Origin of the sequence: Bdellovibrio bacteriovorus (assembly GCF_001592755.1) — a bacterium.
Taxonomy (GTDB): domain Bacteria; phylum Bdellovibrionota; class Bdellovibrionia; order Bdellovibrionales; family Bdellovibrionaceae; genus Bdellovibrio; species Bdellovibrio bacteriovorus_E.
In genome coordinates this window covers 262,669-344,359 of sequence record NZ_LUKF01000001.1, presented here as the reverse complement: position 1 = coordinate 344,359, position 81,691 = coordinate 262,669, and the positions used below count along the sequence as shown (strand labels likewise).

At 44.4% G+C, this 81,691-nt stretch carries 90 protein-coding genes and 1 other RNA gene; 44 read left to right on the top strand and 47 right to left on the bottom strand.

Features of this window, described 5'->3' with window-relative positions:
* The first annotated feature begins 239 nt into the window (after positions 1-239).
* Positions 240-605: a hypothetical protein gene (locus AZI85_RS01725; protein WP_063242657.1), complete on the top strand. Its 366-nt coding sequence runs from the start codon at positions 240-242 to the stop codon at positions 603-605.
* A gap of 51 nt (positions 606-656) precedes the next feature.
* On the opposite strand, the gene AZI85_RS01720 is transcribed toward AZI85_RS01725, so the two are convergent.
* Positions 657-1,226, bottom strand: coding sequence for a lipocalin family protein (locus tag AZI85_RS01720; RefSeq protein ID WP_063242450.1), 570 nt, complete (start codon positions 1,224-1,226; stop codon positions 657-659).
* Between the two features lie 150 nt (positions 1,227-1,376).
* Between AZI85_RS01720 and AZI85_RS01715 the strand changes: the two genes are divergently transcribed.
* The gene (locus tag AZI85_RS01715; protein ID WP_081110876.1) at positions 1,377-1,982 is read left to right on the top strand and encodes an ankyrin repeat domain-containing protein; all 606 of its coding nucleotides are present in this window, start codon (positions 1,377-1,379) and stop codon (positions 1,980-1,982) included.
* Positions 1,983-2,033: 51 nt separating this feature from the next.
* Here AZI85_RS01715 and AZI85_RS01710 read toward each other — a convergent pair whose 3' ends face one another.
* The gene (locus AZI85_RS01710) at positions 2,034-3,263 is read right to left on the bottom strand and encodes an isocitrate dehydrogenase (NADP(+)) (RefSeq protein WP_063242449.1); all 1,230 of its coding nucleotides are present in this window, start codon (positions 3,261-3,263) and stop codon (positions 2,034-2,036) included.
* A 325-nt stretch (positions 3,264-3,588) separates the two neighbouring features.
* Here AZI85_RS01710 and AZI85_RS01705 point away from each other — a divergent pair, with 325 nt between their 5' ends.
* Positions 3,589-4,383, top strand: a complete 795-nt coding sequence (locus AZI85_RS01705) for a M48 family metallopeptidase (protein WP_063242448.1) — start codon at positions 3,589-3,591, stop codon at positions 4,381-4,383.
* On the opposite strand, the gene AZI85_RS01700 is transcribed toward AZI85_RS01705, so the two are convergent.
* Positions 4,384-4,986: a TetR/AcrR family transcriptional regulator gene (locus tag AZI85_RS01700; protein WP_063242447.1), complete on the bottom strand. Its 603-nt coding sequence runs from the start codon at positions 4,984-4,986 to the stop codon at positions 4,384-4,386. It lies immediately after the preceding gene.
* Between the two features lie 90 nt (positions 4,987-5,076).
* On the opposite strand from AZI85_RS01700, the gene AZI85_RS01695 reads away from it, so the two are divergent.
* Together AZI85_RS01695 and AZI85_RS01690 are read left to right on the top strand one after the other, a co-directional pair.
* Positions 5,077-5,496, top strand: coding sequence for a DoxX family protein (locus AZI85_RS01695; RefSeq protein WP_253720783.1), 420 nt, complete (start codon positions 5,077-5,079; stop codon positions 5,494-5,496).
* On the top strand, positions 5,493-6,071 hold the full coding sequence (locus AZI85_RS01690) for an NAD(P)H-dependent oxidoreductase (RefSeq protein WP_063242446.1): 579 nt from the start codon (positions 5,493-5,495) through the stop codon (positions 6,069-6,071). Before AZI85_RS01695 ends, AZI85_RS01690 begins: the two co-directional genes overlap by 4 nt.
* A 39-nt stretch (positions 6,072-6,110) precedes the next feature.
* Here AZI85_RS01690 and AZI85_RS01685 read toward each other — a convergent pair whose 3' ends face one another.
* Together AZI85_RS01685 and AZI85_RS01680 are read right to left on the bottom strand one after the other, a co-directional pair.
* Complete coding sequence (locus AZI85_RS01685) at positions 6,111-6,410, bottom strand: hypothetical protein (protein ID WP_063242445.1); 300 nt, start codon at positions 6,408-6,410, stop codon at positions 6,111-6,113.
* Between the two features lie 561 nt (positions 6,411-6,971).
* Positions 6,972-7,841: a LysR family transcriptional regulator gene (locus AZI85_RS01680; protein ID WP_063242444.1), complete on the bottom strand. Its 870-nt coding sequence runs from the start codon at positions 7,839-7,841 to the stop codon at positions 6,972-6,974.
* A 111-nt stretch (positions 7,842-7,952) separates the two neighbouring features.
* Here AZI85_RS01680 and AZI85_RS01675 point away from each other — a divergent pair, with 111 nt between their 5' ends.
* Positions 7,953-8,447: a hypothetical protein gene (locus AZI85_RS01675; protein WP_063242443.1), complete on the top strand. Its 495-nt coding sequence runs from the start codon at positions 7,953-7,955 to the stop codon at positions 8,445-8,447.
* Positions 8,448-8,505: 58 nt separating this feature from the next.
* On the opposite strand, the gene AZI85_RS01670 is transcribed toward AZI85_RS01675, so the two are convergent.
* Positions 8,506-9,165 carry a hypothetical protein gene (locus tag AZI85_RS01670; RefSeq protein WP_063242442.1) on the bottom strand — a complete coding sequence of 220 codons (660 nt, stop codon included), beginning with the start codon at positions 9,163-9,165 and terminating at the stop codon, positions 8,506-8,508.
* A gap of 204 nt (positions 9,166-9,369) precedes the next feature.
* On the opposite strand from AZI85_RS01670, the gene AZI85_RS01660 reads away from it, so the two are divergent.
* Positions 9,370-10,167: an extracellular medium-chain-length polyhydroxyalkanoate depolymerase gene (locus AZI85_RS01660; RefSeq protein ID WP_063242440.1), complete on the top strand. Its 798-nt coding sequence runs from the start codon at positions 9,370-9,372 to the stop codon at positions 10,165-10,167.
* Here the strand turns inward: AZI85_RS01660 and AZI85_RS01655 are convergent.
* Positions 10,158-11,135 carry a serine/threonine protein kinase gene (locus tag AZI85_RS01655; protein ID WP_063242654.1) on the bottom strand — a complete coding sequence of 326 codons (978 nt, stop codon included), beginning with the start codon at positions 11,133-11,135 and terminating at the stop codon, positions 10,158-10,160. The genes AZI85_RS01660 and AZI85_RS01655 overlap by 10 nt on opposite strands.
* 71 nt (positions 11,136-11,206) lie before the next feature.
* On the opposite strand from AZI85_RS01655, the gene AZI85_RS01650 reads away from it, so the two are divergent.
* A complete protein-coding gene (locus AZI85_RS01650; protein WP_253720781.1) occupies positions 11,207-11,986 on the top strand; it encodes a M48 family metallopeptidase in 780 nt (259 codons plus the stop codon).
* Here AZI85_RS01650 and AZI85_RS01645 read toward each other — a convergent pair.
* Positions 11,983-12,675, bottom strand: coding sequence for a phosphatase PAP2 family protein (locus AZI85_RS01645; RefSeq protein ID WP_063242438.1), 693 nt, complete (start codon positions 12,673-12,675; stop codon positions 11,983-11,985). The genes AZI85_RS01650 and AZI85_RS01645 overlap by 4 nt on opposite strands.
* Positions 12,676-12,799: 124 nt before the next feature.
* Here AZI85_RS01645 and AZI85_RS01640 point away from each other — a divergent pair, with 124 nt between their 5' ends.
* The gene (locus AZI85_RS01640; protein ID WP_253720779.1) at positions 12,800-14,218 is read left to right on the top strand and encodes a hypothetical protein; all 1,419 of its coding nucleotides are present in this window, start codon (positions 12,800-12,802) and stop codon (positions 14,216-14,218) included.
* 61 nt (positions 14,219-14,279) lie between these two features.
* Here AZI85_RS01640 and AZI85_RS01635 read toward each other — a convergent pair whose 3' ends face one another.
* Positions 14,280-14,567 (bottom strand): hypothetical protein, encoded by a 288-nt coding sequence (locus AZI85_RS01635; protein WP_063242437.1) that lies wholly within the window; start codon positions 14,565-14,567, stop codon positions 14,280-14,282.
* Positions 14,568-14,808: 241 nt separating this feature from the next.
* On the opposite strand from AZI85_RS01635, the gene AZI85_RS01630 reads away from it, so the two are divergent.
* From AZI85_RS01630 to AZI85_RS01605, 5 genes are all read left to right on the top strand, one after another.
* Positions 14,809-15,666: a hypothetical protein gene (locus tag AZI85_RS01630; protein ID WP_063242436.1), complete on the top strand. Its 858-nt coding sequence runs from the start codon at positions 14,809-14,811 to the stop codon at positions 15,664-15,666.
* A 174-nt stretch (positions 15,667-15,840) separates the two neighbouring features.
* On the top strand, positions 15,841-16,953 hold the full coding sequence (locus AZI85_RS01625; RefSeq protein WP_063242435.1) for a TIGR02147 family protein: 1,113 nt from the start codon (positions 15,841-15,843) through the stop codon (positions 16,951-16,953).
* Positions 16,954-17,297: 344 nt separating this feature from the next.
* Positions 17,298-17,643, top strand: a transfer-messenger RNA (tmRNA) gene (gene ssrA / locus AZI85_RS01620).
* 215 nt (positions 17,644-17,858) lie between these two features.
* On the top strand, positions 17,859-19,166 hold the full coding sequence (locus AZI85_RS01615) for an AAA family ATPase (RefSeq protein WP_063242434.1): 1,308 nt from the start codon (positions 17,859-17,861) through the stop codon (positions 19,164-19,166).
* A gap of 529 nt (positions 19,167-19,695) precedes the next feature.
* Entirely contained in the window at positions 19,696-20,733 is a 1,038-nt protein-coding gene (locus tag AZI85_RS01605) for a hypothetical protein (RefSeq protein WP_063242432.1), read from the top strand.
* 98 nt (positions 20,734-20,831) lie between these two features.
* Here the strand turns inward: AZI85_RS01605 and AZI85_RS01600 are convergent, their stop codons facing one another.
* Positions 20,832-21,344, bottom strand: coding sequence for a DUF1801 domain-containing protein (locus AZI85_RS01600; RefSeq protein WP_063242431.1), 513 nt, complete (start codon positions 21,342-21,344; stop codon positions 20,832-20,834).
* Between the two features lie 167 nt (positions 21,345-21,511).
* Here AZI85_RS01600 and AZI85_RS01595 point away from each other — a divergent pair, with 167 nt between their 5' ends.
* A complete protein-coding gene (locus tag AZI85_RS01595; RefSeq protein ID WP_063242430.1) occupies positions 21,512-21,994 on the top strand; it encodes a nuclear transport factor 2 family protein in 483 nt (160 codons plus the stop codon).
* Positions 21,995-22,047: 53 nt separating this feature from the next.
* On the opposite strand, the gene AZI85_RS01590 is transcribed toward AZI85_RS01595, so the two are convergent.
* The 3 genes from AZI85_RS01590 to AZI85_RS01580 form a co-directional block, all read right to left on the bottom strand.
* Positions 22,048-22,506, bottom strand: coding sequence for a PepSY domain-containing protein (locus tag AZI85_RS01590; protein ID WP_155723879.1), 459 nt, complete (start codon positions 22,504-22,506; stop codon positions 22,048-22,050).
* A gap of 119 nt (positions 22,507-22,625) precedes the next feature.
* Positions 22,626-22,997 (bottom strand): DoxX family protein, encoded by a 372-nt coding sequence (locus tag AZI85_RS01585; protein WP_063242428.1) that lies wholly within the window; start codon positions 22,995-22,997, stop codon positions 22,626-22,628.
* 2 nt (positions 22,998-22,999) lie between these two features.
* Positions 23,000-23,902 carry a sigma-70 family RNA polymerase sigma factor gene (locus tag AZI85_RS01580; protein WP_063242427.1) on the bottom strand — a complete coding sequence of 301 codons (903 nt, stop codon included), beginning with the start codon at positions 23,900-23,902 and terminating at the stop codon, positions 23,000-23,002.
* A gap of 143 nt (positions 23,903-24,045) precedes the next feature.
* Here AZI85_RS01580 and AZI85_RS01575 point away from each other — a divergent pair, with 143 nt between their 5' ends.
* Both AZI85_RS01575 and katG read left to right on the top strand, forming a co-directional pair.
* A complete protein-coding gene (locus tag AZI85_RS01575; protein ID WP_063242426.1) occupies positions 24,046-24,399 on the top strand; it encodes a YciI family protein in 354 nt (117 codons plus the stop codon).
* Between the two features lie 148 nt (positions 24,400-24,547).
* Entirely contained in the window at positions 24,548-26,749 is a 2,202-nt protein-coding gene (gene katG, locus AZI85_RS01570; protein WP_063242425.1) for a catalase/peroxidase HPI, read from the top strand.
* Between the two features lie 47 nt (positions 26,750-26,796).
* On the opposite strand, the gene AZI85_RS01565 is transcribed toward katG, so the two are convergent.
* From AZI85_RS01565 to AZI85_RS01550, 4 genes are all read right to left on the bottom strand, one after another.
* Positions 26,797-28,341: an AbgT family transporter gene (locus AZI85_RS01565; protein WP_063242424.1), complete on the bottom strand. Its 1,545-nt coding sequence runs from the start codon at positions 28,339-28,341 to the stop codon at positions 26,797-26,799.
* Positions 28,342-28,418: 77 nt separating this feature from the next.
* The gene (locus AZI85_RS01560) at positions 28,419-29,081 is read right to left on the bottom strand and encodes a dihydrofolate reductase family protein (protein WP_063242423.1); all 663 of its coding nucleotides are present in this window, start codon (positions 29,079-29,081) and stop codon (positions 28,419-28,421) included.
* A 93-nt stretch (positions 29,082-29,174) separates the two neighbouring features.
* Positions 29,175-30,128: a bifunctional helix-turn-helix transcriptional regulator/GNAT family N-acetyltransferase gene (locus tag AZI85_RS01555; RefSeq protein WP_063242422.1), complete on the bottom strand. Its 954-nt coding sequence runs from the start codon at positions 30,126-30,128 to the stop codon at positions 29,175-29,177.
* A 63-nt stretch (positions 30,129-30,191) separates the two neighbouring features.
* Positions 30,192-31,145: a MerR family transcriptional regulator gene (locus AZI85_RS01550; RefSeq protein ID WP_063242421.1), complete on the bottom strand. Its 954-nt coding sequence runs from the start codon at positions 31,143-31,145 to the stop codon at positions 30,192-30,194.
* On the opposite strand from AZI85_RS01550, the gene AZI85_RS01545 reads away from it, so the two are divergent.
* The gene (locus AZI85_RS01545; RefSeq protein ID WP_063242420.1) at positions 31,115-31,594 is read left to right on the top strand and encodes a GyrI-like domain-containing protein; all 480 of its coding nucleotides are present in this window, start codon (positions 31,115-31,117) and stop codon (positions 31,592-31,594) included. The two genes, AZI85_RS01550 and AZI85_RS01545, sit on opposite strands and share 31 nt — an antisense overlap.
* Positions 31,595-31,605: 11 nt before the next feature.
* Positions 31,606-32,541, top strand: coding sequence for an SDR family oxidoreductase (locus AZI85_RS01540; RefSeq protein WP_063242419.1), 936 nt, complete (start codon positions 31,606-31,608; stop codon positions 32,539-32,541).
* Between the two features lie 32 nt (positions 32,542-32,573).
* On the opposite strand, the gene AZI85_RS01535 is transcribed toward AZI85_RS01540, so the two are convergent.
* Both AZI85_RS01535 and AZI85_RS01530 read right to left on the bottom strand, forming a co-directional pair.
* Entirely contained in the window at positions 32,574-32,936 is a 363-nt protein-coding gene (locus tag AZI85_RS01535; protein ID WP_063242418.1) for a nuclear transport factor 2 family protein, read from the bottom strand.
* Between the two features lie 9 nt (positions 32,937-32,945).
* Positions 32,946-33,431: a CBS domain-containing protein gene (locus tag AZI85_RS01530; RefSeq protein ID WP_063242417.1), complete on the bottom strand. Its 486-nt coding sequence runs from the start codon at positions 33,429-33,431 to the stop codon at positions 32,946-32,948.
* Between the two features lie 207 nt (positions 33,432-33,638).
* On the opposite strand from AZI85_RS01530, the gene AZI85_RS01525 reads away from it, so the two are divergent.
* Positions 33,639-34,136, top strand: coding sequence for an FBP domain-containing protein (locus AZI85_RS01525; RefSeq protein WP_063242416.1), 498 nt, complete (start codon positions 33,639-33,641; stop codon positions 34,134-34,136).
* Here the strand turns inward: AZI85_RS01525 and AZI85_RS01520 are convergent.
* Positions 34,133-34,741, bottom strand: a complete 609-nt coding sequence (locus AZI85_RS01520; RefSeq protein ID WP_063242415.1) for an HAD family hydrolase — start codon at positions 34,739-34,741, stop codon at positions 34,133-34,135. The genes AZI85_RS01525 and AZI85_RS01520 overlap by 4 nt on opposite strands.
* A 124-nt stretch (positions 34,742-34,865) precedes the next feature.
* On the opposite strand from AZI85_RS01520, the gene AZI85_RS01515 reads away from it, so the two are divergent.
* The 5 genes from AZI85_RS01515 (at position 34,866) to AZI85_RS01495 (ending at position 39,374) form a co-directional block, all read left to right on the top strand.
* Positions 34,866-35,384, top strand: a complete 519-nt coding sequence (locus tag AZI85_RS01515; protein WP_063242414.1) for an SRPBCC family protein — start codon at positions 34,866-34,868, stop codon at positions 35,382-35,384.
* 14 nt (positions 35,385-35,398) lie between these two features.
* Complete coding sequence (locus tag AZI85_RS01510; RefSeq protein WP_063242413.1) at positions 35,399-36,763, top strand: MBL fold metallo-hydrolase; 1,365 nt, start codon at positions 35,399-35,401, stop codon at positions 36,761-36,763.
* Positions 36,764-36,862: 99 nt separating this feature from the next.
* Positions 36,863-38,095: an MFS transporter gene (locus tag AZI85_RS01505; protein ID WP_063242412.1), complete on the top strand. Its 1,233-nt coding sequence runs from the start codon at positions 36,863-36,865 to the stop codon at positions 38,093-38,095.
* On the top strand, positions 38,082-38,663 hold the full coding sequence (locus tag AZI85_RS01500; RefSeq protein WP_063242411.1) for a DUF2239 family protein: 582 nt from the start codon (positions 38,082-38,084) through the stop codon (positions 38,661-38,663). Before AZI85_RS01505 ends, AZI85_RS01500 begins: the two co-directional genes overlap by 14 nt.
* A gap of 108 nt (positions 38,664-38,771) precedes the next feature.
* A complete protein-coding gene (locus tag AZI85_RS01495) occupies positions 38,772-39,374 on the top strand; it encodes a hypothetical protein (protein ID WP_063242410.1) in 603 nt (200 codons plus the stop codon).
* Here the strand turns inward: AZI85_RS01495 and AZI85_RS01490 are convergent.
* Positions 39,371-40,288 (bottom strand): LysR family transcriptional regulator, encoded by a 918-nt coding sequence (locus AZI85_RS01490; protein ID WP_063242409.1) that lies wholly within the window; start codon positions 40,286-40,288, stop codon positions 39,371-39,373. The two genes, AZI85_RS01495 and AZI85_RS01490, sit on opposite strands and share 4 nt — an antisense overlap.
* 93 nt (positions 40,289-40,381) lie before the next feature.
* Between AZI85_RS01490 and AZI85_RS01485 the strand changes: the two genes are divergently transcribed.
* Entirely contained in the window at positions 40,382-41,302 is a 921-nt protein-coding gene (locus AZI85_RS01485; protein ID WP_063242408.1) for an NAD(P)/FAD-dependent oxidoreductase, read from the top strand.
* Between the two features lie 129 nt (positions 41,303-41,431).
* Positions 41,432-41,791, top strand: a complete 360-nt coding sequence (locus AZI85_RS01480) for a DUF1428 domain-containing protein (RefSeq protein ID WP_063242407.1) — start codon at positions 41,432-41,434, stop codon at positions 41,789-41,791.
* Positions 41,792-41,814: 23 nt separating this feature from the next.
* Here AZI85_RS01480 and AZI85_RS01475 read toward each other — a convergent pair whose 3' ends face one another.
* Together AZI85_RS01475 and AZI85_RS01470 are read right to left on the bottom strand one after the other, a co-directional pair.
* Positions 41,815-42,297: a BON domain-containing protein gene (locus AZI85_RS01475; protein WP_063242406.1), complete on the bottom strand. Its 483-nt coding sequence runs from the start codon at positions 42,295-42,297 to the stop codon at positions 41,815-41,817.
* A 105-nt stretch (positions 42,298-42,402) separates the two neighbouring features.
* On the bottom strand, positions 42,403-43,947 hold the full coding sequence (locus AZI85_RS01470) for a methyl-accepting chemotaxis protein (protein WP_172795287.1): 1,545 nt from the start codon (positions 43,945-43,947) through the stop codon (positions 42,403-42,405).
* 249 nt (positions 43,948-44,196) lie between these two features.
* Between AZI85_RS01470 and AZI85_RS01465 the strand changes: the two genes are divergently transcribed.
* Both AZI85_RS01465 and AZI85_RS01460 read left to right on the top strand, forming a co-directional pair.
* A complete protein-coding gene (locus AZI85_RS01465) occupies positions 44,197-44,742 on the top strand; it encodes a glutathione peroxidase (protein WP_063242404.1) in 546 nt (181 codons plus the stop codon).
* Positions 44,743-44,903: 161 nt separating this feature from the next.
* A complete protein-coding gene (locus AZI85_RS01460) occupies positions 44,904-46,715 on the top strand; it encodes a methyl-accepting chemotaxis protein (RefSeq protein ID WP_063242403.1) in 1,812 nt (603 codons plus the stop codon).
* On the opposite strand, the gene AZI85_RS01455 is transcribed toward AZI85_RS01460, so the two are convergent.
* The 3 genes from AZI85_RS01455 to AZI85_RS01445 all read right to left on the bottom strand — a co-directional run bounded on the left by AZI85_RS01455 (position 46,712) and on the right by AZI85_RS01445 (position 49,374).
* A complete protein-coding gene (locus AZI85_RS01455; RefSeq protein WP_063242402.1) occupies positions 46,712-48,043 on the bottom strand; it encodes an erythromycin esterase family protein in 1,332 nt (443 codons plus the stop codon). The two genes, AZI85_RS01460 and AZI85_RS01455, sit on opposite strands and share 4 nt — an antisense overlap.
* Before the next feature lie 74 nt (positions 48,044-48,117).
* Positions 48,118-48,474 (bottom strand): zinc ribbon domain-containing protein YjdM, encoded by a 357-nt coding sequence (locus AZI85_RS01450; protein WP_063242401.1) that lies wholly within the window; start codon positions 48,472-48,474, stop codon positions 48,118-48,120.
* Between the two features lie 12 nt (positions 48,475-48,486).
* Positions 48,487-49,374 (bottom strand): LysR family transcriptional regulator, encoded by an 888-nt coding sequence (locus tag AZI85_RS01445; protein WP_063242400.1) that lies wholly within the window; start codon positions 49,372-49,374, stop codon positions 48,487-48,489.
* Positions 49,375-49,473: 99 nt separating this feature from the next.
* Between AZI85_RS01445 and AZI85_RS01440 the strand changes: the two genes are divergently transcribed.
* Positions 49,474-50,349, top strand: coding sequence for an SDR family oxidoreductase (locus AZI85_RS01440; protein ID WP_063242399.1), 876 nt, complete (start codon positions 49,474-49,476; stop codon positions 50,347-50,349).
* Here the strand turns inward: AZI85_RS01440 and AZI85_RS01435 are convergent.
* The gene (locus AZI85_RS01435; protein WP_063242398.1) at positions 50,342-50,965 is read right to left on the bottom strand and encodes a TetR/AcrR family transcriptional regulator; all 624 of its coding nucleotides are present in this window, start codon (positions 50,963-50,965) and stop codon (positions 50,342-50,344) included. The two genes, AZI85_RS01440 and AZI85_RS01435, sit on opposite strands and share 8 nt — an antisense overlap.
* A gap of 88 nt (positions 50,966-51,053) precedes the next feature.
* On the opposite strand from AZI85_RS01435, the gene AZI85_RS01430 reads away from it, so the two are divergent.
* From AZI85_RS01430 to AZI85_RS01420, 3 genes are all read left to right on the top strand, one after another.
* On the top strand, positions 51,054-51,587 hold the full coding sequence (locus AZI85_RS01430) for an SRPBCC family protein (RefSeq protein WP_063242397.1): 534 nt from the start codon (positions 51,054-51,056) through the stop codon (positions 51,585-51,587).
* Positions 51,588-51,599: 12 nt separating this feature from the next.
* The gene (locus AZI85_RS01425; RefSeq protein ID WP_063242396.1) at positions 51,600-52,058 is read left to right on the top strand and encodes a GyrI-like domain-containing protein; all 459 of its coding nucleotides are present in this window, start codon (positions 51,600-51,602) and stop codon (positions 52,056-52,058) included.
* A gap of 191 nt (positions 52,059-52,249) precedes the next feature.
* A complete protein-coding gene (locus AZI85_RS01420; protein ID WP_216635842.1) occupies positions 52,250-52,735 on the top strand; it encodes a PPC domain-containing DNA-binding protein in 486 nt (161 codons plus the stop codon).
* A 33-nt stretch (positions 52,736-52,768) separates the two neighbouring features.
* Here AZI85_RS01420 and AZI85_RS01415 read toward each other — a convergent pair whose 3' ends face one another.
* From AZI85_RS01415 to AZI85_RS17490, 3 genes are read right to left on the bottom strand one after another with little or no spacing between them, the layout of a single operon-like run.
* Positions 52,769-53,251 (bottom strand): SRPBCC family protein, encoded by a 483-nt coding sequence (locus AZI85_RS01415; protein WP_063242395.1) that lies wholly within the window; start codon positions 53,249-53,251, stop codon positions 52,769-52,771.
* A 10-nt stretch (positions 53,252-53,261) separates the two neighbouring features.
* Positions 53,262-53,657, bottom strand: coding sequence for a VOC family protein (locus AZI85_RS01410; RefSeq protein ID WP_063242394.1), 396 nt, complete (start codon positions 53,655-53,657; stop codon positions 53,262-53,264).
* Complete coding sequence (locus tag AZI85_RS17490) at positions 53,636-54,148, bottom strand: SRPBCC family protein (protein ID WP_081110874.1); 513 nt, start codon at positions 54,146-54,148, stop codon at positions 53,636-53,638. Before AZI85_RS17490 ends, AZI85_RS01410 begins: the two co-directional genes overlap by 22 nt.
* A 155-nt stretch (positions 54,149-54,303) precedes the next feature.
* Between AZI85_RS17490 and AZI85_RS01400 the strand changes: the two genes are divergently transcribed.
* Together AZI85_RS01400 and AZI85_RS01395 are read left to right on the top strand one after the other, a co-directional pair.
* Positions 54,304-54,897, top strand: coding sequence for a TetR/AcrR family transcriptional regulator (locus AZI85_RS01400; protein ID WP_063242392.1), 594 nt, complete (start codon positions 54,304-54,306; stop codon positions 54,895-54,897).
* Between the two features lie 23 nt (positions 54,898-54,920).
* On the top strand, positions 54,921-55,319 hold the full coding sequence (locus tag AZI85_RS01395; RefSeq protein ID WP_063242391.1) for a DoxX family membrane protein: 399 nt from the start codon (positions 54,921-54,923) through the stop codon (positions 55,317-55,319).
* A 33-nt stretch (positions 55,320-55,352) separates the two neighbouring features.
* Here the strand turns inward: AZI85_RS01395 and AZI85_RS01390 are convergent, their stop codons facing one another.
* Together AZI85_RS01390 and AZI85_RS01385 are read right to left on the bottom strand one after the other, a co-directional pair.
* Positions 55,353-56,114 carry an ABC transporter permease gene (locus AZI85_RS01390; protein ID WP_063242390.1) on the bottom strand — a complete coding sequence of 254 codons (762 nt, stop codon included), beginning with the start codon at positions 56,112-56,114 and terminating at the stop codon, positions 55,353-55,355.
* Positions 56,111-57,037, bottom strand: coding sequence for an ABC transporter ATP-binding protein (locus tag AZI85_RS01385; RefSeq protein ID WP_063242389.1), 927 nt, complete (start codon positions 57,035-57,037; stop codon positions 56,111-56,113). Before AZI85_RS01385 ends, AZI85_RS01390 begins: the two co-directional genes overlap by 4 nt.
* Positions 57,038-57,159: 122 nt before the next feature.
* On the opposite strand from AZI85_RS01385, the gene AZI85_RS01380 reads away from it, so the two are divergent.
* The 4 genes from AZI85_RS01380 to AZI85_RS01365 all read left to right on the top strand — a co-directional run bounded on the left by AZI85_RS01380 (position 57,160) and on the right by AZI85_RS01365 (position 60,770).
* The gene (locus AZI85_RS01380; RefSeq protein ID WP_081110873.1) at positions 57,160-59,031 is read left to right on the top strand and encodes an OPT family oligopeptide transporter; all 1,872 of its coding nucleotides are present in this window, start codon (positions 57,160-57,162) and stop codon (positions 59,029-59,031) included.
* A 9-nt stretch (positions 59,032-59,040) separates the two neighbouring features.
* Positions 59,041-59,406 carry an MGMT family protein gene (locus tag AZI85_RS01375; protein ID WP_253720777.1) on the top strand — a complete coding sequence of 122 codons (366 nt, stop codon included), beginning with the start codon at positions 59,041-59,043 and terminating at the stop codon, positions 59,404-59,406.
* Positions 59,407-59,544: 138 nt separating this feature from the next.
* Positions 59,545-60,327 (top strand): hypothetical protein, encoded by a 783-nt coding sequence (locus AZI85_RS01370; RefSeq protein ID WP_063242388.1) that lies wholly within the window; start codon positions 59,545-59,547, stop codon positions 60,325-60,327.
* Between the two features lie 2 nt (positions 60,328-60,329).
* The gene (locus tag AZI85_RS01365) at positions 60,330-60,770 is read left to right on the top strand and encodes a hypothetical protein (RefSeq protein ID WP_063242387.1); all 441 of its coding nucleotides are present in this window, start codon (positions 60,330-60,332) and stop codon (positions 60,768-60,770) included.
* 51 nt (positions 60,771-60,821) lie between these two features.
* On the opposite strand, the gene AZI85_RS01360 is transcribed toward AZI85_RS01365, so the two are convergent.
* A complete protein-coding gene (locus tag AZI85_RS01360; protein WP_063242386.1) occupies positions 60,822-61,472 on the bottom strand; it encodes a L,D-transpeptidase in 651 nt (216 codons plus the stop codon).
* A gap of 209 nt (positions 61,473-61,681) precedes the next feature.
* Between AZI85_RS01360 and AZI85_RS01355 the strand changes: the two genes are divergently transcribed.
* The gene (locus tag AZI85_RS01355; RefSeq protein WP_063242650.1) at positions 61,682-62,176 is read left to right on the top strand and encodes a hypothetical protein; all 495 of its coding nucleotides are present in this window, start codon (positions 61,682-61,684) and stop codon (positions 62,174-62,176) included.
* The gene (locus AZI85_RS01350; RefSeq protein ID WP_063242385.1) at positions 62,173-63,315 is read left to right on the top strand and encodes a winged helix-turn-helix domain-containing protein; all 1,143 of its coding nucleotides are present in this window, start codon (positions 62,173-62,175) and stop codon (positions 63,313-63,315) included. Before AZI85_RS01355 ends, AZI85_RS01350 begins: the two co-directional genes overlap by 4 nt.
* Positions 63,316-63,338: 23 nt before the next feature.
* On the opposite strand, the gene AZI85_RS01345 is transcribed toward AZI85_RS01350, so the two are convergent.
* Together AZI85_RS01345 and AZI85_RS01340 are read right to left on the bottom strand one after the other, a co-directional pair.
* Entirely contained in the window at positions 63,339-63,845 is a 507-nt protein-coding gene (locus tag AZI85_RS01345; protein WP_063242384.1) for a DUF1993 domain-containing protein, read from the bottom strand.
* A gap of 33 nt (positions 63,846-63,878) precedes the next feature.
* Positions 63,879-64,667 carry an SDR family NAD(P)-dependent oxidoreductase gene (locus tag AZI85_RS01340; RefSeq protein ID WP_063242383.1) on the bottom strand — a complete coding sequence of 263 codons (789 nt, stop codon included), beginning with the start codon at positions 64,665-64,667 and terminating at the stop codon, positions 63,879-63,881.
* 95 nt (positions 64,668-64,762) lie between these two features.
* Between AZI85_RS01340 and AZI85_RS01335 the strand changes: the two genes are divergently transcribed.
* Entirely contained in the window at positions 64,763-65,665 is a 903-nt protein-coding gene (locus tag AZI85_RS01335; RefSeq protein ID WP_172795286.1) for a LysR family transcriptional regulator, read from the top strand.
* 173 nt (positions 65,666-65,838) lie between these two features.
* Here the strand turns inward: AZI85_RS01335 and AZI85_RS01330 are convergent, their stop codons facing one another.
* The 7 genes from AZI85_RS01330 to AZI85_RS01300 all read right to left on the bottom strand — a co-directional run bounded on the left by AZI85_RS01330 (position 65,839) and on the right by AZI85_RS01300 (position 75,570).
* Positions 65,839-66,336 (bottom strand): SgcJ/EcaC family oxidoreductase, encoded by a 498-nt coding sequence (locus AZI85_RS01330; RefSeq protein ID WP_081110872.1) that lies wholly within the window; start codon positions 66,334-66,336, stop codon positions 65,839-65,841.
* A gap of 92 nt (positions 66,337-66,428) precedes the next feature.
* A complete protein-coding gene (locus AZI85_RS01325) occupies positions 66,429-67,391 on the bottom strand; it encodes an ROK family protein (RefSeq protein ID WP_063242380.1) in 963 nt (320 codons plus the stop codon).
* Positions 67,392-67,395: 4 nt separating this feature from the next.
* Positions 67,396-68,844 (bottom strand): alpha-amylase, encoded by a 1,449-nt coding sequence (locus AZI85_RS01320; RefSeq protein WP_063242379.1) that lies wholly within the window; start codon positions 68,842-68,844, stop codon positions 67,396-67,398.
* Positions 68,845-68,853: 9 nt separating this feature from the next.
* A complete protein-coding gene (locus AZI85_RS01315; RefSeq protein WP_063242378.1) occupies positions 68,854-69,894 on the bottom strand; it encodes an ABC transporter ATP-binding protein in 1,041 nt (346 codons plus the stop codon).
* A gap of 2 nt (positions 69,895-69,896) precedes the next feature.
* Entirely contained in the window at positions 69,897-70,715 is an 819-nt protein-coding gene (locus AZI85_RS01310; protein ID WP_063242377.1) for a sugar ABC transporter permease, read from the bottom strand.
* Entirely contained in the window at positions 70,712-72,919 is a 2,208-nt protein-coding gene (locus AZI85_RS01305) for an extracellular solute-binding protein (RefSeq protein WP_063242376.1), read from the bottom strand. Before AZI85_RS01305 ends, AZI85_RS01310 begins: the two co-directional genes overlap by 4 nt.
* Positions 72,919-75,570: an alpha-1,6-glucosidase domain-containing protein gene (locus tag AZI85_RS01300; protein WP_081110871.1), complete on the bottom strand. Its 2,652-nt coding sequence runs from the start codon at positions 75,568-75,570 to the stop codon at positions 72,919-72,921. Before AZI85_RS01300 ends, AZI85_RS01305 begins: the two co-directional genes overlap by 1 nt.
* Before the next feature lie 94 nt (positions 75,571-75,664).
* Here AZI85_RS01300 and AZI85_RS01295 point away from each other — a divergent pair, with 94 nt between their 5' ends.
* Positions 75,665-76,942, top strand: a complete 1,278-nt coding sequence (locus AZI85_RS01295; protein WP_253720776.1) for a carbohydrate porin — start codon at positions 75,665-75,667, stop codon at positions 76,940-76,942.
* A 30-nt stretch (positions 76,943-76,972) separates the two neighbouring features.
* Here AZI85_RS01295 and AZI85_RS01290 read toward each other — a convergent pair whose 3' ends face one another.
* Complete coding sequence (locus AZI85_RS01290; RefSeq protein ID WP_063242375.1) at positions 76,973-78,715, bottom strand: hypothetical protein; 1,743 nt, start codon at positions 78,713-78,715, stop codon at positions 76,973-76,975.
* A gap of 79 nt (positions 78,716-78,794) precedes the next feature.
* Positions 78,795-79,313: an asparaginase domain-containing protein gene (locus AZI85_RS01285; RefSeq protein WP_063242374.1), complete on the bottom strand. Its 519-nt coding sequence runs from the start codon at positions 79,311-79,313 to the stop codon at positions 78,795-78,797.
* 13 nt (positions 79,314-79,326) lie between these two features.
* Between AZI85_RS01285 and AZI85_RS01280 the strand changes: the two genes are divergently transcribed.
* Entirely contained in the window at positions 79,327-79,980 is a 654-nt protein-coding gene (locus AZI85_RS01280; RefSeq protein ID WP_172795285.1) for a hypothetical protein, read from the top strand.
* Here AZI85_RS01280 and AZI85_RS01275 read toward each other — a convergent pair.
* From AZI85_RS01275 to AZI85_RS01265, 3 genes are all read right to left on the bottom strand, one after another.
* Positions 79,967-80,446 (bottom strand): GreA/GreB family elongation factor, encoded by a 480-nt coding sequence (locus AZI85_RS01275; protein WP_063242372.1) that lies wholly within the window; start codon positions 80,444-80,446, stop codon positions 79,967-79,969. The two genes, AZI85_RS01280 and AZI85_RS01275, sit on opposite strands and share 14 nt — an antisense overlap.
* Before the next feature lie 55 nt (positions 80,447-80,501).
* Positions 80,502-81,041, bottom strand: coding sequence for a DUF924 family protein (locus tag AZI85_RS01270; protein ID WP_063242371.1), 540 nt, complete (start codon positions 81,039-81,041; stop codon positions 80,502-80,504).
* Between the two features lie 79 nt (positions 81,042-81,120).
* The gene (locus AZI85_RS01265; protein WP_063242370.1) at positions 81,121-81,606 is read right to left on the bottom strand and encodes an Hsp20/alpha crystallin family protein; all 486 of its coding nucleotides are present in this window, start codon (positions 81,604-81,606) and stop codon (positions 81,121-81,123) included.
* Positions 81,607-81,691 lie beyond the last annotated feature (85 nt).

Below are 81,691 nucleotides of genomic sequence, written 5' to 3'. Positions count from 1 at the left end.
ACCCAAATTTCTCTCTATGGACGTAGTTCGCGAATATAAAACATCGAGTTACATCCAACCCGAAAAGTGCCTGCTTGCGTCATTTGGAGGTGCCTGCTTCTTTTTTGCACTTCGGTGCGGCAACTGGGATTTTTTTAAAAGGTGCCAGGGGATTTTTTCCGACTGGGGTGCGTAAAAGTGGGTTGTTGTCGGTTTTTGGGGTTCGGGTAGGATTAATGGGGTTTATAGGAGTTTTTGTTATGAAGAAGATTTTGGTTTTGGTTTTGATGCTTCCTCTTTTTGCTTTGGCTCAGTCTGTGGGTGTTAAAGATATCCCGGCGGATGGGGATACTACTATTGAGATTAAAAAGGGTAAGAAGACGGACAATGAATTTGAAATTGTGAATGGTGAGGATGAAGTTGAAGGGGAGGCGGCGCCGCTTTTGAAAGAGGCTCGCACGAACTGGAAGACGGCTTGTGCTGATTGGAAAAAAGAGATCAAAGAATTGAATAAAGAAAATCAGGTTCTTTCTTTGAACTGCGGCAAAATGCAATGTTCCACTGTGGCGATGGAATCAACTTGCACTTCGAATGCGAAGTACAAATTGAAAGTCCGTGTAAAATAGTTTTCCCCGAAAAACAAAATAGAAAGCTCAGTCGCAGTGACTGAGCTTTTTTTATTTATTCCACTCACAAAGTTTTTGTTTTTCCGTTAATCCGCCTTCTTGTGGAGTCGTCATAAATTTACAAGTGTCGTAGCCTCGGATCAGAAGGAAATCGGCCAGGTCTTTTAACGTGGCTTCAGGTAACGACGGTGTTCTTGAAAGAATCCATCCGTAGTCTCTAGTCGGGTGTCCTACAACGGCGATCTGATAGTTGTTATCTAGATAGATAACCCAGTATTTGCCTGCTAACAGAAAGAAATATTTGTCTTTGAAATTCGCGAAGGTCACGTCGAGTTTCGCGTTTGTTTCGGCATCCGCGACTTTGGCTCGGCCCTCTGTTGAAAGTCGTTCTCCTTTTGCAGTGGTGCAAGAATTCAGGACTTTCACTTCTTCGCTGGATAAGACCGTGTATTCGGCGGTCGTGTCCTTCACGCACTTTCTTTGAAAGAATTGTGGGATCGAGGCTATCTCGTGCCAGACACCTTGATATCTCGTCAGATCCACGTATTTAACGGTTTGCAAGGGCTTGGCTTCAGCCGTTGCGGCGGCAAATAGAAATATCAGAACTGCTACGATCCTCATAACAACTCCTTTTTCTTTTCATTATAAAACTCGAAAGGGACTGTGCCTACGCCAGTGCGAAAAAACATTTGTCATCGATCAGGACCTCTTCACTTCAACTGGAGGGTTTATACTAGAAGAGTGTTTAGTATTTTTGGAGGGGAGGTATCCATGGAAGCATTTCCTCGGTCTATTTCCTTATTGGATGTCGTAAAGAAACACGATGTGGCGGGAGTCAAAGAGGCTTTGCGAAAACGCGTCAATTTAGAGGTCACTGATTCCCAGAAACGAACTCCGCTTTTGATTGCGACGGAAAATAATGATGTCGAGATCGCGTGGCTCTTAATTTCTGCGGGCGCTGACGTGAATGCCCAAGATGCTAAGCACGAAACTCCACTTCTGCGCGCAGGCTCCGATGGGCGTCTGCAAATTCTAAGACTTATGCTGAAAGCAAAACCAAATTTCAAAGTCTTAGATCGCCACGGAGCCACTCCACTTATTCCTGCCGCAGAAAAGGGTCACGTCGAAGTGGTGCGTGAACTTGTGCAGACGAAAATAAATCTGGATCATCGCAATCAGCTGGGCTGGACAGCCTTGATGGAGGCCGTGGTTCTTGGTGACGGAAGTCCTCGCTATCAAGAGGTCGTAAAAATTCTTATTGAGGCCGGGGCGGATCCAAATATTCCCGATGTCGATGGCATCACGCCGCTGGCTCACGCGCGCAGAAAGAAGCTTACCAAGATTGTCGAAATTTTAGAGAGTGCGAAGGCGAAATAAAAAAGCCCCCGTTTTCACGAGGGCTTTGAAGAATCAGATTTTAAAATCTAATTACATTGAAAGAGCTTTTTTCAAATTTGAATCCAGCTTTTCAAGGAACGGCTCTGTGTTCATGTATTTATCAGCAGGAACTTTGTCGCCATAGATACAAACAGCCAAGTCTTTTGTCATGAAACCAGCTTCAACAGTTTCTACACACACTTTTTCCAAAGTTTGTGCGAACTTCACAAGATCTGTGTTGCCATCCAAGTTTCCACGGTGCTCAAGACCACGAGTCCAAGCAAAGATAGAAGCGATTGGATTTGTCGAAGTCGGTTTACCTTGTTGGTGCTGGCGGAAGTGACGAGTCACTGTTCCGTGAGCTGCTTCAGATTCCATTGTTTTTCCATCTGGAGTCACAAGAACTGAAGTCATAAGACCCAAAGAACCGAAACCTTGCGCTACAGTGTCAGACTGAACGTCACCGTCGTAGTTCTTACAAGCCCATACGAAGTTACCATTCCATTTCAATGCAGAAGCAACCATGTCGTCGATCAAACGGTGCTCATAAGTGATACCAGCAGCGTCGAACTTCGCTTTGAATTCAGTTTGGTAAATGTTTTCAAAGATGTCTTTGAAACGGCCGTCGTACTTTTTCAAGATTGTGTTCTTCGTAGAAAGGTACAAAGGCCATTTCTTTTGAAGAGCCATGTTGAAGCAAGAACGAGCAAAGCCAGTGATAGACTCATCTGTGTTGTACATAGTCAATGCAACACCATCACCTTTGAAGTTGTAAACTTCGTGAGTGATTGTTTCGCCACCGTTTTCAGGTTGGAAAGTGACAGTCAATTTACCTTTGCCTTTAGTAACGAAGTCAGTCGCGCGGTATTGGTCACCGAATGCGTGACGACCGATACAGATTGGAGCTGTCCAGTTAGGAACTAGGCGAGGAACGTTTTTGCAGATGATCGGTTCACGGAAAACAGTACCGTCCAAGATGTTACGGATAGTGCCGTTTGGTGATTTCCACATTTGTTTCAAGTTGAATTCTTTAACGCGAGCTTCGTCTGGAGTGATTGTCGCGCACTTGATACCCACGTTGTACTTTTTGATCGCCTCTGCAGCGTCCACAGTCACTTGGTCGTTCGTAGCATCACGATGTTCCATGCCCAAGTCGTAATACTTGATGTCGATATCTAGGTAAGGAAGGATCAATTTTTCTTTGATGAACTTCCAGATGATTCTTGTCATTTCATCGCCATCGAGTTCAACGACGGGATTAGCAACTTTGATCTTATTCATAGTCGGTCCTTTTTCCAGTTTTAGGATGTCTAAAGCCTTGAAAATATAGAATGAAGTTTAAACTCATTCAAAGGAAATAACCCGAATGTGCGGCCTTTTCGCAGAAAAAGTCCCATGACGAGCTTGGTCACGACCGCGGCGTTCTGATTTGATGCAGTTTGCGATGGGCGATATCGCCAAAGGTGAAACTCTATTGGGAATCCAAAGTTATCTGTCGTTGTGCTTAAACCCGCAAAGGTAAGGATGATTGGCGCAAAGATCTGCGTCGAAACAAAAAATCCGACGCCTTCTTTGAGGAGCGTTCCGCTTGTGCTAGCTTTTAGGAATGAGAATTTTAGCTATTTTCCCAATGATGTTTTTTATCGCTTCTTGCGCCACTTCAACGAACGAAGGTGAAATCGGCGTCAGCCGTAAGCAGCTGTTATTACCAGTAGGTCAAATCAACGACATGGCAGCGCAGACCTACAATCAAATGAAGGCCGACGCTCAAAAAAAAGGAGCCTTGGATAAAAATCCAAAACAAGTTGAGCGAGTTCAAGCAATCGCAAAAAAGTTGATCCCCCAGACTTCCGTGTATCGTTCAGATGCCTTGAAGTGGGATTGGGAGGTTCATGTCATTACGTCTGACGAAATCAATGCCTTCTGTATGCCTGGTGGAAAGATCATGTTCTATTCAGCCATCATTGATAAGCTTCAGCTGACGGATGCAGAGATCGCCGCAATCATGGGTCATGAAATTGCCCATGCACTTCGCGAACACAGCCGTGAAAGAATGTCGCAAGAGCTGATTAAAAGCGGTCTTGCTCAAGTGATTCTAGCGACGGGTAAAGTCGATCCATCCTACATCGGTTACGCCGACCAAGCGGTGACGTTGGGGATTTTGCTTCCGTATGGCCGCGGCCAAGAAACCGAAGCCGATGATATGGGGCTAGAGTTAATGGCCCGCGCCGGATACAACCCGCAAGAAGCCGTGAATCTTTGGAAGAAGATGGCAGCACAAGGGGGAGGAAAGCCTCCTGAAATCTTAAGCACGCATCCAGCCGATGAAACTCGTATCAAGAAGATCACAGCACTTTTACCTAAAGTGATGCCACTGTATGAGCAGGTAAAAAAGAATTAATTATTTCAACAGAGCTCGTTCAATCATTTCAAGATGGTGATCAATGCCATCTTGAATCGAGGCTTTGCTTTGCAGGCTTTCAAATTGGCCGTCTAAAAGTAAAATTGAAAAACCGTGAATAGAAGACCAAACAAAGCGCGCGACTGTTCTTGGGTCGTCCTTTTTAAAGACCTGATTCTTCATTCCCTCTGAAATCAAGTCCATCAAGGTCATAAATGCTTCTGCGCCGACCTGTTCTAATTCCGGTCGCTGTTCAGTCGCGCAACGAAGTTCTTGATGAAACATACTTCGATAATGACCGACGTTATTCAAAGCAAACTCTATATACGTTTTTCCAGCAATGCGAAGTTTCTGACGAACGGTTTTGCCTTTAGGGACCTCATTCATCATTTTTTCGCTAAAAGCACGAAAGCCCTCTTCGGCAATGTAGGAAAGCAGGTCTTGCTTTGAAGTAAAGTGACGGTAAACAGCGGTATGGCTCACTTTAAGACTTTGAGCGATTTCACGTAACGTAAAATCGACCTCACCCTTTTTCTGAATGATTTCAACGGCCTTTTTAACCGCCTCAGATTTTAAATCGCCGTGATGATATGTTTTAGCCATGAAAAAAGTCTAACACGCTTTATGGATGTTTACAATGGTCACATTTATGTTAACATTGGTAACATGAAGAAGTTCAATGGGTTTTATCGAATGTTGATTGTATTCTGTTTGTTGGCTCTAGGTGCCATGGTCTTTGGATTTCTCCCGAGTTGGAAGGAAGTTCCGCTATGGGTGATGATTCAAATGTTCCTTTTTGCCGGAATCAGTCATTTCACACCACTTCGTCATGAATTTGCGAAAATGATTCCTCCGGCCATCCCGTGGAAAATGTTTTGGGTCTATCTTACGGGCGTTCTTGAAATTGTCGGTGCCATAGACCTTATTGATCCAGTGACTCGTCCGTATGCGGCTTGGGCTTTAATCGTATTCTTAATTCTTGTGTTTCCGGCAAACTACTACGCCGCGAAGAATGAAATCCGTTTTCGTGGGGCGAAGCCTCCATCAGCACTTGTCCGTGGAAGTATTCAGATTCTCTTTGTTGTCGCTCTTTATATCGGAGGCATTTTATGAAGAAGATCCTTGTGATTAATGGTCATCCCAATGTTGAGGCCTTAGGAAGTGAGCTCGCGCGAGTTTATACGAATTCGGCAAAAGAGGCCGGGTATGACGTAAAACTTATGAATATTGCGGATCTTAAATTCGACCCGATTCTTCATAAAGGTTATCTAAAAATTCAAGAACTAGAGCCGGATCTAATTCAAGCCCAGAAAGAAATTTTATGGGCGGAACACATCGTGATCGCCTTTCCAATGTGGTGGGGAACTGTGCCTGCTTTGTTAAAAGGTTTTCTAGATCGTACGTTGCTGCCGGGATTTGCTTTCAAATACCACAAGACCGATCCATTCTGGGATCGTCTTCTTAAGGGAAGAACTGGCCGGATTATTTTCACGACCGATGCACCCTGGTGGTACAACTGGATCATCAATCGCGATCCCGCGATCCGCATGATGAAAACCACCGTGATGGAATTCTGCGGTATAAAACCTGTCAGTGTCACCCAATTTGATTCTGTGAAAAATAGAAAGCCAGAAGAAATTAAAAAATTTCTTCGTAAGGCTCAAGAGCTTGGCATCAAAGGTAAGTAGTCACCAAAACAGGGGACCCGACGGGTCCCCCCAAAAGAATTACCTTAAGGAATAAGGGTTCTTTATTTGGGACTCAAGCAGATGGAATGTTGCCTCCACAGGCTCGAAAGCATGTTGTGGAGAAACTAAGCGCACAAGTTGCGGTCCTCTGAAAATAGCAGCAGCTATTGCAAGCATCACTCCCAGTGATTTGTACACTAGGTACGCGAGGAAGCTTGTTATCAGACCGGCCCTTTTTACGCTTTCAACAGTCACATCCGCAGAGGTAGAAACGAGTTTCAGTAAATACCGCTCGTTTTCGAATTCCCATTCTTTCTTTTTACGCAATAACGCGTTCATAGCTTCCTCCTCAGGATTGATAATGCTTGCAAAAGCGCTGATCAAAGGCCGCTGATCTACGCTGAGGCAAGAGTTGAAATAAAAGTGCCTTCAAGACGAAAATCGTCCTGAAAAACGTTTAAAATTATTTTGGGTTAAACCAAGAATGAAAATGCCGGTAAGCAAGTCATAACTTGGGTGATGTAAGTTCGATTTTATCGTGGATTAGAACAGAACTTGGTCTCTAGAATTGGATTTCGGAGGCCACGTCTTGTCCGTGCACGTTGGAATCGTTCAGGTTTTTATTATTCAACATCATAATAATCATGATGGCCTCCTTTCATTAGAGTTATTCCTAATATCTTAGATCTCTCGAAGAAAGTAAACGAAATACTTTTTTATTTTTTCGTAACTCTACTTGAGACCGATCTTAAGATCAGCTGCAGGAGCGCATTGCAAAGGCGAAGCCACGCAAAAACATGTGTCACAACTGTTTTAACAGAACTGGAGACGGCTAGTGGGGTTCGTTTTGAAAATCAGTTCCAGAATGGGAGTGGCAACTTGGAACCGCACAATGCGCCACTAAGATTTTTTGGTGAACGCATCAATCAAAGCTTTAAAGTAGGGCGGCATTTCACTGCGAGGATACCATGCAAGCGCAACTGGATATTCCAAAAACATTTCTTGCGACAGATATGTCAGCGATCCTTCTTTAATAAAAGGACGCGCAAACTCTTCAGTTAGGGTAGAGTATCCAACACCTGCAACCATCAAAGACGTCAATGCATCGATGTTATTAGCGTAATGGCGGTGCTTTGAAAATTTCGTGATTTTGTATTTCTTTAAAAGATCCAATGTCATAGTGTCATTGGGATCAAAATCCATGATGGTTTCATTCGCCACAATGTCTTCGAGCTTTCTTTTCTTCCACGCTGATGGCCCAACAAGGTAATAGCGTTCTGGCATCATTACTTTCGAATCAAGCTCTAAACCCACATGGTTAACGGGAAGGGCACCCATTTGAGCAAAGCCTGTCTTAAGTTTTCCGAGAATGCTGTCCGTGTCGGTAAGATCAAAGCGAACTCTCAGGTTCGGATATTTCTTCATCACGGCAGCAGCTTTCGGAATCATGCGTGAGCGCATCAGCGTGGAAGTCCCACTTATGCAAACTTCAAAATAAGTATTCTGTTTCTTTCCACCAATGCTTGAAAGGGTTTCGCCTTCTAAGTCACGGGCCGCTTTCACATAGCGAAGAAGAGATTCCCCTTCGTTTGTTAAACGCATCCCTTTTCTAGATCTGGTGAATAAGGTGACCCCCAGTTGCTTTTCCAAGCTCCGGATTCTTTGGGTCACGCCTGTCTGCGTGAGATTCACCATTTTAGCCGCTTCCAGGACCGTGCCCTTTTGGACGACGGCCCAGAAAGCTTCAAGGGAAGGGCTGAGTAAACTCATTAAAAATGATAATAAACTGAAATATATGAATTATACAAATACATAATTTAAGAATATTTAAGATCAACGCAACATAGACACTAAATGTAGGAACAAATCCTAGGAGGAAAAATGAAAGTAAAAATGTTATTGATGGCAGCGTTGTTCGTCGGAAGTTATGCACATGCACTTGTGGAAAAGTCGATAAGTGTACAGGAAGTAAAATGCGTAGAAACCGCAGAAGTCTCGTATGGATTCACTGACTTAAATTTTAAGGTGATTGCAACGGAACTTTCGGGACCGCGCTTGCTTCAGGTCAGTTACGATGCGCAATACGACGCCGTCTTTGCGGTTCCGGGTAAATGCCCTTCAAGAAATTGTGGTTCCGTTCAGTATTACAACTATAGCGGTACTAGCATTAATAACGATGCGACAGCGTTCTACAATCAGAATGAAGAAGGCATCCATCACATTTATCTAAAGAGTGCGACGAACTCTGCGAATGATTTTGAAGCTGTTTATGAAATTAACGGCTCAAATGTAAATTTGAAGTCTTTGACTTTAAGAGGACAAAAACAGTCTGACATCAGTTCAACTTTTAAATGTCAGCTTGTTTCCAATAACTAAGAAGATAACGAGGGCGATAGGTCTTAAACGTAAGGTCTATCGCCATCTTAAATTGAAATTACTTAACTAGCGTGCCAGAGACCGCACGAAGCTGAGTAGAAACAAGGTTTTCACGAGACAAAGATTTGCGAATCTTCTCGCAAGCACCACGCTCTGTTCTTGGTGGAAGGCCCATGTAGACCGTGTGGATGTTCTCTGCCAATTGAGTTCTTTCAAAGTAGTATGAATTCGCCGAAGTCTTCTTAAGCACCATCGTCAATGTCGTGTGCAAAGTATAAGTGAACTTATTCACGCCCATGTGCAAATTGCAGTAAGGCTCTGTGATGTAACTTGTTTCTAGACGAAACTGACTTTGTGTCGGACGTACGATGCGAATTGTTCCGTCTTGTTCAATAGCACCAACAATTCCTTTAGCAAGATCTGCTTTTCCATTTCGGTCAGCCACGTAAATGTCGTTTCCGTCAAATACGTAAGCCAAGAATTCATTAAAGATATCGTCGCTACAAGAATAGTAAGAAAACGGGATGGATAAACCTTGCTCCGTCAGTTCAATGTTCAAAGCAGAATCGCATTGGATATCACGTAGTGTGCTTGATCCTTTTGCCGGGTTGTATTGCAGCTGACCTTTTAGAGTCCCTTTGTATTCACCCAAAATACCGCTGTTTGCATGTGCCAATGAAGTTAAAAGCAAAGACACGATGATAAAAATCGATTTCATAGATCCTCCGAAGGCGTCGATACTACCAAAGTCTTTGGACTTGTCAGGCCTTTGTGCACTGTTTTTCACAGACGTAACGGTAATTGCGGGTCCGTTTAAGGCCGCTTTTGACAAATACTCGTCGAAACCGTCAACTGATTTAAGGGACAAAGTATTTTCTTTCTCCTATAAATGCCTTGGAACCCTTGATGGAGGCGGCCTTTGATGAAATTCGCATTGTTAATGTTAATCGCAGCGTTGTCCGTTAATGCGCAGGCTTCAAACTGTGAAACTAGCGGCATTTTGGATCGCATCACTTGTCCGTCTCAAACTCTGGAAATCTCGGGGCCTCATTTAACTCGTGAAGTTCGTTATGCAATTCCAAAAGGAAAAACTCCGCGAGGAGGATGGCCCACAGTCGTTCTTTATCAAGGAAGCTTTTTTGACGTCGAGTTTTCAAGACAGAAGCTCATGCCTTTCGGTGGTTATAACGAGATTCGTCTGATTCAGTCTTTACTGGATAGCGGTTTTGCCGTCGTCGCCCCTAGAGCCATCGCCGGAGTCGCTTGGATGACAAATCTAATCGGTGTCGACTACGAAACCTCCGAAGATTTTTACTTTATTACGGAAATGCTTTCAGAAATGAAGAAAGGCCGTTTCGGAAAATTAAATATGATGCGCCTTTATGCCACAGGGATTTCAAGTGGAGGTTATCATTCAAGTCGGATGGCCGTCAGTTTCCCAGGTGTCTTTAAAGCCTTAGCCGTGGAATCCGCTTCCTTCGCTGATTGTAAAGGACCTGTTTGCCTTGTTCCAACGGCTATTCCTGAAAATCACCCACCAACACTTTTCTTGCATGGGGAATTAGACACCGTCGTTCCTGTGGGAACCATGTACCCTTACTTCGACACACTGAAAGCTCACGGTATTGAAACTGAATTTTTTGTCGACCCCACGGCAAGACATCAGTGGCTTGAGCAAGCTCCAGAGCTGATCACTCAGTGGTTCTTAAATCACCCTTGAATCTGCCAGGCGATTTTTTCTAAAGCTTCTACTTCTTCTGCCCAATATCTATAGGTATTAAATTCTGGGAACAGACGGGGGAAGCTAGGGTCTTCCCAGCGCTTTGCGATCCATCCTGCATAAGAAATAATACGAAGGCCACGTAAGAGTGGCACCCACGACCATTGATGATCGGGGAACTCGCGCAGCTCTTCATAGCCCTCGATAATCTGAAACTTCTCTGCATCTAAAGTGTCGTTGTCGCCAGAAAGAAGCATCCAGAAATCTTGAATCACGGGGCCGTTGACGAAATCGTCAAAGTCGACCAGGAAAAACTCTTTACCGTTATTCAAAAGATTTCCTTTGTGACAGTCCCCGTGGATACGAATGAATTCGGAAGGATCAAAACTATCGTCGATCGCGTAAAGAATGTCTTCAGCTGCCGTCAGATAGCGGTTACGAACTTCAGGGATGATCCAATCTTGTAAATAATCGATCGTATCCCAACCACCATAATAGCTTGTATCTAAAGTTGGACGATGAAGAGCTTTCTTCTTTGCGCCAATGTTATGTACTTGCGCCATCAAACGGCCGACTTTTTTAAGTTCGCCGTCTAAAAATTCTTGCGGCATTCTTCCTAAGACTTTTGGAAAAAACGCAACGTACATTCCATCAACTTCAGAAACCGTGCTGTCATGACCTTGAAAAAGGGGAGCGACCGCCGGAATGCCTTCATTCTTCAGCGAAAGCAGGAATTCATGTTCTTCGAGAATAGCTTCTTTGCTCCAGCGATTGGGGCGATAGAACTTCGCAATGACGTTCTTTGTAAGACCATTAGGTTCGGGCGTTTCTTCCAATTTGATATCAAAAACGCGGTTTTCATAGGAATTCAGCTGAGTGAACTCTCCCGTTGGATAAAACCCTGCATTTTCCGCCGCTTGCAGAACTTTTTCAGGATCTAAACTATAGAAAGAAGAGGTTTTATCCATTTTGCTCCCAAAGGTACCTGCTTCCCTTTCTTCACAAAGGGAAGCAGGTACCTTTTTCTTGCCAGTTTTTTGTGGGTAAGTCATTCTCTGACTGGATGAGCGATAAAGAAACTTTCCTCTTTGCTAAATGGCCTGTTGAAGTGCATCGACGCAACTTTCGTCGCTCGGTTTCGATTTATCTATATTTTAATAAGCCGATTAAGGTCGTGGCCGCAAAAAGCACGTCGCAAAAAGTGATCACTGATTTTTTGATGGCGAAGAAGGACTGGATCGAAAAGAACTTCGAAAAGTTTTCTGAACTTGCTGAAAAATTCCCTGAAAAGAAGATCAAAGCTTACGAAAACTTTCCGTTCTTAGGTAAAGATCGTAAGCTGAAGGTTGTTATCACTTTGAATAAAAAAGCTTTTGTCTCTGTCACCGAAGACAATCTGCTTTTGCATATTCCTAGAAACGACTGGAGCGCAAATTCTTTGATCGAAGAACACCCGACGGCGCTCACAGAAATTCGTCATTTCTATAAGCGCGAAGCGGTTCAATTGTTATCTGAAAGAATCAATTACTGGGCCGAACAAATGAACCTGCATCCGGCGCAAGTCAAATTCCGCGAGCAAAGAACTCGCTGGGGCAGTTGCTCTTCTCGTAAGATCATCAACTTGAATTGGCGTTTGATCGTTTTTAATCAAGAAATCATTGATTACGTGATCGTGCATGAGCTTGCTCACTTACAGCACATGAACCACTCAGATCGTTTCTGGTCCCTCGTGGAAAGGTATGTAGCAGACTATAAAGGGATTATGAAATCCCTTAAAGAGTCGCAGTACCTAGTCGAATTTTTATCTGAACAAAACTAATAAAGACCGTTCGCTGTTTTTGCGCGCATCAAAGACATCGCAAGCAATGTTCCCACATAACCGACGCAAGCACCAAAGATCGTATCACTTAAGAAGTGATCGTGAACCACAACGCGAGTCAGGCAAATCATCACTGCCGCAGGAATCCAGAACCAACGCATCTTCGGAAAAGCCACGCTCATCATTGTTGCCACGGTGAAGATCACTTGCGAGTGGCCTGAAGAAAACGAATGCCAGTGCCAGTGCGTCGTCAGCGGGGTAAAGATAAATGGATCAAAATCCGGAGTCTTATGCGGGCGCTGACGTCCCACTGTGAACTTAATGATATGCGTGATGATTCCGCACACGATCAGGGAAACAAAAAAGTTAAGTCCCCAACGGCGAAAGAAATCGACTTTATTAGAGTGCTTACGAAAAGCAGAAATACGAGGGGCAATCCACGCCGCAAATCCCCAAGTCGCTAAAGCTAATACGAACCAGTATTCAGAAAGCGCAACATCAGTCAGCTCGCGAGCCGGCTCTCTTAAAGCTGTTCTGACTTGTTCATTTGCGAAGTACAAAGAAAGATTTTGGTCAAATAAGTACATCGCCAAAATAGCTAAAATGAATGAGCCAAGAATGACTTTAATAATATGTCTTGTGAGTTTTTGAGGGTCGCCGACGAGCTCGCCGAATTGTTGTACAGGCATGTAATTCCTTCCAAAGCAGAGTCTAAAACGTAACCGTATTGCAATACAAGCCCTGATGAGGGGTGACGAAAACTGGCCCAAGGCTTGCTTATTGGTCCAGCGACAGAATACTTGGAGGTTTTTCATGTTACCAATGCTTCATAAGCACACTGTGATTACCGCAGCTTTGCTTGCATCATTAAGTCTTACTGCTTGCGGTAAGAAAAAAGACGTTCTTGCTCCTCCGACAGAGCAGCAAACTACACAAAAGACGGGTTCTGATTCCGAAACTTCAAATACAAATGGTCAAGGTGAATTGCCAGATCCTAGCAATCCGAATGATACTTTGCCGCCTCTTCCAGAGCCGATTCCTGATACAAAAGTGAATCCGCCTAAGGCAAATCCACCGAAAGCGAATCCGCCAAAAACAACTCCTCCTTCTACAGGTGGTGGTGCTCCTTCTAAACCTTCGACGCCGGTACCTCCTCCTCCAACAACAGAGATTCCTAAGCAAACTCCTCCTGTTGTGGATACTCTTCCGGTTCCAGCTCCAGGCACTAACCGTTTGCCTTCAGACTATCGTTCTAACGACGCTTCAAATGCGACAAACGATGCTCTTTCTAAACGCATGACGGGTGCAGTGACTGAAGATGGTTTGGTTTATACATCTTCATCAACAGATGATCTTTTAACTTATCTTAGAGCTCGCAACGAAAAAGTCGGCGCTGAATCTCGTCGCGCTAACTTGGCAGCTGCGGCTTCTATCTTGTCAGCAAAAATGTCTGTAGACGGTTTGTCTGGCGATGCTGTTGTAACTTTGAAAGTTCAAGAAGGCCGTGACGTTAAAGTTTATAACGTAGCTGGCGCAAGTGTGAACGGTGGTTACGCTTCTCCAGTTAAATCAGTTCGCGCTGGTAACGGAGAAAAATCCACAGGTGCTCGCGCTCTTTCTGGTACTTTGAAATGTTTGGATCTTGATGGTGGTTGTGAAACTACTTTCGTTAGACTTCAAATTGGTACTTCTCCAAATACTGCGATCATCAACTTGGTTTTCAGAAACTCACCGGCTGACTTGTATTTCCACTTGCCTGCTCAAGGGGCTCACTCTGACAATCCCGAGTTCTTGTTGATCCAAGAGTTTGCTTTAAGCACGATCCAAAGATTGAATGTTGAAAACAAAGTGAAGACTTCAAAAATCTCTTCATGGGAAGTTGTAAACGGTCGCTCTGGATTCAACGTATCTTTAAAAGGTGTGAACCAAGAGCTTCTGGCTTTTGCAGGTCCATTACTTGCTCCTGAAGCGGGTACGGGTGTGAATATCAATCTTTCTCGTATCGCGAAAGATCAAGAAGACACATTGGATTTGATCTCTTTGAACAACACGAAATTGAACTATGCAAACTACATCGGTGAAGCACGTTTGATTGCGAATAACGGTTTAGGTCAGGTTCGTATCGCGTTGAAAATGAGAAAGCGTGGCGCTTACGCTCAAGATCAACTTGCGATCACTTTCATGAGAAGAATCAAACCTCTTGTGGATTTGACTGACGACAACTTGAAGTAATTTGTTCCTAAATAAATAGATCTTCCTTGGGACCACGGACCTCCAACCGTGGTCCCTTTTTTTATCTGCAAAGGTTTGCATCAATTTCGATTTGCAGAAGCGCGGAGGGGTCTTCGCCCAAAGTAGCAGCAAGCTTAATGGCAGAGCTTTTTTGCTCAATCAGATTTTCTAAGAAATATCCGCAAAGGTTTTCTTTTTCGCCTTTTTGTTCGTGGTTCAACTGTTGAATAAGGGCTTTTTGCTCGTTGATCTGACGAACCTGTCTTTGAACAAGTCCGCTATATTCACCGGCTTGGGCTACAGTCATAGAAGCAAAGAATACGGAAATCGCGATCATGGCATTTTTCATATAAGTCTCCTGTTAATGGAGTTTTTTACTGCAAGGCCAGAACCGCACCGGCCGCTGTTCTTTTCAGTTTTAGAAACGCTCAAGCTTTTGCCAGGTCTCACTTTTTGGCTGTTTGAACCTTCAATTGCAATTAAACGCTACTCTACCGCGCGAATCTGGTGTCGAAGTGACCTTGAAACGCTTGGTACGCTGGTTGCTTTAGCGGTCAGTGGGGAATCACTGAATCTTTTTGGGGGATACGATGACTTTTAAATCTAGTTTGTTAGTTGCCTTCTCTGCCATCACTCTGACTGCGGCTATCGCTGAAGCTTATATTGTTCCAGGTCGCGGGCCGGCGCCCATTCCACGTCCTGATGTGGGGCCTGAATTTCCTTTTCCAGGACAAGATGATTTCGGAAACGGCAGTGGTCGTTTAGATCAAAGAATCATCTATGTCGGTCGCCGTGTATCCAATGAAACTTTAGAACTTCGTCAACTTGCAGGTATCGGCGAAAGCTACCGCGGTTATGAAGTAGAATCTGTTGAAGTTGAAATCAATCGCAGCGGACCTCGCGCAGAAATTTCTTTGTTAACAGATGGTCGTGTGGATGAAACTTCTTACTCTCCACAAGGATCTATTCTTCTTCGCCCTCGCTACAGAGCTACCATCGGTGAAGACATCCGCACTTTGCAACTTTTAGTTCGTGGTAACGCCGACATCGCTTCAATCCGCATCTCTTTAAGAGAAGGTGATCGCATCGGTCGCCCGGATCGCCCAGGCCGTCCTGACCGTGGTATCGATGTTCCACTTCATGTGTCACGTCGCATGTATGGAAACGATCGTTTAGATCTATCTCAATACTTAGATGCTCAACGCTACCGTGGTTACAGAATCCAGCAGATCGTGATTGAGGCAACTCCTGCTTACAACACGGCTCTGATTGATGTTCTTATCAACGGATTCAACCAAGGCCAAACTTTGCAAGTCGATCGCTATAACACGCGCCAAACTGTTGTTCCGCAAAATGCAGTGATCGGTTATGGAGCTGATAGCATCGTTCTTTACACTCGTGGAGATCTTGATATCCATCGCGTGACTTTAAGATTGTCGGCTCGCTAGGAAATAAGTTTTAAAATTCGACGACTTAAAAGGACTCTACCCAGAGTCCTTTTTTATTTCTGCGAGGCTTTAGATAATGCCTTGCAATAAGTTAAGGGTCACATCTAACGAATCCGCTTGTTTTGAGAATTTAAATCGGGTGAACTATTCCTGTACAAAGGAGATCCGATTTCTATGCAAAACAATCATCCTGAGTTTAACAAAGGCAAAGAAATTTCAACAGCTTCCGTGATTGCTCCGGTGCTATCTGATTACATGAACTATCGCCAGTTCTTGGCTGATTTCTATCAGTTTAAACGTAAGAGTTCTAAAGGCTCTTTGCGTGCTTATAACTACGCGGTTTTCTCTGCGGCGGCGAATATCAAATCTCCGAATTACTTAAAAATGATCATCGAAGGAAAAAGAAATCTTTCTGACGATATGATTGGCAAGTTCGGTAAAGCCTTGAGCTTCATGAAAGATCAAACGGAAGAGTTTCGTTTGCTTGTGCACTTCACTCAAGCAACAGATCCTGCTGAACGTAATATGTATCTTAAGAAGTTGAGCGAGCATCGTGTGGCTGGAAAATTAAAATCCGGCGAGATCGATCGTAAAACTTGGGAAAAAGTTCCGAACTGGGTTGCTTGGATCATCTATGCAATGGTGGATCAAGAGGGCGTAAGCTTTGATACATCGGCGTTGAAAGCTCTTCTTCGTGGCAAAGCTTCTGAAGATGAAATCGAAGCGGCTTTAAATACTTTGCTAGCTTCTGGCGAGCTTCGTCGTGACGAAGTGACGGGTGAGCATAAAAAGAACCGCAGTTTGATTGAATCTCCAGAAGAGATTCCAGTCGCTCTTGTCCGCAAGCTTCAATCTCAGCTTATGTACTTAGGTTTAGAGTCTTTGTATCAAGATCAACCGACAGAGCGTGAGTTCGGCACTTTGACTTTGTCTTTAACAAAGACAGAGTTTGAAGAGATCAAGTTCAAACTTCGTCAGATGAGAAAAGCTCTTCACAAAGACAACTCAATTGCTCGTATGAAGCAAAAGGGTGAGCGCGTGTATCAGTTGAACATTCAATTGTTCCCGGTCACAAACGCGGTGGAGGGTGTAGAGAAAACTCCAGTGATCAAGCCGGCTCTTGATATCAAAACCGAGACAGCGATCATTGAAACACCCGCTCCTGTGATGGCGGCTCCATCGGTTGAGGCGGCACCTGTAACGGCTGCTCCTGCTGACAAAGATTCACGTGCAAATGTGAGTTCATTGGCCGCAACGGCTGCTTCCGCAGCTGACCTTTTCCGTTAAAACTTCGTTATGTCCCACCGCAACAAAGGCTTTCGACAAACGCGAAAGCCTCTCGCGAAAATTTAAGATTCTTAAATTTCAGTGTCATTTCTGCCCCGAATTTGCGGATGCAATGTGGATAAGTCTGTGGAATACACCCATAAATGGTGGATATCTCGACCTTTTGGCGCAAATTGTCTCTTGCTAACATTAAGATCTTGTTAGGATGACACCAGCTCACCAAGACCAAAGTACTGCGTCACGAAAAATTTAATCATTGAATGTGGGGTGCAAAATCGGAAGGATAAACGATTTTCATTTTGCCGTGAATCTTGTGGTAGAATGAAAAGATGTTTTTCACACATGGGGGCGTACTGGCTTCGACGTGGGTGCTGAAGCATAAGGAGCATACCGGGGCGGATGAGGACCTCGTTAAAAACGTCCATTTTGTAATTGGCAACGATTACGCACTTGCAGCTTAATTAGCTCGCACGATCAACCTTGCGGTGGTTCCGCGCTTGGATTGATCGTCATTTAGGGACCTCGGTGAGTTGGGTTTTCTCCAGCAGACTCGCTTAAATTTACTGGGGGAGTGTCTGTGCTGATTTTGTCAGGGGAAGCTGTACAGACAAACTAAAACACTGACTAAGTATGTAGCGCCTTATCGTGGATCTCTTGCGGACGCGGGTTCAATTCCCGCCGCCTCCACCAATTTAGAAAATAAAGAGCCTCCCAACGGGAGGTATTTCCTAACTCTTCAAAGACCGTGATTGAACGTTCGAGTGTGGCAAAACGATAGACCCGACTCGCAAAATACCACGGGACTTCAATTAATAATCACATAAAAATTCGAGCATTTTTTAATTTGAAGAATGACGGGACCTGTTTGGTTAAGTAAACTTTATTGAGTTTTTAAGGGGTAGGGTATGTCTAGTGTGACCGAACTAACTGTACGAATGGAGAATTTTCGTACCTTCAAAAATCTACAGTCGATAAAAATTAAACCGTTAACTTTTTTGGTGGGTGAAAATAGTACCGGAAAATCGACTGCGTTGGCGGCGATAAACTTAGTATTAAATAGGGAGACTTTCCCCTTAGGGGCAGCTTTTAATAAATCACCTTTTGAGCTTGGATCCTATTCCTCGATTGCGTCGAAACAGGGCGCAAGGCTTTCCAGTCTTTTCTCACTAGGTTTTACAGTTTCAACTGGTGCTGAAGATAAAGTTCTTATGGATGCGCACTTTTCTAGCGGAAATGGTCAGCCAGTAATGTCCTCAATGCAAATGACAAATGGTAAAGTGAAATTCTCGCTATCTGCCAATGAAGACACAGGCATGATGGTTGGAGTATTAACAGATCTAAACACAAATAAAGAGTATCAGTTCGAGGATAAGGATAGATTGTTATCTGGAGCAATGTCTGCGGGCGACAGTCGGGCGATTGTAAACCTTTTTTCATTAAACTATTACTTCGTGTCTCAAGCTCTTAAGGATAAATCAGAAAAACTAATGTCAGAGTTCTACGAGCTGTTTACTGCCGTTCAATTTCTGAAGCCATCATGTTTAGCATTAGCGCCAGTGCGATCGAAGCCTCGCCGCACTTACGATGTCTTTGACTTGGATTTTCAGCCTGAAGGTGATCACGTTCCTTATGTTTTATCAAGTGTTCTAAGTGAGGAGAGAAAACCCACCCCACAAGCAAAAAAGCTGGCCTCCTTGTTAGAAAAATTTGGAGCGCAGTCTTCTTTGTTCGATAAAATAAGCGTTAAAAAATTGGGAAAGGGAAAAGACTCTGCATTTAATATTTTGGTAAAATCGAAAAAATCCGCAGCTGTAAACATCAGCGATGTTGGGTATGGCGTAAGTCAGTCATTGCCAGTTGTCATTGAGCCAACCAGAAGTAGTGCACAAGTGATCCTGATCCAACAGCCAGAAGTGCACTTACATCCCAAAGCACAAGCGGCATTGGGTGATATTTATGTTGATACGATTCTCCCGGGAAATAAATCCTTAGTTATTGAAACACATAGCGATTTTTTGATTGATCGTGTCCGATCCCAGGTGGCCAAAGGACGTATAGAGCCCGAAAAAGTACAAATTTTATATTTTAAAAAAGTTGGTGATGTCTCCGAAGTCCATACTATTAACTTGGATAGAGAAGGAAATACCTTAAACGCGCCGGAAGACTACAGGTCCTTCTTTATTAAAGAACAAATTGATCTACTCGGACTTTGATATGTGCGTTATCGTCGATGTAAACAACATTCATAAAATCTTTTTAACAGGCGAACCGGTAGACCCTCCATTGAGGCATCTCAAAAACAAAATTTTAAATGGGCATGCAAAAATGTTATATGGTGGACAACTAAGGGAGGAGTACTTGAGGTGCTCTCGATTTATTCCCATTCTTGCAGAACTTAAAAGAAAGGGTTCCGCGAAAAGTGTCAGCGATGATGACGTCGCCTCTGCCACAAGCGAGATAAATCAAACATTTATGATGAGCAATGATGTTCATATCATAGCTCTAGCAAAAGTTTCTGGCGTACGAATATTAATAACCGACGACAACTCTTTGAAGGCAGATTTCAAGAATTTGAATCTAATATCTCCTAAAGGAAAGATTTATCCACGAAGAGGTTTCGAAGCGATGTTAAGAAAATGCCGCGAGTGAGATGGACAAGATAGCTATCTTTGAGATTTTAGCGTGGAGAACAAAGGATTGAACATAGTGATTCCATCGACAGTTCGCCGTAACGGGGGAAAAATGACTGTTTGGATTTTTTTAGTCTTACTGGCTATTTTTACGGTGGTTGCTATTTGGATTTCATATAAAAATGATTTTTCTGGTGAAATAGAAAATATTCTTTTCACCGCAATAGGTGCGATCGCAGTGGCTACGTACTTCATGATTAGTACGTTCTTGGTTGCTCCCCAAAAAGAATACAGTTTTAAGGTATCCGTGCCTGTAATGTGGGATCCCGCCACGGGAAAGATATTCTCCCCTTATCGAAAAACGATCGGTAACTTACCGGAAGAAACGGCGATGTTTCGTGGCCTTGATGAATATAATTCCAGGCTTCATTACGATGTTTTGCAGAACATGGATGTGTGGGGAAGGTTGGCCAATAGAACTACGAATGATCTTCGTACCGTCTCCTCAGATAGGCTGAGCTATTTGGAGTATGTTTTCCTTGCTTGGGTTGAACAAAGTGTGAACTGGCTGAAACTAAATGAAGAAATACAATATAGTCACAACGGATACGGCGCGGGAGCTAGCATATTAGAAGCGACTCCACAGCGGGCAATTCGTATACGTTTAGATAGTCTGCAAAGTGCTAATCAGTTTATACTACAAGATCCCCTTCTATTAACTGTACCTAGCGGGGGGCGAATAGAAAGGAAAGCAGATGCCGGAAGTATCACGTTAAAGATTCGTACCAATACAGGCGAATACGAAATCCGTTTTCAAGATTCCACAGGCGGGGTCTTTGACCCAAACATAAGTACGGTTCTGACCCAGAAGATGGCCGAATTTGCTAGAGAACACTTTCCAGGAGGAATTCTCCCTACTCGGCTGTGGGCAGACTATCCTGTAATTAGCATAAACTATAGATCTTTTAGTTCGTCCCAATTCTCCAAGCAGGCGAAAGGAGAATTCGAATGGCTACACAAAATTCACATTCAGCTTTACAAAGACTTTTCATGGGACTTACTGAGAGAATATTATTCGTTCGGTTACCACGCTTCATTGCAGTTGTATCGTGAACATTTCGCTAAAACGCGAGAGTCAAAAACAAATTAGCAACTCCATCGTTCGATATTGTTCGATGGGCAGTACCGCATAATTAACTGTATTCTATTTGAGGACTTTGCTGAGGAAGTGCAAATATAAAATTGTCGTTAAGGAATCCAACCTTCCACCTTCGAAGCTTGCTTCACCCAGTCCGCCAGTTGTTTTTCATCGATCTTATCGGTTTCTAGGATATTCAGGTGGCGGATTTTTTCGTATTTGGAAGTTCCCGGAGGTTTTGGTTTTAGTAAACCTCCCGCGAAGAATGTGATCTTCACGTACTTTGTGAAGCAATGAACGTTGATGATCCAGCCCTTTCCTTCGACTCCGTAAAAGGGGGAGTTCCACTTCACGGCTTTTTGCACATTCGGCAGAGCTTTTGTGATGACCTTATCAATGGTCTTACCGACGTTGCTTTTCCAGCCGGGCATCGCGGCGATGTAAGCTTGAATGGGAGCGTCTCCGTCGGCTTTTGCTATTTGAGGATTTCCTCCAGACAACAACTTCACCTTAGAAGACTTTTGAGAAGTGGCTTTGGAAGCCGTCTTTTTATTCTCGGCCGTTTTTTTGCGAATAACTTTCTTTGCTACTTTCTTAGATGCTTTAGAAATCTTTTTTGCCATGCAAATTCCTCCGCAGAAAACTTGTACTCAGATTACCGCAGAATGCATTCTCTGCAAATGATTCCTAATTGATGTTCATATACAAACTGAGCAAGGCAGGAGCTGGTCACTCGAAGTCTCTTGTGATGAGATAGACTGCAACAAAGAAGTTTAACAGGAGCACTGAAATGAATCTAAAAAACGTCCTTTGCATCTCCTCCGTCCTAATCTTTTCCGTCACGGCCTTCGCGGCCAAAACTCAAGACGCTCAAAAGAAGGAAGAGGCGAATAAAAAAGTAGTCACAGAATTCTACGAGCTTGCTTTTAACAAGCACAAGCCCACAGAAGCCGCGAAAAAGTATATCGGTGACAAATACATTCAGCACAATCCGCATGTTCCGAATGGTGCTGCCGCCTTCTACAATTACTTTGAAGGCTATTTTAAAGAAAATCCGAAATCTCACGTAAAAATCTATCGCGCTATTGCCGACGGCGACTTGGTCGCACTTCATCTTCATTCAAAGAAAGATGAAAAAGATCTGGGCCGAGCGATTGTGGATATTTTCAGAGTCGAAAACGGAAAGATCGTTGAACACTTCGATGTCGTTCAACCTGTTCCTGCGGAAACGGCTAACGGAAATACAATGTTTGAAGGTTCAAAAGCAGACTAACTCAAGCACGAAAGTCTTCTTGCCCGAAGGCAAGAAGACTTTAAAACGAACGACTATAGTAGATCGCGATTGTCTTTAACGATCTTACCGTCCTTGGCGCTGACGGCATATTCCATGTCATTGCCATTTTCAACGCCTTCAAATTCATAAACCCAACCGTTCGTGAATGACTTCTTATAAGACCAGTCGCCTTTAGGATTTTTACCAGCTTTCTTCAATGAATCCACGGCTTGCTGCAAAGTGATCATGTTATTGCCTGGAGTGAATACGTCACCGGCAACGGCAGCATCTCCGGAAGCTTCTTCCACAGTGCCATCACGATTGAATTCCACTTCCACAATGGTTTGTTTCGGCGTAGACACTTCGAATTCATCTCCGTCTTGTTTTACGACTTTGGATTCCGGTACAAGCTTGCTTAAGCTCTCTTTCATTTTTCCTTCGGAAACTTTTTCGGCAAGAGTAGGAAGAGAGAATCCTAAAACGGCAGTAGTCACAAGAATTGCTAAACGCATTTGTCCTCCTTGATTGTTTTGAATCACTTTATTTTTGACTCTTAAAAAGCTCAACCAAAGGAGGACATTGGGGCGACCTCATTGTTTATACACAAAGCCGCCATCGATGAATGACAAATTTATTTAATCGGTTTTAATACCAGGCGGCCGTAAGCAATAAATCCACAAAGCGCCGCGACTACTAGCCAATAAATCATCGGGCCGTACTCCGTACTGCCAGAAAATAAATGAAGGGCGCAGAACACCAACATTTCTGCCGCGATTAGTCCCGCGGCTATAGGTGCGGCTTTCGCCATATCTCTTTTGAAGAGCGGCAGTATCAAACACAATCCCAGAAGAATTTCCAAAACCGCAAGCCCCATCCAGACGCCTTGAGGAATCGCGCCCAGAGTCGGCATTGTTGCTTCAGCGGTGTTTGAAAACTTCCAAACCGCACCAATGAGTGTATGAAATGCCAGGGCAAACTGAAGGACCCATAAAAAAATGCTCATGCTTATTCTCCTGCTTCGATGATTTGAACTTCAATATCGGTAAGCTTATTTTTATCCATAACAATGTCGATGGCGGAAATTTTTCCGGCCTCGACAGAGAAACAAAAGGCCACGATAGGTTTTCCACCCGGTGCCCATGTAAGACCCGGAAGGCCATTGACCAAGGCCAAGCGCGCTTCTGAAGCCTTGCCTTTAAGAGTATTTGCAACTTCCGCAGCGCCTTTGATTTCTTTTTTGAATTGGGGTGCTCCGCGAGATTTATTCATCTCAGCGACTTTAATTGCCGTTTCATCCGCGCGAAGGATCGCATCTGGATGAAGAACACGCAGCAGGGCTTCGAAATTTCCTTCGCGAGAAGCAGCTAAGAAGGCAGCAACAACTTCTTGCTGCCGATCAAGATCTTTTTGCGAATGACTGGCGCCGCGAATGCGACGGCGCGCACGGCTAGCAAGCTGTCTTGTCGCTTCTTCTGTACGATCAATGATCGGCGCTATGTCTTCAAAGGGAACCTCGAAAAGATCGTGAAGAACAAAAGCAATTCTTTCACTCGGCGTTAGATGATCTAACACGACTAACAAAGCAGGCCCGACCGAGTCTGCGATTAAAAATTTCGCTTCCATATTTTCTGGATCTTGAAGCGACATCTTCGATTCTTCATGATCAAGAGTATCTTCACGACGCGATTTACGAGAGCGAAGCATATCCAAACAAACCCTGGCGACAACCGTTGTTAACCAGCCGTTCAAGTTTTCGATCTTTTCGGATTCAGAATGATTAAGGCGGATCCACGCCTCTTGAACGGCATCCTCGGCGTCTCCGGCAGAGCCCAACATTTTATAGGCCACGGCCTTTAAATGCGTGCGTGTCTCTTCGAAATTTTTTGTAAGCCAATCTTTTTTATCCATGCTCCGCCAACTTTTCTGTCACATCAGTGAGTTCTCATCCGTCATATGGATGACGAATGAACATTGAAGAGTGTGACAGAATTACTGCAATTATTTTTGCTATATCGTAACTCATTGGAATCACGAATAAAAGGAGGCTATTTATGAAATTTGTATTATTAATTTATCAAGGGTCTGCACCACTTCCAGGATCTGAAAAATGGAATGCATTATCCAAAGAGGAGCAGAAAGCTATTTACACCGATTATGCAGAATTTAATAAAACGCCAGGTCTTGTATCGGGACTTCCCTTGGGCCTTCCGACCGCGGCGAAAACTGTGAAGATTCGCAACGGCCAAATCGAAACCAAAAGTGGGACCTATATGCCTGAAGGTGCTGGAGGGTACTGCATTTTAGAAGCGAACAGTATGGAAGAGGCAATAGCAGTGGCTTCTCGCATTCCTGCCGCTCGTCTTGGAGGAGCCATTGAGGTTCGTCCCGCTGAGCAATATTGGTAAAGACAAGTACAGAGTTTTAACTCATAGCGACCCGGTAATTTGAACCTTGCGGACATGTGCAAACACAGTGTTCGCAGGCTTCAATTACTAAAGTCTTTCCAATTTAAAAAACTTTTGAAAACGTGGAAGACATTAAAAGGAGTCGCTCATGTCTGAACCACGCAGTGAAAGTGAAAATCCCGCTATATCGCCACCGCAGCCCAAGAAAGTGGCTCGTCCTAGAAATAATCGTGATTGGTGGCCGAACCAACTAGATCTTTCAGTTCTTCATCAGCATTCTCCGCGCGCCAATCCCATGGAAGGCACCTTCAAATATTCTGAAGAGTTTAAAAAATTAGATGTTGAAGCCTTAAAACAAGATGTCATTCAGCTTATGACGAACTCTCAAGAGTGGTGGCCCGCCGACTTTGGGCACTATGGACCCTTATTCATCCGCATGAGCTGGCATGCTGCGGGAACTTATCGTATCGAAGACGGTCGTGGTGGCGGCGGCGATGGAGCGCAACGTTTCGCTCCGCTAAATAGCTGGCCCGACAATGCAAATTTAGATAAGGCTCGTCGTCTTCTATGGCCAATTAAGAAAAAATATGGTCGTAAAATTTCCTGGGCAGATCTTTTAGTTTTTGCAGGGAACTGCGCTTTAGAATCCATGGGTTTTAAAACTTTCGGTTTTGCTTTTGGTCGCGAAGACGTGTGGGAGCCGGTGGAAGTTTTCTGGGGACCAGAAGACACATGGCTGGGCGATGAACGCTATAGCGGAGATCGCGAGTTGGCAAATCCCTTTGGTGCCGTTCAAATGGGGCTGATCTACGTAAATCCCGAGGGACCGAATGGAAAACCGGATCCAAAATCTTCCGCACGCGACATCAGAGAAACCTTCGCGCGCATGGCAATGAATGATGAAGAGACCGTGGCTCTTATTGCCGGAGGTCACACTTTCGGAAAAACCCACGGCGCCGCCAAACCCGATCATGTCGGACCAGAGCCTGAAGGATGCCCCTTTCATGCACAAGGTTTAGGATGGAAGAACTCTTACAAAACCGGTAAAGGTTCGCACACAATCACGAGTGGTCTTGAAGGCATGTGGACGACACAGCCAACAAAGTGGTCTCATGATTTCTTTAATCATCTTTACAATTATGACTGGGAATTAGCGAAGAGCCCGGCAGGGGCCCATCAATGGAAACCTAAGAATAAAGAGGCTAAGGACACAGTTCCTGATCCACACGATCCTAAAGTACGTCATTCGCCCACGATGTTGACGAGTGATTTGGCGTTAAAGATAGATCCTACTTACGACAAGATTTCCAAACGCTTTCATCAGAACCCTCAAGAGTTCGCCGATGCTTTTGCAAAAGCGTGGTTCAAACTTCTTCATCGCGACATGGGTCCTCGCTCGCGCTATTGGGGTCCTTGGATTCCACCGGCGCAGCTGTGGCAGGATCCCATCCCGGATGTCGATCATAAACTTATCGATGAAACCGATATCAAATCGTTGAAAGAAAAAATACTTTCTTCGGGCCTTAGCACTTCTCGTTTGATCGCAACGGCGTGGGCTGCAGCTTCGTCGTTTCGAGGCACAGACAAGCGGGGAGGAGCTAACGGAGGTCGTCTTCGTTTGTCTCCTCAAAAGAACTGGGAAGTGAATGAACCTGGTGAATTAAATAAAGCCCTTCAGACACTCGAAAAGATACAAAATGATTTTAATAAATCACAAACCAGTGGAAAAAAGATCTCGATGGCGGATTTAATCATATTAGGTGGATGTGCTGCCATTGAAGATGCGGCAAGAAAAGCGGGGCACAATATCACCGTGCCATTCTTTCCGGGCCGTATGGATGCTTCTCAAGATCAAACAGATGAACAGTCCTTCGCCGTGCTTGAGCCTAAAGCCGATGGCTTTAGAAATTATGTTCGCGATGGTTCAAAGCTTTCCCCCGAGACGTTGTTACTGGATAGAGCGAATCTGCTAAATCTCACGGCTCCTGAAATGACCGTTCTTATTGGTGGACTCCGTTCATTGGACATCAATCACAAGGGTAGCCGTCACGGAGTTCTTACAGAGCGTCCTGGAACTTTAAGCAATGACTTCTTCACCAATCTTCTTGATATGAATATTGAGTGGAGTGAGCCATCAAAAGCGGGCGTTTATGAAGGAAAAGATAAATCGGGAAAAACCAAATGGACCGCGACAGCTGTCGACTTGGTTTTTGGTGCACACTCTCAACTGAGAGCGCTCGCTGAAGTTTATGCAGCAGACGATGCTAAAGAAAAGTTCGTTCGTGACTTCGTGTCGGCATGGCACAAGGTGATGAATTTAGATCGTTACGACTTGCCTGAAAGAAGATAAAAAAATAAGGTCCCAGGGCTTAGCGATGGGACCTTTCTTTTTCATTCCTATTGACCTGGAATAATATATTTTAAATGAGCCCCAGGCCCGAGCGGTAAATCAAAGCCAATCCAAATAAAGAGCATGATCGACCAAGTGATTAAGAATGCGATAGAATACGGAATCATCAACGCGATCAACGTACCGACGCGGGCCTTAGGATCATACTTATTCGCAAATGCTAGAATCAAAGGGAAGTACGGCATCAGTGGTGAAATAATATTTACTACGGAATCTGCCACACGATAAGAAGCCTGTGTGAGCTCTGGTGACAAACCTAAAAGCATGAACATTGGAACAAACACGGGGGCCGTTAAGGCCCATTTCGCTGAAGCACTTCCGATAAAGATATCTAAGATGCAAATAAGAATAATAAACCCAATCATCAACGGAATCGCTGAAAGACCCATGGATTTTAGGAGTTCTGATCCGTTGACCGCTAAAATAAGTCCGACATTGGAAGCCGCAAACAACGCGATAAACTGAGACGCAAAAAACACCATGACAAGATAAGGCGCCATTGTCGCCATCGAATCTTGAAGGGCGTTCGTAATGTCGTTCTGGTTTTTAAATGTCTTCGCTCCAAAACCGTAAGCAAGGCCGGTTAAGATACCGAAGACAAAGATGATCGCGATGGTGCCCTTTAGGAACGGAGAATCCAATACGGAGCCATTCTCTGGATTTCTTAAAAATCCATTGGCTGGAACTGTTCCTAACAGCAAAGCGATCAATAAAATGGCAAAGACGATTCCTGCATACAAAAGACCGCGGCGCTCGTAGGCATTAAGGTCCGTGGGGCCTGCGCTCGGAGCGTCTCCTTGATAATTTCCCAGATAAGGAATGGTGATTTTCTTTCCGATGATGGTGCCGACCACAATGATTAACAACGAGGATGCCGACATGAAGTACCAGTTCACAACGGGAGTCACCACATAGTTCGGGTCCATCACGCGAGCTGCTTCTTGCGAAAGGCCTGCTAACAAGGGATCGATCGAGCTAATAATAAAGTTTGCGGCAAAGCCTCCGGAAACTCCGGCGAAACAAATCGCCAAACCTGCCAAAGGATGCATGCCTACGCTGTGAAACACCATTGCGGCTAGAGGGATTAAAAGAACATATCCGATATCACCTGCAGTGTGCGAAAGAATGCCTGCAAGCAAAATCGCTGGAATCAAAAGAGCTCGCGGAGATTTAGTCACAACCAGGCGAAGGATCGAGCTTAAAAGCCCGCTTTTTTCGGCTAAACTAAAACCAAGCATTGCCACCAAAACCGTTCCCAATGGCGCAAAGCCTGTGAAGTTTTTTACCATATCAGTAAGAATGATGTGCAATCCGCCCACGGATAGAAGATTGACTGGTTTGATGACGGCTTTAGTTACGGGATTTGTCGCCTCGACTCCCATAGAAGCGAGAATGGCCGAAACTATGACGACGAGGAACGCCAAAAGTAAAAACATCAAAGCGGGTTGTGGCAATGCATTCCCGGCTTTTTCAACTTTTAAAAGAATTCGATTCAACAGCTTATTGTCTGCGGCCTGAACATCTGTACTCATTCGTCCCCTCAGTAGTAAAAACTCTACTCACCAAGCAGACCACTGTTGAAAGTTAGGATCAAGAATAAAGAAGAATCTTACCACTGACCTTTTTTAATTTTGTCTCTTCGTTGAAGTTCAGCGGGGCTTGGCTCCGAAAGACCGAAATCACCTGTTGGAACTTTACCATCAGGTTCGTAAGTGGCAATGATGACACCTGTTGAAGAGATATCACTTTGCACCATCTTCATTCGTCCACCCGGAGTTCCCTCTCCAAAAAGGCGTTTTCCTTTTCCAAGAACCACGGGGAAGGTCATCACGAAAAGTCGATCAATTAAATTTTCTGCGAAAAGAGACGGGTAAAGTGTCGAGCTTCCTTGAATCAGCAGATCCGGTCCCTCGCTGCCCTTAATCTTTTTAAGATCCTCAATACTGGCAACGCGATGAGAATTCTTCCACTCTAAAGATTGGTTTCCATGAGTTAATACGTATTTCTGGCACTTCGTGAAAGAAGCTGCGATCGGATCAATTTCACCCAGGTATCCCCAGTGGGCAGCAAAAATATCATAGGTACGACGCCCCAGCAAAAGATCAAAGGGCTTGTCAAAGACCGCGCCCATAGCGGCGTTCATGCGTTCATCCCAAAATGTTGTGGACCACCCGCCGTATTTAAACCCACCCATAGGGTCTTCGTTAGGACCCCCAGGAGCTTGCATAACACCATCGAGAGATTGAAAAACGCCACCAATTATTTTACGCATAGAAGTCTCCGGTTGTGCCGTCAATTCTATTTCGGAAAATAGATGAGTCAAATTAAGAACGCCTGTTTTCGCGCAAGACAAACCAGGGGAAGCTTATTTTAATTTAAGCTCCATCTGAATATTGCATCTTTCATAGGGTGTTGGTGGACCTACTACTTTTTTAAATCCCAACTTTTCATAAAGCGAAATGGCAGGTTTTAAAATAGTGTTGCTTTCAAGAAAGAGTTTCTTTGCCTTCAGTTCTTTTGCTTTTTCAACAACGGCGTTTCCTAAGAGCCAACCAATATTTTTACCGCGGGCTTCAGGTGCGACGGCCATTTTGGCCAACTCATAAGGATAAGTAGGGTCATCACGTTTAATCAGGGCGCATACGCCGACGGGTTTATTGTTTAATAGAGCGACAAAAATAAAGCCACCGCGTTTCAAAATATAACCTTCAGGATCCCCTAAGGCGTCGCGATCGGCCTGCTCAATCTTAAAGTAAGTGCGGATCCATTCCTCGTTCAGCTCTAAAAAAGCAGAACGATACTTGCGAGAGTAAGGAACGATTTCGACTTTTGCGGATTCACGTTTCTTCTTTTGTTCCGCAACTCGAGCAAATAAGGATTTTTGTGCAAATAGGTACTCCCATTCTTCAAGGGCTTTCCAGAGATCATTTTTAGACTGAGCCGAAAGCTCTTCGACGGCGGCTTTGACATCAAGGTATTGCGCTTCAATCTTGCGAGCCATGTCTTGGCCACTTTTAGAAAGGCTTACCAGCGTGCGACGTTTATCCTGCCTGCTTGCTTTTTCTAGTATAAGTCGGGCCTTCATCATTTCTTTAACGATCTTGCTAACAGACGCATGAGAATGCCCGATTTCATCCGCAATGGACGTGATGGTTCGCTCTTCATCCTGAGAAAGAACGTAAAAGACCGGAAACCACTTCGGGTTCATATCAATGTCATAAAGGCTATAAATCTTTGTCGCATCATCGGCGATTTTTTCGCCAAAGAAGCGGACGCGGGTACCCAAGGCAACGCGGCCAAGCTGTTCAAATATCTTCATGGGACGAATATATGTAACTAGTTACGTAATTTGTAAACTAAAATAAGGAACCTTATAAATAATTTAAGGCGACTTGGACAGTTCGCGCAGGGCCCTTTCTAGATCCTGATAGCGATTCATGAAGACCACGTCTCTTTTAGTTAAACAGGAAAGCTTATCAATGTCCTCGTTCCTAAATCCTCCAAACCAAAAAGGCACAGAGGTGTCCACTTCGGCCGAAAGCTGATTAACAAATTCTTTATATCTCGATGTAGAAAGAGCCTCGTGAGGAGCAGAGCAACCGATTACAGCCACCGCAGCATTGACGTTCCTGATAGCGCGAGCAAGGGAAGTGGCTGGCATATTCGGGCCTAGGTACAAAACTTTATTTCCACGAAGGGCCGTAAGAATTGCAGAAATAAGAACACCGAATTCGTGATGTTCGCCTTCAGGGGTCGCAAGAATGATTGTTTTCGTTTCATTCTTATCGGGCAGTTGTTCAATAGAGTATAGAATTCCTGATAGCAGGTTTCGAATTACTGATGAAGCGGCGTGCTCATGATATACATCAAGCTCACCGTCGATGACTTTGCGGCCTATCTCTGCAAGGGTGGGACTGATGATTTCTACTAGAAGTGTACGCGTATCATTTTCTAATTGGGCCGTTTTTAAAAGAGCCGATAGTTTCGCAAGATCACATTCTGCCGTTGCGGCTATTAGACGCAGAACTGTTTGGGTCGTGGCGGAATTAGCAATGCTCTGTTTTATTAAAGCATTCAGTTTTGACAATTCCAGATGGGCGATCTCTCCGATAGAATGACCATTATCGGTTAGGAGCTTTAATATTTTAAGCTTCTCGATTTCGCGAAGAGCATAAACTCGCCGTCCGGTATCACTTCGGCTGGGAAGAGGAACCCCGTAGCGTCTTTCCCAGGCGCAAAGAGTAATCTCTGGACGCCATAAAGCATTCCATTGACAAGCAGGCCTAAGGTATCTTGAATGAAGATATGCAAGCACATGTTCAAAATATCGAGTCATTGAAACTTGTAGGCTATAAAGCTCTGCTGCGATCAAGTCCACAAGAAGCAAATAATATGGCAGCTATACCATCATTGTGGCAGAAGCTCATGCCATTGGCGCAAAGTCTTGCGGCTAGAAAAGATTTAAAGCGTTATGCGATCATCACGGGTGATCTGCCTGAAGGTAAAGAACAGATGGCTGAATACTATGCGTTGGTCGCTGTTGAAAGCTTCGAGAATATTCCTGAAGATCTACTGCGGTACGAAATCACTCACTCAAAACTTGTCAGATGCACCCATCAGGGGCCACCGCAAACTATCGGTGCTACCGCGGCAAAGTTGATATTCGAGTGGCTACCAACATCGGGTTATTCAATTTCGCAGAATGCGGAGCTTTTCATTTATCCCGAAGGCTATGACCGTAACAACCCTCAAAGTCATTTCGACTATCTTCTTTTTGTTAAATAAGGTGGGTCTTTATGAGCACAACAAAACCTCTCTTAAATAAAATTGCCGTCGTTGCTGGTGCAACGCGCGGAGCGGGTCGCGGTATTGCGACCGCTTTAGGCGAAGCCGGTGCCACCGTGATCTGTACCGGAAGAACTACGCGCAAAGATGGATCGGCACGTTCCGATTATAATAGACCTGAAACCATCGAAGAAACGGCGGAGCTTGTGACAAGCTTAGGTGGAAAAGGAATCGCCATTCCTACCGACCACTTGAATCAAGATGAAGTTAAAAATCTTGCGGATCGAATTTCTAAAGACTTTGGTGGTATTGATATTTTAGTCAATGATATCTGGGGCGGCGAAGCCATGGTGGGATCTCCAGAAACTTGGAATAAACCCATGTGGGAGCTCGATCTCAATCAAGGTCTTCGGATGTTGCGTTTGGCGGTGGATACGCACTTGATCACATCTTTTTTTCTATCGCCGCTTTTACGAAAGCCAGGTGGTCTTCTTGTAGAAATCACGGATGGAACTTTAGAATACAACTTAAAGAATTACCGCATCTCTGTATTTTATGATCTCGCTAAAGTTTCCATTAATCGCCTAGGGTTTTCTCAAGGACATGAGCTTAAACAATTTGGTGCAACGGCCATGACTGTATCACCGGGATGGCTCAGATCTGAAATGATGCTTGAGCACTTCGGTGTGACCGAGGCGAACTGGAAAGAAGCCAAAGCTCCTCCTGGATTTCTTTTGTCTGAGTCGCCAAGATTTGTTGGCAGATGCATAGCTGCAGTGGCCGCAGATTCAGAGCGCTCTCGCTGGAATCAGCTTTCAGTAAATTCAGGACAGCTTGCAAAGGAATATGGAGTTCGAGACATCAATGGGACACAGCCCGATGTTTGGTCGTATATGGATGCCGAAGAAAAAGGATTAAATCCCCAAGTTTCAGATTTTCTAAAATAACCGGAATCGCACTGTGCGACTCCGGTAAAAAATTAATGCAATGGATTTTCAGAATGGTAAGCGCAAACCCATTTGCCGTTTTCGCGGACCCACGTTGAAACATCGAGCATCTTCATGCCCTTCACTTCAATATTGTAGGTCAGTAAAGCGGCATCGTCGTTAAGCACAGTAAACTGGGGCTCATTAATTTCAATGTCTTTAAAGTGATCTGTTGAAGTCATCGAGCTCATCATTTGACGGTATTGCTCTTCGTCGATACTGCGAACACCATCAGGTCCTGTGACCGTACACGGAAATTTTGTTAAAGACACGGCCGCTTCGACATCCTTTGTCTTCATTGCATCCCAATACCGATTTTCTAAATTCAATATTTCTTCTTTATTCGGAGCATTCATAAAAACCTCCTAGTGTTTCTGCCATTCATTATCGTGCTGAGTTTCTCCAATCTGTGTCAGGTCGAACAGAGCACCTGTTAAAATTTCAATCATGTTCTTCGCCGTAGCGACACCGGTCAGGCGGCCCCGGCGATCTAAAAGAGGCAATCGAGTGACACCGGAACGTTTCATCAAGGATATCATCGTAAAAACGTCGTCTTCGGCTCGGGCCGATATCGGAGATCGCGACATCACCCGACTTACGCGCACGCGATCTGGATTTGCGCCGTCAGCGATACACATGGCAATATCTCGGTCTGTTAAAATACCCAATAAAGAACCATGTCCATCTTCGTGCATAACTAAGACATCGCCGATTTGATATTCCTTCATAAGTTCCGCAGCCTCTGTCAGTGAGGCCTCTGGAGCTATAGAGATAATTTCAGATTTTTCCCATTCCAAATGCGGGCGGTGAGTGCGTCGATCGGATTCTGGGGAAGTAAATTTTGCTTTCATAAAGTCATCCTTTCCCGATAGAGGGGACAGCTCTATTTTAAACCACCTCCTGGCAGACGGTGACGCCTTTGACACATCTTTGGTAAACGTCACTGGTATTAGAGAGTGATTTTGAGTCGCTCTCTGAAAACAAGCCCGACCTAGAAATTGAGTCTTTTGTTTTCGTAACATCTGGCCTAAAATCATTCTTAGAATGAGGTGACCTAGGTGCTATCGCAAATAAATAACTTTCAAAAAGAGCATGTCTTTTCTATTGCGTCTGAAGCAGAGCTGATTCAGTCCTTTCGTAATCGCGATCAAAAGAAACTTGTTCTACCTGAAAATTTGAAATTCCCGCTCAACGTGAGTTCTTACTTTACATGGAGAGAGCCTTCGGGCGTTTACACTTACCTCGTATTTAAAATGCCAAACTGGGATCTTCCACGTGGGGTCGCTTTTAAAAAAACCGCAGCTACGGGTGAACCTGTCGGAGGTCTTTGTAGCTGGTGTCACGCCTATGGTTCGTCAGAGGATATTGGAATGCTGACGGTGAATATGAGTTCCGATGTCAGTAGCTCTTACTACATCTGCCAAGATCTGCGCTGTATTGAAAAAATTGAAGATGCTTCAAACTTATCAGGAAAAAGCCCCGAAAAGAATATTGCGGAGCTTTATCATCGTATTTCCAAGTTATTTGAAAATATCAGTAGCTACAAACCAGATTAGTATTTAACGAGAACGAGTTTTTGGTATTCGTCCACTTTCAAACAATCCATCTGTGCATTGCGGGCCGCTTCGATTCCTAAATGGGCATCTTCAAAGACCAGGCAGTCAGAAGGTGCAATTCCTAGTTTTTCTGCGCCCAATAGGAAACAATCAGGAGCGGGTTTTCCGTTCTGATAATCTTCAGCACAAATTAACTGATCAAAGTATTTAGTGATTCCCAAGTGCTTTAAGGTTGTCTCAACGGGATGACGACGACTGCCGGTCACAATCGCCATCGGTAAGTTGCCGTGATAGTGTTTGATGACGTCCATCACTGCTTTGATCTCTTTGATTTCGCTAATCGCAGAAAAGTAATGCACTTCTTTTTCTTTCAGGAAGGCATCGGCAGGGATTTGCACTTTGTGCATTTCATTTAGCATCTCGACAATTTTTCTTGTTGGGCGACCGGCCCAAGCCTGGTGTTGCTCTTTACTTAAAGTCAGATTGTAAGAGGCTAGGCCAATATTCCAGGCTTTTAAGTGCGCACCCATGGTGTCAGCAACGGTGCCATCGAAATCAAATAAAAGAGCTTTGTGGTCGCGGTCAGGAAAGAACGTTTTTAACATAGAAGGCTATTTTGACATGGTCTTTCGCTGCTTCCTAGTCTGGATCACAGGATGACTCGTTTTTGCGCGTGACAGCTATGTAGAGTGTAGACAGACTTTGTGTTAGGAAAATGAGAGGAGTTTTATGAGAACAGCCATGTATTTCCTTATTGCTTTGGTCATTGTATTGCTGATCGCACCGGTGTTAATGCCTGCTCAATACCAGTTGGTAAGAAGTATCGAAATCAACGCACCCGTGAGCACCGTTTTTCCACGTTTGACGGACCTTAATGAGTTCGTGAAGTGGAATCCATTTAGCGAAAGCGATCCGACGTCAAAAACAGAAGTGGCTGGAACTGGTGTTGGTTCTACAATGACTTATTCAGGAGAAAAATCGGGCGAAGGCAAGATGACTATCGTCAATATCGTGCAAGATAAGTCGGTCGACGTGCGCATGGATTTTATCAAGCCTATGCCTGGGGAAGCGATGGCTCACTGGATTGTCGCCGCTTCAAGCGACAATGCAACTACGCTGACGTGGTCTTATGAGCAGAAACTTCCTTACTTTAAACGCTACCTTGGCATAATGATGGATTTTATGATGAGTCCCATCTTCGATAAAGGGCTTCAGAACTTTAAAAGCTTGGTTGAATCTGCAAAATAAAATATGATGCGCCCGTGTCTTTAAAAATCTCTCGAATTTTGCATGCAGGTTATATTTTTGAAACGGGCGCTGCTAAGATCGCGTTTGATCCTATCTTTGAAAACCCGTTCAGTCGCAATTGTCATGCTTTTCCGTCTGTTCAGTTCGACCTAAAAGAAATCAACGAGCTTCAACTTTCCGCGATTTTTATTTCTCATTATCACGACGACCACTGTTCGATGGAAAGCCTGAATCTCTTGGACAAAGAGACACCGCTTTATATGTTCTGTATTCATGAAGAGATGTTCACTTTGATTCGTGAGCTTGGCTTTAAAAATGTCTTTTCTTTAAAACTTAATCAGAGCGTGCGGATCGGTGACATCGAAGTCATACCTCGCCGAGCATTGGATCAAGATGTCGATTCTCTTTTTCAGATCAAACACCAAGGTTTAAATGTGCTCAATGTTGTGGATTCGTGGATCGACTATTCCACCTTGGATTTATTAAAAAGCGAAGGCCCATGGGATATGGTGCTTTGGCCTTTTCAAACGATGCGCGAACTGGATGTCATCGCACCTTCACGTGCTTTGGAAGCGTCACGCAGTCTTCCGCCCGAGTGGGTTCAGCAAATTAAAACTTTAAATCCTAAATACATCGTGCCGAGCTCTTGTCAGTTTCAACTTGAGCCTTGGTCTTGGTATAACAAAGCTTTCTTTCCCATCACATATAAGCAGTTTCAAAAAGAAATTTCTGAAGCTTTGCCACGCACAGAGGTTGTGCGTCTGAATCCAGGTGTGTCCGTTGAGATTAATACCGGTGGAATAAAACAGTCTCGTTCTTTAGCGTGGATAAAACCTTTGGGCGAACAAAACGTCGACTATGATTTTGATCCCGCGTTGATCCCCCCACCAACACAAGAAATTGCCAGAAAATTTCCCCCACTCTCTGAGGCAGAGAAATCGCGCGTGCTGGAATACTGCCAAAAAGAGCTTATCGAAAAATTTGAATCCATGGAGCCTCCTGAAGAGGATTATTTTTTTAAAACGCGTCGCTGGCGTTTAACTCTTTTTGATAACGACGGTAAGGCTTTCGAATTTAATTATTTACTTAAGGACTCTTCAGCAGAAATCCTTGAAGGATCTTCTAGTATCCCGATCGGTTGGACGACAGAAGTTCCTTTATTCAAACTGTATGCGGCCTTAGAATTGGGCGAAGCGCTGACATCTATGTATGTTCGTATCAATGACTTCCCGTTTTCCGAAAAAATCGAAGAAGAAATTCAATACGCCGATATCGTGGAAGATCCGCTTATTCGCTGTTTGTTTAACGGCGTGTTTGGCGCTTACCAGAAGGCCCAGCTTAAAGAAATTCAGCAGCGAAAAAGCGAACACCGCATTTAAAATTATCCCTAAGTTATTGAAAACAGGGATATTTGTTTAGTTTAATAATATTACCCGGATAATATTGCTTTTTTATTTTATCCGGGTATAATTAGTTTCATGGAAAAACGAATAGAGCCTTTTACGGGCTATCAAAAATTTGTCGTGGCGCTTTTGGCCTTTCTTCAATTCACAATCATTTTAGATTTTATGATTGTATCTCCGCTGGGAGCCGTGCTGATGCCCGCGCTTAAGATCACTCCCGCACAATTTGGAATCGTCGTCTCTGGCTACGCTTTCAGCGCCGGAGTCTCGGGATTTTTAGCGGCGGGTTTTGCAGACCGCTTTGATCGAAAAAAACTGCTCTTATTTTTTTATACCGGCTTCGTTTTAGGAACGCTGATGTGTGGGCTGGTGAATACTTTCGAATGGCTGGTCGCCGCTAGATTGATCACAGGTATCTTTGGTGGAGTGATTGGTTCGATCGTCTTTGCCATCATCACAGATTTATTTCCTATGGAAAAGCGCGGTCGTGTGATGGGATTTGTGCAAACAGCGTTTGCTGCCAGCCAGATTCTTGGCCTGCCCGCGGGACTCTACTTTTCAAATCTTTGGGGCTGGAAAGCTCCGTTCATCATGATCGTCGTTGTCAGTGTGATTGCAGGAATTGGCATTTTTGCTTATCTGAAACCCATTAATGAGCATTTGAAAATTCAAACGGATCGCAGTCCCGTAGCACACTTGGTATCGACGGTAGCCACACCGAAATATCTGATGGCCTTTGCCGCGACGGCCCTTCTTTCCATCGGGGGTTTTATGCTGATGCCTTTTGGTACGGCATTCACGGTGAATAATTTAGGAATTCACCAAGATCAGCTTCCGATGATTTATCTGATTTCGGGTTTTGCTTCGATCCTAATCGGTCCGATGGTGGGGAGAGCATGTGACATGTTCGGAAATTTCAAGGTGTTTTTATTTGGAACTATCATAGGGATTATTATGGTGGGAATTTACACTCACCTTGGTATCACCCCATTGGGCCTTGTGATTTTGGTCAATGTTTTGATGTTCGTGGGAATTTTCTCGCGCATGATTCCGTCACAAACTTTGATGTCAGGTATCCCTTCAGCATCTAATCGAGGGGCCTTCATGTCTGTCGGCTCGTCCATTCAGCAAGTTGCCGGTGGATTTGCATCTATCGTGGCTGGTCTTATCGTCGTCGAGGGACCTAGGGGAGTGTTAGAGCATTACGATGTCGTCGGTTACGTCGTGATTGCAAGCTCTCTTGTAACTTTATTTATGATGTGGCTTATCGCGAAGTCATTGAAAGGAGATGCTTATGCAGCAAAGTGATTTACAAACTTGCACAGCATTTAGCAGTTCACACAAAATCGCTAGCGGCGGTATTAAGGACGTCGCTTTAAAAGTGAAGGAGCATCTAGAGAATCACCCGCAAGCAGCGATTCTGATCTTTGATAATCAAACCAGTCAACAGGTGGAAGTCGATTTTCGAGGAACGATAGATGCGGTTTTAAAAAGACTTGAAAAATCAGGATTGTTAAAAGAAGAAGAACCTGCCAAAGGCGGTCCCGGTCGTCCTAAGCTGGGAGTCACCTCGAAAGAAGTGACTCTCTTACCCCAACACTGGGATTGGCTTGCAAAGCAACCCGGTGGAGCATCGGTGACGCTGCGAAGACTGGTCGACGAGGCGAAAAAGAAAAACGCCGCGAAGGATCTGATTCGTCAGGCGCAAGATGCGACTTATAAGTTTATGACGGTGATGGCCGGAGATCTTCCTGACTATGAGGAAGCATTGCGAGCTCTTTTTGCCAAAGATGCAGAGAAGTTTAAAAAGCTGATCGCGAAGTGGCCTAAGGATGTTCGTACTCATATTCAAATGTTGGCGAATCCTGCTTTATAAGAAAATAAAAGGGGTCTTTCTTAGACCCCTTGCTTTTATGGCGAACTTGTAACGGAAACTGCGTCCGAAAAATTTGGCTTTAAAATCAGCCTGTGCCATAACCCGGGCATGACAAACAAGATCAAAAATCCCTCTGCATTGGTAGAAGCCGCTTTAAAACTCGATAACTATCTTTCTGAGATTGTTCGCCTGGGAGCGAAGATCGATGAGATGGAGTTGAAATCTGATTTTGATTTCGAGCAGGTTCAGCGCTTGATGAATCGTTTTACAGAATGTGGCCTCGGTGTTTCTGATGAAGTAGTTCGACTTTCGACTTCATTAAATGAAGCGCGCGCCGAAGCTGAAAAAGCAGCCGCCTTGGTCGCCGCAAAAGCTGAGCAATTAGAAGCTCGTCAAAATCAGCACCAACAAAAGATGGAACAATTTCGTGCTTTAGGTGAAAAAGTTCGTGAATTGACGCTGTCATTGAATGACTTGAAACGCCCTGAGGGCGAACAGATTTCAGATGAAGAGCAAAGCAAAGTGGCAATGCGTTTAGCGGCATTTCAATTGCAACTAGAACCGCTTATTGATGAAGCCAGAAATTTGAAAAAAGAAGCACAAGTATCTAGATTGAAAACACTAGAACAGGGTGCCGATTCATTAGAGCAAAGCCTGACAGCAATCGGTCGTCGTATTCATGCTTTCAACTCTGAATTCACGTCTCACTAAAGTCTCATCACATCCATAAGACATTCCGGCTTTCCGTTAGAAAGAGCATGATTTTCAACGACGAAGCTAAGGAATGTCTTTAAGGATGCATTTGTATTTTCATTTTCCCAAAAAACGCTGACCGGCAAATAAAGTTTTTTAATCGGTACGAAACGAGTTTCTGTCGGTGCGAAATTTTGAGTCGCGGCGATAGTCAAAGAAACTCCTTTTCCCGTGGCTACAAGAAGAGGACAGCTTTCGTGATCCTTTTTTACGTAGGTCAGAGGCTTTATGCCCGCCTGAACAAATAAGTACGAAATCGTCTCGTAGAAATCCTTATTGTCTTTCTTCGGATGAAGAATGATGGTTTCATCTTTCAGCTCTTTAAATTCAATTTCTTTTCGTCGGCTCAGCGGATGATTTTTCGGAAGCAAAACCCCTAAATTCTCGTCTTGGACTGGGTGGAACTGAAAATTTTCTTCTTTGAGGCTGCCTTCCAAAAATCCCGCGTCAAATCGGCCGCTTTTTAGACCTTTAACAATGGCGGAACGGGTTTCTTGTTGAAGCTCAATTTTAATTTTGGGGAATCTATCCTGAAACTCACGGATAATTTTAGGGAGGTTTGCCAAAAAACCAGTGGAGGAAAAGGCGATGCTGATCTTTCCGGCCTTCATCTTACCTAAAGCCCTGATTTCGGATTCTAGTCCTTGCGCCCGATTCAGGATTTCTTTTCCTTCTTTAAGCAAGAAGACACCCGCACCCGTGAGCTTGACGTGCCGAGTGGTTCTTTCAAAAAGAGATGTCCCCAGTTCCTCTTCCAACGAGGCAATAAGGCGAGTTAGAGGAGGTTGGGACATCCCCAGAATTTCCGCACTTTTACGAAAGTTCAGTTCTTCGGCCACAACGACAAAGGCTTTGAGTTTAGATAGATCCATAACTATTGATACCAAAAAAGTATCAATAATTCAATCGTATTAGCAATTATCGTTTCACCCTGATTCTATTACAATGAAGGGTACGGAGGTCGCATGAATAAAACTCTAGAGGTACTTATTATAGGTGGTGGTCCTGCGGGCTTAAGTGCCGCAATGTCTTTAGGACGTATCGGTAGAACGGCTTTGGTGTGTGACGATGCTCGACCTCGCAATGAAGCTTCCGAACATCTGAACAACTTTCCGACTCAAGACGGAGTTCATCCAGCGGCCTGGAGAAAAGAAGCGCGTCAGGATCTTGAAAAATATAGCACGATTCAGTTCTTTTCCGGTTCCGTCATTTCGGTTGAAAAAAACTCAAGTCATTTTCGCGCTCGTTTTTCTTCTGGAGAAGTGAAGGACTTCAGAAAAGTGATTCTTGCATACGGTATTCAGGACCGTTTGCCCCCTATTCCCGGCATAAAAGAGTTGTGGGGAAAATCCGTCTTTCATTGTCCCTATTGCCATGGCTTTGAAGTAAGAAATCAAAAGCTAGGAATCATCGGTAACGGCAAATTTCTTGCGCACGGTATTCCCATGTTTTCCGCGTTGTCTAAAGATGTGGCTGTGTTTACAAACGGCCCCGCCGATTTTTCAGAAGATTTAAAAATGTTGATGAAGAAAAATAATATTGAAATCGTTGAAAAGCGGATCGAGAGATTGCTTTTTGAGGGAATGAACCTTCGAGGCATCCGGTTTGAAGATGGTTCTATAAATGAACGAGAAGCTTTGTTTGCAACTCCGCTTCTTCCGTTTCAAATGAAATCGGATATTGGTCAAAATCTAGGATGCGAAAAAAATGAAATGGGACTTTATCAAGTTAACGAAATGAAACAAACATCCGTCCTTGGTGTTTTTGCGGCCGGAGACAATATGACGATGATGCAATCCGTGCTGCAAGCAGCGGCAAGTGGTTCCATGGCTGGTGCGGCTGCGGTATTTGAACTTGTAAACGAAGATTTTTCTAGGGCGGACTAGAGCCATTAATTTACATATTTGAAAAAAGCAAAAAATTGCCTGAAAAATGTATGAGTTCTTTATTTTCTTGGCTTTTGAGCCTAGAAAATTGATCATGCACTAAACTAAATCTCGTAAAGGAGTTCATCAATGGCTTATGTCGACGGCTTTGTAATTGCGATAAAAAAATCGAAACTTAAAAAGTATCAACAGGTGTCTAAAAAGGCCTCTAAAGTGTGGATGAAGTACGGAGCATTGGAATACATTGAAACAGTGGGCGACGACTTGAACGTGAAAGGAGTCATGCCTTTTACAAAACTTGCGAAGACGAAGCCGGGCGAAACAGTTGTGTTCTCATGGATAGTTTATAAATCCAAAGCGCATCGTAATGCCGTTAACAAAAAGGTCATGGCGGATCCTTTTATGACGAACTTCGATCCCAAAGACAGCCCTTTTGAAATGAGCAAGATGGCTTATGGCGGATTTAAGACGATAGTTTTAGCTAAATAAAGAAAAGGGGAGAACATCCCCTTTTAACTTAAGCTGCGTGCAATACGTCGGCGATCACGATCTCTTTGAGGGACGTCTAGATAGTTCTCGACGTCTTCAACCCCTGGAAGCCCATCAATAATTTCTTGAGCGAGTTGGCGAACCCGGCGAGTTTCTACAGTGCCATCTAAAAATACAATGCCTTCACGCACTGAAACTTCAATCTCGCTGGCATCAATGTCAGGATGTCGAGACAAAACTTCACAGACATCTTCATAGATGCGTTCGTCAGTACGGCGGTAGTTTTTCGGTCCCACTCCTGAATAGTCGCGGTCGCGGCGGGCAAGATCTCGATTGCTCTCTCCTGGAACGTAACGGACGTTCGGATTCATGGAACGATCCCACTCATAAGATTCAGCATCTGAATAGCTGTAACCTGAAGACGGGTTGTGAACGGCGTTGGTTCTTAAACCATAGTCGACGCTATCAGATGTGATATGGCGAAATCGTGGATTTGTATCTCTCATGAAAAAGCCTCCCTGCTCTGTAAATTCTGAAATAAGAACTTGAATTTACAGAGCGAAAAGCGGAGGCTGCGAAAAACTACACGTTGCTGTTAATTCCCAAGAGACCTAGCCGGCGGAATTTAACGGAAGCAAATCTTCACTGTGTGAAATCGAGGGTCTAGTGGATGTCATTTTCACGGACGCTCTCGCCGGTGACTTGCTGGCAGGCACTATTTCAGGGTCTTCGGATTTGCCCTTAACAACTTGGACAAGTGTGGAAATCACATTCTTCAAACTATCGGCCTGTGCAGAAAGTTCTTCGGCGGATGCCGCGGCCTCCTCGGAAGATGCCGCATTCACTTGTGTCACTTGATCTAGTTGATTCATGGCTTTACTGATTTGGGCGATGCCGTTGGATTGTTCAGTGCTAGCCGCCGAAATTTCTTCATTCAGTTGCGCTACTTTCGTCACTGCTCCCAAAATTTCTGTTAAAACAGCACTGCTTTTTTCTACTTGTTCGCTACCGTATTCAATACGCCCGACACTGGACTTGATGAGTTCTGCAATGTCTTTTGCCGCAATGGAGCTGCGTTGGGCTAGAGTGCGAACCGCTTCGGCGACCACCGCAAAACCTTTTCCTTGTTCCCCCGCACGCGCGGCTTCGACGGCTGCGTTCAATGCCAAAAGATTTGTTTGGAAAGCGATATCATCAATCACGTTTATGATGTCCGAAATTTTCTTTGAGTCTTGTGAAATCTCTCCCATCGAAGAAATTAATGAAGTCATTTCCTTTTCGCCGCGAGCGACGATTTCACTGGCTTGTCCTGAAAGTTTCGAAGCTTGTCCGGCGTTTTCCGCGTTGACCTTCACCATGGAAGAAAGTTCTTCAATGGTGGCCACCGTTTCTTCCAATGACGAAGCTTGTTCAGTGGTCGCCTCGGACAACTCAACAGAGGCAGAGGCAATTTGTTGGGAAGCGGCCGAGACATGATTCGAAGATGCCGAAAGATTTTCGATGATTTGGTTGATGGACTTCGAAAGTGATCGCAAGATCAGTCCACCGATAGAGAGGCCTAATAAAATCGTCACGATGCTGGCAGTGATCATCAGCGTTTTGGCTGCTTCATAATCTTTCTCTGCCTGAAGAGCATCATTAGACATGCGCTCTTCATTTCTTTGCACATTGCCGTTAATAATGGCTTCACTTGTTTGGCGAATCTCGTGCCCGACGGATTGACTTTGATATAAAGCTTTACCTTTATCGCCCGATGCGACAAAGGCTTTCACCTCCTGAGTATTTTTCCACCATTCTTGATAAGCGGCCTTAAACTTGGTGGCTTCTTCTTTACCTACTTCGGTAGATACCGAATAAAGCGCGTCTACGCGTTTAAGAATTTCATCGTGGCGTGTTTCCATCAGCGCATCGATTTTTTTCATCTTCTCTGGATCGCTTTCAAGGATGTAGTTTTTTTCGTTCATCAACTGCAAATAGAAAATAGAACGAATGTCCTTAACAATAGAGACTCGCGCTGACTTCTCTTCCACGATAGAGTGAAGAGCGTCATTGATTTTTCCCATACGGCTCAGGCCTATAGCGGCAATGACAATTGATCCTGCAATCAGGATGCCCATTACAAAGTATATTTTAAAACTAAGACTTCTGTTTTTCATTTCCCCATCTCCGTGGAGTTGTTGCCACTGTTGGTGCTGTGGCGGAAGTGGGCAATTTTTCGGGAAGAATTTCAGAATGCTGCAAACAAAAAAAATTAACTTCATGGAATGCACCCTCGGTGGATGCTGCGTTTAAAAATAGATTCTGATTTGCACCTTTAAGATCAGAGTGAGAGTCTAATCGCGGTAATGAATCCTGTCGAAGGTCGGCAAGAATCTGAACCGCAGTCAGTTACGAAGGAGTTCGCTATGAGTACTGGTTTTTATGCTTTCACAATGAAAAACATCCGCGGTGAAAGCACACCTTTGGAAAACTTCAAAGGCAAAGTGGCATTGGTGGTGAATGTGGCATCAGAATGCGGACTGACGCCGCAGTACGAAGGCTTGGAAAAGATTTATGAAAAGTACCAGGAAAAGGGATTTACGATTCTTGGATTTCCCGCAAATGAGTTCGGCGCGCAAGAGCCCGGCAGCAACGCTGAAATTCAAAGCTTCTGCCAAAGCAAGTTTGGTATTAAGTTTCCAATGTTTGAAAAAATCGTGGTGAAAGGCGAGGACCAGCACCCCCTTTACCGCTTCCTTATTGAAAAGAAGCCGACGGCCACTTTGAAAGACGGTGTTAACTTTGAGCAACAGCTCAAAGAGTACGGCATCGTGCGCGAAAAGAAAGAAGACATCCTTTGGAATTTCGAAAAATTCCTTATCAATCGTGAAGGCGAAGTGATTGCTCGATTCTCTCCGGATATTACTCCAGAGGATCCCATTATTATTAAGGCTCTTGAAGCCGCTCTATAGGTGTTTCAGCGGCGCTGATTCAGACAGGGTCTGGAATCGGCGCCCAGTTCGCGCGAACACACTGGCCCTAAGACCTTTGCGCCTGTTCCTTCGTTGACGGCCTACTTTGTTTATTTCCACAATAAAAACATGAGTCTGTGCTCATAGATAGGTACGTTCTTGTGGAAAAGATTCCTTTAAAGTGGCGCTTAATAATTAATATTTTTATTTTCACACTTCCCATCGTTGTCTTAACGGTTCTGATGTACAGATCGGAAAGTGTGAACGTTGACTTCTCACTAAAAGAGTATGAAGGAAATGAGCTTCAGAAATCTTATGAGACTTTGTGGCAAGAGCTCGTGCATCTTCAATTAGGTACGGAAAATAAATCTTCCGAAGAAGCTCTGCAGAAGTTAGAAAGCCAATATCACATTCGCAAAGACCTATTGCAGTTTTCAGATGCTGAATTGGCAAAAAGGAAACGCGAGAACGCAAGCCTGCAAGCGCTCTCTTCTTTGATCAAAGAGAAGAAATGGAATGAAGCCATTTCATCGGTAAAAACAGCGATCACACACTTAGGCGATACTTCTAATTTAATTCTGGATCCGGATCTAGACAGTTACTACATGATGGACATTTCGCTTTTGGCTTTGCCGCAAATGCAAGATCGTCTTGCGAATATCATGGGAAACCTGGACGCGCTTTATGTCAACGGAAGTGATGTTGATCGTCGTATTCAGGCGGCGCTTTATGCCACTCAATTAGAAGAGTCCGATTTAAACCGCATCATTGCTGACAGCCAGACGGCGATCAACGAAGACCCGAACTTCTATGGGATTTCTTCGTCTTTGCAGGAAAGGATACCGGCTGAAGTATCTTTATTGTCCGGCACTGTGAAAGAAGTGATTAATAAATTAAGAGCGCTCTCGCGCGGTGAAAGCGTTGAAAGAGCAGCTCTATTTCAAAGCAGCATGAAGGCCCTCGATCAAAGCTTCGCATCCTGGTCCGTAGCAAATGCCGAATTGGAAGTACTTTTGAAAGTCAGAATCCAGACACTGCAAGACGGTCGGGCGAAATCTTTGATTTATTCTGGTCTAGCACTGTTAGTGACGATTCTGATTTCCATTTATATTGGAAACACGATCGGGCAAAGTCTGACGTCGATTTTAAAATCTATCACGCGATTGAAGCAATCCGCAGATACGTCCCAAGAAGTAAGTGCCGTCTTGCAAAATGCTTCTCAAAGTGTTCATCAGAAGGTGACGGAGCAAGCGGCCGCCATAGAGGAAACCGCGGCATCCATAGAAGAAATCAATGGCATGTTAAAGGTGAGCACGGAAAGTTCGCAACAAGCCGCCGCTGTCGCTACTAATGCAAACGCCTCGGCGGTGAATGGCCAGGCCGAAATTCTAGCAGTTCTGAATTCGATGAAAGATATCGCGTTGAGTTCTAAAAAAATCGTCGAAACAATCACAGTGATCGATGATATCGCGTTTCAAACTAATCTTTTGGCTTTGAATGCCTCTGTGGAAGCGGCTCGGGCAGGGGAACAAGGAAAAGGTTTTGCCGTTGTCGCCGACGCCGTTCGCAGTTTGGCGCAAAAAAGTGCTACTTCGGCGAAAGAGATCAATACTTTATTAAAAGAAAACGTCACTCTGGTCGATTCAAGTCAAGCCCGTGCTGATCAGGCCGCCAAGCTTCTTCATGATATTGTTTCGTCCGTCCAAAGGGTGACGGTTTTAAATACCGAGATCGCAGGAGCCACGAAAGAACAGGCCGTCGGTTTGATTCATATTTCCAAGCTTATTAACGATTTTGAAAAAGCTACGAATGAAAACAAGGACAGCATGAAGGAAGTGTCCGAAGCATCGGATGAGGTCTTTGCGCAAGTTCATCTTTTAAATGAAATCATCACGCAGTTGGAAATGGACGTTCGAGGTCGCTCGACTTCGCACTCAAGCTTGGCTTCGTCTCAAGAATTAGCCGAAGCCTAAGTGCCCCGTGGCCACGTCTCTGGAATTTCATCCTTCTTAAAGTCTTGTTTAAGAGGGGTGAGAGCGGTCGTTTTATCTATGAATATGAAAGCATCATAACGTTTTGAAAGAGATGAAGGCACGTAGTTGCCGAAGCGCTCATGGGCGGGGTCATACACGACTCCGATGGCTCTGTGTCCATAGGTTTCGGCCAAAACCTCGCTGTTGTTAAGCCAAATATAAAACGAATCCTGGCGCAAATGTTTTGAGGCTTCGTGAAAATAGGCTTCATAACTTTTTTCTCTTCCTGGCGGAACTTGCATCACCTGGATCGGACCATCCCATGCATGTGAAGCGATGACTTCACCTTGATAGGTGCCGAATCCGACAAGGGTCACTTGATCCGCGCCCCATTGTTCTCGTGCTAGGCCTCCGATATTCACCTGTCCCTCTGTCAGCATTGGAGTGGCGCGATAGTCACCAATATGTGTGTTGTGTGCCCAGACAATGGCTTTGGAGTTTTCACCGTGTCGATTTAAAAGAATATCCAAGGTTTCTATCATGTGGCGATCGCGCACGTTCCAAGAATCCTCATCCCCTTGAATCATCGCGCGATAATATTTTTCGGCATTCTTAACAATGCGTGCGTTTTGTCGAGCGTCGAAATATTTTTCAGAATGACGGGTCATTTTTTCCAGACGCACGTTCAGAAGATCGGTCAAAGCTTTTAAAACCTGTTTTTCGCAACCCTCAGGAAACTGCACAAGAGATCTTGCGTAAGTTCTTTCATCCCTTTGAAAAGGATCAAAACAGGCGTATTGCGATTGGATGTGATTTGCAAGATCCGGATCAATGCTGGTCAGCTGTTTTATAATTTCATCGATAGATTCAAACAGAGAATACACATCCAGACCAAAAAAACCGACTTTCTGTCGTTCTTTTTTATTAAAGTCTTTCAGCCAGTGGGAAAGACGAACGATTTCGGTGTTAGCCCACATCCAAGTAGGCCATCGTTGAAAACTTCTAAGGGCGTCTTCAGGCGCTTTGGCGCGAGTGCCTCCATGGATGTAGCGATTCAATTCCGCACTAGGCGGCCAATCACCTTCCACTGCAATAAATGAAAAACCGTGGCGTTGAATAAGTTCCTGAGAAATAATTCTCCGCCATTTATAGAACTCCTCCGTGCCGTGACTAGATTCGCCGAGCATAACGATTTTTTTGTCGGCAATGTTCTGAATGAGTTCTTGTAAGTCCTGATTCTCTTTTAATGGAATAGCGTTCTTTTCAATCTCTTGAAGAATGCGGGAAGAGCCGTAAAATGAGGAGGTATTTTGTGACGGGTGATTCATGGCCCGATATCATCATAGAAAATATCGAGCCGTGAAAATAAATTCTGAATTTTCGTGAAGAAGCAAAAAAGACCTTAAGCCTTTTTTACGAATTCGGACTTTAAATTGATCGCGCCAATGCCATCAATCTTACAGGCGATATTATGTCCATCGGCACTGTCAACAAGACGTATATTTTTGGCTTTCGAACCGACTTTAACCACCAACGAAGACCCCTTCACTTTTAAGTCTTTGATGACCGTAATAGAGTCACCATCGCTAAGGACGTTGCCATTCGCGTCGCGAATGCTTGTGTCTTCCACTTTTTCGCCGGTGGACTCTGCAGCAGCAAAAGAGCTCCATTCGTGCCCGCATTCAGGGCAAATCCATAAATTTCCGTCGGCATAAATATTTTCTGAGTTGCATTGGGGACAGTGAGTTTGATTTTCCATTCTTGCAACCTATCATAGATCTTTGCGCTCTGCACGGGTTTGCAAAGCGTGTTCAATGAAAGTTTGGACCTTTAAAGAAACAAAGCGTTGAGGAGGATAGACGAAATAAAAGTTCGCGGCACCCCATCTCCATCCCGGTAGGACGCGCACGATTTTACCCGCCTTTTCTTCCTTGTCCGCCAATGTGCCGGGAAGAGTGCCGATACCATCTCCACCCAACACAAAAGCCTTCATTGTTTCCATGTCGTCGACGAAAATTCGGCTGGGCATAACGAGCTTTTCAGCGTCTTTGTCGCTCATAGTTTTGAATAGCCGGGGGCTGGAAGAAAACTTAATGAATTGGTGTTTCTTAAGATCTTTCACGGCTTTTGGTATGCCGTTCTTTTTTAAATAAGCCGGAGAGGCCCACAGTCCCAATTCATCATTATAAAACTTCTTCGCTATCAGAGTGGAGTCCTCCAAATTGCCGGTGCGGAGTGCGAGGTCTATTCCTTCGCCGATTAGATCCACTACGCGAGTTGTAAGAATAAGCTCCACCTTCATTTGGGGATATTTTTTCAAATAACCGCGAATAAGATCCGGCATCAATGAGTGCCCAAGATCCGCGACCGTAGTGATTTTTAAAAGTCCTTGAGGTTCTGCCTTAATCGCAGTGAGTTCACTTTCGCCCGCTTCTACTTCCTCCAAAGCTTTTACGCATCTGGAGAAAAACTTGCTACCGGCCTGAGTTAGATTGAGTTTGCGGGTGGTGCGCTGAAGTAAAGTGACACCCAGTCGCCGCTCTAACTGGGCGACTTTTCCACTGACAGTCGTCGTCGGCATATTTAATAACTTCGCCGCTGCGGTGAAGCTTCCTGCTTGAACTACTTTTACGAAAACGTCTATTCCATCTAAGTTCATTCCCACATTATACGGATATCCGCATAATATTTCCAGATTTTACTGTCTAATTGTGCCCGCGAAGATAGTTCATACTGAAGGTGTCAAAAGGAGATAAATATGAACTCAGGAAAACTTATTCTTACAGGCGCTTCCGGAAATTTAGGTCAATTGACTTTAAAAGCTCTTTTAAAGCGGGTGCCAGGAAATCGCATCATCGTCACTACGCGAACGCCTGATAAATTGAAGGATCTGGTCCAACAAGGGGTGGATGTGCGTTTTGCAGACTTTGATGATGTGAACTCGCTAGAGTCGGCTTTTAAAGGCGGGTCCCGCTTATTATTGATTAGTACAGATCGTATTGGAGATCGTATCAAGGCTCACAAAAATGCAGTCAATGCAGCCAAGAAAGCCGGAGTGAAGCATATTCTTTATACATCTCTTCCTCAGGCAGAAGTCAGTCCTTCCGTGGTAGCTCCAGATCATTATGCGACAGAAGTAGCGATTAAAGAAAGTGGACTGACCTATACATTCCTTCGCAACAATCTGTATATGGATAACCTGCTATTGTCTTTAAAAAGTGCGGTGGCGATGGGTACTTTATACGGCTCTGCCGGCGCCGGTAAAATCGCTTACGTCAGTCGTGCAGATTGTGCCGAAGCCGCGGCGGGGGCACTGGCGGAGGAGATCTATGAAAATAAAATCATCGATATCACAGGTTCCGAAGCTGTTAGTTATGAGGATCTTGTGAAACTTTTGAGCGAGGTCTTAGGTAAAACGATTCGTTATCAAGATCTTTCAGATTCAGAATTTGCGGGAGCTCTTATCAAATCCGGACTTCCAGAAGCTTGGGCGCAAGTTTTTATGACCTTTGATGCTTCCGCAAGAAAGGGAAGTCTTCAATCCGTAACGACAGCAGTGAAAGATTTTGCGCACAAAGAGCCTGTTCTTTTAAGACAGTTTCTAAGTGAAAATCGCTCAGCCCTGCTTAATTAGAAATAGTTTGAAAGTATCTTTTTAAGGAATCAAATAAGGCGTCAAAGGCTTTCGGATCATGAAGGCCTTTGAGCATTCCGTAAAAGCCTTCATGAGTCATCACAATGAAATGGGCGACGTGACGAGTGTTGACGTCATTTTTTAGATAGCCTTCTTTCTTAGCTCTTTTGATATGAGATTCCATCTCATCAATCCACAAAGTTAACGAAGCCTCTAAGCGGTCACGAAAACCAGCATCGACAGGAGCCATCTCTTGTACCAAATTATTCAAAGGACAGCCCAATCGCAACTCGTCGGGTGAAGCTTTGCCAATCAAAGTTTTCATCTGCTTCAAAATTCCTTCTAAAGGATTTTCGTAGCTCTCTAAAGGTTTAATCCACCTGTCGATGATCATAGGCTTAATAACTTCATCAACAAGGGCGTAGCCCAATTCCAACTTAGTGGGGAACTGATGATAGAAGGCCCCTTTTGTCAGGGAAGTTTGATTAACAATATCGTCAATACTGACACCTTGAAACCCGCGGGCGAAAACCAAGGGAAAAGCGGCCTCCAGGATCTCTTTTCGAGATTTTTCAAGATTTCTTGTCTTTTTTGGGGCTGCGGTCTTCTTTTTCATAAAGAAAAGTCTAACAAAGTTCGATACTATTTACAACATACTATTTGGTATGTTAAGCTGAATTCACATTTAACTTATGAGGTTCTATATGTTGAAAGCCGCAGGTTTAGCAGTTCTGGTTCTTTTGGTGGCGTTTCTTGGTTATGTTTCCACACGAGAGGGGAAATTCAAATACGTTCGTAGCGATTTGATTCAGGCTCCCAAGGATAAAATCTATCCGTATATCAGTGATTTAAAGTTGGGGGCCCAGTGGTCTCCTTATGAAAAAGCGGATCCTACGATGAAAAAGTCGTTTTCGGGACCAGAGGCCGGCGTCGGCGCTACCATGAGTTTTGAAGGAAATGATCAATCCGGTTCCGGAAAAATTGAAATTGTGAAACTGACTCCTCAAGAAACAGTGGAACTCAAATTAACGATGATAAAACCTATGCACGCCGAAAACCTAGTCACTTACACGTTGACCTCCGAAGGGGATGCGACTCGATTCACCTGGTCTATGGAAGGTGACGGCGGGTTTATGGGAAAGCTCGTCCATGTTTTTATCGATGTTGAAAAAATGGTCGGTGATCAGTTCGTTCAAGGTATTCAAAATTTAAAAGCACTTGTTGAAGCGAAAAACTAGAAAGAGGCAATTATGAAAGTGACAGACAAAGCAGAAATCATTCAATGGCCGGTAACACACTATGTTTACATAGAAAAAATCGGACCTTTTCAAGAGACAGCACCCAAAGCGTGGCAAGAGTTGCACGCCGGCTTGGCTGGAATTGCTAATGATATGAAGCTTAAGGGGTTTATGAGTCTTTATAAGGTGCAGCCTCAAATGCTTTACTGTGCGGGAGTCGCCGTGCAAGAGAAACCAGAAAAACTGCCTGACGGTTTTAAGTACATGCGATTTGAAGGCGGTAAATACTCTCGTTACACGATGACGGGATCTTATGCCAATCTGCCTGAGGCCTGCGGGATGATCTTTAGCTCTTTTGAAAAGTCGGCGGCCCCTATGCGCGATGACTTCTTCATTGAAAATTACGTGAATGATCCCAAAACGACTCCGGAAGAGCAGCTTGTGACCGAAATACTAATTCCTACGAAATAAGCTGTTTTCCTACAAAATAAAATCATGTTTCTAGATGCCGCCTCTGACTGACACTATTCTTAGCGAAATTGTCATAAGGAGGCGGTTGTGCGTCTATTTTGCAGTCTTTCAATTTTCTTTCTTTCCACGCAACACTTGGCGCTTTGTCTGCCGCCGTCCCAAGAGCGATCTGCTGAATCAACGGAAGTTCAATGAAGTTTTTCTTATTCGGAATGATGGTGGTAGTTATGTTTGAAATCGCTCAAGCGGATACGACGAAAAGATATATCAAGGTCAGTGGCGGCTACATGATGGTGTTGCGCGAGGGCGATCAAGTATTTAAGCATCTAGAAGAATTAGCGAAGAAAGAAAATATTAAAAGTGCCACGTTCAGCGGTATCGGTTTTGCCAACGTAAAATTTGGATTCTTTGATTTTAAAACGAAAGAGTATGTTCCTAAAGAATTTAAAAAAATCGAACTGGCAAGTTTTAAAGGAAGTATCGCCTGGGAAGAGGGAAAGCCCTCGCTGCATGCGCATGGAGTCGGGGCGGGAGAAAATTTTCAGGCGGTAGCCGGTCACATTCTTGAAGCTACGGTCGACACCGGATCTTTGGAAATCCGGGTGGAACTTATGGATAAAAAGTTGAACCGTAAGATGGATGAGTCGTTAGGAGCAAAGATCTTAGAAATCCCCTAATTAAAAAGCCGCTTCTGCAAGCGGCTTATTTACTTAAATTCCTTTTTTGACCAGTTCGACCAGTTGGTCAACGCAAATACCCCAACCCGTCATAAACCCCATGTCCTCGTGAGTTTTTCTATCCTCTTTATTTTTGTGAACAGCGTGAGCCGTGTACTTTGTTCCTTGAGGATGATCTTCAAGGGTGATGATCGCTGTCATGAAAGATTCACCCGTCGGGCGAAAGCCTTCACTCAATGCGGAAGTAAAGGCCAAACGTTCATTTTCGATAACCTCTAAGACACAGCCTTGACTTGGATACTCTTGTCCCTCGGGGGATTTCATCGTGGTATTAAATGCGCCGCCAGGATAAAGATCTAAGCGAATTTGGGGCGTCGTCCAAGGGCGAGGTGCAAACCATTGTTTCATAAGTTCAGGTGTTGTCCACGCCTTCCAAACAAGATGTCTTGGCACATCGACGACTCGTTCTAAAACTAAATCCAGTTCCGGGTTTACAGGATGCTTCTTTGCTTTCACGTTCTACTCCTTATTTCGCTTGTTCGTAGGATACGACTTCCCAAATATGTCCATCAAGGTCTTCGAAACCATGTTGATACATAAATCCGTGATCTTGCGAAGCGCGGGGAGCAGTTCCTCCGGCTTGCTTTGCTTTAGCCACAAACTCATCCACCTGTTTTCGCGTGTCGGTTGAAAAGCAAACTAAGACTTCCGTGCTATTCTTTGCGTCGACAAGAGGTTTGTTAGTGAAGGTTTTGAAGAAGTCTTCTGCTAAAAGCATCGCATAGATATTTTCACCAATGATTAAACAGGCTCCTTGGTCATTGGTGAAATCCATATTGAATTCAAAACCCAGCTGAGAGAAAAAGTTCATCGATTTCTTTAAATCTTTTACCGGTAAGTTTACATAGATTTGTCTAGCCATTGCTTGCGCCCTTCTTCTTTATTGAGTGTTTTTTCGAATTTATCAAAAGACTGTTCCCAACCTTCTTTGCATTGATCGGCCATTTCGCCGGGGGGAAATCCTTCATGCTTCAACGTCATTTTGGTTTTTCCGTTTACTTCTTCTAGCGTCACGGTGACTAACAACTCTTTTGGAATTCCGGGCATTCCATAGTACTCGGAAGAAACAATGTTCCCGTTTTCATCCGCAAAAGAATCGGTAAAGGCAAGTTTGGTGTGAGGAACTACTTCTTTATAGGTTCCTGTGCCCCAATAAACTTTTTTTTCGGGATCTTGCATGGCAAAGAGGTAAACGCCACCGACTCGGACATCACATTTAGCTGTGGGAGCGGTAAAGGTGTGGGGCCCCCACCATTGTTTGATTCGTTCAGGGACGGTCCAGCTTTTCCAGACATCGTCGCGAGAAGCATCAAATAGGCGAGTGACGATAATAGGTTCTGAATGTGTTTCCATAACAACCTCCAGTTCATTTTTAGTTCTACTGTACTAATTGGTACACTTCAAGTCTAGAATAGAATAAGCCTCGTTTTGGGACGTTTCCATCCTAATTCTTGCCACAAATTCATGTAAATCTTGTACTATATAGAACAGAATGATAGAGGTTTAGTATGGCCGTCAAATCTGACACCCGTTTGCGAATGATTAATGCTGCTTTAGAGTTGTTCCACCGCCAGGGGGTAAATGCTACTAGTATTGATCAAATCTTGGCCCAGTCTGAAACGGGGAAAAGTCAGTTTTCTCATTACTTTCGCAATAAAGATGGACTCATCCATGCTGTTTTACAGTTCCTTCACGAAGTGATTCGTTCGGGTCAAACACCGACGGGCTACAATATCCAAAGCTGGAAAGATCTCGAAAATTGGTTCCAGACTTATATCGATTTTCAAAAAAGTGTGAAATTTGAATGTTCTTGTCCCATTGGCACTATCGGAGCAGATATTTCTAATGAACAAGAGCTTCTTCGTCAGGATGTGCGTCTGTTTTTGGAGTGGAGCCGTGGGCAATTGACTCGTTTTTTTGCCGAAAAGAAAGCGGCCGGGGAGCTGGTCTCATCCGCAAAACCGGAACCACTGGCGGACTTCTGCATTTCGATCATGCAGGGAGGCATGCTTCTTACCAAAATGAAGCGGGAGCCTGACATGTTCGAAAATGCCGCTGCTCAAGCATTAACTTATATAAAATCTTTAAGAACTAAAAAATAACCAAAGAAAGGGTTTAGCACGTTATGAAAAATAAAATCGCTATGGGAGCGCAGATTATTCTGGGTTTGATCTTTTTTGTTTTCGGTCTGAATGGATTCCTTAACTTTATTCCGGCTCCGGCAACTCAGCCGGAAGGTGTGATAAAGTTTTTTGAAGGTGTGATGTCGACATCCTACTTTATGCCAGTTCTAAAAGGGACAGAAACCATCTGTGGCGCTTTGTTGCTTTTGGGATTTGCTTCACCAGCGGCTTTGGTGATTCTGGCGCCGATCACTTTGCAAATTGCTTTGTTTCACGGTTTCTTAACGCCGGGATTTCAAAACTTCATTATGCCATTGGCGATGATTATTCTTCATGTTCTAGCGGCGAGCGCTTATTGGCACTTGTACGCTCCACTATTTAAACGCAACCCGCGCGTCTAAATTAAAAGAGGCAGATAAAATCTGCCTCTTTTTTTATGCCTTGATTTTGTAGCCGGTTCTAAAAATCCACCAAACAACGGTCATGCATATTGCAAAGAACAAAAACGTCAGTCCCAGACTTGCGCCGATACTGACGTCGGCTTTTTCAAAGAAACTCCAGCGAAAACCACTGATAAGGTACACTACAGGGTTGAATAAAGAAACTTTCTGCCAGAATTCTGGCAGCATATCGATAGAATAGAAACTTCCACCCAAAAACGTCAACGGCGTGATAATCATGAGTGGAATCACTTGAAGCTTTTCAAAGCCGTCGGCCCATAAGCCAATAATAAATCCAAAAAGACTGAACGTCACTGACGTAAGAATTAAAAATGCGATCATAACCAACGGATGGGCAATGGTGTAATCCACGAAGATTCTTGAGGTAACTAAAATGATTGTGCCTAGAATAATAGACTTTGTCGCGGCGGCGCCCACATAACCAATGACGATCTCAAAAGCAGAAATAGGCGCAGAAAGAACTTCGTAAATCGTCCCGGTATAGCGGGGAAGGTAAATACCGAAAGAGGCATTCGAAATACTTTCCGTTAATATCGAGAGCATAATCAGACCCGGAACGATAAAGGCGCCATAACTAACGCCGTTCATGTCGTCCATGCGAGAGCCGATCGCCGCTCCAAAAACGATGAAGTAAAGGGACGTGGATAGAACGGGAGAAGCGATACTCTGAAAAAGAGTCCGAAAGAATCTTGCAAGTTCGTGCCAGTAAATAGCGCGGATCGCATAGATATTCATTTTTTGCCTCCAATAAGTTTGACGAAGATTTCTTCCAGTGAGCTTTCGGATGACTTTAGATCTTTAAAATCAATGCCGTAGTTTCCGAGCTTTCTTAATAGCTCAGAAATTCCAGTTTGTTCTGCTTGCGTATCAAATGTGTAGACGAGTTGATTCTTATCTTCAGAAAGTTCCAGATGAGTACCCTTGAACTCAGCGGGAATTTCGGCCAAAGGGCTTTGCAGCTGCAAGGTCAGCTGCTTTTTGCCGAGTTTTTTCATAAGGGTGTGTTTATTCTCGACCAGAATCAGTTCGCCCTTGTTAATGACGCCGATTCGATCCGCCATTTCTTCGGCTTCTTCAATGTAATGGGTCGTAAGAATAATTGTAACACCACTTTCGCGAAGCTTGCGAACCATGGCCCACATATCGTGGCGAAGTTCCACGTCCACGCCTGCGGTAGGTTCGTCTAAAAATAAAATATCAGGTTCATGGGAAAGAGCCTTGGCAATCATAACTCTTCTTTTCATTCCACCTGAAAGAGTCATGATTTTAGAATCTTTTTTATCCCATAAAGAAAGGTCTTTAAGAACCTTTTCCAAGTAGCTTGCGTTTCGAGGTTTTCCAAAAACGCCGCGGCTGAACTCGATTGAGTCCCACACCTTTTCAAACATATCACCTGTAAGCTCTTGGGGAACTAAGCCAATTTTTCCGCGAACTTTGCGATATTCTTTTTGAATATCCAGGCCGTCGACGGTGATAGAGCCTGAAGTGCGATTAACAATGCCGCAAATGATATTGATCAGCGTGGTTTTGCCAGCGCCATTAGGGCCTAGAAGCGCAAAGATTTCTCCACGACGAATTTGCAGTTGAATGTTTTTTAAAGCGCAATGGCCAGAAGAGTACATTTTATTCAGCTCAGAAATATTAATGACGTCCGACATCGTAGTTCCTTCTTTAAATTTGATTGTTTCAGAACTTCTCTCGAGTGGCCATTCTTTTTACCTCTGATAATGATTGTGTCCTGACGCAAAATCTGGTTTTCTATTTTTTGCGGAGGCAATTCATGATTAAGGAACTCAACGAAGAACAGATCCATTCGATGACTTTGGAACAGAAGGACGAGTGGTGGCTTAAGAACGTTTACAAAGGCGACATGCCACAGCTGACACTTCGTTCAGCTTTAACGGGAATGATTCTGGGTGGAGTTCTAAGTCTGACAAATCTCTACATCGGAATTAAAACCGGATGGACTTTGGGCGTCGGTATCTCTTCAGTGATTCTGTCTTTTGCTTTCTTTAAGTTGATGGATAAGTTAAAGCTCGGCACGCATATGTCGATTTTAGAAAACAATGCGATGCAGAGTATCGCAACGAGTGCGGGCTATATGACGGCGCCGATGATGGCTTCGATCCCGGCCTACATGATGGTCACTGGGGAAGTTATTCCAATGTGGCAGACTTTCTGGTGGATCGTTGTTCTAGCAATTCTAGGTGTGTTGTTCGCGTTTCCTTTAAAAAAACGTTTTATCAATGAAGAGCAGATGCCCTTTCCTGAAGGCTACGCAGCGGGCGTTGTCTTAGACAGTCTTCACTCCGAAGACGGTAAACAGGGAATGTTTAAAGCGAAGCTTCTTATGAGTGGCGCGGGAATTTCCGCCCTCATTGAGATCTTAAGGGCGGACGCGATACTGACGGCGATTAAAATGCCATTTCTGGCTCTTCCTCACTATTGGGATGAGTTCGTTTATAAATTTGCGACACCAAAAATCTTAGGCAGTCCTCTTAAAGATCTTACTATCCAGTTTGATACTTCAATTGTGATGATGGGAACCGGCGGTTTGATGAGCATGAAGACAGCAATGTCGATCCTGCTGGGTGGATTTTTAAATTACTTTGTTCTTGCACCGATCATGATTAGTAATGGGGTGATTCCAGAAGCCAAGTTCAAAGCCATCACAATGTGGGCATTGTGGGGTGGGGCTGCGATTATGACAACATCTTCGCTATATTCATTCTTTTCTAAACCACAAATCTTGATTGAAACTTTCCGTAAAGGTTTTGCCAAAAAGAAAGATAAGAAAGCCGACCCATTGGAAAAGATCGAATTGCCCATGTGGATTTTTGCGGTGGGTATTCCTATTGTAGGAGCCATCACCATCTATCTAGGTCATGTGTGGTTTGGAATTCACTATTGGTTAGGTCTGTTGGCGATTCCGCTAGTCTTCGTCTTTACATTGATTGCCGTTACTTCGACAGGGTTAACAGGTATCACTCCTGGTGGAGCTTTGGGTAAGTTGACTCAGATCACATATGGCGTGGCGGCTCCTGGTAATGTGACCACGAATCTAATGACTGCCGGTATCACTTCGGAAGTGTCTTTAAATGCCAGCAATCTTTTGATGGATATTAAACCCGCTTATATGTTGGGCGGGAAACCTCGTCATCAAGCTGTCGGGCATGTTCTGGGAATTTTTGCCGGCGGTCTAGTGGCTGTTCCTGTTTTTTATTCTTTATTCCACGGTGATGTTTCGCTTTTCACTTCGGAAACTTTGCCACTTCCGGGCGCTTCGATCTGGAAAGGTGTCGCCGAAGTTTTAACAAAAGGTCTTAGCAATCTTCATCCTACCGCGCAGCTAGCCGCGGGCATTGGCGCGGTTGCGGGTATTGTCATTGAAATTTTAAATAAGAAAACCAAAGGCCGCTTTCCACTTTCGGGCGTGGGTTTGGGTTTAGGATTCGTTCTTCGTTTCGTGGATGCGTGGTCGATGGCCTTAGGAACATTGTTATTCTGGATCGCAAAAAAGCGTTACAAAGATCAGACCAGCTTTGGCTATCGTGCGTTTGTAGAAAACCAAGAAACATTGGCTGCCGGCGTGATTGCTGGTGGTTCTATCATCGGGATCATTTTGATTCTTTTAGAAAATGCGGTCGGATAGGAAGTTACTTTGGAAGAGCTGAATGAGTTTTCAAAAAATGTGATCAAGCTTATTCAGCAAATCCCTAAGGGAAACGTCGCAACGTATGGACAAATCGCGAAGCTTGCAGGGAAACCTCAAGGTTCGCGGGGAGTGGCTTGGATATTACATTCTTCCTCGAAAGCTTATAAGCTACCTTGGCAAAGAGTGATCAACTCGCAAGGTAAAATATCTTTTCCTGAAGATTCTTCGTTCTTCAAAAAACAAAAATCACTGCTTTTAAAAGAAGGCGTGATTTTCACAGAGAAAAATAAAATTGATCTCAAAAAATTTCAGTGGAAAAAAGAGCCAAAAAAAAGCAAATCAGCTCGTTCACCACGTATGTTTTCAGAGTGAGTCTATTCTGAGAATTCTCGTATAATCCTAGGAAACCTGCGACCACAGCGGTTTTAGCGGGAGCCCTTGGTCCATATATGGTCCAGAGCTAGGCCATCGGGGTTTTAAGTGACAGGCTTGTAACTTAAGACTTAACCAATGCAAAAACACAAGACACTGACAAACAAAATTAAAGGCGGTCTTTCAATTTTATTAATCTCTTCCGCACTTCTAGGTCTAGGATGTGCGCAGGCTTCAGGAGATGGTGAATGGGCATCAGGAGAGCCCGACGACACCTCACAAGGAATCTCAGACGGCGGTGGTAACGATACCGGCTCAGGCACAGTAACTACTCCGACAGAGCCACCTATCGCTGGATTGTATTTTTCTTTTAAACCAGGAACGACACAGCTTGCTTATGGTCCAGGTAAAACTTGGAATGGTTGTGATTCGGCAGCGATTGTTCGCGGCGGTTATGACAGCGATACAAAATGCGGTAACGGAACTATTCATCCGAACTATGCGACTCACTTGAATAAACACTTCTTTGGCTGTGTAGAAACGGCGGCGTTAGCAGCCAACTATCCGCAACCTGAAAGAGTTTTCATTCGTCACTGGGGAACTTATGTGAATCGAAATGCCAGAAACTCTTCGAGTTTAAGTATGCATGCTTATGCGCGCGCCATCGACATCGTCAAATTTCTTATTTACGATAGAACGGGTGGAGTGACTTCAGTAAGTACTCATGTTCGTGACTTTAAAGGTACAACGAAGACGTTTTACAATGCCTTCCGGCAGTGCTGGAAAGACACGATGCCTACAAAGTGTAGACCGGGTCAGCGCGAATACGCGGGGTCCATTGGAATTCCGGGTTCGGCTTTAGGCGGTAATGATCTTCACAATGACCATATCCATCTTTCATTCCCATTGTGTGCGGGGTAACTATGAAAAACTTTAAAAATTTATTAGCTCTTTCGACATTCATCCTTTCAGCAAACGCTTTTGCAGCGAATGATGTTGTCGGTGAAAAAACCGTCACTTTGCCTAATGGAAAAGGTCAGGCTTTGGTTTCTTCGCGTATCGTAGAAGAAAAACTGGGACGACCTTATGCCGTGGAACTCAAAGTCAGCTGTGGAGCCGCAGCTCCGAACTGGCAAACAGTGCAAGTGGCAGATTCAGAATCAGTCTGTGATGTGAAACCGCAGTCAGCAAAATTATCTGACGACGGAAAATACATCACGGTCTTAGTGCGTGAAACTGATGCGGATTCTTTTAACAAGCTTTCTACGATGGCGGATGCCAGACAGTTGGGTGATATGAAGCCGAAATGTCAGAAGGCGGGGAAAGAATTTAAATTCTCGGTTGAACAATATTGTCAGAAGTAAAAAAAAGAATATCCCCGAGACTATCGGGGATATTCCACTGAAAAACCTAGATCACTGCACGGTAATCCATACATTGCGTACTCCGTTCGCTCGCACCAGGCGATTGAACGTATATGCGTTGTCGGGATGCATGCGGATACATCCGTGCGATGCCCGGGTTCCTAGCTTAGGCCAATTCGATCGTGGAGTCCCGTGGAGGGCAAAACCACCTCGAATAAATACGGCATAAGGCATATTACCTAACCCATTATAGTCTCCTCCAGGGAATTTGCTAGAGGTGTATCTGTCATAGATACGTCCATCTGGATGTTTGTCGAAGTTGGGTGTTCCATGTCCGCTAACTCCAGTAGAAACAGCCCAAGAACCTCTTAGACTTCCATTCACATACAAGTACATTCTCTGAGTATCTTTTACAACTTGTGCCCAGACGGCGCAGTTTGCTCTTCGACAGGTATCTAAGCCAATGATGTCGTTAATAAAGGCATCGGGAAGATGCGCAGGTTTACCTGTTTCTTCTTCATAAATTTTATCGTAGTACTCTAAGGTTTCTTCGATGTTCGGATCGAAGGGGTCGAGTTCCTCAATCATGTTGGGAATGCGTTCGTCTTCCGCCAAGGCTTCTGCAGTTTGTGCGTTGGCTTGGAAATTTATGCCAAAAAGTAGTGAGAAAACGAAGGTTGTTATCTTCAGCCCTGTTTTCATAAACACCTCCTGTGTTTGTGTTGTTGATAGTTCCGAGTTCAATGTTACTGCTCCGGTACAACACGGGAGGGCCGTCTTAAGACGCCTGACATGCAATTCGTGAGATTTCAGCCTTCTGCAGAGCCCGATTTCTGGTTCTTAAGAAACATTTGCGCACCGAAGTCGGGAGGCTGTATTTGTCAGAAATCTATGTTAGATGTCTTAAACATATGGAAAATAATGTCTGCTGTTCATGCCAAAAACCGAAAGCGACCCTGGAATGCGGTCACTGCAAGAGCGCCGTCTGTAAGAACTGCGCGCAGTTCTTAGAAAAAGACACTTTCTCTTTCTTGCAGGTTCTGTCTGAAGAGCTGTCTCACAGCACTTACTGTGGGGCTTGTTACGATAATCACGTGGCTCCGCAGCTGGCGGACTACAGCGAGACGATGGAAGAAGCGAAGAACGTGGCTGTGTTTTTCAAAACGCAGACAAAGGAAACTCGACTTTTAAAGCGCAAAGAAAAGCCTTTCAAAGTGAAAGATTGTCCTGATCGCGAAGAGACTTTGTTAAGATTGGCATTTTTAGCTGCCAAGGCGAAATTTAACGGCCTGATTGATGTGGATATCCAGTCGGAAAAAGTCTTGCAAGGTCGTTATCAAAGTACGAAGTGGAGTGGCACGGGTATTCCCGTTCAACTTGAATCAAAAAGGCTTTTACCAAAATGAAGTTAACCAAAGCGCAGGCTCGACGTTTGTGGATTCATGCACAAAGGCTGGACTCTTCTGCGCCTTTTGGAGCAGGCCCGAAAGCGACGACGGCCGCCGTGGATCACTTAGGGTACGTGCAAATCGATACCATTCATGTCATCGAACGTTGTCATCACCACATTTTGTATTCACGCATTCCGAAATATCGAAGACAGGATCTACATTCAGCACAGACGACAGAAAAGTCGGTGTTTGAGTATTGGACCCATGCGCTAGCCTATGTTCCAACCAAAGACTTTCGATATTTCATGAATGATATGAAAAGACGACGTCTAGAACCTTCAAATTGGTACAAGAGTGTAAAAAAAGAAGATCTGCAAAAAGTCCTTAAGTTAATTAAAAAAGACGGCGCAATTTCTATTCGTGACATCGAAGATGATGTCTTAATTGAAAAAGACCATCCATGGGTCAGTCGGAAGCCTTCAAAGAAAGCCCTCCAACTGGCTTTTAATGGCGGTCTTTTAACTGTGTCTGAGCGATTGGGTATGCTGAAGAAGTATGAACTTTTAGACCGTCATTTTGGCTGGAAGAAAAAACCAAAAGCAGCTTCCACGAAAGAAGTTTATAATTATCTTTTAGATCGCGCTCTTCGTTCGCAATCTTTTGTCAGCTTAGATTCTGTCTGTCACTTATATCCTAGTCGCAAACCAGAAATTCGTCGCCTGATCGATCAAAGACTTAAGAAGAAAGAACTTTTAGAAGTCGAAGTGGAAGGTATTTCAAAGTACCAGTTGTGGATTCGGCCTGAAGATCTGGACACAAACTTAGAATCGCAGCCGATCGCACACATTCTATCTCCTTTTGATCCTTTGATTATTCAAAGAAAAAGACTGCAAGCTATTTTTGATTATGAACATCGTTTCGAAGCTTATATCCCGAAAGAGAAACGAGTCTTCGGATATTTTGCTTTACCCGTTTTGCTGGATGATGAAATTGTTGCGGCTGTAGACTTAAAAACCGATCGGGCCAATAAAGAACTTCTGGTGCAAAAGTGGACGTGGTTAGGAAAACACAAGTCAAAGAAGAATAAAGAGCGTATTGAAGAAGAACTTCATCGCTTTGAAAAATTTCAGCTGGCTAAAGAAGAAACCCCTTAACTTCTTAAGGGGTTTAAATTCGATTAATGATTAAAAGGAAGTTTTCCTAGGTAATCGTTTTTACCTACATCCACACCATTATGACGTAGGATCGCGTAAGCCGTCGTCACATGAAAATAGAAATTCGGAATAGCGTGGTTGACGACGTAGTCATCGCCTTTCATCCATTTGCCTTCCCAACGAGGTTGAGTCACTTGTTTTGCCGAAGCCTCGGAATAATCTTTAGATGTCAAACCCTCTAAATATCCAATAGTACCTGCAATTCGTGCTTTCAATTCCGGGAAAGTCTTTTCTGTGTCTTCATTAGAAGGTGCTGTTTTTCCTGTTAAACGAAAACCGCAAAGCTTCGCCGTATCGCAAGCGATCTGAATTTGGCGAGCCAATGGAAATTGGTCCGGAGCCAAGCGAGACTGAACCAAAACATCTGTTGAAAACTTTTTCGCGTCAGCATGCTGGGCTGCTTTATCTAATAGGCCATCCAAATTACGAAGCATTTTAATAAACTGGGGAACAGTTAGGTCAAAGATCATTTCTTTCTCCTCGGTGATGAGTCCGACTTATTCTTAAACGATTGTTTTTAACAAACCACCATCAACGCGAAGCGCAGACCCCGTAATTGCGGAAGCTTCTTCACTGCTTAAATAGCTGACGAAAGAACCGATCTCTTCAGGACGAATAAAACGTTTTAAAAGGGATGTGGGACGTGCATTTTTAAAGAAATCTTTTTCAATCTCTTCTTCGGACATCTTTGCTTTTTCAGCTAACTGTTTCAGGAATGTGCCCACTCCTTCAGATTTGGTAGGACCCACCAACACGGAATTCACGGTGACGTTTGTTTGAGCGGCGGCTTCTGCCAAACCCCGCGCTAAAGAAAGCTGTGCCGTTTTAGAAACACCGTAGTGAATCATCTCTATGGGGATTTGCAAAGCGGACTCGCTGGAAACAAAAATGATACGACCATAATTCTTTTTCAACATGCGCGGGAAATAGTGTCTTGCTAAACGTGCGCCGGAAAGAAAATTGGCATTCCACATTTTGTTCCAATCTTCATCCGTGATATCGACAAAATCTTTGGGTTCAAAGATTCCGAAGTTATTCACAAGAACATCCACATCGGCAAAAAGATCGGTGATGGTATTAATGCCGTCAATGGTAGTTAAATCCGCCGCCACACCCTGCAAAGAGTTTTTGGCAGCCCCATTTTCGATTAGCTGATTGATCGCGTGGTTCACACGGGCTTCACTGCGCCCATTGATAATCACGTCAAAGCCTTGCTGAATCATTTTTTCTGCAATGGCAAAGCCAATGCCGGCTGTGGAACCTGTGACTAAGGCTATGCGTTTTTTCTTCATAAGGCCTCCGATTTTAATTCCATCTCACTTTACGCTATTTCTGATTCACTGATAATACATTGAACCAGAGAAACATTTTTTCTATTATGGAAAATATGAAAATTCAGAATTTAGAGGATCTCGTTGCTTTTTTGCAGGTGGCAGAGCTTAAAAGTTTCTCTCAAGCGGCCAAAACTCTTTCCGTCCCTGTCTCTGTTCTAAGTAAGCGCATCGCAAGATTAGAAGACGTGTTGGGCTTGCGACTTTTTCAGCGCAGTACGCGTGCGGTGAATCTCACTGAAGAAGGAAAGATTTTAGTACCGCAAGCGCAGCGAATCTTAGGTGATATCAAGGAAGTCGAAGAACAGTTTGCCGACACGAATGAATTGAAAGGCCCTGTTCGTTTGACTTTGCCATTAACATTAGCTCAAGGACCGATTGCTAAAATCCTGGCGGACTTTTCAAAGAACCATCCGAAAGTGGAAGTCAGCGTGCACTTCAGTGATAAACTCGAAAAGCTGGTGGAGTCAGGTTTTGATTTGGCGATTCGCTTTTCAACGCTTGAAGATTCTTCTTTGATTGCCCGCCGTTTAGGCCCGAACTATCTAAAGATTGTTGCCTCGCCCTCATACTTAAAAAAACACGGTACCCCCAAGACGGTGAAAGATCTTTTGAAGCATCGTCTGTTCTTTCTTTCAATTCATCGCCAAAGAAAGTTTATGAAGTCAGGGCTAAGTCTGGGTGAAATCAGCAAAGAACCCACCACTCATTCCAATAACGGTTTGTTCCTTACGGAGCTTATGAAGCTCGGAGCGGGGATTGCCGTTCGATCTCACTGGGATGTGGCTGATCTCTTGAAGAAAAAAGAGGTCGTTGAAGTTGTACTCAATGATCGACTGGAAAGCGGACATGACGCTTACATCGTGACCCCATCCAACCGTTATATGTCTCGACGGGTGCGGGCGTTGATGGACACTTTGGTGCAGGAATTTCCAAAGTTCCTCGAGTCCGCAAATTGACATAGAATCCACGGGGCAAAATCACCCAGAGATGAGGAGAAAAGGGAGCGCGATTTCGTTCACATTCAATACGTAAGAATAGAGGTCTGGCACTGATCCTGCTTATAGAAATCAGTGTAATCCTTTTCCAGTCCCTGCATGGGGGCCCTGTCGTGGGGCCTCCTTATTTTTTTCTAAAATCCTTGCGCACTTTTTTCAGAGCGAAAGGATTCACGCATCTCGCGTCTTAATTCTAAAGCTAATTTGTCAATTTCTTCGGGCCGACCATGGAAGGCGGCCGGAGTATTCTGAAATATTGATATTCGCCAGTGATCATCGTCCTTCACACTGACAAGCGTTTGTATGGCCGTCAGTTCAGGTAAAATATCCGTCTTACCAGGCGGAATCATGCCGGCGACGGCGTTTAACACAGCGACTTCTGGAGCGATAAAGCGCACGTTGCGAACGATGTTTACGAAAGATCCTGTGGGATGATGAAAGAAAATCGTAGCCAGATGCTTTCCGATCTCTTCTTGACCCATCAGATGACTGCCATCAAAACCGATCATATTCGCATCTTCCGAAAAAAGATGAGCCATGTCGGCGGCACTGCGCTTGTTCCACGCACTTAAAAGGTTGTGATACAAAATGCGAATCTGCGATTCTTCGCCTGTGTGAGGATGTAAATCCACGACCACCTCCCGCTAGAGTGCTTGAGCAAAGTTTGCGAGAGTTTTAAAAGTGTCGCAAGGCTAGGCCGCAAATGACATCACGACCTAGGGACTTATTTCTTAAGAGCTAGATAAGGAAGATAACCCGCGCCTAGAACTCCGGCGTGGTTTTTAGTTTTCGCAATTTCAATCTTGCACTCAAACATAGGATTCATTTGTTGAATCATTTTTTTGTAGTGAGATTTTAGATCATTGAAATAAAGACCTTTAATCTTAATCAGGCCACCGCTTAAGAAAATTCTTTCCAGGTTATACCCAATCGATAGGTCATAGCACAGACAAGCCAGCGCCCAGCCCATCTCTTTGAACAGCACTTGGTATTTGGCGTCTTTGGATTCTACAAGTTCTTCAACCGAGTTCCCGGTGAAGCCAAGTTCTTTCGCGCGACGAAGAAGTCCGGTACCTGAAGCGACACCTTCTACTGTGCAGTGATGAAGTTTATCCGGAGACTCTTGAAGTTTTTTGAAATCAACAATGGTGTGACCGTATTCAGAACCCATGCCGCGGCTTTGTGCGGGGAAGCCATTGAAAATCACACCTGATCCCACACCCGTACCCACGGTGACGACCGCATAAGAGCGCATGCCTTTACCGCCACCAACCCAACCTTCCGCTAACGCCGCGGCTGTGCCGTCGTGTTGGAAATGCACTTTTGTCTTAAAACCACGAGCATTGATTTCTTTCGCAACCAGATCCCGGATAGGAACGATCTTCCAGCCTGGATAATTCATCGGGTGAATCAGTTTTCCTTCTTCCGCATTGAGGGGGCCGGCACTTGCTAATCCGATACCTAAAAAATGCTTTCCGGTTGTTTCTTTCGGAAAACGTTTTTTAAAATCCATCGCGATATCTGCCATCAGATTGATCACACGCTTTTGAGTTTGTAACGCCGACTTTTCACGTTTCATATCCACAGGTACTTTAATAAAATCCAGCATCGTGCCACTATTATCTAAAAGGGCTGCTGCTAATTTAGTACCGCCAAGATCAAAGCCGATAGTGTATGTCTTTTTCATGGATTTACTTTTTTCTAGTTTTAAATGGAGAAGTTTTTAAAAGTACGACAGCAGACATCGCCGGAATCGTCGCATGAACATATCCACGATTCGTCACCGTCCAAGAATCAGTGCAAGTTTTTGTGCGCGGATTGTAGTCCGAGCTTACTATATTGCAGTAAGTGCCTGGGGTCAGTGACGTCGCAAAATCGCGTTGCATCTGTGAATCAGAATAATTCATAGCTACAAAGCCGAAACTGCCACGACTGAAAGACAATTGGTCTTTGCCGTTAGACCACCAATTAGAAATATAAAATGCCTTGTCCGTTTGGTTTCTAAAATCCACCATCGCGGCGACTTCAGGTAAACGATGTTCACAAGTCCAAGGGGCCACGCATTTGCCATTCTGATCAAATACGGGCTGGGATTTCATTTCTGAAGTCAGGGGAGGACCTTGATCAAAGTTATCAAATTTAAATCCCGAGAAGAGTTGTGGATAGCCATAGGGCCACGCCAACATGAAAACCTGAGCCAAACGGTACAAGCGCTGCTCAGTGCCGTTGTAACTTAATACCGAACTAGCATCGTGACGTTCAAGATCGTGATTGGTTGCAAAGACAATAGAGTCTTTGCTGTCAGGAAAACCTTCGGCAATACGGTGAAGACGTTCGGCATCTTTAAAGCGCAACCCACCTGCCAGTGCGCGAGGATAGTCATAGGCCATCACGTCGCCATAGGGAAGATACTCGCTGTATTGGATAGGGCCTTTGGGATCGTAGATGACTTCGTGATAAATATAAGCAGAACGCTTTAGGCGCGAGTAAATCGCCGCAAGATCTTGAGCTGGAATATGTTTGGCAGCATCGATACGAAAACCGGCAACACCCAAATCCAAAAGTTTATTCAAATAAGCCGCTAGACGATCTCGTACATATTCTGTTTCTGTTGCGAGATCTGCAAGGTCGACAAGTTCACAGTTTTGAATTTCGTAGCGGTCTGAATAATCAACGATGTTGTCATTGCCGTTACGACCACAGTGGTGAAAATCTTTGTGCGAATAAAGACCGGGATAATCGTAGTGAGTGAACGCCGTTCCGCCAAAACCAACGCCTCCGGGAATACCCGTGGTGTGATTAATCACAGCATCGGCATACACATCGACCCCGACAGACTGACAGCGACGAACCATGTCGGCAAATTCAGCCTCATTGCCACTACGAGAATTTAAATTATAGCTTGCAACTTGATAGCGTTCCCACCAAGGAGTGTTTTCCCACATGATGTGTTCGTGGGGAGGAGATACCTGAACCGCAGAAAAACCAGCGGGCCCCAGGTAATTTTCGCATTCATTGGCGACATCAGCCCAAGACCACTCAAACAGTTGTACAAAGACAGTGCGCGGAGCTGCATGCACCTGCAGGCTTGTCACAAAGATGGCAAAACAAAGAAGGCGTGCCCAAAGGCTCAAAGACATGCAGTCTCCTTAAAGTCGCTTATTCAGTCCCGTTTTTTTATCAAAGAGGTGGGACTTTGTCAGGTCGATCTTTAAACGAACCTTTTCATCTTTAGAAAAATTATAAGAAGAATCCACAAGAATTCTGACACTTTGGCCCTCTAAAGAGCCATGAAGCATCTGTTGGCCTCCCAAATTTTCAGAAAGCTCGATTTGGTAGCTTCCCAGCTCTAATTCATTGCTTTCCAAGTTCCCGTTGGAAATTTTAAAGGCCTCAGGGCGCACACCTAAAATGTCGCCGTCTTGGACTTCTTTCCAAGGAAGTTTTTTCAACAAAGAACCTTCAATAAAGTTCATTTCCGGAGAACCAATAAACCCGGCGATGAAAAGATTTTTAGGCTGGTGATAAATTTGCGTAGGAGTTCCAACTTGTTCCACGATCCCGTCTTTTAGAACGGCGATACGGTCGCCCATAGTTGTTGCTTCCATCTGGTCATGGGTGACGTAAATCATCGTGGATTTCAAGCTTTGGTGAAGGCGTTTGATCTCAACACGCATTTGACTGCGCAAATGGGCATCCAAGTTTGAAAGAGGTTCGTCAAAAAGAACGATCGATGTTTGGCGAGCCAAAGCACGGCCCAAAGCCACGCGCTGACGTTGACCACCGGAAAGTTCTTTAGGTTTGCGATCCAGTAAATGAGAGATTTGCAGAAGTTCAGCGATCTGGTGCACGCGCTTGCTGATTTCGTCTTTGGATTTTTTTTGCAGTTTTAAAGCAAAGCCCATGTTTTCTGCGACATTCATGTGCGGATAAAGCGCGTAGTTTTGAAATACCATGGCGATGTCACGATCTTGAGGTTCGCGCTTGGCAATAGATTTTCCGCTCACCTTGATGTCGCCGCCATCTAACTTTTCAAGACCGGCAAGCGTTCTTAGCAAAGTGGACTTTCCGCAACCGGAAGGACCGACAAGAACCAAGAATTCACCGCTGGTGATTTCAAGATCAATGTTTTTTAGAATTTGTGAAGCACCAAAGCTTTTAGAGGCTTTAGAAAATTCAATAGATGCCATAATCAACCCTTCACGCTACCCATAGTTAAACCAGAAACCAAATAGCGGGAGATACTAATGAACAAAATCAAAACTGGAACGCTGACGATCAAAGCTCCTGCCGCATAAAGACCCCACTGTGTCGCCATGCTCGCTTGGAAAGAGCGAAGCCCCAATGGCAGTGTATAAAGATGTGGATCTTGCAGGACCACGGCCGCAATCACGTATTCACTCCAACTGCTTAAAAAACTAAATAGAGCTGTGATCACTAAAGCCGGCGAAGAGACAGGCAGAATGATTTTATAAAAAGTCATCCAGCGCGAACAACCGTCGAGCAAGGCCGCTTCTTCAAGCTCTTTAGGAATCGTGTCGTAGTAAGCCTTCATCTGCCACACGCAGAAAGGAAGAGCCGTCGAGGAATAGATAAGGAAAAGTCCCCAAAAGCTATCGATCAAACGCAATTTTGAAAGAATGATGTAAAAAGGAAGAATAAGCATGGTCGCCGGGAACATTTGGGTCGCCAGCAGCGAAAAGAGCATCATGTTGCGACCGCGGAAGCGATAGCGCGAAAGAGCATAGGCGCTGGTTGAAGCGAAGGCCACGCCCAAAAGAGTCGTCATCGTCGCCACTAGCAAAGAATTGCGCATCCAGAGCAAGAAATCTGTTTTCGTGAAAAGATCCACAAAGTTTTTCAGCGTGGAAGTCGATGTGATGATTTCCAAAGATTGTGATTGGAAAGCATTGTCGCCACGTAAAGAAACGGAAAGTACGTAAAGGATCGGATAGACCGAAAACACCGCAAAAATAAGAATGCTAAACCAAGCCAAAGTTTTTTTAATCACTTGGTCTCCTTTCTGTATTGGCCAACTAAAGAGCCCAAGCTCCATACAGCAAGAATTAAGAAAATAAGAACAGAAACGGCCGCTGCATATCCGTAGCGATACAAGTTAAATGCCGCTTTATAAACGTAACTTACTAAAATGTGAGTTTGATCACCTGGTTCGCCGGCATTGCTGACAAGCCAAACGATGTTCAAATTATTAAATGTCCAGATAGAGCCTAAAAGGGCCGCTGGAACCATCACCGGCATCAGAAGCGGCAAAGTGATATGACGGAATCTTTGCCATGCATTGGCTTTATCTAAATAAGCGGCTTCATAAAGAGAGTGCGGAATGGACTGCAATCCTCCGAGTGCGACGATCATCATGAATGGGAAACCCAACCACACATTCGTTATAATACACGCCGTGAAGGCCGTGAAAGGCTGACTCAACCACTGCACTGGAGACAGATGCAAGAACTGTTGCAGGAACTGATTGATGGGTCCGTACTCTTGATTGAACATCCCGCGCCACGTAAGAGCTGTGATGTATTGAGGCACCGCCCAAGGAATAATGAACAGCGTTCTCCAGAAGCCTTTAGCAGGCATTACTTGATTGATGATAACTGCTAAGAAAACACCAATCGTAACATGGAAGAAGACATTCACGACCGTCCAGATAATTGTCTTTAAGAACAAAGAATAGAACTTAGGATCGCTCAACGCACTGACGTAGTGTTGAAGGCCCACGATCGACCAATCTTGGAAGGTGCGAAGACTGAAGTTCGAAAAGGAAATCGCGATATTATAGAAAAACGGATAGATAATAACGGCAAAAATTCCCACGAACGCCGGAAGCATCATGTAGTACACGAATCTTTGCGGGCCTTTGAACCCTTGAAAGAATCCAACAAAAGATTTACGCGACATCCAGGCAAGAGCTAGTACAAGAATAACGATGATCGCTTTAATAACAAACGCAGAAGCATCCTGCTGCAGGATCTCGTTCATGTCCGTGATTTGCGCTTCTGCAAGTTTTTGTGCGCCTTCCGCTGCCTGGTCTGGAATCAATGAGTTCGCCAAAAGTTTTTGGTACTGGATACGTAAACTGTCCCACACGCCACGAATTTCAGGAACCACAGGCATGGGAGTTCCTACTTCCATGATTTCTGAAGACACTTCAAGCAGGGGATTGTTTTTGACGACAGGATTGTCACGAAGACTTAAGTTTGATGGCAGGACACCCACACGCTCCATGAACATCAATTGCACTCGTTCTGAGGTCAGGTAGCGCAAAAGTTTGAGCGCGGCCTCTTCATGTTCCGGAGTTTGCATATTGACGTTCAAAGAATAGCCGGCTGTTCCCACCAAAGGACTTGGCCACTTTTTAGTCTCAGAAATCATCGGGATGCGAGCGATTCCGAAATCCATTCCGGCGTCTTTGTAATCGCCCCAAGACCAATCACCGTTGATGAGCATAGCGGCTTTGCCTTGTTTAAACAGAGCATTGGCCGTTTCGTAGTCACACTCCTTAGGAATGATCTTGTACTTGTCGCGAAGTTGCAGAATGAATTCAAAGGTCTTGCGCAAAGCCGGCGTGTTTAAGTTGGGCTTTGCGTCGTCTGTCATGAAGGCTTCGCCGAAGGCAGGGATAAACGGCGCAAAGAAGAAGGGTTCCGTGTAGTTAAAAACCAAACCATAGCGGTCGATTTTTCCGTCTCCGTTTAAGTCCTTAGTGTGCTCTTTACCAATCGCAATCAATTCATCGGAATTTTGCGGAGGCTTAGAAATTAATTTCTTATTATAGATGAGCATCAGATGATTACCGACGGCGCCACCAATCATATAATGTTTGTCGCGGTAAACGGGAATAGCCAAAGGATCAAATTGTTTGAAGTAATCAGGTTCAAGAACTTCATCCAAAGGACGGATGATATTCATCGTCGCAAAAGGCCCGATCTGATCGCTGGGCCCGAACACGAGTTCTGGACCCGAACCGCCCATGGCGGCTGCTTGATAGCTAGAACGCAACTCTTCAGTTTCTCGATAAGTTTCTTGAACGACGATACCGGGGTGTTCTTTTTCGAATTCTCTTAAGGCATCTGATAAGACCACGCGGTGGCCATAGATCATTTGATGCCAAAGCTGAACACGCAAAGGTTTTGCGGCCTCGGCGAAAGAGCATAAGAATAAAAGACAAAGAAATGCGAACTTACCAAACTTCATTAATAATTCCGATTAGCATTATTCAAGAGTTGAAGAATCACCGTCGTGCGACCAGGAATTTGCACCAGTCTTTGTGAAGGTTGTAAAACAACTTGAGACAAAAGTGGATCGACTGCTTCATCAAACAACGGATGAAGTTTCCAGTTATAACGAAGTTTTGCATTCGAAAATGTGCGCGCTTCGCGAGAAGCATTGAAAAGGACCAATAAAGCTTCGCTATCGTTTTTCAAAAGCATCGCGATCAGCCCTGGCTCTGCAGATGTTTCGTTATCGATGAAACTTAAGTGCTGAGCAATGGCTTCAGAAGTATTTAATTTAAATAACGGACTGCTTTGACGAACTCGCAAAAGACCTTTGAAATATTCTTTTGTTCTTTGAATTTGAGCCGCTGAAACTTTCATTTCTGGTGCCATCAGACGTGGTTGCCAGAAGGCCCAGTCGTTTAAATTCTTCCATGCTGGAGGAAGTCCTGCACCCCAATAGTTTGTCGTGCCTTTCCAATCAATGCGATTGAAGAAGTCGCCCGAATCATAACTGTCTTGGTCGCCATTTTTAGAACGTAGCAACTCGGTGCCGGATTCAATGAAAGGTAAACCCTGGCCTAACATAGGAATAGATAGTGCCAACTGGTGCATGCGACGACGTTCTTCGCTGCTCGCAATAGAAGGGGTGCGATTGTAGTTGTTAAATGGAGCTTTAGCCTGAACCGCATCCCACAATCCATAACCATCATGCGCGGAAACATAGTTAATAGTTTCCAAAGCTTCGTTCGCAAAGGCGACCGGGGCGCCACGGAATTTTAAATCATTAGCGCGAATCGTATGGCCCAAGTGTTCTTTAAATTCAAATTCAGCAATATTTCCCGCAAGCCCTACTTTGATCACATCGCCTAAATGAAGAAGTTTGCCTCTTTGATCTTCTAAGTAGATCGGTGTGTTGCGATTTGCGGGCTCTTCGTTAAAGTCGAAGTAAAGACCGGTCGCAAAACCTTGATCGGATTTTTCAGCGGCTGAAGTTGTTCCACCACGGACGGCGTCACGCAGGCGATCGTTGAAGAAGCCATACTCCGTGCCGTAGGAGTTTTCAATCGTCATGGCTTCTTTGGGATTTGAGTCGAAGAAAGAGCCAAAACTCCAGCCTTCACCGTAAAGAAGAATCTTAGATCCATCGACGCCATCGTTTTGCAGAGTCAAGCCACGAACCGCATCGCGAATGCGAGCCATAGTGCCACGCGAATGGAAAGACATTAAATCAAAACGGAAGCCATCGAGTTTATAAGTGCGCGCCCAGTGAAGAACACTATCAATCATCAGCTTTTCCATCATGCGATGTTCACTGGCTGTGTCGTTGCAACAAGAGCTCTTGAAAGTGCGACCCTCTTCATCGACGCGATAGTAATAAAGTGGCACGATTTTATCGAAGACAGAATAGGGTTCTGCGCCCCCTTGATAGGTGTGGTTCAAAACGACGTCTTGAACAACGCGCAAACCGATATTGTTGATAGCGGCGACCATTTCACGAACTTCTTTTACGCGGGAAGCGCCATCCGCATCCACTGCATAACTGCCTTCAGGAGTCAGGTAATGAACAGGATCATAACCCCAGTTGAAGGGATCGGAAGTTCTCATGCCGCCGATAAGGCTTTGGGGCTCTTGCAAGTTTGAGCTTGGACCTTGATAGTTGTCCCACTCGCTTTTTCTTTCATTCACGCTGCCAAAATCATTGAACGGTAGAAGATGAACGTGGGTTAAACCTGCATCTGCGAGGTCCTTCAGATGTTGAACACCAGAAGCACGCTCGAAAGTGAATGCCAAATATGTTCCGCGATAATCCGGGGGGATGCTGTTTTCATTGGCGCTGAAATCTCTAAGGTGAAGTTCATAAATGATTGAATCATTCAAAGAGTTCAGCGCTGGCTTTTGCAAAGACTCCCAGCCTTGCGGAGTCGTATTCGACGAAGTCAAGCTGACGAGTTGAGACTTTTCACCGTTGATCGAAAGAGATTTGCTGTAAGGATCAGTGACTAAATAAGTCTCGATCTTATTCGTCAAAGGCTGAAAGCTCGTCACTTCGTAAAGGTAGAAATAATTTTCGTAACTGCGAGAAAGAGGAAAATGCCACACACCTTGATCAAGGCGGTCTCCCTCTAAAATCGCGGCGGGGACTTCATCAGTGCTCGTGCGGAAAAGATGCAATCGCACGTTCTGAGCCGTCGGGGCCCAAAGTTTCACGTCACAGTGAGACTCGCAGTTAGCTCCTAAATCATCGCCTTCATAGAAGTAAGAAGAATCTAAAAGTCCTGCGTATTGCACACTTGTAGAATCTAAAAGTGTTCGGTTGTTGGCAGTGATCACGACCTTCAAAGGCTTACGAATCAAAGAGTCGATATTCGATTTTTTTATGTGAGCCGTACTAAGCCACGCATAGGCACCTTGTACGGAAATAACCGGAAGGTTGATGGGAGTGTTCTGTGCTAACGGCAAAGAGCCATCGACGAAATAGAATTGTGTGCTTGCACTGACATAAAAACCTGGAGGAAGTTTGAGCTTCAATTGAGTGGCATCAATCCACTTGGCACGTGCGTCGCCAGCGATTGCAGGTAAGCAATAGAAGAAAACTAAGCATAGAAAACTCCAAGACTTTTTGCGCAAGCATCCCCCTCAAGTAAAAGCTTCAGTCTCTCTGCGTAATGTGTAGTCAGGCGCAGACTTTATGGGTAAGCCTCAGCTTTTTCAAGAGGTGAGGGTGAAAAGTATTAAGTGGTTCGTAATTTGTATGTTGTCATCGTCCGTGAGCTTTGCCATGAACGCGGATTTTATTGGCTACTTACGTGGCGGAACGGGAGTGAATTTCGAAGGTGGAAAACAAGATTGTTTTTTCAATTCCGGAATCCCTGGTAATTTCCTACGTTTAGGTAATGAGTGCGGTTTCTATTCGGAACTTGCGATGGTGTTCCACCATAAAAAACCTGAGGAACAAGACTCGGTATTTTTTAGAACGCAGGTCCGTTTGATGTTCAATTCCAAAGGGACACGTCAGTGGGAAGCTGCGGCAAATAGGGACATGAGTCAAATCGAAGCCTTCGTTACGGCGGGTGGATTTACCGATATTCCTGGAGAATTCTGGGTTGGAAAACGCTTTTACCGTGACGTCGATTTGTACATTTTTGACTGGTACTACTATGCGGATATGAGCGGTGTTGGAGCGGGGATTGATAATATTCCTGTCGATGCCGGTGGAAAATTTGCGATCGCGCATTTGATTCAAGCAAATGATGATCTTTCCGCAACCACGGCAGGTCGTCCCGTGTTGCAAGCGGTGGATCTTCGTTGGAAAACGATTCCCGTTTTTGCCGAACAAAATTTAAATTTGTGGGGCGTTTACGCTTGGGCCCAAGCAAGTTCTGATGGAACAACATCGTACATCGATACGAATGGATATTCGATTTCAGCGCGCTTGAATGGTTCTGTGCTTGATGGAAATAACAATACGACAATCTTATACGGTAAAGGCGCGATGAAAGATTTAAATATCTACGCAAGCAGTGCCGTTCCTTCAACAGACGACAGTCAGAACAAAGCCTGGACGTTGCGTTTAGTGGAAGATTGGAATCACGATGTAACCGATCGCTGGGCGGTGATGTTCGGCTTTGCGGCTGAAATCGGTGACAACGGAAATGATGAAAACAATCACCGTGAATGGCAAGAGATCGGTATTCGTCCGATTTATTTTGTCTCGGATCGCTTTCAATGGGTTTTTGAAACAGGTTATTCTCGCTTCAAAGACGAATCAGAAGTGGATGGAGGCGGAAATCCCGTGGGAGCGCGCGAGTTGAGTCGTGTGTCGTTAGCTCCGCAGTTGTCTTTCAGTAAAACGATCTGGGGGCGCCCGGTAATGAGAGCTTTCGTCAGTCACTCTATGTGGTCGAACTCGAATAAGGAAATCATTGGCGGAGCAAATTCGGCCTTTAGAGATAAAACGGCCGGAACAAGTTTTGGTTACCAGTTTGAAGCTTGGTTCTAATGAAAAGGCGTCTGGATAAGACGCCTTTTTTTATTTTAAATCCGTTCGATCTAAAATGTATTTTAATAAAGTTTCGCGAGTGATGCCTCGCTCTTGCAAGGGCTCTTGGCTTTCGATCAGAGCTTTTTCTTTCACCCAGGATTTAATGCTACTTACAGTGGATTTGGATCTTGGCGTAAAACCTTGCACTAAATCAAGACACAGACCGCGAGCGGCCCCTTCGTTCGGAGAATAATCTCTGACGATGAGGTAGCTATTGCGACGCCATTCACTTTGGGTATTGATACTAGGATAGACACGGTTTTTTATTTCGGCCCATACGTCGCAGTATTCACTATTCGTCATCTCGGGCTTCATGCGATAAGTATAAATCTTCACGACGTCTAAAATCCAATCCGCTGCTTCAGGTGCCAACTCTTGAGTCAGCTCTTTTTTCAAGCCTTTAAATTTTAAATTACTAATACGCAGTTTTTCGTCGTAAAGCGATTGCGGAACGAGGCCCGGAAATTTATTGATGTTTTGCTTTTGCCAAACTTGGGTGGCTTCATAGTCGACGCAGTTCGCGAAGAAACTCACCGGAGAACGTCCCACGATACTTTGATAATAGCTTTGGCGACACGAGTTTTTAATGGCGTCTTTTTGCTCGCGAGAAAATGAAATTCCGGCATCTACTTGCTTTTGATACTGTGTTTTCAGTGTCGGCTGAGAGCACGCGGCATTAGAAGTAAACTCCAGTCCGTCAAAAACTAAAAGTTTGATCAGGTTGTATTTGCTTGATGAGGTTCTTTTTAGAAGTGTGGGATTAAAGCGATAAGCTGTCACGCTTTCCGCAAAATCTTCAAAAGGATTTGTTTCCCCATAGCGAGAGACGAAGGGGTGCCCTTGCTGGGCTTTTCTTTTCTGAGCTTCAAACTCTCCGTTAGAATTTTCTTTCCAATTACTTAAGGCCAACCAAGCATTGGATCTGTCGTAATCGGAAAAATGATTGTCAGAATAGTTATGAGCCACTTCATGATAAAGTGTGTACTGACGCATGATCGAAGACTGACGTGACCAACTGTCAAAAAGCTCTATCGAGGCATTGGCTAAAACCGTATCTCCATCACTGCCATAAGCGGCTCGAGTGTAGCCGCGCTTAAACTTGATCAACTGCTTATTTGATTGAAAGGGAATTTGCTCGGGACGGATTAATTCAAAAACGCGAATGACGTCTGCAATTTCCGAGCTGCTAAAAGCATCGGCGTTCTTGAAGGAGTAGCGAGAGGTGTTCACATCAAACTGCTCCATCAAGTACATCATTTGCGGTCCGACCGCTGCGCCGAAAATTTTCTGAGACGCACACAAGGCTTTTTTACACTGAGGGTTTACGTTAAACGCCTCTTGAAAGTTTTTTGGTGCTCCCTCAATGGTTTGTTCGCGCGCCGGCGAAAGAAGTTTCGCTAAGGCCAGAACAAGTTCGGGTCGTTCATCTTCAAGAAGAATTCCGCTGATGTAAACGTGACCGCCTTCGTATCCGGGGCTCGCGGGTTTTTTAGCGTAATAATCCAGAATATCTTTTGTTGCTGTCGGAAGCTTTACGCGACAAGTGGCTTTTTCGACCTGGGAGGCATTCGCCGACCACCAGTTCATTTCTTCAGCCGCAGGAATGCGTTCCTCGTTAAGCTGCAATGGAACCAAAGTGTCATAAGAAGCCTGAGGCTGGACTTTCGTCTGGAAGTGCGTGCACGAGATCAGAACAAAAACGGAAGCTAAAATTAAGGAAAAGAATTTCAAGCTGCACTCCTCGATAAGTCTAAAGACTTCTTCTCGGAGTTTTCTTAGATACCGTGAGACTCAAAGTGAGATTTTAAGACTAGAAACTTTCGAAAGTCCCTTTTTCTCTGTTCTTGCGAACGTGAGGAACCGTGAATACTTGGTTGTGAAAGGAAATGTAAAAACCAGGTTGCATAAGTTTTGCGGTCAACAGAGCTTCCGTGACGTTTTGAGCCGCATCGCTGTCTTCAAACCCCATCGGAATCATAGCTCCAGTAAACACGACGGGTACGGCAGGTGTTCCCAAAACCTGATAACAATGTTCCGCCGTGACACTCATAGTATCTGTGCCATGCAAAATAACGATCGGACATCCTCTTTGCATTTGATCTTTGATGGTGGCCGAGATTAAGGCACGATCGGCATCCGTCATGTACAAAGAGTCTTTGCTTAAAAGCGGATAAACCATGATGTTCGTGTAGGGAAGGCGCATTTTCGAAAGAATGCGGTTGCGGATGCTTGTTCCGCGATTTTCAAGTGAGCCATCGAACTCGTTGTAAGTTTTTTCGATGGTTCCACCAGTAGTGATGATAACGACGTCTTGAATTGCATTTCCCATGGATTTGGATCCTATGCTAAGATTTTTAAAACAGCAAGGATCGGCATTGGGCTCATTGATTTCTCATCTGACACAGTCGCAGCAAAAAGAACTTTTAGCAGACCTCAACTATCTAAATATGCAAGAGATTAAGAGGTTCTGTCGTTTGCATGATCTTCCCTTAAACATCCATGCGGAGTATAAAAAAGGCGTTCTAAAAAAGACTTCTGAACTGGATCGAAAAGGAGTGGTGTTAGACCGAGTCCGCACTTATTTGAAGTCCGGAAAAGTTCCAGGGCCTTCCGTTATTGCTAACAAAATGATCGCTCAAAAAGTTCCCGCAAAAATCGACGGCAAAACTCCTTTGTTATTTGGCTTGTATAAAAATCGTGAGGCAAAGGTTCTGAAGGTGCTCCAAGAAATCACCGGTGGAAAATTCCGTTTCGGGGCTTTAGCGCAAGAATTGTCTCGGGAAATTTGGATTCAGGGAAAGAAAATGAGTTTTGCCGCTTTCGGGAAATTGTGGCTCAAAGAAACGGCAAGCACTGACAAAGTTCATCCCGAATGGGCTTTTTTGACGGATTTATCAGCGGGTACAGCCGGTAAGGATTGGAAGGCTCTTCGTCAAAAAAAAGCAAAAGCCGTCATGGCGGAGTTAAATAAAATTCCAGTCCCTACCAAATATTGATGATTTCGTATTCGCGCACCTGATCGCCATTTTCGACAACGGCGATGTCTCCTTGGCGAAGATCTTGGAGCGCTTCTCCTAAAGGGCTGCTGGGCGTGACGATTTGAACTGTACGTCCCTCAAATTTGACGTTCACGCCACCGCCTTTGACGACGATGAAAAAGAAACTGTGTTTTCCGTTGAATTCAACTTCAACCAGAGCGGTAGAATTGATTTTGTCACCGGGACCGAAAGTCTTAACATCCAAGTGCTTAAGGATGACCAAAAGCTCTTCAATCTCAGAAATTCTTTTTGCTTGAGCCCCCGCCAGATAAGAAGCTTCCAAACCCCGAGTGTCATACTCATTTTCAGGTTTGCTTTCTTCATGGGTCGCGGCTTCGTAAGTGGCTAGTGCGGCCTGTTTGGCAACGGACAAATCGTTTTCCAGCTGTGTGCGAATGGCTTCTACCAGTTTCTTTTTATCCAAAACAGACCTCTCTGAAATCAGTATGACCGTTTGCCAGAAAGAGGGCAACCGCCTTTTAGAATGAAGAACCGGGCTGCTTTAAAAATTCAAGTTCTTCGGGCGTTGAAATGCGTCCAAGAGCTTTATTTCGGTGCGGGTAACGACCATAGGTTTCGATGATTTTTTTATGCATCAATTCAAATTTAAGACCGTTCTCGAGACCTTTTTGTGAAAAAAGTTTCACTGCCTCTTCGTGCGCTTGCAAGTCTTCACTGTGCATAAAGGGCATGTAAAAGAAATGTCTTTGTACGACAGGCAGGCGTTGATCGTCACCGACACGAATAGCTTCTTTCGCTAAATGCAGGGCTAATTCATCTTGTGCGAAAGCCTGCGAAGAATCGCGAAAAAGATTTCTGGAAAATTGATCAAGCACAATAATTTCAGCAAGACGACCTTCAGGTGTCCCACGCCAGGCATGAGTTTTTCCTGCGACGACGTCTTTAAAAACATCGAAAAAGCGGCGGCGGATTTGCTGATCAAAAAGTTCATCTTTCATGAACCACAGACTGGGATCAATTTCCTCGAACCAAAAATCAATGATGGCTTGGTAATTCATAATCTCAGTCTAAGGGAGCGGGGAGGGGTTGTCAAAAAAGAGAGGGCTCGGCGGGGAGCCGAGCCCTAGGGAAGAGGGATTAGTGAGCTGAGTTCGTAGAGGATGTGTCCTCACCCACTTTTTTAGAACCGATCAGCTTTTCAAAAAAGCCGCCGGATTTAGATTGAATTTCGATGCTGCGAGGTTTCGCAGCAGCTGCTTTAGGTAAATACATATTGAGCACGCCATCCTCGTAGTTTGCTTCGATTTTTTCGACGTCTACGGTTTTTGGCAAAGTGAATCTCTTCGTGAAAGATTCCGCGCTGTTACCGCGTTTTCTTTCGCCTGAGATACTTAGAACGTTGTCGTTCAGCTCAATTTTAAGATCTTCTTTTTTAATTCCAGGCAGATCGACACCTAGCAAGTAATGATCTTCTGTTTCAGAGACTTCAAATGCAGGTGTAAAACTACGCTCAGAATTCGTATTTGCAGACGTAGCAAAGCTTTCAAACATGCGCTCTACTTCGTCAAAAAGATCTGTGGCAAAAGGTCTGCGATTTGTCATATAGGGTGTGAGTGTTCTCATAAAAACCTCCTTTAAGAGTCTTTGAGTTCTTACACTTCAAACATGGGATTGGAGATTTTCTTGTCAAGGCAGTGAAAGTCCTTAA

What these genes read in the sequence shown, in the direction of transcription:
- AZI85_RS01315 (WP_063242378.1), bottom strand. Translation starts at nt 69,894, where the DNA reads ATGGCATCTATTGAATTTTCTAAAGCCTCTAAAAGCTTTGGTGCTTCA.
- AZI85_RS01410 (WP_063242394.1), bottom strand. Translation starts at nt 53,657, where the DNA reads ATGGCTAGACAAATCTATGTAAACTTACCGGTAAAAGATTTAAAGAAA.
- AZI85_RS01305 (WP_063242376.1), bottom strand. Translation starts at nt 72,919, where the DNA reads ATGAAGTTTGGTAAGTTCGCATTTCTTTGTCTTTTATTCTTATGCTCT.
- AZI85_RS01550 (WP_063242421.1), bottom strand. Translation starts at nt 31,145, where the DNA reads ATGACTCGATATTTTGAACATGTGCTTGCATATCTTCATTCAAGATAC.
- AZI85_RS01680 (WP_063242444.1), bottom strand. Translation starts at nt 7,841, where the DNA reads ATGAGTTTACTCAGCCCTTCCCTTGAAGCTTTCTGGGCCGTCGTCCAA.
- AZI85_RS01395 (WP_063242391.1), top strand. Translation starts at nt 54,921, where the DNA reads ATGAAAAATAAAATCGCTATGGGAGCGCAGATTATTCTGGGTTTGATC.
- AZI85_RS01485 (WP_063242408.1), top strand. Translation starts at nt 40,382, where the DNA reads ATGAATAAAACTCTAGAGGTACTTATTATAGGTGGTGGTCCTGCGGGC.
- AZI85_RS01500 (WP_063242411.1), top strand. Translation starts at nt 38,082, where the DNA reads ATGCAGCAAAGTGATTTACAAACTTGCACAGCATTTAGCAGTTCACAC.
- AZI85_RS01725 (WP_063242657.1), top strand. Translation starts at nt 240, where the DNA reads ATGAAGAAGATTTTGGTTTTGGTTTTGATGCTTCCTCTTTTTGCTTTG.
- AZI85_RS01335 (WP_172795286.1), top strand. Translation starts at nt 64,763, where the DNA reads ATGAAAATTCAGAATTTAGAGGATCTCGTTGCTTTTTTGCAGGTGGCA.
- AZI85_RS01400 (WP_063242392.1), top strand. Translation starts at nt 54,304, where the DNA reads ATGGCCGTCAAATCTGACACCCGTTTGCGAATGATTAATGCTGCTTTA.
- AZI85_RS01475 (WP_063242406.1), bottom strand. Translation starts at nt 42,297, where the DNA reads ATGAGAGATACAAATCCACGATTTCGCCATATCACATCTGATAGCGTC.
- AZI85_RS01450 (WP_063242401.1), bottom strand. Translation starts at nt 48,474, where the DNA reads ATGGAAAATCAAACTCACTGTCCCCAATGCAACTCAGAAAATATTTAT.
- AZI85_RS01445 (WP_063242400.1), bottom strand. Translation starts at nt 49,374, where the DNA reads ATGAACTTAGATGGAATAGACGTTTTCGTAAAAGTAGTTCAAGCAGGA.
- AZI85_RS01370 (WP_063242388.1), top strand. Translation starts at nt 59,545, where the DNA reads ATGCAAAAACACAAGACACTGACAAACAAAATTAAAGGCGGTCTTTCA.
- AZI85_RS01685 (WP_063242445.1), bottom strand. Translation starts at nt 6,410, where the DNA reads ATGAACGCGTTATTGCGTAAAAAGAAAGAATGGGAATTCGAAAACGAG.
- AZI85_RS01360 (WP_063242386.1), bottom strand. Translation starts at nt 61,472, where the DNA reads ATGAAAACAGGGCTGAAGATAACAACCTTCGTTTTCTCACTACTTTTT.
- AZI85_RS01340 (WP_063242383.1), bottom strand. Translation starts at nt 64,667, where the DNA reads ATGAAGAAAAAACGCATAGCCTTAGTCACAGGTTCCACAGCCGGCATT.
- AZI85_RS01470 (WP_172795287.1), bottom strand. Translation starts at nt 43,947, where the DNA reads ATGAAAAACAGAAGTCTTAGTTTTAAAATATACTTTGTAATGGGCATC.
- AZI85_RS01380 (WP_081110873.1), top strand. Translation starts at nt 57,160, where the DNA reads ATGATTAAGGAACTCAACGAAGAACAGATCCATTCGATGACTTTGGAA.
- AZI85_RS01270 (WP_063242371.1), bottom strand. Translation starts at nt 81,041, where the DNA reads ATGAATTACCAAGCCATCATTGATTTTTGGTTCGAGGAAATTGATCCC.
- AZI85_RS01430 (WP_063242397.1), top strand. Translation starts at nt 51,054, where the DNA reads ATGTTGAAAGCCGCAGGTTTAGCAGTTCTGGTTCTTTTGGTGGCGTTT.
- AZI85_RS01710 (WP_063242449.1), bottom strand. Translation starts at nt 3,263, where the DNA reads ATGAATAAGATCAAAGTTGCTAATCCCGTCGTTGAACTCGATGGCGAT.
- AZI85_RS01265 (WP_063242370.1), bottom strand. Translation starts at nt 81,606, where the DNA reads ATGAGAACACTCACACCCTATATGACAAATCGCAGACCTTTTGCCACA.
- AZI85_RS01630 (WP_063242436.1), top strand. Translation starts at nt 14,809, where the DNA reads ATGACTTTTAAATCTAGTTTGTTAGTTGCCTTCTCTGCCATCACTCTG.
- AZI85_RS01515 (WP_063242414.1), top strand. Translation starts at nt 34,866, where the DNA reads ATGAGAACAGCCATGTATTTCCTTATTGCTTTGGTCATTGTATTGCTG.
- AZI85_RS01355 (WP_063242650.1), top strand. Translation starts at nt 61,682, where the DNA reads ATGGAAAATAATGTCTGCTGTTCATGCCAAAAACCGAAAGCGACCCTG.
- AZI85_RS01455 (WP_063242402.1), bottom strand. Translation starts at nt 48,043, where the DNA reads ATGAATCACCCGTCACAAAATACCTCCTCATTTTACGGCTCTTCCCGC.
- AZI85_RS01320 (WP_063242379.1), bottom strand. Translation starts at nt 68,844, where the DNA reads ATGTCTTTGAGCCTTTGGGCACGCCTTCTTTGTTTTGCCATCTTTGTG.
- AZI85_RS01560 (WP_063242423.1), bottom strand. Translation starts at nt 29,081, where the DNA reads ATGCGTAAAATAATTGGTGGCGTTTTTCAATCTCTCGATGGTGTTATG.
- AZI85_RS01350 (WP_063242385.1), top strand. Translation starts at nt 62,173, where the DNA reads ATGAAGTTAACCAAAGCGCAGGCTCGACGTTTGTGGATTCATGCACAA.
- AZI85_RS01565 (WP_063242424.1), bottom strand. Translation starts at nt 28,341, where the DNA reads ATGAGTACAGATGTTCAGGCCGCAGACAATAAGCTGTTGAATCGAATT.
- AZI85_RS01675 (WP_063242443.1), top strand. Translation starts at nt 7,953, where the DNA reads ATGAAAGTAAAAATGTTATTGATGGCAGCGTTGTTCGTCGGAAGTTAT.
- AZI85_RS01390 (WP_063242390.1), bottom strand. Translation starts at nt 56,114, where the DNA reads ATGAATATCTATGCGATCCGCGCTATTTACTGGCACGAACTTGCAAGA.
- AZI85_RS01385 (WP_063242389.1), bottom strand. Translation starts at nt 57,037, where the DNA reads ATGTCGGACGTCATTAATATTTCTGAGCTGAATAAAATGTACTCTTCT.
- AZI85_RS01465 (WP_063242404.1), top strand. Translation starts at nt 44,197, where the DNA reads ATGAGTACTGGTTTTTATGCTTTCACAATGAAAAACATCCGCGGTGAA.
- AZI85_RS01535 (WP_063242418.1), bottom strand. Translation starts at nt 32,936, where the DNA reads ATGAATGCTCCGAATAAAGAAGAAATATTGAATTTAGAAAATCGGTAT.
- AZI85_RS01600 (WP_063242431.1), bottom strand. Translation starts at nt 21,344, where the DNA reads ATGGCAAAAAAGATTTCTAAAGCATCTAAGAAAGTAGCAAAGAAAGTT.
- AZI85_RS01345 (WP_063242384.1), bottom strand. Translation starts at nt 63,845, where the DNA reads ATGATCTTTGACCTAACTGTTCCCCAGTTTATTAAAATGCTTCGTAAT.
- AZI85_RS01530 (WP_063242417.1), bottom strand. Translation starts at nt 33,431, where the DNA reads ATGAAAGCAAAATTTACTTCCCCAGAATCCGATCGACGCACTCACCGC.
- AZI85_RS01425 (WP_063242396.1), top strand. Translation starts at nt 51,600, where the DNA reads ATGAAAGTGACAGACAAAGCAGAAATCATTCAATGGCCGGTAACACAC.
- katG (WP_063242425.1), top strand. Translation starts at nt 24,548, where the DNA reads ATGTCTGAACCACGCAGTGAAAGTGAAAATCCCGCTATATCGCCACCG.
- AZI85_RS01670 (WP_063242442.1), bottom strand. Translation starts at nt 9,165, where the DNA reads ATGAAATCGATTTTTATCATCGTGTCTTTGCTTTTAACTTCATTGGCA.
- AZI85_RS01285 (WP_063242374.1), bottom strand. Translation starts at nt 79,313, where the DNA reads ATGGGAAATGCAATTCAAGACGTCGTTATCATCACTACTGGTGGAACC.
- AZI85_RS01540 (WP_063242419.1), top strand. Translation starts at nt 31,606, where the DNA reads ATGAGCACAACAAAACCTCTCTTAAATAAAATTGCCGTCGTTGCTGGT.
- AZI85_RS01705 (WP_063242448.1), top strand. Translation starts at nt 3,589, where the DNA reads ATGAGAATTTTAGCTATTTTCCCAATGATGTTTTTTATCGCTTCTTGC.
- AZI85_RS01615 (WP_063242434.1), top strand. Translation starts at nt 17,859, where the DNA reads ATGTCTAGTGTGACCGAACTAACTGTACGAATGGAGAATTTTCGTACC.
- AZI85_RS01690 (WP_063242446.1), top strand. Translation starts at nt 5,493, where the DNA reads ATGAAGAAGATCCTTGTGATTAATGGTCATCCCAATGTTGAGGCCTTA.
- AZI85_RS01640 (WP_253720779.1), top strand. Translation starts at nt 12,800, where the DNA reads ATGTTACCAATGCTTCATAAGCACACTGTGATTACCGCAGCTTTGCTT.
- AZI85_RS01575 (WP_063242426.1), top strand. Translation starts at nt 24,046, where the DNA reads ATGAAATTTGTATTATTAATTTATCAAGGGTCTGCACCACTTCCAGGA.
- AZI85_RS01720 (WP_063242450.1), bottom strand. Translation starts at nt 1,226, where the DNA reads ATGAGGATCGTAGCAGTTCTGATATTTCTATTTGCCGCCGCAACGGCT.
- AZI85_RS01365 (WP_063242387.1), top strand. Translation starts at nt 60,330, where the DNA reads ATGAAAAACTTTAAAAATTTATTAGCTCTTTCGACATTCATCCTTTCA.
- AZI85_RS01480 (WP_063242407.1), top strand. Translation starts at nt 41,432, where the DNA reads ATGGCTTATGTCGACGGCTTTGTAATTGCGATAAAAAAATCGAAACTT.
- AZI85_RS01605 (WP_063242432.1), top strand. Translation starts at nt 19,696, where the DNA reads ATGACTGTTTGGATTTTTTTAGTCTTACTGGCTATTTTTACGGTGGTT.
- AZI85_RS01325 (WP_063242380.1), bottom strand. Translation starts at nt 67,391, where the DNA reads ATGAAAAAGACATACACTATCGGCTTTGATCTTGGCGGTACTAAATTA.
- AZI85_RS01625 (WP_063242435.1), top strand. Translation starts at nt 15,841, where the DNA reads ATGCAAAACAATCATCCTGAGTTTAACAAAGGCAAAGAAATTTCAACA.
- AZI85_RS01545 (WP_063242420.1), top strand. Translation starts at nt 31,115, where the DNA reads ATGCAAGCACATGTTCAAAATATCGAGTCATTGAAACTTGTAGGCTAT.
- AZI85_RS01520 (WP_063242415.1), bottom strand. Translation starts at nt 34,741, where the DNA reads ATGTTAAAAACGTTCTTTCCTGACCGCGACCACAAAGCTCTTTTATTT.
- AZI85_RS17490 (WP_081110874.1), bottom strand. Translation starts at nt 54,148, where the DNA reads ATGGAAACACATTCAGAACCTATTATCGTCACTCGCCTATTTGATGCT.
- AZI85_RS01715 (WP_081110876.1), top strand. Translation starts at nt 1,377, where the DNA reads ATGGAAGCATTTCCTCGGTCTATTTCCTTATTGGATGTCGTAAAGAAA.
- AZI85_RS01555 (WP_063242422.1), bottom strand. Translation starts at nt 30,128, where the DNA reads ATGAAGATATTTGAACAGCTTGGCCGCGTTGCCTTGGGTACCCGCGTC.
- AZI85_RS01435 (WP_063242398.1), bottom strand. Translation starts at nt 50,965, where the DNA reads ATGAAAAAGAAGACCGCAGCCCCAAAAAAGACAAGAAATCTTGAAAAA.
- AZI85_RS01585 (WP_063242428.1), bottom strand. Translation starts at nt 22,997, where the DNA reads ATGAGCATTTTTTTATGGGTCCTTCAGTTTGCCCTGGCATTTCATACA.
- AZI85_RS01695 (WP_253720783.1), top strand. Translation starts at nt 5,077, where the DNA reads ATGTTGATTGTATTCTGTTTGTTGGCTCTAGGTGCCATGGTCTTTGGA.
- AZI85_RS01645 (WP_063242438.1), bottom strand. Translation starts at nt 12,675, where the DNA reads ATGCCTGTACAACAATTCGGCGAGCTCGTCGGCGACCCTCAAAAACTC.
- AZI85_RS01440 (WP_063242399.1), top strand. Translation starts at nt 49,474, where the DNA reads ATGAACTCAGGAAAACTTATTCTTACAGGCGCTTCCGGAAATTTAGGT.
- AZI85_RS01635 (WP_063242437.1), bottom strand. Translation starts at nt 14,567, where the DNA reads ATGAAAAATGCCATGATCGCGATTTCCGTATTCTTTGCTTCTATGACT.
- AZI85_RS01595 (WP_063242430.1), top strand. Translation starts at nt 21,512, where the DNA reads ATGAATCTAAAAAACGTCCTTTGCATCTCCTCCGTCCTAATCTTTTCC.
- AZI85_RS01280 (WP_172795285.1), top strand. Translation starts at nt 79,327, where the DNA reads ATGCTAAGATTTTTAAAACAGCAAGGATCGGCATTGGGCTCATTGATT.
- AZI85_RS01660 (WP_063242440.1), top strand. Translation starts at nt 9,370, where the DNA reads ATGAAATTCGCATTGTTAATGTTAATCGCAGCGTTGTCCGTTAATGCG.
- AZI85_RS01490 (WP_063242409.1), bottom strand. Translation starts at nt 40,288, where the DNA reads ATGGATCTATCTAAACTCAAAGCCTTTGTCGTTGTGGCCGAAGAACTG.
- AZI85_RS01505 (WP_063242412.1), top strand. Translation starts at nt 36,863, where the DNA reads ATGGAAAAACGAATAGAGCCTTTTACGGGCTATCAAAAATTTGTCGTG.
- AZI85_RS01420 (WP_216635842.1), top strand. Translation starts at nt 52,250, where the DNA reads ATGAAGTTTTTCTTATTCGGAATGATGGTGGTAGTTATGTTTGAAATC.
- AZI85_RS01655 (WP_063242654.1), bottom strand. Translation starts at nt 11,135, where the DNA reads ATGGATAAAACCTCTTCTTTCTATAGTTTAGATCCTGAAAAAGTTCTG.
- AZI85_RS01700 (WP_063242447.1), bottom strand. Translation starts at nt 4,986, where the DNA reads ATGGCTAAAACATATCATCACGGCGATTTAAAATCTGAGGCGGTTAAA.
- AZI85_RS01590 (WP_155723879.1), bottom strand. Translation starts at nt 22,506, where the DNA reads ATGCGTTTAGCAATTCTTGTGACTACTGCCGTTTTAGGATTCTCTCTT.
- AZI85_RS01580 (WP_063242427.1), bottom strand. Translation starts at nt 23,902, where the DNA reads ATGGATAAAAAAGATTGGCTTACAAAAAATTTCGAAGAGACACGCACG.
- AZI85_RS01495 (WP_063242410.1), top strand. Translation starts at nt 38,772, where the DNA reads ATGACAAACAAGATCAAAAATCCCTCTGCATTGGTAGAAGCCGCTTTA.